The organism is Rhodococcus jostii RHA1, from assembly GCF_000014565.1.
GTDB lineage: Bacteria > Actinomycetota > Actinomycetes > Mycobacteriales > Mycobacteriaceae > Rhodococcus_F > Rhodococcus_F jostii_A.
The window spans coordinates 1-115,343 of sequence record NC_008269.1; the positions used below are offsets into that span (position 1 = coordinate 1).

Annotated in this window: 100 protein-coding genes and 17 pseudogenes (1 of these 117 running past the window's edge); 49 read left to right on the forward strand and 68 right to left on the reverse strand. The window is 65.4% G+C overall.

Translation table 11 applies throughout. The features are described 5' to 3' along the window. Window positions 1-709 precede the first annotated feature (709 nt). A pseudogene (locus tag RHA1_RS54020) lies at window positions 710-824 on the forward strand (Clp protease N-terminal domain-containing protein); the annotation flags it as partial. 282 nt (window positions 825-1,106) lie between these two features. On the opposite strand, the pseudogene RHA1_RS35600 reads toward RHA1_RS54020, so the two are convergent. The 5 genes and pseudogenes from RHA1_RS35600 to RHA1_RS35625 all read right to left on the reverse strand — a co-directional run bounded on the left by RHA1_RS35600 (window position 1,107) and on the right by RHA1_RS35625 (window position 4,154). Further along, a pseudogene (locus RHA1_RS35600) lies at window positions 1,107-1,498 on the reverse strand (DUF6308 family protein). A 32-nt stretch (window positions 1,499-1,530) separates the two neighbouring features. Next, the gene (locus RHA1_RS45370) at window positions 1,531-2,331 is read right to left on the reverse strand and encodes an RES domain-containing protein (RefSeq protein WP_011598949.1); all 801 of its coding nucleotides are present in this window, start codon (window positions 2,329-2,331) and stop codon (window positions 1,531-1,533) included. An 18-nt stretch (window positions 2,332-2,349) separates the two neighbouring features. Next, entirely contained in the window at window positions 2,350-2,727 is a 378-nt protein-coding gene (locus RHA1_RS35610; protein ID WP_011598950.1) for a hypothetical protein, read from the reverse strand. Between the two features lie 892 nt (window positions 2,728-3,619). Continuing rightward, window positions 3,620-3,934: a type II toxin-antitoxin system PemK/MazF family toxin gene (locus RHA1_RS35620; RefSeq protein ID WP_041813107.1), complete on the reverse strand. Its 315-nt coding sequence runs from the start codon at window positions 3,932-3,934 to the stop codon at window positions 3,620-3,622. Further along, window positions 3,924-4,154, reverse strand: coding sequence for a hypothetical protein (locus RHA1_RS35625; protein ID WP_041813359.1), 231 nt, complete (start codon window positions 4,152-4,154; stop codon window positions 3,924-3,926). Before RHA1_RS35625 ends, RHA1_RS35620 begins: the two co-directional genes overlap by 11 nt. Before the next feature lie 130 nt (window positions 4,155-4,284). Between RHA1_RS35625 and RHA1_RS35630 the strand changes: the two genes are divergently transcribed. Both RHA1_RS35630 and RHA1_RS35635 read left to right on the forward strand, forming a co-directional pair. After that, a complete protein-coding gene (locus tag RHA1_RS35630; protein ID WP_011598953.1) occupies window positions 4,285-4,869 on the forward strand; it encodes a Chromate resistance protein ChrB in 585 nt (194 codons plus the stop codon). Further along, window positions 4,866-6,065 carry an MFS transporter gene (locus RHA1_RS35635; RefSeq protein ID WP_011598954.1) on the forward strand — a complete coding sequence of 400 codons (1,200 nt, stop codon included), beginning with the start codon at window positions 4,866-4,868 and terminating at the stop codon, window positions 6,063-6,065. The genes RHA1_RS35630 and RHA1_RS35635 overlap by 4 nt, the downstream gene beginning before the upstream one ends. Window positions 6,066-6,419: 354 nt before the next feature. On the opposite strand, the gene RHA1_RS35640 is transcribed toward RHA1_RS35635, so the two are convergent. From RHA1_RS35640 to RHA1_RS35675, 8 genes and pseudogenes are all read right to left on the reverse strand, one after another. Beyond that, on the reverse strand, window positions 6,420-7,424 hold the full coding sequence (locus tag RHA1_RS35640; protein WP_011598955.1) for a hypothetical protein: 1,005 nt from the start codon (window positions 7,422-7,424) through the stop codon (window positions 6,420-6,422). A gap of 360 nt (window positions 7,425-7,784) precedes the next feature. Next, window positions 7,785-8,123: a PepSY domain-containing protein gene (locus tag RHA1_RS35645; RefSeq protein WP_011598956.1), complete on the reverse strand. Its 339-nt coding sequence runs from the start codon at window positions 8,121-8,123 to the stop codon at window positions 7,785-7,787. Between the two features lie 87 nt (window positions 8,124-8,210). Beyond that, complete coding sequence (locus RHA1_RS35650) at window positions 8,211-9,584, reverse strand: sensor histidine kinase (protein WP_063721806.1); 1,374 nt, start codon at window positions 9,582-9,584, stop codon at window positions 8,211-8,213. Continuing rightward, window positions 9,574-10,251 (reverse strand): winged helix-turn-helix domain-containing protein, encoded by a 678-nt coding sequence (locus tag RHA1_RS35655; protein WP_011598958.1) that lies wholly within the window; start codon window positions 10,249-10,251, stop codon window positions 9,574-9,576. Before RHA1_RS35655 ends, RHA1_RS35650 begins: the two co-directional genes overlap by 11 nt. Before the next feature lie 169 nt (window positions 10,252-10,420). After that, window positions 10,421-11,241, reverse strand: a pseudogene (locus tag RHA1_RS52345) (integrase); the annotation flags it as partial. A 261-nt stretch (window positions 11,242-11,502) separates the two neighbouring features. Further along, complete coding sequence (locus RHA1_RS35665) at window positions 11,503-13,005, reverse strand: Hsp70 family protein (protein WP_011598960.1); 1,503 nt, start codon at window positions 13,003-13,005, stop codon at window positions 11,503-11,505. A gap of 12 nt (window positions 13,006-13,017) precedes the next feature. Next, window positions 13,018-14,346 carry a TIGR03118 family protein gene (locus tag RHA1_RS35670; protein ID WP_011598961.1) on the reverse strand — a complete coding sequence of 443 codons (1,329 nt, stop codon included), beginning with the start codon at window positions 14,344-14,346 and terminating at the stop codon, window positions 13,018-13,020. 33 nt (window positions 14,347-14,379) lie between these two features. Beyond that, on the reverse strand, window positions 14,380-15,081 hold the full coding sequence (locus RHA1_RS35675) for a hypothetical protein (protein ID WP_011598962.1): 702 nt from the start codon (window positions 15,079-15,081) through the stop codon (window positions 14,380-14,382). A gap of 1,120 nt (window positions 15,082-16,201) precedes the next feature. On the opposite strand from RHA1_RS35675, the pseudogene RHA1_RS35680 reads away from it, so the two are divergent. Beyond that, window positions 16,202-16,993: pseudogene (locus RHA1_RS35680) on the forward strand (AMP-binding protein); the annotation flags it as partial. Between the two features lie 95 nt (window positions 16,994-17,088). On the opposite strand, the gene RHA1_RS35685 reads toward RHA1_RS35680, so the two are convergent. The 5 genes and pseudogenes from RHA1_RS35685 to RHA1_RS35705 all read right to left on the reverse strand — a co-directional run. Next, on the reverse strand, window positions 17,089-18,531 hold the full coding sequence (locus tag RHA1_RS35685; RefSeq protein ID WP_050787548.1) for an aldehyde dehydrogenase: 1,443 nt from the start codon (window positions 18,529-18,531) through the stop codon (window positions 17,089-17,091). 521 nt (window positions 18,532-19,052) lie between these two features. Then, window positions 19,053-19,835: an IS630 family transposase gene (locus tag RHA1_RS49705; RefSeq protein ID WP_237727036.1), complete on the reverse strand. Its 783-nt coding sequence runs from the start codon at window positions 19,833-19,835 to the stop codon at window positions 19,053-19,055. Then, the gene (locus tag RHA1_RS52350; RefSeq protein WP_041813109.1) at window positions 19,724-20,194 is read right to left on the reverse strand and encodes a helix-turn-helix domain-containing protein; all 471 of its coding nucleotides are present in this window, start codon (window positions 20,192-20,194) and stop codon (window positions 19,724-19,726) included. Before RHA1_RS52350 ends, RHA1_RS49705 begins: the two co-directional genes overlap by 112 nt. A gap of 158 nt (window positions 20,195-20,352) precedes the next feature. After that, window positions 20,353-21,177 (reverse strand): hypothetical protein, encoded by an 825-nt coding sequence (locus RHA1_RS35700; protein ID WP_041813110.1) that lies wholly within the window; start codon window positions 21,175-21,177, stop codon window positions 20,353-20,355. Window positions 21,178-21,491: 314 nt separating this feature from the next. Continuing rightward, window positions 21,492-21,976, reverse strand: a pseudogene (locus RHA1_RS35705) (transposase); the annotation flags it as partial. 71 nt (window positions 21,977-22,047) lie between these two features. Between RHA1_RS35705 and RHA1_RS35710 the strand changes: the two are divergent. Further along, window positions 22,048-23,027 (forward strand): annotated as a pseudogene (locus RHA1_RS35710) (ISAzo13 family transposase); the annotation flags it as partial. 72 nt (window positions 23,028-23,099) lie between these two features. Here RHA1_RS35710 and ltrA read toward each other — a convergent pair. Then, the gene (gene ltrA / locus RHA1_RS35715) at window positions 23,100-24,479 is read right to left on the reverse strand and encodes a group II intron reverse transcriptase/maturase (protein WP_011598972.1); all 1,380 of its coding nucleotides are present in this window, start codon (window positions 24,477-24,479) and stop codon (window positions 23,100-23,102) included. Between the two features lie 575 nt (window positions 24,480-25,054). Here ltrA and RHA1_RS44825 point away from each other — a divergent pair. Further along, window positions 25,055-26,201 (forward strand): annotated as a pseudogene (locus tag RHA1_RS44825) (ISAzo13-like element transposase-related protein); the annotation flags it as partial. Window positions 26,202-26,520: 319 nt separating this feature from the next. Here the strand turns inward: RHA1_RS44825 and RHA1_RS49710 are convergent. Then, window positions 26,521-27,165 (reverse strand): annotated as a pseudogene (locus RHA1_RS49710) (transposase); the annotation flags it as partial. Between the two features lie 195 nt (window positions 27,166-27,360). Here RHA1_RS49710 and RHA1_RS35740 point away from each other — a divergent pair. After that, window positions 27,361-28,041 carry a TetR/AcrR family transcriptional regulator gene (locus RHA1_RS35740; RefSeq protein ID WP_005254516.1) on the forward strand — a complete coding sequence of 227 codons (681 nt, stop codon included), beginning with the start codon at window positions 27,361-27,363 and terminating at the stop codon, window positions 28,039-28,041. A gap of 184 nt (window positions 28,042-28,225) precedes the next feature. Here the strand turns inward: RHA1_RS35740 and RHA1_RS35745 are convergent. Continuing rightward, window positions 28,226-28,721, reverse strand: a pseudogene (locus tag RHA1_RS35745) (ATP-binding protein); the annotation flags it as partial. Window positions 28,722-29,673: 952 nt separating this feature from the next. Here RHA1_RS35745 and RHA1_RS35755 point away from each other — a divergent pair. The 6 genes from RHA1_RS35755 to RHA1_RS35780 all read left to right on the forward strand — a co-directional run bounded on the left by RHA1_RS35755 (window position 29,674) and on the right by RHA1_RS35780 (window position 33,764). Further along, entirely contained in the window at window positions 29,674-30,405 is a 732-nt protein-coding gene (locus tag RHA1_RS35755; RefSeq protein ID WP_011598979.1) for a Phenylacetic acid catabolic protein, read from the forward strand. Next, window positions 30,405-30,677, forward strand: coding sequence for a hypothetical protein (locus RHA1_RS35760; protein ID WP_005254519.1), 273 nt, complete (start codon window positions 30,405-30,407; stop codon window positions 30,675-30,677). The genes RHA1_RS35755 and RHA1_RS35760 overlap by 1 nt, the downstream gene beginning before the upstream one ends. A 25-nt stretch (window positions 30,678-30,702) precedes the next feature. Further along, window positions 30,703-31,008, forward strand: a complete 306-nt coding sequence (locus RHA1_RS35765) for a hypothetical protein (protein ID WP_005254520.1) — start codon at window positions 30,703-30,705, stop codon at window positions 31,006-31,008. A gap of 105 nt (window positions 31,009-31,113) precedes the next feature. After that, entirely contained in the window at window positions 31,114-31,932 is an 819-nt protein-coding gene (locus tag RHA1_RS35770) for a phosphotransferase family protein (protein ID WP_011598980.1), read from the forward strand. Further along, entirely contained in the window at window positions 31,929-32,903 is a 975-nt protein-coding gene (locus RHA1_RS35775; RefSeq protein ID WP_011598981.1) for a PDR/VanB family oxidoreductase, read from the forward strand. The genes RHA1_RS35770 and RHA1_RS35775 overlap by 4 nt, the downstream gene beginning before the upstream one ends. 147 nt (window positions 32,904-33,050) lie before the next feature. Next, window positions 33,051-33,764 (forward strand): enoyl-CoA hydratase/isomerase family protein, encoded by a 714-nt coding sequence (locus RHA1_RS35780; protein WP_237727037.1) that lies wholly within the window; start codon window positions 33,051-33,053, stop codon window positions 33,762-33,764. 429 nt (window positions 33,765-34,193) lie between these two features. Here RHA1_RS35780 and RHA1_RS52355 read toward each other — a convergent pair. After that, window positions 34,194-34,497 (reverse strand): annotated as a pseudogene (locus tag RHA1_RS52355) (IS1380 family transposase); the annotation flags it as partial. Between the two features lie 202 nt (window positions 34,498-34,699). Then, window positions 34,700-35,575 (reverse strand): cupin domain-containing protein, encoded by an 876-nt coding sequence (locus RHA1_RS35785; protein WP_237727038.1) that lies wholly within the window; start codon window positions 35,573-35,575, stop codon window positions 34,700-34,702. Between the two features lie 669 nt (window positions 35,576-36,244). Here RHA1_RS35785 and RHA1_RS46795 point away from each other — a divergent pair. Next, a pseudogene (locus RHA1_RS46795) lies at window positions 36,245-36,591 on the forward strand (FAD-binding protein); the annotation flags it as partial. 310 nt (window positions 36,592-36,901) lie between these two features. Here the strand turns inward: RHA1_RS46795 and RHA1_RS52360 are convergent. Next, window positions 36,902-37,789 carry a tetratricopeptide repeat protein gene (locus RHA1_RS52360; RefSeq protein ID WP_011598986.1) on the reverse strand — a complete coding sequence of 296 codons (888 nt, stop codon included), beginning with the start codon at window positions 37,787-37,789 and terminating at the stop codon, window positions 36,902-36,904. Between the two features lie 71 nt (window positions 37,790-37,860). Continuing rightward, the gene (locus RHA1_RS35800) at window positions 37,861-38,685 is read right to left on the reverse strand and encodes an alpha/beta fold hydrolase (protein WP_011133506.1); all 825 of its coding nucleotides are present in this window, start codon (window positions 38,683-38,685) and stop codon (window positions 37,861-37,863) included. A gap of 205 nt (window positions 38,686-38,890) precedes the next feature. On the opposite strand from RHA1_RS35800, the pseudogene RHA1_RS46800 reads away from it, so the two are divergent. Together RHA1_RS46800 and RHA1_RS35810 are read left to right on the forward strand one after the other, a co-directional pair. Beyond that, window positions 38,891-39,209 (forward strand): annotated as a pseudogene (locus RHA1_RS46800) (transposase); the annotation flags it as partial. A gap of 226 nt (window positions 39,210-39,435) precedes the next feature. Beyond that, complete coding sequence (locus tag RHA1_RS35810; RefSeq protein WP_050787617.1) at window positions 39,436-40,419, forward strand: NADPH:quinone reductase; 984 nt, start codon at window positions 39,436-39,438, stop codon at window positions 40,417-40,419. Between the two features lie 4 nt (window positions 40,420-40,423). On the opposite strand, the pseudogene RHA1_RS46805 reads toward RHA1_RS35810, so the two are convergent. The 4 genes and pseudogenes from RHA1_RS46805 to RHA1_RS35835 all read right to left on the reverse strand — a co-directional run. Next, window positions 40,424-41,323 (reverse strand): annotated as a pseudogene (locus tag RHA1_RS46805) (transposase); the annotation flags it as partial. Window positions 41,324-41,600: 277 nt separating this feature from the next. Further along, on the reverse strand, window positions 41,601-42,398 hold the full coding sequence (locus tag RHA1_RS35825; RefSeq protein WP_011598990.1) for a DUF427 domain-containing protein: 798 nt from the start codon (window positions 42,396-42,398) through the stop codon (window positions 41,601-41,603). Between the two features lie 354 nt (window positions 42,399-42,752). Continuing rightward, window positions 42,753-42,920, reverse strand: a complete 168-nt coding sequence (locus tag RHA1_RS50770; protein ID WP_157792686.1) for a hypothetical protein — start codon at window positions 42,918-42,920, stop codon at window positions 42,753-42,755. A gap of 410 nt (window positions 42,921-43,330) precedes the next feature. Further along, complete coding sequence (locus RHA1_RS35835; protein ID WP_011598991.1) at window positions 43,331-43,960, reverse strand: enoyl-CoA hydratase/isomerase family protein; 630 nt, start codon at window positions 43,958-43,960, stop codon at window positions 43,331-43,333. Window positions 43,961-44,173: 213 nt separating this feature from the next. On the opposite strand from RHA1_RS35835, the gene RHA1_RS35840 reads away from it, so the two are divergent. After that, a complete protein-coding gene (locus tag RHA1_RS35840; protein ID WP_011598992.1) occupies window positions 44,174-45,712 on the forward strand; it encodes an AMP-binding protein in 1,539 nt (512 codons plus the stop codon). Window positions 45,713-45,732: 20 nt separating this feature from the next. Here RHA1_RS35840 and RHA1_RS35845 read toward each other — a convergent pair whose 3' ends face one another. From RHA1_RS35845 to RHA1_RS49725, 3 genes are all read right to left on the reverse strand, one after another. Further along, the gene (locus RHA1_RS35845; protein ID WP_011598993.1) at window positions 45,733-46,362 is read right to left on the reverse strand and encodes a response regulator transcription factor; all 630 of its coding nucleotides are present in this window, start codon (window positions 46,360-46,362) and stop codon (window positions 45,733-45,735) included. Next, window positions 46,359-51,155 (reverse strand): AAA family ATPase, encoded by a 4,797-nt coding sequence (locus RHA1_RS35850; protein ID WP_011598994.1) that lies wholly within the window; start codon window positions 51,153-51,155, stop codon window positions 46,359-46,361. Before RHA1_RS35850 ends, RHA1_RS35845 begins: the two co-directional genes overlap by 4 nt. 180 nt (window positions 51,156-51,335) lie before the next feature. Further along, a complete protein-coding gene (locus tag RHA1_RS49725) occupies window positions 51,336-51,500 on the reverse strand; it encodes a hypothetical protein (RefSeq protein ID WP_237727039.1) in 165 nt (54 codons plus the stop codon). Here RHA1_RS49725 and RHA1_RS52985 point away from each other — a divergent pair. Beyond that, entirely contained in the window at window positions 51,499-51,627 is a 129-nt protein-coding gene (locus RHA1_RS52985; protein ID WP_257233726.1) for a hypothetical protein, read from the forward strand. The two genes, RHA1_RS49725 and RHA1_RS52985, sit on opposite strands and share 2 nt — an antisense overlap. 154 nt (window positions 51,628-51,781) lie before the next feature. Here the strand turns inward: RHA1_RS52985 and hcaB are convergent, their stop codons facing one another. The 10 genes from hcaB to RHA1_RS35905 all read right to left on the reverse strand — a co-directional run bounded on the left by hcaB (window position 51,782) and on the right by RHA1_RS35905 (window position 63,193). Beyond that, complete coding sequence (hcaB, locus tag RHA1_RS35860; RefSeq protein ID WP_011598996.1) at window positions 51,782-52,597, reverse strand: 3-(cis-5,6-dihydroxycyclohexa-1,3-dien-1-yl)propanoate dehydrogenase; 816 nt, start codon at window positions 52,595-52,597, stop codon at window positions 51,782-51,784. Window positions 52,598-52,634: 37 nt separating this feature from the next. Then, window positions 52,635-53,588 (reverse strand): biphenyl-2,3-diol 1,2-dioxygenase, encoded by a 954-nt coding sequence (gene bphC, locus RHA1_RS35865; protein WP_011598997.1) that lies wholly within the window; start codon window positions 53,586-53,588, stop codon window positions 52,635-52,637. A gap of 310 nt (window positions 53,589-53,898) precedes the next feature. Continuing rightward, window positions 53,899-55,140, reverse strand: coding sequence for a biphenyl 2,3-dioxygenase ferredoxin reductase component (gene bphA4, locus RHA1_RS35870; RefSeq protein WP_011598999.1), 1,242 nt, complete (start codon window positions 55,138-55,140; stop codon window positions 53,899-53,901). Continuing rightward, complete coding sequence (bphA3, locus tag RHA1_RS35875) at window positions 55,137-55,460, reverse strand: biphenyl 2,3-dioxygenase ferredoxin component (RefSeq protein ID WP_050787550.1); 324 nt, start codon at window positions 55,458-55,460, stop codon at window positions 55,137-55,139. Before bphA3 ends, bphA4 begins: the two co-directional genes overlap by 4 nt. A gap of 8 nt (window positions 55,461-55,468) precedes the next feature. Continuing rightward, on the reverse strand, window positions 55,469-56,032 hold the full coding sequence (gene bphA2, locus RHA1_RS35880; protein WP_011599001.1) for a biphenyl 2,3-dioxygenase subunit beta: 564 nt from the start codon (window positions 56,030-56,032) through the stop codon (window positions 55,469-55,471). A gap of 83 nt (window positions 56,033-56,115) precedes the next feature. Then, a complete protein-coding gene (bphA1, locus tag RHA1_RS35885) occupies window positions 56,116-57,498 on the reverse strand; it encodes a biphenyl 2,3-dioxygenase subunit alpha (protein ID WP_011599002.1) in 1,383 nt (460 codons plus the stop codon). Between the two features lie 446 nt (window positions 57,499-57,944). After that, a complete protein-coding gene (locus RHA1_RS35890) occupies window positions 57,945-60,014 on the reverse strand; it encodes a sensor histidine kinase (protein WP_011599004.1) in 2,070 nt (689 codons plus the stop codon). Between the two features lie 316 nt (window positions 60,015-60,330). After that, window positions 60,331-60,651 (reverse strand): hypothetical protein, encoded by a 321-nt coding sequence (locus RHA1_RS44840; RefSeq protein ID WP_148228463.1) that lies wholly within the window; start codon window positions 60,649-60,651, stop codon window positions 60,331-60,333. A 410-nt stretch (window positions 60,652-61,061) separates the two neighbouring features. After that, window positions 61,062-62,087: an AraC family transcriptional regulator gene (locus RHA1_RS35900; RefSeq protein WP_011599007.1), complete on the reverse strand. Its 1,026-nt coding sequence runs from the start codon at window positions 62,085-62,087 to the stop codon at window positions 61,062-61,064. A gap of 173 nt (window positions 62,088-62,260) precedes the next feature. After that, window positions 62,261-63,193 (reverse strand): AraC family transcriptional regulator, encoded by a 933-nt coding sequence (locus RHA1_RS35905; RefSeq protein ID WP_011599008.1) that lies wholly within the window; start codon window positions 63,191-63,193, stop codon window positions 62,261-62,263. 427 nt (window positions 63,194-63,620) lie between these two features. Between RHA1_RS35905 and RHA1_RS35910 the strand changes: the two genes are divergently transcribed. The 16 genes from RHA1_RS35910 (at window position 63,621) to RHA1_RS46835 (ending at window position 81,459) form a co-directional block, all read left to right on the forward strand. Beyond that, window positions 63,621-64,592: a PDR/VanB family oxidoreductase gene (locus RHA1_RS35910; RefSeq protein ID WP_011599009.1), complete on the forward strand. Its 972-nt coding sequence runs from the start codon at window positions 63,621-63,623 to the stop codon at window positions 64,590-64,592. A 75-nt stretch (window positions 64,593-64,667) separates the two neighbouring features. Beyond that, window positions 64,668-65,990, forward strand: a complete 1,323-nt coding sequence (locus tag RHA1_RS35915) for a cytochrome P450 (protein WP_011599010.1) — start codon at window positions 64,668-64,670, stop codon at window positions 65,988-65,990. Between the two features lie 137 nt (window positions 65,991-66,127). Further along, window positions 66,128-66,985 carry a dioxygenase family protein gene (locus RHA1_RS35920; protein ID WP_011599011.1) on the forward strand — a complete coding sequence of 286 codons (858 nt, stop codon included), beginning with the start codon at window positions 66,128-66,130 and terminating at the stop codon, window positions 66,983-66,985. Between the two features lie 34 nt (window positions 66,986-67,019). Further along, a complete protein-coding gene (locus RHA1_RS35925; RefSeq protein WP_011599012.1) occupies window positions 67,020-67,325 on the forward strand; it encodes an EthD family reductase in 306 nt (101 codons plus the stop codon). A 319-nt stretch (window positions 67,326-67,644) separates the two neighbouring features. Next, a complete protein-coding gene (locus RHA1_RS35930; RefSeq protein ID WP_237727040.1) occupies window positions 67,645-68,655 on the forward strand; it encodes a hypothetical protein in 1,011 nt (336 codons plus the stop codon). Between the two features lie 263 nt (window positions 68,656-68,918). Then, window positions 68,919-69,332 (forward strand): hypothetical protein, encoded by a 414-nt coding sequence (locus RHA1_RS35935; protein WP_050787552.1) that lies wholly within the window; start codon window positions 68,919-68,921, stop codon window positions 69,330-69,332. Window positions 69,333-69,419: 87 nt separating this feature from the next. Next, window positions 69,420-69,872: a hypothetical protein gene (locus RHA1_RS35940; RefSeq protein ID WP_011599015.1), complete on the forward strand. Its 453-nt coding sequence runs from the start codon at window positions 69,420-69,422 to the stop codon at window positions 69,870-69,872. Window positions 69,873-69,991: 119 nt separating this feature from the next. Further along, on the forward strand, window positions 69,992-70,687 hold the full coding sequence (gene hemQ, locus RHA1_RS35945) for a hydrogen peroxide-dependent heme synthase (protein ID WP_050787618.1): 696 nt from the start codon (window positions 69,992-69,994) through the stop codon (window positions 70,685-70,687). A gap of 210 nt (window positions 70,688-70,897) precedes the next feature. Next, entirely contained in the window at window positions 70,898-74,440 is a 3,543-nt protein-coding gene (locus RHA1_RS35950; protein WP_011599017.1) for a serine/threonine-protein kinase, read from the forward strand. Between the two features lie 205 nt (window positions 74,441-74,645). After that, window positions 74,646-75,215 carry a flavin reductase family protein gene (locus tag RHA1_RS35955; protein ID WP_011599018.1) on the forward strand — a complete coding sequence of 190 codons (570 nt, stop codon included), beginning with the start codon at window positions 74,646-74,648 and terminating at the stop codon, window positions 75,213-75,215. 38 nt (window positions 75,216-75,253) lie between these two features. Continuing rightward, entirely contained in the window at window positions 75,254-76,873 is a 1,620-nt protein-coding gene (locus RHA1_RS35960) for a 4-hydroxyphenylacetate 3-hydroxylase family protein (protein WP_011599019.1), read from the forward strand. A gap of 276 nt (window positions 76,874-77,149) precedes the next feature. Continuing rightward, a complete protein-coding gene (locus RHA1_RS35965; protein ID WP_237727041.1) occupies window positions 77,150-77,536 on the forward strand; it encodes a 2Fe-2S iron-sulfur cluster-binding protein in 387 nt (128 codons plus the stop codon). 44 nt (window positions 77,537-77,580) lie between these two features. Beyond that, entirely contained in the window at window positions 77,581-78,495 is a 915-nt protein-coding gene (locus tag RHA1_RS35970) for a catechol 2,3-dioxygenase (RefSeq protein ID WP_011599021.1), read from the forward strand. A 189-nt stretch (window positions 78,496-78,684) separates the two neighbouring features. Further along, the gene (locus tag RHA1_RS35975) at window positions 78,685-80,118 is read left to right on the forward strand and encodes an IS1380-like element ISRjo1 family transposase (RefSeq protein ID WP_011599022.1); all 1,434 of its coding nucleotides are present in this window, start codon (window positions 78,685-78,687) and stop codon (window positions 80,116-80,118) included. Between the two features lie 154 nt (window positions 80,119-80,272). Then, window positions 80,273-81,106 (forward strand): alpha/beta fold hydrolase, encoded by an 834-nt coding sequence (locus RHA1_RS35980; RefSeq protein WP_011599023.1) that lies wholly within the window; start codon window positions 80,273-80,275, stop codon window positions 81,104-81,106. A 101-nt stretch (window positions 81,107-81,207) separates the two neighbouring features. Further along, entirely contained in the window at window positions 81,208-81,459 is a 252-nt protein-coding gene (locus RHA1_RS46835) for a WhiB family transcriptional regulator (protein WP_011599024.1), read from the forward strand. An 853-nt stretch (window positions 81,460-82,312) separates the two neighbouring features. On the opposite strand, the gene dmpG is transcribed toward RHA1_RS46835, so the two are convergent. Genes dmpG through RHA1_RS36000 form a run of 3 tightly spaced genes read right to left on the reverse strand, consistent with a single transcriptional unit; the run spans window position 82,313 to window position 85,148 of the window. After that, complete coding sequence (gene dmpG / locus RHA1_RS35990; RefSeq protein WP_011599025.1) at window positions 82,313-83,341, reverse strand: 4-hydroxy-2-oxovalerate aldolase; 1,029 nt, start codon at window positions 83,339-83,341, stop codon at window positions 82,313-82,315. Further along, entirely contained in the window at window positions 83,338-84,321 is a 984-nt protein-coding gene (locus RHA1_RS35995) for an acetaldehyde dehydrogenase (acetylating) (RefSeq protein WP_011599026.1), read from the reverse strand. Before RHA1_RS35995 ends, dmpG begins: the two co-directional genes overlap by 4 nt. A 5-nt stretch (window positions 84,322-84,326) precedes the next feature. Next, window positions 84,327-85,148, reverse strand: coding sequence for a 2-keto-4-pentenoate hydratase (locus RHA1_RS36000; protein WP_011599027.1), 822 nt, complete (start codon window positions 85,146-85,148; stop codon window positions 84,327-84,329). A 147-nt stretch (window positions 85,149-85,295) separates the two neighbouring features. Between RHA1_RS36000 and RHA1_RS36005 the strand changes: the two genes are divergently transcribed. Next, window positions 85,296-86,063: an IclR family transcriptional regulator gene (locus RHA1_RS36005; RefSeq protein ID WP_011599028.1), complete on the forward strand. Its 768-nt coding sequence runs from the start codon at window positions 85,296-85,298 to the stop codon at window positions 86,061-86,063. Window positions 86,064-86,239: 176 nt separating this feature from the next. Beyond that, a complete protein-coding gene (locus RHA1_RS36010) occupies window positions 86,240-86,710 on the forward strand; it encodes a hypothetical protein (protein WP_050787553.1) in 471 nt (156 codons plus the stop codon). Between the two features lie 29 nt (window positions 86,711-86,739). Here the strand turns inward: RHA1_RS36010 and RHA1_RS36015 are convergent, their stop codons facing one another. The 4 genes from RHA1_RS36015 to RHA1_RS36030 all read right to left on the reverse strand — a co-directional run bounded on the left by RHA1_RS36015 (window position 86,740) and on the right by RHA1_RS36030 (window position 91,185). Then, window positions 86,740-87,603 (reverse strand): helix-turn-helix transcriptional regulator, encoded by an 864-nt coding sequence (locus RHA1_RS36015; protein WP_011599030.1) that lies wholly within the window; start codon window positions 87,601-87,603, stop codon window positions 86,740-86,742. Window positions 87,604-88,170: 567 nt separating this feature from the next. Beyond that, window positions 88,171-89,676 carry an aldehyde dehydrogenase family protein gene (locus RHA1_RS36020; RefSeq protein WP_011599032.1) on the reverse strand — a complete coding sequence of 502 codons (1,506 nt, stop codon included), beginning with the start codon at window positions 89,674-89,676 and terminating at the stop codon, window positions 88,171-88,173. Window positions 89,677-89,722: 46 nt separating this feature from the next. Then, window positions 89,723-90,568 carry a cupin domain-containing protein gene (locus RHA1_RS36025; protein ID WP_011599033.1) on the reverse strand — a complete coding sequence of 282 codons (846 nt, stop codon included), beginning with the start codon at window positions 90,566-90,568 and terminating at the stop codon, window positions 89,723-89,725. A gap of 101 nt (window positions 90,569-90,669) precedes the next feature. Continuing rightward, on the reverse strand, window positions 90,670-91,185 hold the full coding sequence (locus RHA1_RS36030) for an antibiotic biosynthesis monooxygenase family protein (protein ID WP_050787554.1): 516 nt from the start codon (window positions 91,183-91,185) through the stop codon (window positions 90,670-90,672). 201 nt (window positions 91,186-91,386) lie between these two features. Between RHA1_RS36030 and pdxR the strand changes: the two genes are divergently transcribed. After that, window positions 91,387-92,892, forward strand: a complete 1,506-nt coding sequence (gene pdxR, locus RHA1_RS36035) for a MocR-like pyridoxine biosynthesis transcription factor PdxR (protein WP_011599035.1) — start codon at window positions 91,387-91,389, stop codon at window positions 92,890-92,892. 49 nt (window positions 92,893-92,941) lie between these two features. Here pdxR and RHA1_RS36040 read toward each other — a convergent pair whose 3' ends face one another. The 5 genes from RHA1_RS36040 to RHA1_RS36060 form a co-directional block, all read right to left on the reverse strand. Then, complete coding sequence (locus tag RHA1_RS36040; RefSeq protein WP_011599036.1) at window positions 92,942-93,367, reverse strand: hypothetical protein; 426 nt, start codon at window positions 93,365-93,367, stop codon at window positions 92,942-92,944. Between the two features lie 76 nt (window positions 93,368-93,443). Then, window positions 93,444-93,758, reverse strand: coding sequence for a DUF3263 domain-containing protein (locus RHA1_RS36045; protein WP_011599037.1), 315 nt, complete (start codon window positions 93,756-93,758; stop codon window positions 93,444-93,446). Window positions 93,759-93,933: 175 nt separating this feature from the next. Beyond that, entirely contained in the window at window positions 93,934-94,767 is an 834-nt protein-coding gene (locus RHA1_RS36050; protein ID WP_011599038.1) for a cupin domain-containing protein, read from the reverse strand. Between the two features lie 65 nt (window positions 94,768-94,832). Beyond that, entirely contained in the window at window positions 94,833-95,348 is a 516-nt protein-coding gene (locus RHA1_RS36055; protein WP_041813126.1) for an antibiotic biosynthesis monooxygenase family protein, read from the reverse strand. A gap of 324 nt (window positions 95,349-95,672) precedes the next feature. After that, entirely contained in the window at window positions 95,673-96,386 is a 714-nt protein-coding gene (locus RHA1_RS36060; RefSeq protein WP_148228464.1) for an AraC-like ligand-binding domain-containing protein, read from the reverse strand. Window positions 96,387-96,652: 266 nt separating this feature from the next. On the opposite strand from RHA1_RS36060, the gene RHA1_RS50775 reads away from it, so the two are divergent. The 3 genes from RHA1_RS50775 to RHA1_RS52375 all read left to right on the forward strand — a co-directional run bounded on the left by RHA1_RS50775 (window position 96,653) and on the right by RHA1_RS52375 (window position 98,145). Next, complete coding sequence (locus RHA1_RS50775; RefSeq protein ID WP_167540980.1) at window positions 96,653-96,814, forward strand: hypothetical protein; 162 nt, start codon at window positions 96,653-96,655, stop codon at window positions 96,812-96,814. A gap of 278 nt (window positions 96,815-97,092) precedes the next feature. Beyond that, the gene (locus RHA1_RS52370; RefSeq protein ID WP_011599042.1) at window positions 97,093-97,458 is read left to right on the forward strand and encodes a hypothetical protein; all 366 of its coding nucleotides are present in this window, start codon (window positions 97,093-97,095) and stop codon (window positions 97,456-97,458) included. A gap of 54 nt (window positions 97,459-97,512) precedes the next feature. After that, entirely contained in the window at window positions 97,513-98,145 is a 633-nt protein-coding gene (locus RHA1_RS52375) for a hypothetical protein (RefSeq protein WP_011599043.1), read from the forward strand. Between the two features lie 114 nt (window positions 98,146-98,259). On the opposite strand, the gene RHA1_RS36075 is transcribed toward RHA1_RS52375, so the two are convergent. Next, a complete protein-coding gene (locus tag RHA1_RS36075; protein WP_011599044.1) occupies window positions 98,260-99,192 on the reverse strand; it encodes a helix-turn-helix transcriptional regulator in 933 nt (310 codons plus the stop codon). A gap of 180 nt (window positions 99,193-99,372) precedes the next feature. On the opposite strand from RHA1_RS36075, the gene RHA1_RS36080 reads away from it, so the two are divergent. From RHA1_RS36080 to RHA1_RS36095, 3 genes and pseudogenes are all read left to right on the forward strand, one after another. After that, window positions 99,373-99,774, forward strand: coding sequence for a cupin domain-containing protein (locus tag RHA1_RS36080; RefSeq protein WP_011599045.1), 402 nt, complete (start codon window positions 99,373-99,375; stop codon window positions 99,772-99,774). Window positions 99,775-100,549: 775 nt separating this feature from the next. After that, window positions 100,550-101,386: a hypothetical protein gene (locus tag RHA1_RS52380; RefSeq protein ID WP_237727042.1), complete on the forward strand. Its 837-nt coding sequence runs from the start codon at window positions 100,550-100,552 to the stop codon at window positions 101,384-101,386. A 170-nt stretch (window positions 101,387-101,556) separates the two neighbouring features. Further along, window positions 101,557-101,994: pseudogene (locus RHA1_RS36095) on the forward strand (phospholipase D-like domain-containing protein); the annotation flags it as partial. 47 nt (window positions 101,995-102,041) lie between these two features. Here RHA1_RS36095 and RHA1_RS36100 read toward each other — a convergent pair. Beyond that, the gene (locus tag RHA1_RS36100) at window positions 102,042-103,265 is read right to left on the reverse strand and encodes a site-specific integrase (protein ID WP_237727043.1); all 1,224 of its coding nucleotides are present in this window, start codon (window positions 103,263-103,265) and stop codon (window positions 102,042-102,044) included. A gap of 175 nt (window positions 103,266-103,440) precedes the next feature. Between RHA1_RS36100 and RHA1_RS51230 the strand changes: the two genes are divergently transcribed. Beyond that, window positions 103,441-103,587 (forward strand): hypothetical protein, encoded by a 147-nt coding sequence (locus RHA1_RS51230; protein WP_193384959.1) that lies wholly within the window; start codon window positions 103,441-103,443, stop codon window positions 103,585-103,587. 64 nt (window positions 103,588-103,651) lie between these two features. On the opposite strand, the gene RHA1_RS36105 is transcribed toward RHA1_RS51230, so the two are convergent. Both RHA1_RS36105 and RHA1_RS36110 read right to left on the reverse strand, forming a co-directional pair. After that, window positions 103,652-103,966, reverse strand: coding sequence for a helix-turn-helix domain-containing protein (locus RHA1_RS36105; protein WP_011599050.1), 315 nt, complete (start codon window positions 103,964-103,966; stop codon window positions 103,652-103,654). Continuing rightward, window positions 103,956-105,017 carry a tyrosine-type recombinase/integrase gene (locus tag RHA1_RS36110; protein ID WP_050787555.1) on the reverse strand — a complete coding sequence of 354 codons (1,062 nt, stop codon included), beginning with the start codon at window positions 105,015-105,017 and terminating at the stop codon, window positions 103,956-103,958. The genes RHA1_RS36105 and RHA1_RS36110 overlap by 11 nt, the downstream gene beginning before the upstream one ends. Window positions 105,018-105,163: 146 nt before the next feature. Between RHA1_RS36110 and RHA1_RS36115 the strand changes: the two are divergent. Next, window positions 105,164-105,673, forward strand: a pseudogene (locus RHA1_RS36115) (phosphatidylserine/phosphatidylglycerophosphate/cardiolipin synthase family protein); the annotation flags it as partial. A gap of 188 nt (window positions 105,674-105,861) precedes the next feature. Next, window positions 105,862-106,404 carry a hypothetical protein gene (locus RHA1_RS50780; protein ID WP_011599052.1) on the forward strand — a complete coding sequence of 181 codons (543 nt, stop codon included), beginning with the start codon at window positions 105,862-105,864 and terminating at the stop codon, window positions 106,402-106,404. Window positions 106,405-106,449: 45 nt separating this feature from the next. On the opposite strand, the gene RHA1_RS36125 is transcribed toward RHA1_RS50780, so the two are convergent. From RHA1_RS36125 to RHA1_RS36160, 8 genes and pseudogenes are all read right to left on the reverse strand, one after another. After that, a complete protein-coding gene (locus RHA1_RS36125; protein WP_085996125.1) occupies window positions 106,450-106,707 on the reverse strand; it encodes a hypothetical protein in 258 nt (85 codons plus the stop codon). Window positions 106,708-106,741: 34 nt separating this feature from the next. Then, window positions 106,742-107,182, reverse strand: coding sequence for a MerR family transcriptional regulator (locus RHA1_RS44850; RefSeq protein ID WP_167540981.1), 441 nt, complete (start codon window positions 107,180-107,182; stop codon window positions 106,742-106,744). A 400-nt stretch (window positions 107,183-107,582) separates the two neighbouring features. Then, window positions 107,583-107,912 carry a hypothetical protein gene (locus RHA1_RS36140; RefSeq protein ID WP_011599055.1) on the reverse strand — a complete coding sequence of 110 codons (330 nt, stop codon included), beginning with the start codon at window positions 107,910-107,912 and terminating at the stop codon, window positions 107,583-107,585. 16 nt (window positions 107,913-107,928) lie between these two features. Continuing rightward, a pseudogene (locus RHA1_RS36145) lies at window positions 107,929-108,275 on the reverse strand (histone-like nucleoid-structuring protein Lsr2). Window positions 108,276-108,411: 136 nt separating this feature from the next. After that, on the reverse strand, window positions 108,412-108,834 hold the full coding sequence (locus tag RHA1_RS49730) for a hypothetical protein (protein ID WP_237727044.1): 423 nt from the start codon (window positions 108,832-108,834) through the stop codon (window positions 108,412-108,414). After that, window positions 108,794-108,946 (reverse strand): hypothetical protein, encoded by a 153-nt coding sequence (locus tag RHA1_RS50785; RefSeq protein ID WP_167540979.1) that lies wholly within the window; start codon window positions 108,944-108,946, stop codon window positions 108,794-108,796. Before RHA1_RS50785 ends, RHA1_RS49730 begins: the two co-directional genes overlap by 41 nt. 113 nt (window positions 108,947-109,059) lie before the next feature. After that, window positions 109,060-109,407, reverse strand: coding sequence for a histone-like nucleoid-structuring protein Lsr2 (locus RHA1_RS36155; RefSeq protein WP_041813380.1), 348 nt, complete (start codon window positions 109,405-109,407; stop codon window positions 109,060-109,062). A 543-nt stretch (window positions 109,408-109,950) separates the two neighbouring features. Continuing rightward, the gene (locus tag RHA1_RS36160; RefSeq protein WP_011599058.1) at window positions 109,951-110,196 is read right to left on the reverse strand and encodes a helix-turn-helix transcriptional regulator; all 246 of its coding nucleotides are present in this window, start codon (window positions 110,194-110,196) and stop codon (window positions 109,951-109,953) included. A gap of 908 nt (window positions 110,197-111,104) precedes the next feature. Here RHA1_RS36160 and RHA1_RS52990 point away from each other — a divergent pair. Next, a complete protein-coding gene (locus RHA1_RS52990) occupies window positions 111,105-111,233 on the forward strand; it encodes a hypothetical protein (RefSeq protein WP_272942781.1) in 129 nt (42 codons plus the stop codon). Then, the gene (locus tag RHA1_RS36175) at window positions 111,230-111,985 is read left to right on the forward strand and encodes an MBL fold metallo-hydrolase (protein WP_011599060.1); all 756 of its coding nucleotides are present in this window, start codon (window positions 111,230-111,232) and stop codon (window positions 111,983-111,985) included. Before RHA1_RS52990 ends, RHA1_RS36175 begins: the two co-directional genes overlap by 4 nt. 187 nt (window positions 111,986-112,172) lie before the next feature. Here the strand turns inward: RHA1_RS36175 and RHA1_RS36180 are convergent, their stop codons facing one another. Both RHA1_RS36180 and RHA1_RS53320 read right to left on the reverse strand, forming a co-directional pair. Beyond that, on the reverse strand, window positions 112,173-113,387 hold the full coding sequence (locus RHA1_RS36180; RefSeq protein WP_011599061.1) for a saccharopine dehydrogenase family protein: 1,215 nt from the start codon (window positions 113,385-113,387) through the stop codon (window positions 112,173-112,175). Further along, window positions 113,332-113,535 (reverse strand): annotated as a pseudogene (locus tag RHA1_RS53320) (transposase); the annotation flags it as partial. The gene RHA1_RS36180 and the pseudogene RHA1_RS53320, both read right to left, overlap by 56 nt. Window positions 113,536-113,770: 235 nt before the next feature. Between RHA1_RS53320 and RHA1_RS36185 the strand changes: the two are divergent. Then, window positions 113,771-115,343 carry the 5' portion of a C39 family peptidase gene (locus RHA1_RS36185; RefSeq protein WP_011599062.1) on the forward strand. Its footprint extends 227 nt past the window's final position, so 1,573 of the gene's 1,800 nt are visible here — the first part of the coding sequence; it begins with the start codon at window positions 113,771-113,773; its stop codon lies off the right edge, out of view.

Below are 115,343 nucleotides of genomic sequence, written 5' to 3' on the forward strand. Positions count from 1 at the left end.
CCGCGGCGCTGCTCCCGGTGCTCCGCACCGGGAGACGGGGGCGAGTCGCTTCGCTCCCCGCCAGGGAGCCGCTGCGCGCCTCTCAGTGGGTCCATTCCCGTTGCCGTCGATCGAGTCGCTTCGCTCCTCTGAGTTTCCGAGATTAGGTTCTCACCTGCACTTTTCATCGTCCCGTTCGATCCGGTACCCACCACACCCCAACGACGCTGGGGAGGCGGGAGGGTGAGCCCGACCCGCCGCTCACTCGCCTTCCCGCGCCGCTCCATGTCATACCCACAGCATACCACCCACCCCCACGCAGCCCAAAACAATACAAAATCTCGAAACAACCAAACTTGTTGATCAACAATCGATTCTGAACCTTACAACCTGACGTTTGTGCATAACATACGTAAACACTTATTCCCCAATTGATTACTCAAATACATTGCCAATCAACAACTTTCAAAAACGGTTCGAAAACGGACGAAACCGACACCCGCGCGCCCGCCGACAACCCGGCGCCGGAGCTCCCCCGACACGTTGCCGGCGCCCCCACATCACAAACCGGGGACATGTCATCACACCAGGTCACAGCACCATTACACCCGCGGGTGCCGAGGTCGCGTCGATCCCACCCATAACCACCTGCACACCACCCAGAATGGGCAGCAGGGAATTCAGCAGTAGTTCGCGTCGCTCGCGGCGACGCCTGGGGAGGGAGCGCGTCATGGTGTTCGAGAGATTCTCCGATCAAGCCCGCCACGTGGTCGTCCTCGCCGCCGGCGCCGCCCGCACCCACCACCAGAACTGGAGTCGGCACCGACCACCTACTCCTGGCCCTGCTCGACGACCCCGCCTCCACCAGCGCTGAAGATCCTCACCGACCTTGTAACCCTGCCCATCAGCGAAATGCGTGAGCACCTCAGACGCGAACTCGCCCAGCAACCCACCCCAGGCCCCGCCCACCGCATCCCCATCCGACTCAGCAACGACGAATACACCCGCGCCCACACCGCCGCCCACACCGCCGGCCAGAACCTCGAAACCTCCGGTCCACGACCGCATCACCAACACCCTCGAACAACCCGAATAGCAAGACGTGTCATCTCTCCAGGTCAGAGCGCTCACCCAGGCTCGTGGTCCTTGCCATCCATCCACGCGATCACATCGAACACCCACAGAGCTGAGATCTCTTCGGGGAGGCCGGCCTCCCCGCGGAGCGACAGCAACCGGCGATGCAACGCGCCGTCGTCGGTCCGGAGCGCCTCCCGGACCGGGTTCAAATGCGCTCGCTCAGTGCCCAGGACCTCACTGACCACCGAGTCCCAAATCGGATACAGCCACGGGCGTTTACGGGCGATCAGCTTCGTCGCCTTCCTCTGGCCGATCCCCGGCAGCGCCCTGAGGGCGGTTTCCAGGTCCCGATCCGGGCCCACCGGGCATTCAGCGCCTCAGCCTTCGTGTCCAGGATCGCCCGCGCAGCCCTCGGTGGGACCTGCACCGACAGGAACGCCACCGCGACAAAATCATCCGCAGTACCGAACGGCCCTAATGGCAGTGAATATTGAAGTCGCGTGCGACGCAGTCCAATGGTCTGTTGACGCTCGGCTTACCGATGATCTGGCCTTCACGGCAGGTCGTCGGCTCACTGTGTGCAGGGTGGCCGTCGTCGATAGCGCGTAGCCAGATTGCCCAACAGTCCCATTTGCGGTCGTGCTTCGAGCCGAAGTAGATCCCATGAGGCAGAGACCCGTCATCGAGGACCTGCGCGTGGATCCAGCCGGCGATGCCGGTGGTCAAGATCCGGTCTTCGCTTCGGAGATATCCGATCGTGAGTTGCTCGACGTCACGGTCCAGAAGCTCCTGGGGCATTACGGCCGCAACTGCGGTGGTGCTTCGTGCACGCTCCATATCAACGAACCAACCCTGGCGCGGGAGCGTCACTTCGTGAATCAAACGCTCTTGCCGCCAGCCCGCCGCCAGTTTTCCCTGCGGCATGTGCTGGCGGTCAGCCCATTCTTCCGCCACCACCTGGGCAAGGCTTCGAGTGTCGGAGGGGTCATTGTCGAACAGATCGGTCAGCGGCACTTCGATCGCGGGTCTGAACTGGGCGATCGATTCCCCGTATGCAGCCTCGCGCGGGGCTCCGCAATAGATCGTCCGATGCCCCGCGACGTCGTAGCGTCCCCAGGACTCGGGGGAACCGTCCAACTCGCGCAGGGGTGGGTTCATCGGACCGTAGGAGGTCTTCGCTATCCGCCACGCACGCGAGCCGGTAGCGGCCACAAGAGCTAGTCCGGTCTTCTCACAAGTGCGGGTGTGAGCCGCGGAACCTAACGCTTGGACCACCTACCGGCCGCCTCTCACTCAGTCATCGGTGCCCTCGACAAAGGCCTGAGCGGCAAAAATAACATCTTGGATCTTGCCCTCACGCAACATCATCACCGGCGCGGTTTCTTCGAGCCTCGGATTGGCGCCGATGAACCAGCTTCGAGCGACACTGTCGTTCTCGGCTTCGCTGACAAGACGCCAGATTCGGTGCGCGGCGAGCAGTTTGGCGCGGGCTTCGTCTCGCGGTTCGGGCCCGTCTTCCTTCGCCCACTTGTGTGGGAGTTTTCTATCTCGCACGCCCGCGAGGGTCGCAACGAGTGTGGGCCCGAGATGGCTGTTGAGCTGGCGTGTCAGCTCGTGGATGTTCATGCGGGTGGTTTCGATGTGCCCGCCGGTCAGCAGTTCAGAGGACATGGAAGCACCTTCATTCTCAAGTCGGCTCAGGTGCAGCAGCGGCCTGGACCGCCAAACAAATGAGCCTTGGGTGATGTACTGGGATGAAGTTGTGCAGCGTTGCCGTTCGAGCGTTGTCACCTAAAGTGAAGGCCGCCCTACCCGGTATCGCGCCGAGTCACGCGGATCAGCGCTTCCCTGCGGGATACATACCAATACACTACCGAAATGCCACTCGAATGCAACCAGTTTGGTTGGATCGGCATAGAGGAACAGCTCGATCCAGGACGCTGCCGGGACCTCGTCCACCCCACCCGAAACATGTCATACCCACAGGTCACACATGCTTTCCCGCGATGCCGGCATCAACGCCTAGCAACGATGGCCGCACCAAAATAGAGCACCCAACGACGGACATGTCATCGATGCAGGAGCGCCCGCGTGATCCGCACACAAGGCGCACGCCTGGCCGCGATCTCGTACTCGGACAGGACGCACCGGAGCTACTAACCGTCTTCGTCTCCGCCGAAGACGAATGGATTCACCCGCCCGCTGTCGTGGTCTCCGATCCCATGCCGATCCCGCGGTCCGGAGCGGTGCTGTACTTCCTCCGCATCCGCACCGACTGCCCCACACTTGGAACCGTCTGCCACGCCCGGACCTGAACTCATCATCCCGCGCGACCTCGACCAAAGAACCTCACCGAACGGCACGTTCGGCACCGGCGCTGGTATCCGGGCCGTGAGAGAAACGGGCCGAACCGATATCCGCGCCGACCGGAGGGATCGGGTGTGGTCGTGCTCACCGACCACGACCACACTCCGCAGGGACAGGCGAAGCTCCACGCCCCCGTGCTGCCGAGCGCGTCGCCAAAAAATACAGCAGGTCGCCCATCTCAAGTTCGCAGTCCCGCTCAGTCGACCGCCAGGACCACCCGCAACGCGGCCGACACCGCGTCCAGCTCGCCGCGACTCAAAAACCCCACGCTCTCCCCTAACCGGGTCGGATCAACCGCGGCGGTCTGCTCCACCAGCACCACCGTGCTGGTCCCGTCGACCACCACCTCCGGGCGAAACGACGCCGTCCGCGCCGACGTCGAGGTCGGAGCGACAAGAACCGTCGACAGCGGCAGGAGATCGTTCTGCACCACCACCGCATACCGCTGTCCCCGCTGCTCGTGACCACGCGCGTTCCGAGGTGCCTTCATCCGGAACACCTCACCACGCACGCAACGACTCCATCGCCCCCAACACCCGCTGAGCCTCCGCACGATCCTCCGGGTCCTCCCGCAACGCGGCAGCCTCCGCACGCAACTTCGCCTCCTGACGCCGCCGTGCAGCATCGAGAATCGCACCCCGAATCGCACTCGACTTCGTCTCACCCCCCGCGGTGAGAACGGCCAGCGCCTTCTCCATCTCCGCATCCAACCGGACAGTCGTCGTACCCATACCCCAAGAATACGCCATGTAACACAGATCGGTATTACCAAGTGAGTGTGGTGGCGCGCCGCCATCAACCGTCCCCAATCCGAGTAACACGCCTGACAGGCTGAAAAGTAACGCCTGATACATTCTCCTGGTGGACGAAGGAGAGGAGAAGCCGACCCGCTGGCTGATAGCGCTGGTCAAGCTGCCCGCGGAGCCGTCGCGGCACCGGGTGGCGGTCTGGCGGGAACTGCGGAAGGTCGGCGCCCTCTCGTTGGGTCAGGGAACCTGGGCGGTGCCGAACGTCCCCGCCTTCACCGCCGGCATCGAGCGCACCACCGAACTGGTCGAGCGCGCGGCGGGCGAGATCATCTTCCTGCACGCCACCGGTGCCAGCGCCGCAGACGCCGCCCGATTCGAGGCGATGTTCACCGCCGCCCGGGAGGACGACTGGGCCGAATTCCTGTCCGACTGCGGAAAATACGAAGCGGAACTGGACAAGGAGATCCGGATCCGGAAGTTCACCCTCGCCGAACTCGAAGAAGAAGAACAGAGCCTCGAGCGCCTGCGGCGGTGGCACCGCGACCTGAAGGGCCGCGATGTGTTCGGCGCGCACCACGCCGACGAGGCCACAGCGAGGCTGCAGCGCTGCACGCTGCGGTTCGAGGACTACGCCGAGCGGGTCATCGCCGCGCTGCACGCCCCCGAGCCGCCATCCGATGTGGGCGGCCGGCGGTGACGGACTCCAATACGGAGGAGACACACGTCCGGTGGCGAAGGTGGCCGCTGTATGCGGCCGGCTTCACCACCGCGTTCGGAGCGCACGCCGTCGCAGCGAACCTCGCCTTCGACCTCGAGGATCTGGGCAGCTCGCTGCTCTACCTCGGCGTCCTGCTGGCCCTGTACGACGGCGCCGAGGTGCTGCTCAAACCCGTTTTCGGGACCCTCGCCGACCGGATCGGTGCCCGACCGGTCCTGCTCGGCGGGCTGATCGGATTCGCCGCCGCCTCGGCGGTGTTCGTCATCGTCGACGACTCGGACGGGTTGTGGTTGGCCCGGCTCGGGCAGGGCGGCGCCGCATCCGCGTTCTCCCCGGCAGCCAGTGCGCTGGTCGCCCGGATGACCCCGACGGCCAAGCACGGCACAGCATTCGGAACGTACGGGTTCTACAAGAGCCTCGGCTACACCCTCGGTCCGCTGCTCGGTGGGGCCCTGGTATGGGTCGGTGGCCTCACCCTGCTGTTCGCGGTGATGACCGCGCTCGCGGTCGCGGTCGCCGGGTGGGCGATGGGCGTGGTGCCCGCCCTTCCGCCTCTGCCGCGGACCCGTCAGACGGTCGTGGACTTGGCGCACCGACTAACCGATCGACGTTTCCTACGCCCCACCGCCGCACTGGCGGTCGCGACGGCGGCGTTGTCCGTCGGGGTGGGGTTCCTTCCGGTCACCGGTGCCGCCGCCGGGCTCGGCTCGATCGCGACCGGGGCGGCGGTGTCGGTTCTCGCAGCCTGCGCCGCCGTGGTGCAACCCCGGGCCGGCCGGGCACTCGATGCCGGCCACCTCTCAGCGGGGTCCGGGACGGCAGTCGGTTTGCTGCTCACCGCCGCCGGACTGGGGTGCGCGATGCTTCCCGGGCTACCGGGAGTGCTCCTTGCTGCCGTCGCGATCGGCACCGGAACGGGGCTGATCACACCGCTGGCGTTCGCGTCGCTGGCGGGTTCGACCCCTCAGGAGCGGATGGGGCAGACCATGGGCGCAGCGGAAGTCGGCCGCGAGCTCGGCGACGCCGGAGGGCCACTCCTGGTCGCGGGCGCCGCGGCGGCCGCCTCACTCACCGCCGGGTTCGCAGTCCTGGCCGCGCTCACCCTGACCGCCGGCGCCGCAACAACCGCCACCAGCAGACCGACCCCACCCGCACCCGGTCCCCACCACCGATGACAGACGAAAAATGGTGACGAAATGATCAGCCATAGAGCGACATTCAACGAATCGCAGATCGATGGCACCTGGTACACCGATGTGACCACGTTCGCCCGGAACACGCACTTGCTCAATACGTCGATGGTCGACGACTCCAGCCTCGGGATGACACTGTTCTCGGTGTCATTCCTCACCGCTGCCCACCGGCCGCCGGCTACAGCGTCCCCAGCAATCACGCCGCCGTCGCCGCGATGGCCGCGGCACTGTTCCTGATCGATCGGCGACTCGGACTGCTCGCCGCCGCGGCCGCCGCGGTCATGGGATTCTCTCGCGTCTAAGTCGGCGCCCACCACCCGCACGATGTGCTCGCCGTTACCTGGTGTGCAATCCCGCGACCGCTTGCGTGAGGTTCGCCGCGGTACGGCCGACCGCGGGGAGGTCTTCGCGGTCGGCCGCCTGCCGCACCTGCTCGAGGGCGGTGTCCACATCCTCGGTTTCCTCGACCCCGGGCCGGGTGCGCTCCCAGACCCGATCCAGCGCCGCCGTATCACCCCGGACCGAACCGGTGTCGGCGGCGGCGACATCGACCGGAAGCTGGCGTGCCCACAGTGCGAGACGGGCCAGGTCGACGTCGATCACCCGCTGGTGCAGCAGCCGCAGGTCGAGCTCGTTCTGGGCGACGCGCTGCGCAGCCGATTGTGCGGACCCCCAATCCCGATCGCCGACGGCGCGGGTGAGGGTGTCGATGTCGCGTTGCATCTGCAGCTCCGTCTGAGGCGGAATGCCCACGGTACGCACCGAATCCCATGCCCGATCGAGTGCCGTGGCGGCCTGCCTCGCGCGTTCGGAGTCGGCGGCCGCGACCGCCCCGAAAACATCGCCGACGGCGATTGACAGCGCGCCGAACTCCGGCGGAGCCGGACCCGGCCGAGTGTCGGTGGGCGAGGCCAGCGACACCGCATCGAGGTCACCAGCGGGGCTTCCGGTGGAGAATTCGCCGTATCCGGGGGCGAAGACCTTTCCCTCCCGTGTCCCGTCCATGTGCACCTCGCTGACTTCTATGGCGCCGCCGATGTTTCCGCTGGGGCCGGCGACATCCTGGTCGATCTTCTCGACGCGGACCTCCTCGAACACCACCTTCGGGGCGTTCTCCGGGCGGTACACGTCACCGGCGCGCGGCTGCGCCGGCATGATCATCGCGGCCGGTGTCTGGTCGCCGACCATCCAGGTCCCCTCGGTGTCGGCGACGCTCCCGTTCTCGAAGTTGACAACGTCCTCGCCGAAGTACCACACCGACCCGTCGTCGGCCTGGGCGAACCAGTCGATCGCCACCTCGTGGATGCGCCCGTCCAGGTAGGCGACGTACTGGACGATCACCGTCTCGACCGGCGTGCCGCGCCATTGTCTTGGTCCCGGGCAGCCGGGTCACCTCGGTGCGCAGCGGCTCGCCGCCCACCTGACCGCCGTAGATCGCCTGCGTGAGCGCGCTCGTCGGATGCAGCCGGTTCGTGATCGAGGTCGGTGCGGCGAAGGTCGGTGTGCCGAGGTCGACGCGCGCAGTGTCCGATGCGAGGGGCAGACAGTCGTCGGTCGGGTCGCCGGATTCGTCGACGACCCTGATGCGCAGTCCGCGGGGGCGGAGTCGTTGCCGCACGCGGCCGGGGCGACACCGATCACCGCGCAGAGCGACATCGCGACGAGGCGGCGCACGGGGCCGGTGTTCATCCCGGGGCCCTTTCAGTTGCCGTCGTTGTCGGGTACGCCGTGTCCGTCGTCGGTGCCCGGCCCGTCGGTCTTGGTGCCGACGACGGTGAAGTTCTGGTCCAGTTGGACGTCGACCTGGTTGCCGTCGGGCAGGGTCACCTCCACCTCGTAGAGGCTCTCCTCGTCGCCGATCTCGGTGCCGGTGACGGTTCCGCCACCGGTGTGCGCCAGGGCGGCGGCGCTGGCCTTCGTGAGGGCGTCCCCGGTGATGGGGGTTTCCTGGTCACCACTCGAGGCCACCGCGACACCCGTTCCGATCGCGACCGCGACGCCCACGGCGGCCGCCGCAAGTCGGACGTGTTTGATCCTCATCGCATAACTTCCTTCGCTGAAACTCCTCGTGCGATCAAGGCTGGCCCCGGCCACCTGACGGCAGCCTGAACGCTCGTCGAAACATGTTCAGCCATCGCCCGCGGGCAATATCACCTCGACGCGCACGCCGCCGAGCGGCGATTCGGAAATCGACACCGACCCGCCGTGTGCCCGGACTATCTCGTCGACGATGGCCAGGCCCAGACCGCTGCCGCCGGTGTCGCGGGAGCGCGCGGCATCGAGCCGGACGAACCGCTCGAGCACCCGCCGCCGTTCGGGTTCCGGGATTCCCGGTCCGTCGTCGTCGACCGTCAACAGCACGCCGCTGCCCCGCTCGGCGAGCGTGAAGTCGATCCGGCTCTGTGCGTGCCGGGCGGCGTTGGCTCCGAGGTTGCGGAGGACGATGCCGAGTGCCTCGGCATCGCCGTGCACCCGTGCCGCCGTCACGGCCGCCGTGTCGACTCGCAGGGAGGTGGTCGCGCGAAGCCGGCGCGCCTCGTCGAAGACGAGGTCGTCGACATCGACCGGCGCACTCGGCGGACGGACGTGTTCGTCCGCGCGGGCCAGCAGCAGCAGGTCCTCGACGAGGTGCTGCATCCGCAGGTCCTCGGCGAGCACCACCTCGGCCAGCTCCTCGGTGGTGGTTCGGTCCGGATGCGCGAGCGCGACCTCCGCGTGCTGGCGGATCGTGGTGATCGGTGAGCGCAGCTCGTGCGAGGCGTCGGAAACGAAGCGCCGCTGACTGTTTCGGGCACGCTCGAGGCGGGCCAGCATCCGGTTCATGGTCGCCGCCAATCGCCCGATCTCGTCGTCGGTCCCGGGCTGCGGTACCCGGTGGTGCAGGTGTGCGGCCGAGACCTCGTCGACCTCACGCCGGATCGCCTCGACCGGCGCGAGCGCTCTGCCCACCGTCAGCCAGGTCGTGCCCGCCACCACCAACAGCAGTATCGGCAGTCCGACGATCAGCAGCCTGGTGATCAGGCTCGTGGTGTCGAAGACGCCGATCAACGCCCTGGCCACCACCACCGTCCGCGGCCCGGCGGGGGTCTGCGCACCCGCCGCGACCGCGACGAACGGGTCGTCGTCGAGCGGTGTCACGACCCGCGCGGACTCGTCCGGCTCCAGTCGCACCACCGCGGCTTCGCCGGTGACGTTGCGGCTCGAGGCGAGCACCTCGCCGTCCGGGCCGAGCACCTGAATCAGCTGCTCATCGCTGCCGGCGACCTCCAATGTCGGCGGTCGACCGGATTCGAGTTGACGCGCCACCTCGTGTGCCTGCGCCCAGGCCGTCTCCTCGACCTCGTCGATCAGCGTGCCGCGCAGCGCCACGATCAGCGCGGCGGCGCCCACGACCAGTGCGACCGCGACGATCACGGTCGCCACCGCCGTGGTGCCCGCCCGAACCGTGCCGACGCGCGCACGTGCCCGGCGGATACGGGCGGGCGTGCGGTCAGTCAGCATGGGCGACCAGCCGATATCCGGCTCCACGAACGGTTTCGATCACCGGCGGATCCGTCGGCCGCCCCAGCTTGGTGCGCAGCCGCCGCACGTAGACCTCCACGATGTTCGGGTCACCGTCGAAGTCGAAGTCCCAGACGTGGCCCAGGATGTCCGTCTTTGGCAGCACCTCGCCGGGATGGCGCAGCAGGAACTCCAGGACCGCGAACTCACGTGTCGTCAAATCGATCTGCTCCCCGCGGCGCCACACCCGGCGGGCCGACGGATCCAACCGCAGGTCCCCGACCTCGAGCACGGTGGGACGCGGCCTCGCGCCCCGGCGCAGCAGCGCCCGCAGCCGGGCGAGCAGCACCGCGTACGAGAACGGCTTGGCCAGGTAGTCGTCGGCGCCGGTGTCGAGGCCCTCCACCTCGTCCCAGATCCCGACCTTGGCGGTGAGCATCAGGATCGGGGTCCAATTGCCCTCGTTGCGCAAGGTTCGGCACACCTGGTAACCGTTCGCCCCGGGCAACATGATGTCGAGAACGATCGCATCGAACGGGTTCTCGCGCGCCATCCAGAGGCCGTCGGTGCCGTTGTGCACGACATCGACAGCAAAACCTTCCGCCTCGAGCCCCTTGCGCAGCCCGGCGGCCAGGCGCCGCTCGTCCTCGACCACAAGTAGCCGCATCGTGCAGTCCATGATCGCAGCCCGAAACTGACTCACGGCTGAAAAATGCGGGCCGGCCAACCCCGGGCGCTGCCGGGTTCAGATCGTGACGGCACGGCGCCGCCCCCGGCCAGTTCCGGGAGGATCTCATCCCACCGTCGAGCGTGTCGGAGAATGCGGCTAGATGACCGGCCTGGGTGACGAACCCCGCGCGGTGGGAGTGCCCGCCGAGTTGGGGACGACGTTCGCGCCGCACCCGGCGGCCAGGGCGCGCCGGCGGATCGCCGCGTGCACCGACGCCCCGGACAGGGCGGTCTCGGAGAGGTTGCCGTTCTTGCGGATCGACCGCCTGAGCCCACCGGAAGTATGCGCACGGTGGGCAACTGACATGCGAGGTGGTGAACGGCAAAGCTTTGATCGCGCCGGCGCCTTCCTGGTCGGTCTTCGAGCGGCGTAGCCGAATGTGGATTCCGTCGAGCCGGTGCACGCTGACGTCGCCGCAGTTCAGGGCGACGAGTTCGCTGCGGCGGAACGCGCCGGCGAAACCCATCAGCAACACAGCGGTGTCGCGCCGGCCGTGGACCTCGGCGCCCAGCCGGTAACAGCCTGCCGAGCGGCGGTGACGATGGTGACGATGTCGTCGACCAGCAGCGGCGCCCGCGGGGTGCGCGGGCGGTCGCCCGCGGTGGCGTAGGTGCGGCGGATCCCGGACAGCATGGAGGGGGGTTCCCGAGCGCACCAGCTCGTGAGTGTGCAGGTGGGGTGTCCGGTGGCGCGGTGGCGGTATCCGATGGCGGCCACGGTCACCGGGTGCGCCGGCAGCACGGTGTGCCTGTGCGCGATGAACCAAGTACTGAACCGCCACGCGGAGGCGTAGGTGCGGCGGGTTCCCTCGGCCCGCGACGAGGACACCCCGCCGGCGATCCGGGCCGCGGCGTCCTCCGTCAGCTCCGGCGCCAACCCCCACTCACCGGTGCGGACGGCGAGCAACGCCGACACGGTGACGAGCACGGGTGTTCGGGAGCAGTAGATCGGCCTTGGCCCTACTGGCACTCGATCCGCGGAGACAGTGGCTGCCTCCACTGCCCAGGTCGGTAGCGAAGACACCGCGCCCGTAGCCCTTCACCACGGACCGCTCGCTGGCGGGACCGGGCGGCCGTCCGGCGATTCCGACGCCCGGTCGCCTACATCTCGGGTAAGCGAGACGGGTGGGAAACATGGCAAATGCTGGTACTGCCTGCATTACAGGTATCAGAGTCGGGGTCGCTGACGTCATCGTCGAGCGCCGTCAGGACTGTGCGGCTCCGCCGGCTCCCCAGACGCGGGTGCGGGTCCAGTGGGTTCGGTCGGCACCGGGTCCGGAGGGGCCGGGGTGTCGGTGTCCGGCGTCTCGTCCGATGGGGTCGGTTCGGGCAGTGGGGTCGGCTCACCCGTCTCAGACAGGAATGTCGGTGTCGCTGTCGCGTCGACGGTCGGCGACGTCGCCGGATTCGCCGACGTCGGCGACGGCGACGGCGTCGACACCAGAGTCCGACCGAGGGGCGCAGCGAGCGATGTCGAAGTCACAGAGGCGCTGACGGATTCGGTGGGAGCATCCACGACGACGGGAGCGGCCGCGGCGGGGGCCCGCACGAGAACCGGTTCGACGACGGGAACATACGCGATGTAGTCCACGGCGACGGGCTCCGGCGGTGCCTCCGCCGCGGTGGGTGGTGTCCACCCCGCAGCGCGGCGCGACGGGATGTGCGGTCGTTCGGCCTGTTCGACGACACCGAATCCGCCTCGCGAAAGGGGTTGGCTCGCGGCGATGTCGGAGGGGGCCGGGTTCGGCGCGGATTCACGGGCGAACAGCGGGACGGCGAGCAGGGCCGCAGCCGCGACGGCCGCGACGGCTGCCCACCGCTTCCGAGGTCCCGGCGTCGTCGACCGTGTCGCCGTCCCGATCGGCGCACAGTGCGACGCCGCCGCCAGGACCGCAGCACCCCGCGCCGCGGTGGTCGCGGGGTCGGGTGCGCACACGATCGCGGTGCCCAGCGCCCCGGACACCAACTCCCCCACCGCCGAAAGAGTCCCTGCACCGCCGGTGAGCACGACGACGTCGAGGTCCGCGGCGCTCACGTGGGCGAAGTGCAGACAGTCCACGACCAATTCGAGGGTCCCCGACAGGGCAGCCTGCACCGACTCCTCCGGTACCCCGATGAGGTAACGCCCGCCGAACTCCGTCGAACGCAGTGGCCGACCGACGATCGGGTCGGACCCGCTCCCCACGCCGAACGCCACCACGGTCAGGTCCAGGCTGTCGGCGCCGAGGTCGTAGACCAGCGCGAGGCCGTCGCCGAGCGGACCGTGTTCGGACTCGAGCCAGGCCACTGCGGCGACGGGTTCGGCGACCAGGCCGACCCGGGCCAGTCCCGCGCGGTCCAGTGCCGTCCGCTGCGCGTGCACGTCCCGGGCCGGGTGGACTGCCGGGTGCGTGAGCACGATCGGTGTGTCGTCCGGTGTAGCGGTCTCGGCGATCAGGCAGTGCGCGGCGGCGGCGACCAGATCCTGTCCGGTGTAGCGGAATCCGTCGCCGGCGGCGACGGCCTCCCCGATCCGATCGGTGAAGCCCGCCGTCACCCCGGCGCCGTCCGGTGGGTTGCCCAGCCGCACGGTCGACGGCGGGCCGAACGTCAGGGTGGATCGGCGGGTCAGCACCGCGTCGACGCCGTCCTCGCCGGCGACCGCGGCAACGGCGCCTGCGGTCCCGATGCTCAGCCCGAGGCCCCGTGTCATGATCTCGTCCTGTCAGTTGGCGGTGCGCAGGCGGCCGAAGATGCCGTCCTTCTCGCCGGTGGGACCGGCGGTGAAGTAGAGCGAGTCGCGATCGCCCAGGCTCTCCCCGTTGCCGAACAGCAGTCCCCACAGGCCCTCGACGGCGACGATGTCACCGGATTCGTCTCGGACGTAGTCGACGAAGGCGCCGGTTACGTCGTCGAAGGCGGCGATCCGTCCGGCGCCGCCGAAGTTGCCGACGAGGATCGTGCCGCCGAGTGCGCCGAACTCGGCGGGTGCGACGGCGACACCCCATGGAGCGTTGAGCCGGCCCTGATCGCCGAGGACCCGCACCAGATGGCCCGCCGCGTCGAACTCGGCGACCCTGCCGCGGCCGGGACGGTCCCCGGCCGCCGTCTCCTGCTCGGCGTCGAGTGAGTCTTCCTCGCCCGCAACGAATCCGGTGCCGTTCTCGGCCGCCGTGGTCGTCGCGTACGTGACGAACACCCGGTCGCCCGCGGTGACGATGTTGAACGGAGCCGGGTCGCCGGGCCGCGCCTGCTTGCCCCGGGCCGGGTCGGCGGGGTCGAGCAGATCGCCCGTCGCGAACGGATTGGCGAATCCCTGTGTGGGCACCGGCTGCCAGGTCTTGTCGAACTGACGGATCTGCGGGTCGGCCCCGAAGTCGGCGGCCCACAAGGTGTCGTGGCGGCCGGGTGCGAGGGCCAGCCCGAAGAAGTTCATGCCCGCCGACTCACCGTTGTACATCTCCTTCGCCGGGCCGTCGTGGCGGACGATGCGCCCGTCGGCGCCCTGCTCGGTCCAGCCCGAGATGCGGCCGGAATCGGTGGCGAAGAGGAATCGGGACGATCCGCCGAGCAGCTCCTGGTTGCCGTCCACGTCGACGGGTTGGCCGGTGACGACGAAGCTGTCGGAGGTCAGCGGAGCCGGATTGAACACCACACCGGTGGTCTTTCCGATGCCGGCGTCGGAGGTGTCCGCGTCCGCGCCGGGGACGGTGACCTCGCGGAGCGCATCCTGATGCAGTGTGCGCAGTGCGGGGTCGGGTGAGGCGGTCACGTCGCCGACGAACTCGAAGGAGTTCCCGCCGGCACCGACCCAGAAGTGCCCGCCCTCCCCCTGCGGCCGGATCGCCACTCCCCACGCGTTCACCATCGCCGGGACGGTGGTGGCCGCGTCGTACGAGGGGCTGTTCGCGACGAGAGTGGTGCGGGCATAGTGATTGTCGGGCAGCGCGTGGAGTGCGGTCTCCGACGTCGCGGCCGGTGTGCACGCGGTCGCCGTCGCCGCCGCCGCCCAGAGCAGCGCGGCCCACGACAGTGTCGTGCGGGTGTTCTTCATCGATGGATGCCTCTCTCGGGTGGTTCGGGAAGTTCAGTGCTCGGCGTTCCAGAAGCCGATCCACACCGCTGCCCACCAGCACAGTTGGGAGATCAGTGCGGTGGCCGCGCCCCACACCGTCAGGCGGGTCGGAAGGTGCGCCCCGTCGCTGTGGGCGATTCGTCGGCTCAGGATCAGTGCCTGCAGTCCGTTGACGGTCAGGACCAGCACGAGGACCAGCTTGGTCCGGGTGAGCGCGGAGGCCAGGTTCGGTTCGAGGAATGCGCCGCTGGCCACGAGACCGGCGAGGCCGGCCCAGATCGGCAGGTGCAGTCGCTCCGCGCCACCGATCGCCTCGGTGAGCGTCGATCGGCCGCAGATCCACAGCAGCACCAGGTAATCCGCGATCAGCACCCCACCGAAACCGAGCACCAGCGACGCGAGGTGCACGAAGAGGGCCGCGGTGTGCAGCACGGGATCCACCCGGACGTGCACGGAGATCCACAGCACCCCGGCGAGCGCCACCGCGGCCACGAGAGCGGCGGCGAGCACGATGACCCAGGAATCGTGCAACGCCAGAGGGCGTTCGGGTTCCCCCGGTGGCACCGGCAGCAGCCGCTTCCGTCCGCCACGGGGTGCCCGCCCGGCGTGCACCGGACCCCACGACACGGTGTCGGCGCGAACCTGGCGCGGTGCGAGCGGTGTGACCGGCGACATCAGCATGGGCGACTCGGCCCCGGGATCGGGGATCGTCACCGCACCCTCCGGACGACGCCGGAACCGGTGCGGTCAGCGGCCCCGGTGGGGTCGGCGGAAGTGCTGGGGTCGGTGGACGTGCTGGGGGTGTGCATGGCAAACCGGTCCTGAGGGAGAAGGGCGCGAACGAAAGTCCGCACGAGTCAACGGGTGCGGGGGTGGCGCACGCTGTCCCGGACGCCTGTCTGTGGGAGCCTGTCAGCTTCTGGAGCCGGTGCCGTCCTCGAGGAGGCGATGTGCCGGTCCGGTCACGACGGTCTCCTCTCAAATGCGCTCACAGCCGTCTCACAGGATGTAGCTAAGCCTGCCCTTTGTTTGCGGGCCGCTCAAGTAGAAATGTTTGGGAAACCGAAGTCAACTGATGTGGCCGCAATCACACCAGGCTGACACCACCCCTGACGGACTTTCGGCAGCCTGCCGACGACGGGCGTTGGGAGGCCGCCTGTTTGCCGAACCGTCACCCGGACACCGGACGAGAACCCGGCCTACGTCGAGCACAAGTTCAGCCCCGCACCCTGACCACGCCAAGCCCCGGCTGTTCATCAGTCCCCTACGCACACTGAGGAGGCCTTGCTCGACGTCATGATGGACATCTTCCGCCGCAGGGAATTGGATCTTCCATGCGACGGAGGCGCGCCACAAGCACCTCGACCGCTGAAAGATCACCCCCGAACCCCCACCGACCGAGGAGACGCCGACCCACGAGACGCCGCCTCACACGGACTCGGCACCGACCGGTTCCCCGACTTACCGACACCGGAGCAGGATCCGAGACATCCGTATCGCCCTGGTAGCCAGACGCTTCGACCACTTCGACCACTTCGACCACTTCGACCACTTCGACCACACGGTAGGTGAAGTCTGAGTGGTCATGAAGCCACGATCGGTCGTGCTGACAGCCTGCTCACTGTCTCGATTGCCGCGACAACTGATCCCAGGTCGCGACCTGGCCCTCAGGTGGTGTGGTCCGTGCTGGCTACCGGTTGCGGATCCACGCCCCACTGCGCGGCCAACGGTACGGTTCTCTACCCAGTAGTTGTGCCAGCAGGCGAGTTAGGTACGGCATGCCTTATAGACTCGGTCGGTGCCTAGCCAGTCCGTCCGTGTAGAGCGCCCCGGTGTGCGCTTCGCGCGTGAGCTGGAAGGATTCGGTGACGCACCAGCACTGATCACACCCGACGAGACGGTCACCTACCGCGACCTGGCAGAACGCGTCGAGCGGCAGGCCTCACAGCTCGGCGGGACCCGCCGTCTGGTGCTGGTCGCCGGCGCCAATGAGATCGATCTGATCGTCACCTACCTCGCGGCCCTGGTCGCCGGGCATCCGGTGCTGCTGGCACCGGGCGACAATCCCGACAGCCTCGGCGGCCTGATCGCCGCGTACCGACCCGACGTCGTGGTGCGCAGCGCCGACGGGCGCACGGTGGTCGAGGAGCAGCGTGAGCGCTCCGCGCACCTGCTGCACCCCGACCTCGCCCTGCTGCTGAGCACCTCCGGATCCACCGGATCACCGAAACTCGTCCGCCTCTCACACCGCAACGTGCAGACCAACGCCGAGTCGATCGCGGAATACCTCGACATCCGCGACACCGACCGTGCTGTCACGACGCTGCCCATGCACTACTGCTACGGGCTGTCGGTCATCCACAGCCACCTGGTCCGCGGCGCCGCCCTGATCCTCACGACTCGCTCGGTCACCGACCCCGGGTTCTGGGACCTCGTCCGAGCCCACCGCGCCACCACCTTCGCAGGCGTGCCCTATACCTTCGATCTCCTCGACCGAATCGGGTTCGACGAAATGGATCTGCCCGACCTCCGCTACATCACGCAGGCCGGCGGGCGGCTCCCGCCGGACCGCGTCCGAACCTATGCGGAACTGGGACGACGCCACGGTCCAATCCTTTTCGCGGTCCCACAGAACGGCTGCGCGGGTCTTCATCGTTGTCTCCTCTGTGCGGTGGCTCGACGGGTGGGGCTGAATATGTGATGTGGGCTAGAGGTGATGAACTACACAGGTGGAAAGTAAATGGACTGCTGCTGTTGATAATTGGCGAGGCCCTCGGGTCCGAACTCGCGACCCAAGCCACTCCCCTTGACTCCACCGAACGGCGCAGCAGGATCGGGAATGTAGTGGTTGATCCCGACCGTGCCGGTCTGCACTCGTCGGGCGACAGCTCCAGCGTGCTCGAGATCCTGAGACCACACGGTCCCGCCTAGCCCGTAACCGGAGTCATTCGCGATGTGCACCGCGTCGTCGATGTCGCCGTACGGGATGATCGACAACACCGGACCGAAGATCTCCTCACGGGCGATCGTTGCGGAATTGTCGACATCGGCGAAGATGGTCGGTTGCACGAACCAGCCACGATCGCGTTCAGGTCGACCTCCACCAGTTGTCAGACGAGCGCCTTCCGACTTGCCTTGGGCGATGTAGCCCTCGACACGGTCCCGATGCGTGCTGCTGGCCATGGGACCGACCATGGTCGCCTCGTCCAGCGCATCACCGACAACAGCACTGGCCGCCATCTGGGTGAACACATCCACGACCTCGTCGTAACGTGACCGCGGCGCCAGAATGCGGGTGCCGACGAAGCAGGTCTGGCCGTTGTTGAGCAACGTGGCACCGAACAGATCCTGAGCGCTGCTCACCAACTCGGCGTCATCGAGCACGATTGCGGCCGACTTGCCACCGAGCTCCAGAGTGACAGGGCGCAGTAGGCGCCCACAGGCCTCAGCGATGCTCCGCCCGGCAGGCGTCGAACCCGTGAACGCAACCTTGTCCACGCCCGGATGCTCGACGAGATACGCCCCGAGTTCACGGCCACCGGGGACGATGTTCACCACCCCGTGGGGCAAACCTGCCTGCTCCAGCAGCTCCGCGAGCCGGAACACATCGAGAACGGTCTCCGGAGAGGGCTTGATAACGACGGTGCACCCTGCCGCTAATGCCGGCGCAAGCTTCGAGAAGAGCAACGTCTGAGGAAAATTCCACGGCACGATCGCGGCAACCACACCGACCGGCTGACGCCGAACGACGACATGGCCACCGAACATACCGGGGCGCTCCTCCTCGAGCTGCTGGTCACGGACCATCCCCGCATACAGGCGGAGAAGCGCCCCCGGGAACCCGCCTTCAACGGCGCGCGCGGTGGAAATGGGCATACCGTTCTGCTCGCTGACCAACCGCACGATGTCTTCGGAACTCTCACCGATCGCGGCAGCCAACTTTTCGAGAGTCTCGGCGCGGCGCGAGGGCTCGAGTGAAGCCCACCCCGTCGGGTCGTCGAACGCCCGCCGCGCCGCAGCCACCGCGGCGTCCGCATCCGCGGGCGCACCCTCAGGAACGACGCCGATGACTTCCTCGGTGCTCGCCGAGGTGACCGAGATGGTCGCCGCTGTGGACGGCGCTACCCACTGGCCACCGATAAACAAAGACGTGTAGCTGATCATGCCGCTCCTCGTGATGTATTGGATGTTGGTCGACGGCACCGCGCGCAAAGCGGTGAGATGCTGAGATATTCACTACTGACAGCAGGCTTAATTGGGGTCTGCGAGAGTCCGGTGTGCTCTGCAACAGCGGAGACAATTGCGGCGCCCGTCAGCGAAGCACCGGGTCGCTGCTCTCCGTACGACCACCTCGCTGACGATCACACATTCCGATAAGGACTCACCGCGACGTCCGCACCGGGAACGCCGCCCGCGGAGTCGGCACCGGGCACGCTGCCGCACCACCTCCACCGCCAGTCATGTGATTCATGGCACAGAATGTAATCTACCTACTCGTCGGTCGTCAATAACATTTGCGTCGACGTTTCTTACAGGCGCTCGAGTTTCACCCGCTGGGGCCGTGCGTCGACCACCGCCACGCAGCAGCGGGAATCTATTAATTGAAAATGGTCAGGTGGTTGCCTGACGCCGTGGTTCGATGGCCCTGCAAGGCCGTGCTCTAGAAGGCTAGTAGACCGTCGCGGCTAAGTGTTGGGATATAGGTGGCGAAGTTTGATGCGGGCGTCGTCGGTGGTGAAGTGCCACTGGACCTGGCGTTGATCGGCGTTGGTCTGTCGTTGCCAGGCGGCGAGTTCGGCGTTGAGTGTCTCGAGGTCCTCGATGCGCCGGTCCAGGCACTGGCGGGTCAGCACCGAGAGCTCGATCTCGGCGATGTTGAGCCACGAGCCGTGTTTGGGGGTGTGGTGGATCTCGAGCCGCTGCGCGAGCGCGAACGCCTCGGCCGGCTCGAAGGCCTCGTAGAGCGATCCGATGCCGTGGGTATTGAGGTTGTCCATCACCAGCACCACCGTCTCCGCGGCCGGGTAGTCCACGCACAGTAGCTCTTTGACCTGCCGAGCCCAGTCGACCTTGGTGCGCCGGGGCTGGGCATCGACACGCCGCCAGCCGGCCAGGGGCTCGACCCAGCAGAAGATCGAACAGGTCCCGTGCCGCACATACTCGGAGTCTTCCTTCAGATCGCGCCCCGGGCCTGCAGGGATCGGGTCACGCACGTGAGCGAGGAGCTGGTAGGGCTTCTCGTCCATGCACACCACCGGGTGAGATGGGTTGTGGGGGCGGGCGTAGACCGACAGGACATCTTCCATCCGGGCTGCGAACTCCGCGTTCGCCTTTGGTGGGATGGTCCAGCACTTCTTCAGGTGAGGACGAAGTTTCGTTTTTTTAAAATCCGGCCGATGGTCGAGTGGTCCAGGTCGGGGATGTCCTCGACCAGGGCGACGTGCTTCTCCAGCAACCGCAGCGACCACCGCGCATGACCCGCGGGCGGCTTCGAGCAGGCCAACGCAATCAACCTGGCCTCGACCTCCCCCGTGATCTGCGACGGCACCGGTGGCAGGTCACGCTGCTTACGACCGATCGTGGCCTCCACGTCCCGACCGGTCTCGGCAAACCGCTTGGCCACCAGCCGCACCGTCTCACCCGAGACCCCCAACCGTGCCGCGATCACCTTCTTCTCATCCACCACCCCGACCGAGGTGTCCAGCGCCAGCAACACCCGGGCCCGCCGGATCATCGAGGCCGGATGCACCCCGGTCGTGGTCAACCGTTCCAAGAACTCACGATCAGCCGAGCTCAACGTCACCGGACGCTTCTTCTGCGAAGGCATGACAACAGTCCTGACCGGCAGAGGGGAAGGGGAAGTCTGCCGCCCCCAACCTAAACGAAACAGGCCAGAACTAAGCAGCGACACGCTACTAGGAGAGGCGTAGCCGGTTTTTGGAGTCAAGTTTGTGGTGTATGGGTCACGTTCGACTGCTTGATGTTTCAGGCTGCGAGTTGCGCTGTGGCGGTGAGGGTATCGACGGCGGTGCGGTAGGCGGTCGCTGCCGCTCGCAGGCGGCCGGGAGTGGTTGTCGGGGTGGCAAGTTCGGCGAGGCCGGTGCGCAGGACCCGATCGTGGACACAGGTGAGGAACTTCGCGGTGTCGAGTCCGTGGTCGGTGACCTGATACCGGTGGGTGCCCTCGATGCGGGCGATGAGGTTGCGGGTTTTGAGTCGGCGCAGGTCATAGGTCATCTGCCCGGCGGACACCGTGTCCGGGTCGAGTCCGCGCAGCTCGGCGGTGAGGGTGCGCAGGTCCTTGTTGGTGAAGCCGTTCGGGTGCAGCCGGAAGATCAGCACCGCGGAAAGCAGTGCATGGCTGCGCTGGTCAGCGAACCGCAGTCCCGACACGCGGGCACCGGTGGCGGTGGTGACCGGGGCGGTGATGGCGGCAAGGGCGTCGGCGCCGGTGATCGGGTCGTGGCTGAGTTGTTGGACGCGCAGCAGGCGCCGGTTGGCGGTGTAGCCGATCTCCCGGAGTGCGGGCAGATGTGTCAGTCGTTTCCCGATCTCGAAATCGCGGGTGTTGTTGATGGTGGTTTCGGTGCGCAGTGCCCGTCCTTCCGCCGCGGTGAAGCGGTCGGTGATCCGCGCCAACGGTGCGGTGGAGGCGATCGGCAATCCCAGCTGCCGATGCACGTAGCCGACCAGACCCTTGGCGTACTGCAGGCCCGGCACGTAGACGTTGAGGTACATGCGGTCGATGCACTCGACCTCGAACAGCACGTGTTCGGTGACGACATCGGCGACGCTGCGCGCTACGGTCATGGTGGGCTCCGGTGGGTCGGGCGGCCAGTAGGCCAACCAACCGCTACGACGGTTCATACACCCGATCGACGTCGTCGACCAGGGTCACAACCCCAACCGGCCGGAGCCCCCGACCCAGTGACCACCACACGACTCGTCGGGCTGGGGCGAAGCCCCGTTAGTTGTACTCGGCCAGAACGCTGGCAACCCCGGCCGAGAGGGTGGTCTCGTCGAGAATATGAACACATGGAGCGGTGTCCCCGAGTGATCGACGACATCTGCCCGCAGGTCGTCACGAGCAGGAGCGATAGTCAACTCCTGCGGAGGAGGTGGAGTCAGGCGACCTCGGACGCCGGCGCATCCGGTGACGGTTCGGGGATGATGCCGACGGGCCGTTCGAGGACCTTACCCTTGTGGAACAGCGCGCCGGCCCGCAACAACGCCACCAACTGTGGTGCGTTCACCGTCCGCCATCGGGCCCGAGCGGCCTCGATCAGCTTGTAAGCCATCGCCTTACCCGCTGTCCGCGAACGCGGGCCCTTCGTCACCTTCGTCCGCAAACGCACGGTCGCAACGTCGATTCGATGGGGTTGGTGGTGCTCAGATGCACCCAATGCTCCGCCGGGTAGCGGAAGCACTCGCAGCACATCGGCGTCGTCGACGATCTTCGCGACCGCCTTCGGGTACTTCGCCCCGTAGTCCAGTTCGAACGGGTGATCGCCCGCTGCGCCTTGTCAATATCCTCGGCGCCCACGATGTCCTTCATCACCGCCAACGCGCCCGGATGCGCCGACTTCGGCAGTGCAGCAAACACATTGGCTTACTCATGTGACTGTAAGATAATAAAGTGTCGTTTTGTGGTTCCAGTCGGGTTGATGCGGTAGGGCGATCGTGAGCGAGGTCGACGAGCGATTGCGGGAGCGGTTCGAGGTATTGCTGCCGCATCTGAACGAGCGACAGCGGCGTTTGGCTTTGGCGGCGGAGGCCCGGTCGTTGGGGCATGGCGGGGTGCGGGCGGTGGCTCGGACGGTCGGTGTCAGCGAGACCACGGTCCGCAGGGGCGTATTCGAGTTGGAGGCCGGCGAGCATCCGACGCCGACGGGTCGAGTCCGCCGTCCGGGTGGGGGCCGCAAGGGTGCGGACGCGCTGAATCCGCAGCTGGTGCCTGCGTTGTTGGCGCTGGTCGAGCCGGATGAGCGTGGGGATCCGGAGTCTCCGTTGCGGTGGACGACCAAGTCGCTTCGACACCTGGCCGAGGAGCTGACCCGGCAGGGCAATCCGGTGTCCGCACCGACTGTGGGACGATTGTTGCGGGACAATGGATTCAGCTTGCAGGCCAACGCCAAGACTTTGGAAGGCGAGCAGCACCCGGACCGGGACGTGCAGTTCCGCTACATCAACGAGCAGGTCAAGGCGCACCAGGACGCGGGCGAGCCGGTGATCAGCGTCGATTCGAAGAAGAAGGAACATAACTCGGCCAGCTGCCCACCCCGCGGCGCGAGTGGCGGCCGCAGGGCGATCCGGTGCGGGTGGTCGATCACAGTTTCTTCACCGGACCGAATGCGGAACGGGCCATCCCGTACGGCGTCCACGACTTGACCACCGACGCAGGTTGGGTCAATGTCGGCGTCGACCACGACACCGCCGCGTTCGCGGTCGCCTCCATCCGCCGCTGGTGGCAGGCCCGCGGCGCCGCCGACTACCCGCACGCGACCCGGCTGCTGATCACCGCCGACGCCGGCGGCTCCAACAGCTACCGGTACCGGTTGTGGAAGGCGGAATTGGCCGCACTGGCAACCGAGACCGGGTTGGCGATCACCGTCTGCCATTTCCCGCCCGGCACCTCGAATAGGGTCGGGAACTGGCGCGGTGACGCAGTACGTGCGTTCCGTTTCCAGCCCCCGCCACCTCGATTCCGTGCATGCGGTTCTCCCGCACACGGCTCACCGACGTCGTTCACCACCGGCATTCGGCTTCCCCCGCCAGTCCCGGAAGGGCCTGGGGGCGACGACGTTCCCAGAAAGGCTGACCAGGCCCAGATGGTCCGGGGAGGCATACGCCACCACGTGCCATCCGAAGCTGCGGGAGCGCTTGTGACGTTTGCCGATGAACAGCGCCATCCGCATCCGCACGTACTCCCTGATCACCCCGAAGCGGTGTGCTGAGTTGCCGTACTTGAAGTACGCCGCCCAGCCGTTCAGGAACAAGTTGAGGTCCTGAACCACCACCTCGGTCGGCAGCAGCAATCGGGAGCGGTCCGTCAATTCCCGGATCCGTTCCCGTGCGTGCCGCACCGCCTTGTCCGCGGGCCAGCGGGCGAGGAAGGGGAACGGCCGCCGCCCGGGGCGAGCGGGCGCGTTCACCAACCGATGATGGAAACCGAGGAAGTCCACTCCCTCGCCTCCCACCCGAAGGTGCACAATCCTGGTCTTGGCCTCCTTCGGCTCCAAGCCGAGATCGGCCAGCAGTTCCCGAAGCCGCGTCAACGCGGCCTCGGCCTGCCGCCGGGACCTGCACATCACCAGCGCGTCGTCGGCATAACGCACCAGGACCCCGTGCTCGTCCACGTCCCATGCCCGGTCGAGCCGGTGCAGGTAGACGTTGCAGAGCAAGGCGGATGCAACCCCGCCCTGTGGGGTTCCGGTGACCGGCCGACGGACCTGCCCCTCCTCCATCACTCCCGCGCGCAACATCACGCGCAGCAGCTTCAGGAACGGCTGGTCGCAGACACGTTCCTCGACCGCCTGCATCAACTTCTCGATCGGAATCGCCTCGAAACAGTTGGCGATGTCCGTCTCCACCACCCACCGACACCCCCGCCAGGACTCATCGATGAGCACCTGCAGCGCGTCATGGGCACCACGCCGGGGACGGAACCCGAACGAGCACGGAAGGAAATCCGCCTCGAACACCGGCTCCGCCACCAGTTTCCACGCGGCCTGGACGATCCGGTCGCGCACCGAAGGAATCGACAGCGGCCTTTGCTCCACCGTGCCGGGCTTGGGGATGAACACCCGACGCGCCGGGAGCGGACGATAGCTGCCTTCCTTCAGTTCCACGGCCAGTTCGTCGAGGAGGCGGGCAACCCCGTACTCCTCGACCTCCTCCAGGGTGATTCGGTCGATACCCGGCGCGCCGTTGTTGCGGCGCACCGCGACCCACCCACGCCACAGGACGTCCCTGCGCGAGACCTTGTCCATCAGCGCGTGGAACCGTCGTCCGGGATCGACCTTGGCCGCCCGGTAGAGCGCATGCTGCAAGGCACGGACCGGATCCGAGGGAGAACGTCCCCCGTCGGCGGGACTAGCCACCTGGGCACTCACCGGGCCCCTCCTCCACATCTCTACGCATCGACGAAGTAGCGGCCCTTCCCTCACCGGCGGTTATGTTGTCCGCTCGGCTCCAGCAGTACTACGGCCGCCTCTGACGCCCACCCGGCCGGCACCCACTTCCCGAGGTCATCGGTTATAGGGCACCCAGCTTCCAGCGGCACCTGCGCGCAGGCCGCCGGGCCGGGGAGGGCCTCTCCAGTTCCCGCCGTCACTATCCGAACGTTCCGCGCCCCTTACGCCGGGGAGTTCATCACGACTGCGATTCCAGGCTCTTCGCCGCTTCCATGGCCTTCGCCCTGACACTCCGGGCTCGGCTCTCCCTTGTCCCACCTCACGATGGGGATTTTCACGACGCGGCAGGCTTCGCTTGATGCTACGGACCACTCGGTTGCTCCCCCTTGAAGGGCTTTTGACGCTGGGCTTCGACACCGGGCGTTTCCCCCCGATGCCGCCAGCCTGCTACCGGGCCTCCTGGCAGTTACCCGGACCGGACTTGCACCGGCAAGCGACGACGAGCTTACGACTGACGATCAATCACCTACATGACCAACCTCCGTCTTCTGGACGCACAGTGGAACAAAATCGAACACCGGTTGTTCTCCCAGATCACCGTGAACTGGCGGGGACGGCCGCTGACCAGCCACGAGGTCGTGGTCAAGACCATCGCCTCCACCCGCACCCGCACCGGGCTGCGCGTGGACGCCGAGCTGGACACCGGCGACTACCCGATCGGGATCTCGATTGGTCGAGACGAGTTGCGCGCGTTACCCATCCACCCGCACGCCCAGTGCGGAACATGGAACTACACCATCGAACCCACCCACGCCGACGCCGCTCCGGTTCCCGGCCGCGACCGGGAACGCGAGCGTGCCACGGCCGTCGCAATGCTCGCCGACCCGCGCCTGACCCGAATGACCAGCGCCGAACTGAACGAACTCACCGCACGGCTGGCACCAGCCCAGGCCGCGCGCGCCGAGCAACGCCGCTGGCACCAACGCGGCGGCCGGCGCCGCAATGCCCCGGGTGCCGGCGGGCGACGGCTGCTGTCGGACGCCGCGGCCCTGCTGATCACCATCGTGTACCTGCGGCAGCTCTGCTCCCAGCGGGTGCTCTCGGAACTGCTCGGGGTGAATCCGAACTCCATCGGCGAAATCATCGCCGAAACGCGGATGCTGCTCGTCGAACACGGCCACCACATCACCCCGACCACCGGACTGCGCTTCACCACCGCCGCCAGCCTGTCGGACTTTCTCCCGTGACGGACCGGCACCCGACACCGCGCCGAATCGGCCGCTCCTCGAAACATTGTCGCACCCGGCTCTGACCGGCATGAGCCGCCGGCAACTGGGCGAACTCGTCGAACGCCTCGCCGTCCGGCAAGCCGCCCTGGTCGAACGACGCCGCTACACCAGCCGCGGCGGCGAACGCATCCCCGGAGGCCGCGGCGGCATCTTCCTCCAGAAGATCACCGATGCCGAACGCGTCCTGGCCACCGTCCTGCACCTGCGCCAACTCTGCACCCGCGCCGTCCTTGCCGAACTGTTCCAGGTCAGTCCGCGCACCATCGGCAATGCCCTGCTCGACGTGCGGCCACTGCTCGAACAGGACGGCTACACCCCGGTGCCGGCAACCACCCGCTACCGCACCGCCGCCGCCCTCCTCGCCGCCATATCACCACAGGAGGACGACACAACCGAATCGACTGTCCCATGACACGCAGGACGGCCCGTTGTCATTCAATGCGGCCCGTTTGGTGACTTTGCCACTATGGTTTGGCCCAAGACCTCATCGACGCCGCGACATATCCCGAAGCGATCAGCAACGCTGCCAACGCCCGGCGCCGCCCCGATGAAACCGCCACCGGGCCGGATTAACTGGCGCGATCCCCTTCCGGCAGAGTCGCAGGTCAACTTTGATGACAACCAACAGCTTGATCGTCTGCCATCGAATCAGGCCCACCCAGGTCAGCGGCGCGGCACCAGGCCGATCTATCTGTCACCGGACATCGACACATTAATTCCTTACAGTCACCATGGAACCAGCAGCGCTGCTCCCGGGTGTCGGGGAACACCTCCCGCAGCCCCGCCAGAATCCCAGTGCTCCGTCCCCGACCGCCAGCACCGGCGCCCGCATCCCACGGCGGTGGCAGTCCCGCAGCAGATCCGCCCACGCGATCGACTCGCGGTAGCCGTCGGTCAACGCCACGAGCTCCTTACGGCCGCCGGCCGCACCCCGAGCATCACCAGCACGGCACAGTTTCTCCTGCTCGAGGCGCACTTTCAGGTGGATACCCATCCAGCCACAGATGCACTGAGATCCTCGTTCCCGAGCGCGGTGGCCTCGTCCTGCCACTGTGCGGTCAGCGGGGCGATCGAGGCGGCCGACAATCCGGCCCCGGTGCCGATGAACTGCTCCAATGCCCCGAAGTCGCTGGTGGAGAGTCCGTGCAGATACAGCGGCGGCAGCGCCTCGCTGACCTGCGTGGACTTTACGTGCCCAGGCCGGCCGGCAGGATCGCCGAGGAGAACCGCTTCAGCTCGTCCGTGTCCGGCTCGAGGCGCCTGTCGTTTGACCCGCGGGCCCTTGACCCCCTTACCGCCCCGGCGGAGGTCAACACCTCGCGCGCCTGGTGGTAGCCGTTGCGCACGATCAGCCGCCGGCCGTTCTCGTCGACCTCACCGCAGTGCGTGCCGGGTGATGTAGTCGGCGTCTTCGTAGGAGTCGTCATTGTTCCGCCAGCGCGCCAACGCCGGTCTTGATCAGAATTCGGACCCCTTGCAGATCATTCTCCGGGAAGATCATTGCTCCACCCGCTCGGCGGGTGACGTAGATTCAGTGTCGCAGGTCTAATGCCAAGCTGACAGGAGCGACAGTGCCCGGAGAAGGACGAAAGCCGAAAAGGCCCCGGGGCAGGCCGCGGTTTACCGAACCGTCGCCGGAGTACGTTCGCCGCCATGACGAGATCATCGAGACAGCGGCCCAGGTCTTCCACGTCAGCGGCTACGAGGCGGGGTCGCTCGACGACGTTGCTGCGGCGCTCGACCTCCGCAAGCCCAGCCTGTACTACTACGTCGACTCCAAGGCGGAGCTGCTCTACCTGATTTTCGACCGCGCGATCTCCTTGGCGCTCGAGCGCCTCGACGAGCTGGCCACCATCGACGACCCAGCGGAGCGCCTGGCGGCCTTCATCGCGCATCAGGTGCGCATCGTCGCTGAGGAGCGGAGCCTCTTCTCGGTCTTCTTCGAGAATCGACCGCGTCTCGACGACGACTACGAGGTGCAGATCAAGACCAAGGAGCGCCGGTATTTCCGCCATTTCGTCGCGGCCGTCGAGCACGCCAGCGGCGCAGGTGTGATTCCGAAAATCGATGCGCGCTTCGGGGCGCAAGCGATCTTGGGCATGTCGAGTTGGGTCTACAAGTGGTTCGATTCGGACCACGATGATGCGACCCAGGTGGCCGGCGACTTCGTCGAGCTGATCCTCAGGACCCGTGTACAGGTCGACACGGTCTCGTTCGCTAAAGTCCTTTATCCCGAGGCTCGCCAGAGCTGATTAACTTGCGCCCCGACGCGAGAGCCACCTCGACGGTGATCGCCGAGGCTCCGGCCGCGTCGAGGTAGGCCACGAAGCGGGGAAGGAGCCGGGCGGCGTCATCGATCCGGTGTCCCAACAACCGACGCAGGCGCAGGTACTGTTCGGCCTGCTCGGCGAAGGCGCTCCCGGGCCAGGGCCCGCAGAGGGTCAGCAGCAGCGGCCGGGTGGTATTCGCGCATGCGCTGGCCGATGGTCCGGTCGGCGTGGCCGCCCGCGAGATCGGCGAGCATGCGGGCGCATTTGACGAACCGCACGTCCCCGCCGCGCCGGGTGACATGATGCCCAAGCGCCTGTGCCACATGGGTTTTGCCGAATCCGGCCCGTAGAGAATGACCGATTCGCCGGCGTCGAGCCAGCGGAGGGCGCCCAGGTCCCGCAGCATCGCCGCGGGAAGCTTCGGGTTCGCAGTTAAGTCGAAGTCCTCGAAGGTGGCCTGTTGTTCGAACTTCGCCCGCCGCAGCCGCTGGGCGAGGGCCGCGGTTTCGCGGCGGGCGATCTCGCCTCACAGAGCACCTGCAGGAAATCGAGGTGCCCGCGCTTGCCCGTCGCGGGTCTGGGCCAGCCGGGCGTCGAGGGTGTTGAGCATTCCGGTGAGGGTTCAACGTCCTCAGGGCAGCCAGCAGGCTGGAATCGTGAATAGTCCTTACGACTCCTTGGTGTGGTGGAAGTAGTTGGCGTGCAGAGGGGGTATCGCTGCACGCAGCGACGTCTCTGGCGGTGCGTTCGGTGTCGAAGGCGTCGGGCCGCGCAGGAACGCCGTCGCGCCGGCGGGCGATCCGTCGTGTTCGGAAGGAGAACGTGGATGATGACCGATCTGATGGAGTTGTTCCGGCATTGGCATGCTGGCCGGTCTCATGTGTCAGATCTCGACGGCCATGAGGATCGACCGAAAGACGATCCTGAAGAGCCTGGCTCCGGCGTTGGAGGCGGGTTGACGCTGGGCGAGGGTGGGAAGTTCGACGAGATGGTCTGGCGGGAGTTGATCGCCAGATGGTTAGTCAGGCCCCTTCCGGGCCCTTGTCGGTGGCCCAGCAGGAGCGAACCTGCAGCAGCCCGAACCCCGAGCCGACGCGCCCCACAGGTGGGAATTACGTGACGGACAACCCCTCAACCTGGGGAATTTCGTGAACGCTGACAACCAGACCGTACGACGAGATCAGGACATTTCCCACCTACACCGACAATGCAGACCGACGGCGGCTTGACTCTTACGTTGATCGGAAGTCCATCAGTGGTCCAGCGACGCCACCAGATTCGGCGACACCACCTCCGAATCATTCGGAGACAGGGGCAAGAAGTCATACCGCACTGGGCCCGAGGCCGACGCCTCGGGAGCACCTGAACTAAACGGTAACGGGACAAGGCCGTGCCGGTCCGGCCGCGGTCGTAGACCTGGGCCGAGGCGCTACACAGCTTCGCAACCGACGAGCTTTTCGCGGGTGCACGCGGTCGGAAACTGCGCCGACACGCCCTGTTCAAGGGCGTGGTGCGCACCATCCAAATTATTTTGTTCGACTAGTCGGTTGACACCTTAACAGCTGGGGTGTCACGCTGGGCACCACGCTGGACCACGGATGTGAGGAGACCGCTATGACTGCTTCGACAGTGGAGTTGCCGGGCCGAAAGATCTACGCCGAGGGCGACCCGGAGATCCCGCAGGAGTTCCGTGAGCTGCTGACGCGCATGCTCACGCACCACTTGGAGAACTCCACCAACCCGAACTACACCGAACTGCTGAATACGCTGTGGGCCAAGGGAATGACCCTCATTCCCGATCAGCGACTCAAGGTGACCTACGCCAAGCTGATGCAGCAGGAGGTCGAGCATGGGGCCATCACGGCACGCATCCTGGACGGCCTCGGGGTGGGTCCGGTCGACGGGAAGATCAAGCAGTATCTGTTCCACCTGCCGATCGACACCTTCTGTGACCTGGCCTTCTTCAACGCCCTCGGCGACAGGGTCGGCTGCTACATCGGCGAAACCTGGGACGGCGTGCCCTACGCCCCGTTACTTGAGGTCGCCGATCGCCTCCATAAGGACGAGGTGTTCCATGCGACCTTCGGCATGAACAACCTTCGCCGAATCGTCGCGACGCCGGAGGGCCTCGCCGAAGCCAACGAGAAGGTGAAAATCTGGTGGCCGGCAGCGCTCGACATGTTCGGCCGCTCGGACTCGGACTTCTCCGACGTTTACGTCAAGTGGGGGCTGCGTCAGAAGAATAATGAGGAACTCCGGCAGCAATACATTGTCGATACCCGTCCGATGCTGGAGAAGCTCGGCATCGCGGTACCGGCCGACACTGCGAATCGCCGCTTCCTCTGATGAACAAGAGCACGTTGGGAGGGTGGACGGTCGATATTCACCGGCCGCACCCCAAGATGACGGTGTATGACGTGAGCCTGTCCGGTTACCACGAGTTCTTCTCCGTGGCAGTGGGCGCGAAGTCGCTGGTGATCACCTCTCTCGAACCTGGTGAGGACGCCTACCCCGAACCGCAGGTATTCGTCTTCTCCAAGCCGTACGGATGGCGCGACGACCTCGAGGGCGACGAGGCACTGATGCAGGTGTGGCAAGCCGTCGGTGTGCAGCGCTGACGGTTCAACAGAGCAGGGAGCAGTTATGACGACCTACACAGTGCGCGGCGGCCGCAACGGTAGTCGAGTGCACGTCACCTGGACCGACGGGACGCTCTCCGGTGATCCGCCGACCGTCGACCTTATGCAAGTCGAGGCCGAATTGGCGCTGCTACACCCACAAGATCGCCTCTCATGGGCCCAGATGGTGGACCCCGAGCAGCTCCTCCCGGCCGACCCGCTCTCGGAACCCACCGCGACCTGGCGGCTGATCCAGAGTGTGTTCGACACGGTCCAGTCCGGAGAAGGTGATCTTCCAACGGAGGCTGTGGACGTGTTGGCGGGTAGATGACACTAAAAGTGACACGACGGTGGTCGTCATGAGCTCTTCGGTCGACTCGTTCACAATCCCGGTCCTGCGAGCACGAGAACTCCCGAAGGCGGGGTAGCTGACACAATGACGATCACCGCGGCTTCGCAGGCATTGGACCTGTGGGCGCTCGAGAGGTGGCTGCGGGCGCGCGGCCTGCCAGTCACCGGTCCACTTGCTGCGCAGGTCGTCATCACCGGTGGCCGGTCAAACCTGACGTTCTTCCTGACCGATCAGGCCGGACGCAGGTGGGTCGTGCGCCGTCCGCCTCTCGGCGCGGTCCTCTCGACTGCACACGACGTCGGCAGGGAGTTCCGGGTTATGTCGGCCCTGGCCGGAACTGCTGTCCCGGTCCCCTCGATGGTGGGGTTGGGCACGGATGCCCATGACGTCGCCTTCTACGTGATGAACGAGGTGCCCGGACTGGTCCTGCGCGACGGCGTTGCAACGACGACCGCGCTCCTGGGCAAGGCGTGCGCGCAGGCCGGCGAGGGGCTGGTCGACGCGCTGGTCGACGACCAGGGTGCGCTGCAGGCGGTCCTCGACTGGGAGTTATGCACCCGCGGCGACCCGATGGTGGACCTTGGTGTGTTCCTCTACTACTGGACCGAGGCCCACGACCCCGTGACGCCGTTTCTGGACCCGCCCACCATCCTGCCCGGTTTCCACAGTCGTCAGGACCTGCTCGCACACTACGTACGGGTCAGTGGACGGCAAGTCCAACGATTGGATTACTACCTCGCGTACGCGGCATGGCGCAGCGCCGTGGCCTTCGAAGGCGTAGCAGGGCGGTCGGCGGCCGGCGCCTACGGACCCCCCGATGCCGCGGAGGAGCACCGACTGGCCGTGGTCACCCGAGGACTGATCGCCCACGCCCGCGACCTTCTCGAGAAAGACGGGTCATGAACGGCGACAACGTTATTTGTCCGCTACGGGTCGATCGTGTGGTACCCGAGTCCGACGGGGTCGTTTCCCTGCGGCTGGTGCACCCGGACGGACAGCGCCTACCGGACTGGACGCCCGGCGCGCACCTCGATGTCCTGCTGCCGTCCGGACTGCTACGCCAGTACTCATTGTGCGGTGACCCTCAGGACGACACCGGCTACCGGATCGCTGTGCTCCGGGAGGCGCGCGGCCGGGGCGGCTCGCGGGAGATCCACGACAGCGCGCTCCTCGGGTGCACGCTGGGCATCCGGGGGCCGCGCAACCACTTCGCACTGTCCACCGCTCCGCGCTACCTGTTCCTCGCCGGCGGCATCGGCATTACGCCCATTCTCGCGATGGCCCGCGAGGTCAGCCGACGCGGCGTCCCGTGGCGACTCGTCTACGGCGGGCGCACACGCTCCACGATGGCGTTCGTCGACGAACTCCAGAACCTACCGAGCGGTCAGGTCGAGCTGGTCCCCCAGGACGAGCGCGGCCACATTCCGCTCGACGATATCCTCGCCGCGACGCCGCCGGACACACACATCTACTGCTGCGGACCCGAACCGATGATCCGAGCAGTGGAGGCCGCATGCGCACGCTGCTCCGCTCTCGACCGGCTCCACGTCGAACGGTTCACCGCGCCCTCGCTGGCCGAGCAGCCACCGGTCGAACCGGTGGGCGACGGTACCTTCGAGGTCGAGCTACACCGCTCCGGCGTGGTTCTCCGCGTACCCGCGAACCGGACCCTGCTTGAGGTGGTGCGGGATGTGGTGCCAGGCGTGATGTCCTCCTGCGAGGAAGGTTTCTGCGGCGCGTGCGAGACCAAAGTCCTCGAAGGGGTGCCCGAGCACCACGACTCGATCCTCAGTGACGCCGAGCGGGCGTCCTGCAACACGATGATGATCTGCGTAGGCCGGGCCCGGTCAGGGTTGCTCGTCTTGGACCTCTGATCCGTGACGCGCGCGTCCATCCCCAGAGTGAAGACTGCCGGGACGACACATGAGCTGCCATCGGTCGTCGAGTGCACGATTACTGCGCGATCGAAAGGTGTGAGAACACATGACGAATACCCACGGCGGCGCGTTCGGTTCTGCGCGGTGAGTACGCGGCTCGTGCTCGTCGAGCGCAATGGTGCGCTCGCCCGAGTGGTACTCAACCGGCCGGACCGCCGCAATGCTCTCGACGACGCGCTCATCGACGCCCTCGACGATGCCCTCCGACAGGTCGCAGCGGCGAGCTGGTGCCGGGCCGTGCTGGTGACCGGCGCTGGCACTGCGTTCCGCGCGGGCGGCGACATCGCCGCCAACTCCGGTGCCGACGTCCCCGGTGCGATCGTCCGGCAGCGCCGATTCCTACAGGTCGCCGCGCGACTGCACGAGATGCCCAAACCGACGGTCGCTGCCGTCAACGGTGCCGCGGTCGGTGCCGGTTTCTCACTGGCTCTGCTCTGCGACGAGGTGATCCTTCTCGGCTCGGCCAAGCTCGGGATGGGCTTCCTGACGATCGGGTTGCCGCCGGACCTGCTGGCCACCTTGACGGTGCAGCGTCGGGCCGGCTGGACCGTCGCGACGGACCTGTTCCATTCGGGCAGGATGGTCCCGGCGGATGAAGCGGTCCGGCTGCACCTGGCCCATGAGGTCGTCGAGGATGACGTCGTGGGTGCCGCAACGCGGCGCGCCGAGGTACTCGCTGCCTTCCCTCCGTTCGCGTTCGCTGCTACCAAGTCGCGGCTGCGCCAGTCTTTCCCGGCGACTGCGGCCATTGCCGAGCTGGAAGCCTTGGCCGTCGGGGTAGCGGGTAGGGACCCCTGAGTTCGGGGCCGCGACTGTGGCCTTTCGGCCGCGCACCGAGGCCTCGACTGACGACCGCGCCTGACCGGCCAGCCCGGTCTCGACGTGTCCTCGTCGGTAACCTGGCGTGTACTCATGCGGGTGACCTCGGGGTAATCGGTCCCGCCTGGCCAAAGCCGATCGTCCGTGCATCGACACGGGCCGGTTACAGTCGAGGTTTGCGGAGGTGCCTACCCCGAGCCTCCGCAGCGGCGACCGATCGAACCCGTCGACAGCCTGTCATCACGCAAGACGAGTCCTATATTCCGTCCTGCCCCTGAGGGTCCAAGCATGGCGTCGCATTCGGGACGCCGGAGTCACAAAGAAAGTTGAGGGGAACGGACCGTCCACCGCAGCGCCTCCGCCTGCGCCTGGCCACGTAGCTGTGTCGAATCGAATCCGGCCAGCTCACCCGTACACCGGGCGCAGCAGCGAGTCGATGTCGAGGAACGCCCGGTCCTCGATGCCGGGCAGCAGCGGGGTGCGAGGCCGATCAGGTGTCGTCGCAGCACCGCCCCGAGCTGCAGGGTGTGCCCGTAGGTGAACTCGCGCAGGAAGATCCTTAGGCGTCGAGGGGCGTACACCTACTCGAAGAGAATCGGGGTGCCGCCTGCGCGGATGGTCCACATCGTCGATGCTGTCGGCTCCGGTGAGCATCCCGCCGATGATCGAGGGTGAGTTTCCCCACCGGGTTCACCGCTCCCGATGCCACCCGCGTGGAGGCGGGGTCGACATGGGTGTGGATCACACCCTGCCGCCGGCACGAGATTGCGTTCGTCGGACACCGCGGCCCAGCCGTGAGCGTGTGCGATGACTGCACTGAAAGCGCTTTTCCTCATGTGGACAATCGCGATCTCGGCAATCTCGATTCGCTCACTGCAAGAGGATCTTTCGTCATTCACCCGCCGTCACGCTCGCTACAACCCCCACGGATCCACGCTAAGCCGTGGGTCGACAAGATCGCGGCGACAGTGTTCGAGACGCCGTCTGCGGATCCACTCCGTTGCGGTGGTCCCTTCGCCCTCGAACATCTTCTGCAGATTGCGGGGCGAGATGTTGTGGGCGCGGGCGATGAGGTGCGAACTGAGCTCCGGGTCGTAAAGCCGGGCATCGATGAAGGCTTTGATCTGCAAAAGCAAAGCAGCCCGGTTCGTCTCGGGCGGCACATTCGATTCGCAGCCGAGTTGCTCGGACAGTGCCGCCGCGAGCAGGTTGAGCACCCCGTTGGACAACTGTTGGTTTGCCGACAGCTCTTCAACGCCCCGCGGCTGTTCGGCTATGCCGACGAGGAGCTTCGAGACCAGGCCGCCGATCCCGCGCCTACCGGATACTCTCCGGGCCGTCATGTCGTTGAGGGCGTCCGGCGGCAGATGGATCAACTCGTGGGGGAACATCACCACCAACTGCGCGAAGTCCCCCTCGAAGGAGACTTGGTACGGCCGTCTGGTGTCGTAGATGCTGAAATCCCCCGGAATCAGGGCTGCCTCCCGATCGTCCTGGGTCAAGACACAGTAGCCGCGGATCTGCATCCCCAACTTCACGTAGCCCGGGTCCGAGCGCCGGATCGCATCCGGCATCCGGCACACCTCCACAGCCCCTCCGCTGACCTCGGAAACCTGCAGCGAACCGACCACTCCGGTCAGAAGTTCACCCGTGAACGTGCCGGCGGTGTAGGACTTCGCGTCCAGTGGCACGAACGCGTTGGAGACCGTCTCACGCCAGGCATCGAACTGTTCGCCGGCGGGCAGATCGTTGCAAGAAAAGAGAGAACTCACAGGCTGGTCCTTATTCAACAGAAGCCGTGCGGCGGGAAGGGCACCGCGCTCGGCTCGACGTCGATCTCCATCAGGTAGGAGGCTCAGGCGCCTCTACACCGTCCGGCCGGGCGAACAGCGCCAGTATCGCGACGTGCATCCTATGTTCGCGGGACTCGCCGATCGAGTCCGTCGGTGACATCGGAGCAGCAAGGTTCAGCCTCCCATTGGCAGCGCCTCTGGGATGGAGCTGCGTCCCAGAGGTGCTGGCCCCCGCCTGCAACGATAGGTGCATCACACGGTGGCGACGGTCCGCACGGCGCAGGGATTGTCCAGATAGCGCAGAAACTTTCGGAGCACAGGGTTTTTCGTCAACTACGTCGTGGTCAAGGTTGTCGACGGCGGCTGCCCGTACCGCCCTCGGTAGTCGACGGCAAATCGGCCGAGGTGCCGAAAACCCCAGCGATAGGCCACATCGGCACCGCGTCGTGGCGCGGATCAGCCAGAATCAGGTCCTCGTGGGAGCGCTCGAGCCGGATGTCTCGGAGAGAGGTCATCGGCGAGAGACCGACGTACCGCGCATCGTCCTGCAGGGTGTGCACGGTGACACCGACAAGCTCCGCCAGCCCGCTGACGGTCCACGGCTCCTCGGGGTGGGCGTGCTTCGCATCGATGGCCAGCTTGATGGTGCGCGGGCGGGCCGCCGGTGCCGGCCTGCCGTACGAGTCGGTGCTCAGAGATCGATGTCCTGACCGGCGACGGCCAGATCATCACCGCCACCCCAGACGGCGAACACTCGGACCTGTTCTGGGGCTCCCCAACTCCTATGGCACCCTCGGCTATTCGACGCGGCTGCGCATACAGCTCGAACCGGTGAAACGCTATGCCGCGCTGCGTCACCTACGGTTCGGTACCCCCGAGCAACTGCAGGCGGCGATGGACCGCGTCGTCACCGAACGCAGCCATGACGGCGTGGCCGGCGACTACCTCGACGGCGTCGTGTTCACCGCGCGGAAAGTCATCTGACACTCGGCACACAGACAGACGAGCGCGGTGAGGCCGATACGGACGCCCTGGATGCGTAGGTGACCGGTGGTCCTGGAGTGTTCAGGCTGTACGGCGTCGCAGCGGAGGAATCGACCGGTTGCATGCTGGGTCGAAGTGGCCGGACGCCCCCATCAGTAGGTTTCGTCTCGCCCGTCGCGGTGCGCACCCTGCGGCAGGGTTTGGGTACGCGGCTGTCGGCGACCAACTTCGTGCTCGGCTGGTAAGCCCTTGGGCTTGTATGAATTCTCAAAAGTCCTGCTTGTGCTCCAACTCGATGGCCGGGGGGGCGGCTGAAGCACGGATCGGTATCGATGTCAGTCATCTTGTCGGCGAATCGTTGCGCGGGAGATCGAGGTTGGGTCGGGGATCGGCGGCCCCGGAGTCGGCTTTCGCGAGGATCAACCGGATCGTCGATTCCGTCTCCCACCCCGCGGTGATGATCACGACGCCGTCCTCACGATCCGCCGCAGGGCGCTGTGCACCGAGGTAGCGTTCCCCGATCAGTCCGGCGCGGACGCGTTCGTTCTCGATTCGTGCGGCCAACCGTCCAAGAGACAAGGTGGTCGCGATCTCAGCGCCCTCACGCAGTAGCTGTTCGGCCGACTCGACATCACCCCGTAAGGCTTTGATCGGCGCCCCGGTGCCGTACGTGGCTAACATGAAATCGACGACTCCACCCTCGGACCCGAGTTTATGACTCTCGTCCAGGAGGCGTTCCGCCTCGACGAGATGGCCCTGTTCGTAGAGCAGATCGCCCAGGATGGCCCCGGCCAGCCGCTGTGCATGGGACGAATTGCCGGCGATCGTGCGGGCGAGCTGCTGAGCCTTGCGGAAGTAATCTTCTGCGGCGGTGACGTCGAGTTGCTCCATCGCGGCGATGCCGGCGAAGCAGTACCCATACATCACACTGAACGGGCCGGTGGTGCGCTGGTAATAGGGCAGCGCCCACTCCTGCCACCGGCCCGCCGACGCGAAGTCGAACGCGTAGATCGCTTGATACGACGCGACGTTGGCTGCCGCGGACACCACGAAGGGCCGAAGCGACTCGGGCCGCGACAGGCATTCGGAAATTCGCATCTCCAGCTGGCTGACATCGTCCGCGAACAGCTCGCTCACTCCTTGGACGAGGGACATCTCGACGAGCAGGTCCTCGATTTCGGGGTCGGTGGTCAGCCGTCGTTCGAGCGACGCCCGGGTTCCATCCACGGACTAGCCCACGCACTCCCCGGGGGCCGGGAATGAACGGGAACACGCAACCCAAGGCATGCGATATTGGGCTAGTTGGCGAGGAAGTCGTTGAGTAGCTGGTTGAACTTCTCGGCCCATTCGATCTGTGTCCAGTGTCCAGAGCGGCCGAAGACGTGTAGCTGGGCCTTGGGGATGACTTCCATGAGTCGAATGGAGCTCGACAGTGGTACGACGCGGTCCTCGCGGCCGTGAATGACGAGCGTTTCATGAGGCAGGCGTGCCAGGTCCTCCTCGGGAGTGACCAGTGCATCCACGCCGTTCTGCCGCGGTTCGGGAAACATCGTGGAGAATGCCTCCTGAATGCCCGGTTCAATGCTCGCGCGGTACCGCACTTCGGCCAGCTCGTCGGTCACGAGCTCGCGCGAGTACGCGAAGATGTCGAGCAGTCGACGCATATTCTCAATCGATGGCTGGTAACCCCATGCCGCATCGAGGCCATCGGTGAGCGGGAAGGAAACACCCGCACTGCCCATGAGCGCCAGCCGCCCGACACGCTCCGGGTGCTGCGTGGCGACCCGCAGCGCGATTGCCCCGCCGAAGCTGTTGCCAACCAGGGACGCCCGCTCAATGCCGTGCGCGTCAAGGAAACCCACCACCTGGTCTGCCCAGGTCTTGAGGTCATACACCACGCCAGGGGGCCGTTCGGTCCCACCGAACCCGACCATATCGGGGGCAAGCACGCGGAACCGTTCCGCGAGTGCCGGGATCGTGAGCCGCCAGTTCGCATAGGCAGTGACCCCCGGACCCGACCCGTGGATCAGTACGACAGGAGGACCGCTACCAGCCTCGAGGTAGTTCGTCCTGATACCGTTCGCGACGATTGAATTATCCTCTGGGGGCACTTCCGTGCTCATAACTTTCCCTCCGACGTAATTCCCGAGCTTGCAGTGGCGCTGTTTTGACCAGTGTGGGCTTGGTCCCAATCCCGGACATCCGTAAAAACTACGGGAATACCGACGCATCAAAGTCAGTCCACCGAGTACTCCAAGGGTGAGTCCCATGGGGGTGGTGTAAATCGGGTTCCGCGAATCGGGTTCCGCGAATCGGTGACAGTGTCAATCCGAGATGGTCGCGGCCGCTGTACGCGTCATTTTCAGCCAGCCGACGGGGGCCGCTGGTGCGTGATCATGTCGCTACCGTCGCAGTGATGTTGGAATCTCAATTCCCCACGGTGGCAGCGATGTTAAATGAATGCAAAGGAGGAGACCACGGCGTTCGCGGACCTCCCGGAGGCGTACTGGCGCAAGATATGGTCGACCAAATCATCGAGCGCCTGAATAAAGAGGTCAAACGTCGAACCGACGTCGTCGGTATCTTCCCCGACCCTGCAGCGCTGCTGCGTCTGGCGAGGTGTGTATTGATCGAGGCGCACGACGAGTGACAGGTATCCCAACGCCGCTACCTGTCCGAGGAATCCACTGCCGGGCTCCGCCCGCCTGCGCCGACAGTCATCGGGGCTGACGCACCCGTCCAGGCGATGGTGCTGGACGAAACAACCACACTTACGGCATACTCCCCAACATCACAGTGCCCGGCGCACAACGATTTACACCACTTCACGGGGCTCTATCCCTACCCGATCGAACGGCAGTTAAGAAATGCAGATGCGCGCAGCGACGTACCACAAGTCCGGAGAGGCTTCCGATGTTCTCTCCATCATCCAATGCGAGAAGCCTGAACCGGGTCCCGGGCAGGTTCTCGTTCGAGTCTCCTTTTCCGCAGTGAATCCCTCTGATGTAAAGACCCGCAGCGGCAAGACTCCGCGCCCGATAGACGACTTCCAAATTCCTCATATGGACGGGTGCGGTCGGATAGTTGCAGTGGGGCCAGGAGTCCATGAAGGCCGTATCGGCCAACGTGTATGGCTTTGGCTTGCGGCGCTGGGCAGCAGATGGGGTACGGCCGCCGAATATACCCTCGTTCCCGCGAATCAAGCCGTGGCGTTGCCCGACTCAGCTTCCGACGAACTGGGTGCGTGTCTGGGAATTCCGGCCATGACCGCCCACGAGTGCCTACTGCATGCAGGACCGGTGACGCACAAGAAAGTCTTGATTGCAGGTGGCGCCGGCGCTGTAGGCCACTTCGCGATCGAACTCGCGCGATGGGCGGGTGCCACTGTCATCGCTACAGTGAGCACGCCCGACAAAGCTAAACTCGCACAACAGGCAGGCGCAGACTTCGTCGTAAATTACCGCGACGACGACGTTGCCGACCAGATCACAGCCTTCACCAACGGCGTGGACATCTTTGTAGAAGTCGCCATCGTGGACAACTGGAACATCGACCTAGCTGTCGCGGCACCTGGTGCAAGCATCGCCACCTATGCCACCGACGGTCGCGAACTCTCGATCCCTATCCGCGAGTGCATGGCTGCAGGTCTCGGGCTCCGCTTCTTCCTTCTTTATACACATAGTCGTTCAGCCCTCTCCCTCGCCGCGCAGAGCATCACCGACGCACTTGCCGAGCAAGCACTAACCCCACTGCCTCATCTCACGTTCCCGCTAGATGACATCGCATTAGCTCACGAAGCGGTCGAGAACGGTGAGTCGAGAAAAGTTCTACTTGACCTTCGTGACTCCGATACATGACGGTCGCATTGGTCGAGCGCAGCGTACGGGCGAGAGTGGGCGGCACACCCAATCGCAGCACCGTGAGTGTCCCGTCGCGTCCCTCGCGCAGGCTCGCGGCCGCCGCGAGATGGGTACGGTCGAGTTCCTTCGCCAGGGCGCGCAGCGCGGCCTCGGCCTCGAGCGCCGAATCGGCATGGTTGGTGTCCGCCATATTCCGCCCGACACTGCTCCGAAGTCGTCGCGGCAGATGATTTTTCACGTCTCGTATCTTGTGTAGCTGACAATGTTGGATCACCGGGTGATCGAGGACGTCAACGACCGCCTTACGCAGGTCGGTGACCAGCGTCGCGTTCTCCGTCGAGCTCTCCACCAGCGCAACGGGTGCTTGTTCCCGTCGATATCGATGCCCAGGGCGACGATGCAGCACGACTCGGCGTAGTGGACCCCGTCGATCATCAACGCTACCAGATCCAGCCCGGACAGGTCCGCGGCGAGCAGCTCAGTCAGGGCGGCTTCGGTCAACTTCACGAACCTGCGTGAGACGGCGGACTTGCTTGTCGCCGAGAATGTCTCGGCGGCTCGCCGTCCGACCGGTTCGAGACCGGCTGTGTAGCGGCGGGTCGAGAGCCCGGCGAGCATCTCCTCCATCGCCATCTTCCCCAGGATCTCGGTGGAGGTGAGCAGCTCGTACGACGGGGTGGGCCGTTCCCCGGCGCTGTCGGCGGCCCGCACCCGCGGCCGGGTCACGGGCATCCGACGCCCGCTGAGGGTCACCGAGCCGCGTTCGCGGCCATGGCGCACCCGCGGTGCGCTGCCGGTCGCGACGGCCTCTCGGCCCGGCCGGGGCGGTCACCTCGGCGTCCATCATCGCCTGCAGGCCGCCGACGGCGGCCCTCGTGCATGTTTCGGCGATCTTGGCCATCGCCACGCTCACCCGCTCCGAGATCGCGGGCACGGTCTGGTTCTGGCTATTCTTCTTCACGGCGGTCCCCCTGCTGTCGGAATTCTTGGAGGAACGCCCGACACTTACCACATGGCAGGTCTCGAGCTGAGGACCGCCACCTCAACTTCTACGACGCCCGGGGCAACCTCCGGGATCACGCCGGGCCAGGACTACATCACGAAACCCGCACCACCCGACCGAAACCAGAGCAAACGACCATGAACCGGCCGCAGCGACACCGGTCAAGGTACGAAGTTCACAGAGGCGTCGGACAGCCCTCCACCGGGGCGCCGTCGACGACGATCCTGGCGCTGTCGGGGTAGAACGACACGTGGTCGCCGATGCCCGAAGCCTCCGCGGTCGTGAACGGGTAGTACCAGGCGGCGTCCTCGACGGGGTCGCTGTCGTCCGATCCGGTGAACGACAGGTACGAGGCCGTGCCCTTGTACGGGCAGGAGGTCTTGGCGTCGGAGCCGGTGAAGAACTCGGAGCGGACGTCGATGCGAGGGATGTAGTAGCGAACTGGTAGTGAGGTCTCGAACAGCAAGCGTGGACGGGTGGTGTCGGCGACGAGGGTGTCGCCGATGAAGACCTCCACGTGCCGGGAGGACGGCAGGACGTCGACGCGGACGTAAGGGTCGCGCGGGTGCACGAACACCTGCTGATCCTCCTCGTACCAGGCGTCCATCTTGTGCCAGTAGAAAGCGACATACCAGCTGAGATCGAGGGAGTCCTTCAGCGGTTCGTCGTAACCCCACACCGACCGCTCGGCCCGCCGATCGTCGACGACGAGATCCCAGTACCTGGCCTTGCCTTTCCACGGGCACCACGTGGTGGCGTCGAGGGGCTCGAGGAAGTCGGTGCGCACGTCGTCGCGGGGGATGTAGTAGACCGGCAGGTGCCCCTTCTCAAACAGGTACACCGCGCGGGTGGTGTCCGCGATCACGTGACCTGCGAAGAACACCCGGATTCGTTTGTGGGTGCGTTCGATCGAGATGCGGCCGTTCTCGCCGGACTGCTGGACCTCGGCAGCGTGCGTCAGAGCTATGGACATCGACTTCTCCAAAGTTCGTGGGTCGGTCGGGCGCTCCGCGCCCTACCGGGTGATCGTGTTGATCAACTCGAAGACGGCGGGCGGAGGGATCTCGTGAGGTAGCTTCGATCGGATCACCTCGTCGAAGGCTTGTCGTGGACGTCCCGGGATTCCCAGATCTCGGAGACAGTCAAGCCGTCCCCCCAGGAAATGCGTAGTCGGCGATGGGAACAAACTCTCTCACGCCCGATCGCTCCGACGACAATCAGCACTCCGGTCATGACGAATGCGCAGTTCATCACCGCGTGGTGGGCCCTAAATAGTCTGGTGTACAGCATATTTCACGAATCGGAGCACCGGGAAACAGGCCTGGCGCTATCTGTCCGATAACGTGCTCTGCGGTCCGGCCTGCGCCAACCGACCAGTGGGCGTCTCGTCCAGGTCTGCGGTACCGGCGATGTCGTTGTCGACGAGCGAGATGTACCTGCCGTCGGCCGCGACGCCAGCCAGAGTGAGGAGGGTTGTGAAGATTCGGTCGAGCATGACGTGGACCTCTCAGTACGTTCCGGCGGTAGGCCGGATTGATTGCAAACTGCACGGACAGAACGTGATAGCGCGCGGATATGCGGGATCGTCGGTCGCCAGGTGTCGCTGACACCCGGTTCTTGTCCGTCAGCTACGGGCCACCGACCCGACAACATCAGGGGCCAAAACGTGATGGTTGGCGGCGAGTGGCAGGATCGTGTGCTGCCAGTTCGCCCAAGCTGACACCCCCGGTCCAGGGTCCGTGCAACAGCAACACGGGATCGCCGGATCCGGCTTCGTGATAGTGCGTCGTGATGCCGTCTACGTCGATCGTGTGGCTGGAACTCCCTATCGTCGTGACAGTCATGCGCGGTGTCTTCCGTAGAAGATTGCAGTCATTGGGGAAGTAAGGGGTCAGGAGTCGACGGTCATGCCCTGTGGGCAAGGCGTTCGGCGGTACCTCGCAGCGACGCCAGCGGGACCACTTCGTGAACCAGGCCCGCATGGTGCGCTTGTAATGCCGTCACAGGGTTGTGCACGGTCGGGTTTGTGGCGCAGATCGTGCGAAGTCCTGCCGGCAATCCACCCTCCCTGTTGCTCACATCATCTGCAGGGGTGAAACGAGGCGGCTCGAAGAAGGAGGCGTTGCTGGACGCGACGACGACATCGGCATCACACAAGAATCGGAATGATTCTCGACAGGCGATCCCGTTCACGGTCACGATCAGGTGTTTGTCGACGCCGCATTCCTTCGGGCTGATGGCAAAAGCTTCCCATCCCAGGGCGTTGCCGCCGCAGGAAAGTGGCTGGGGCGGGTCTCCTGCGTCGAACCCCATGCAGAATGCTTCGACACCAGCCGCGGACACGATGATCGAGTGGATGCTCGCGTCGTCCCGAACCAGCGACCACAGCTGCTGTAGCCGCTTGGCCATGGTCGCATTGATGGCATTGAGCGCAGTGGTCCGATTCAACGTCACGCGCAACACTCCGTCGTGCTGATCGCACAGCACGCGGCTATAGGTGTCCTCTTCTGCCGCAACGAGGTTTGGCAGCACCATCACAACCTCCGGTTCCTGTCGATCCGCTGTTCGACACGGCTTCGTGTGCGTGCTCAACAGTGCTGCGACAGATCGTGTTCCACCATTCAACGATCCACGGCCGCCCACGAACATCCGGGAAAACTACGGAAGTTAACTCGGCTGCCGCTCGATACCGTGTGGTGTGGCCACGCGGTGTGGCAGTGACGTTGACGTTGTCGTGGAGGTGGACCGATGCACATCCCATTTACGGTTACAGACTTTCTGGAGCGGGGAGCGGCCGGTTTCCCTGACAGCGTGGCCGTGATCGACGAGCCGGAACAACCGGGCGAGTCGGTCGGGCAGGTGACTTTTCGGGAACTCGCCCACCGCGTGTGTGCCTGGCAAGCAGGATTCGACCGTCTGGGCATCAGGGTCGGCGAACGGGTCGCCGTCGTCAGCCACAATTCGGCCCGACTGCTCGAGCTCTTGTACGCGGTGCCGGCGAGCGGCCGGATTTGTGTTCCGATCAATTTCCGTCTGTCTCCGGCGGAGGTCGATTACATCGTCGGAGATTGCGGCGCGTCAGTGCTTCTTGTCGATCCCGAGCTGGAAGAGGCGTTGTCGGGTATCAAGGTTCGGCACCGGTTCGTACTCGGGAAGCACACAGACGCGGATCTGATGCGCTTCGATACGGAGCCGGCCCCCTGGGCGTCGCCCACGGAGGAGTCGACGGCAACAATCAACTACACCTCCGGCACCACCGCGCGCCCGAAGGGTGTCGAGATGACTCATCGTAATCTTTGGGTCAATGCCGTCACACTCGCGATGCACACCCGTGCGTGGGAACGCGATGTGTACATGCACACGTTGCCGATGTTCCACTGCAACGGTTGGGGGATGCCGTTCGGGATGGCAGGACTGGGCGCGAAGCAGATCGTGTTGCGCAAGGTCGACGGCACCGAAATCCTCCGGCGGGTGGAGGAACACGGTGTGACGTTGATGTGCGGGGCTCCGGCGGTGTGGAACGCGGTGCTCGATGCTGCCCGGTCCTGGCAGGGAGAGATTCCTGGTCGCGATCGGGTGCGGGTGGTGTGCGCCGGCGCTCCTCCGCCCAGCCGTACCATCGCGCGCCTGAGCAGCGAGTTGGGGTGGGAACTGCAGCAGATCTACGGGCTCACGGAAACATCGCCGCTGCTGACTTTCAACCGGTCGCTGCCTGCGGATGACGGTCTTGATCTTGAGGAACGAGCGCACAGACTGACCCGCGCCGGACTTCCCGCCCTCGGTGCACGGCTTCATATCTCCAACTCGGGTGAAGTTCTGGCGCGTTCGAACGTCGTGATGAACGGATACTGGAACAACCCCGAGGCGACCGACGAGGCGCTGCGTGATGGTTGGTTCCACACGGGAGACGGCGGGATGATCGACGGCGAGGGCCAACTGACGATTTCCGACCGAAAGAAGGATGTGATCGTCACCGGTGGCGAGAATGTGTCGTCGATTGAGGTGGAGGAATGCATCTTCAGCCATCCCGGTGTGACCCAGGTCGCGGTGATCGGCGTACCGGACGAGAAATGGGGCGAGACCGTCAAGGCGCTGGTGGTCACCACGGGTCCCTCCACAGTCTCCGAGGCCGAGATCATCGCACACTGCAAGCAGCACCTGGCGGGCTACAAGGCGCCGACTTCGGTGGAGTTTCGTGACTCGATTCCACATACCGCGACGGGCAAGATCCAGAAGTTCAAGCTCCGAGCGCCGTATTGGGAAGGGTCGACGCGCGGCGTGAATTGACACAGGCAGTCCGGGACGACCTAGTCCAAAAGACCTGCGTCCCTGGCTACTCGGGCCAGTTCGGCGCGGGTGCGGATCAGCAGCTTACGTTGAATGCTGGCTCGGTGGCTCTCGACGGTGCGCGGAGAGACCGTCAGTTCCTCCGCGATCTCGGTGTTGGTGAGGCCGGAGGCGATCAGCTTCATTACCTCGAGCTCCCTTGAAGAAAGAGAGTCGATATTGGCCTCGAGCAGGCTTTCGGAGCCGCCGGGTTCGGTGGTGTCTGCTCGAAACGAGACAAATCCTTCATCCTTCATCACGGTGTAGAGGACAGACACGAGCTCCTCGTCCAGGCATTCCTTCGTGATGTATCCCCGCGCACCCCGCGTCTTCGCTTTGTCGACGTATCCCTTGGCGCCGTACATGCTGAGCATCACGACACGGGTCTCGGGCGAGATGGCTGAAATCTGCTCCAACAGGTCGAGGCCGTTGCAGTCGGACAGTCGGATGTCGAGCACCACCAGTTCCGGCGCGAAGTCTCGCACTGCTTGCAGGAGAAGTTCTCCGGTCGGTGCGGACGCCACCAGGTGAAAGTCCGTCGTGGTCTCGAGGATCCTCCGGATCCCGGACCGGATAATGCCATGGTCGTCACACACCACAACGCTGATCATCGTCTGATCGGCACCTCCACCATTATCGTCGTACCTTGTCCTGGTCGGGACTCGACGGACATCCGTCCGCCTACCAGCCGGGCCCGTTCCCGCATTCCAATCAATCCCAGCGACCTGCGCTGTCCGACCAGGTCGAGGTCGAATCCGGTCCCGTTGTCCTCGACCACGGCCCGCAGGGTGTCTGCCGAGGACACGATCATGACACTCGCCTCCCCGGCGCGACTGTGTCGGCCGATATTGGTCAGTGCTTCCTGCACGATACGAAAGACTGCGGTCGTGACCGCCGGCGGAACGGATATCGGCTGTCCCGTTGCGGTGAGTTCGATGCGGATCGGGTACATCTGCCGGCAATCTTCCACGTACTGCTCGATGCAGCCGGTGAGCCCTAGATCGTCGAGCCCCGAGGGCCGCAATGACCACGCGACAGTCCGGGCCACCTGTATCCCTTGGCGGACGATCGTGCGGACATCGGTCGCAGTCTGGCGTGTGGTGGCGTCTTCGGAGTTCTGTAGAGCACTGAGTCCGTCCATCACGCCCGCGAAGAGGTGGCCGAACTCGTCGTGCAGATCACGTGCGATTCTCCCGCGCTCGGCCTCCTGCACTTCCACTATCCGTTCCATGGACGCTCGCCGAAGGCCTTCCCGCTCGATGACGGCGCCTGCCAGCGCGGCCAGCACCTCCATGGTCGGCCCGTGGTGCTCGCTCTCACCGAGGGGAAAGGCCGCGACGACCGCGGTTTCGGTGACATCGTTCCCGACGACCGGCTTGGTGATGCGCTCCGTCAACTTCATTTCGCGGGCCTCACCGGCCGCCCCCGAATCCCCGAGCATCGACGCTGGAGACGCGTTCGGAACTCTGATCGCATCGACGCTCACCGGTGTATGGCGCGAGATCTCGACTCGGCGCGCGGTGGTCGTCGCGAAAGTTGCGTCTCGGAGCTTGTCGAGAACCTCGTCGATGTCTTCGGAGGCGACGATGCTGCTCACAGCGTCGAGCAGGGCCTGGTGCCGGGCTGAGCCCCTGCCGACGAGGGCGTCTCGCGAGTGCGCCGACTCGACGATCCCGCGATCCACCCGGATACCCAGCGGTCGGCACAGTTCGGTCACCGGCGCCAGCGCGCTGAGCGGCCCTCGTCGGGGTGTGAGCCCCACCAGTGTAGCGACCAGAGCGCATGCGGCGAGTTCGCCTTGCGCCGAGTATCGGAATGCGCTGCGAGATGCTGCGGCCAAGATCATGCGGCCGCGCCACTTGTGTCCCCGCGAAAACGACATCAACGCCCATTCCCGCAGAACCGCGGGCCGCTCGCCCCAGAAGACGATGGCCGACCACCGGGCACGAGTGAGCTGCCGTCGTGCGGCCTTGGCCTGGAGCCGGTGTTCCTCCGTCCACCAGGCAGGTGCGGCGTCGTGCGAGAGGCGAAGGACCTGCAGGTGCGCGGTCAGGATCGGTGCGAGGAAATGATTCCTGATGCCCGAACCGCGGATCAGCTCGTCTGCCTGCCGAAACGCGTCCACAGCCTGCACGTCCTGCTCCGCGTGGAAAAGTCGCCAGGCCCGCGCCGCATGCAACATCGCCATCGTGTGGCGGTCGCCCGAATTCGTCTGCCGCAGTTCACGAGAGAGCGTCTCCATGCTCACGTCACCCGGCAGGCACCAGACCCAGATCGCGAGGGCGGTACCCGCGCCGATCCGATCGCCTCTGCGCTTGCCCTCCCAGTAGGTGTCACGCGCAAGCACTCCCGCATCGTGAAGTTTCCCTTGTCGAGCCAGACACAGCGCCTTTTGCCACATCGCAGCTACCTGTTCCCAACGATCACCGAAAATGTCGAAGGCGGCGATTGCGGTGTCGAACGCCGCGATCGCCTCGTCGTACCGGTTGGCAGCGTAGAGAACGAATCCCCGGAAATGGTGCGACTGGGCGATGCCCCAGCCTTCGCCCGCCGTCTGGCGCAGTCGCAGCGAGCGGTCGGCGAGGCGCAACGCCAGCGGCGCAAGGACGGGTGCTACACCGGAAATCACGGCAGCGGTGGAGTATGCCTGTGCCCGCTCACGCGTGCTTCGTGCGGCATTCGCGAAACGCACGCCACGGAGGATGGCCAATACCAGCCAGATCGGTGACCTGACGAACCACCATTCGTATACCAGCCGGTTGTGGATTCGGGCGGCCAGGCGGTCACGCTCTGTTCCGGCGATTGCTCGGCCCGGCCGGATTCGGCGAGAGAGCCAACCAAGGGTAAGGAGACCCACCTCGCCGACCGCGAATACGGCCGCGAGCATGGAACTCCGGGGCAAGCGAAGCCCGAGGTCGTGCATGCTCTGTCGCATCCACTCCGCGGCATCATCGAATCGTCCTGTCTTGAAGGCGAGTTCGCCGAGCAGAGTGGCAACCCGTGAAGAGTCGAGTCCCGATCGCGCACCGGTCAGCTCGTATGCCCACACCAGTTCCTTCGCGGCCAGATCGTAGTTCCCGAGGAGCATGTGGACTGTGCCGAGTCCTTCGTGAACACGGAATCTCGCGATGTCGTCGGCCGACTCGCACAGGGCCAGCCCGGCTTCAGCGATCTTGAAGTTGCCCTCCGCGACGTCGAGCGCATTGTGCCTCAGCCCCGCCTCGCCCGCACGCAGGGCGTACGGCACCGCAGATGCAGCTCTGCCGGAGCGGTCGAAGTGATACGCGATGTCGTAGTCGGCCCGAACCGCAGGGACGCCTTCGAGTGCCCCTGCGGCCCGGAAATGCAGCTCGCGCCGGGCGTCGTCGGTCAAGGTTCTCAGCACGGCTTCGCGGAGCCGATCGTGCGTGAATTCGAACTCGGCGTGGCCGCCGTCCGCGATGCCGCGCACAATTCCGTGCTGGGTTGCCTCCAGCAGGAGCTGATCGACGTCCTTCGGGCTCGCCTCCAGTGCCTCGCACAGAAGCCTGGACGAGAACCGGCGTCCCAGGACCGCGCCCTGACGTATCGCCTGCTGCGTGTCCGTCGACAATAGGCTCAGCCGCGCCGAGACGAACACATCCATCTGGGCACTGTCCCGACCAGCCGCGGCGTCGGAATCCCGGGATTGCGACGGCAGCGGGAGTGACGCCATCCCATTCTCGTCCACCACCCATCGACCCGACTCGCGCGTCAACGCCGACGAGTCGACGAGTGCCTGGAAAACTAGCATGGTTTCGAGCGGATTGCCTTTGGAGTACTTCGTGACATAGGGAATGACCTCGTCGGGGATACGGTCACCGATCGACCGGATCAATTCCTCCGTATCGGCCGCGGACAACGGCTGAAGATCCAGAAACTCGATATCACTGAGTCCCCAGGCCCTCACTTGCGCAACAGCTTCCGTTCGGCACGAAAATATCAACGAAACGTTCGACTGGGATCGCGTTTCCTCCATCGATATCGTCGAAGCCAGTTTGGCGAGCACCTGCCAGCTGAGATCGTCGGCCCACTGACAGTCGTCGACCACGATCAGCCCAGGCTGTTCCTTGGTGAAGACGGAGCGAAGAAGTCGAGCGACGGCAGTCGGGGCGGCGGCTACCGCGCGATCGCCGAATCCGCCATCGGAGTTCGTCGCCGCGGGCGGATCCCCGAATGCTGCGGTCAGCTCCGGTATCTGTTCGAGTGCTGCCGGGAGCAGCTCACCCATTTCTCCGCGCACCCGCTCGGCCTCGCGCGGGTGCGCGGTCAAGTAGGCGACCACGTCGCGGAAAGGGCCGGCGAACAGGCCGAGGGGACGGGCCGCCGCGTGGTCGAACGCGCCGGCACGCATCACGGTCACCCCGGCCGTCGAGGCGTGCGTGGCGACGGCGTCGAGCAGGCGGCTCTTGCCGACTCCTGACTCACCGCTCAGGCATGTGACCGCGCCGGACGATCGGCTCGCGCCGTCGGCACATGCGGTGAGGGTGGCGAGTTCGTCATGCCTGCCTACCAGCGGCGGCTCCACGTAGGCGAGCGATCCGCACTGCCGGGGCGGCGCGACAGCAGACGCGAGAGCGCTCTCCCCACCGCCGGTCGCGACCACCGCCTCGAGCGCTGCGAGCACCTCGTCGGCGCTTTCGTAGCGGATCGCTGCCCGTGGGCTCAGCAGCTTGAGAAATATCGGGCGCAGCGTAGCCGGGAGGCCGACGATATCGACCAGGTGTGACAGCTCTGCGTGGGTACCGCGGCGAGGGTTCGCCCTACGCAACGCGCTGGCCGTCCGATTTCCCTCCGCGGTCGACTCGAGGAGTACCCACCCCGCTGCGAAGATGTCGGCCGTGAAGCCTGCCGTCGGGTGTGCGAGTCCGGGACTTTCCGGAAGCAGATATCGACCTTCCGGCCCCTCGACGGGATGGGTCACGGCAGCCAATTGAGTCCGCGTCACGCTGGCGTCGAGGAGAACGAGCTGATTGGTGCCCTCCGCGAGCATGATATTCGCTGGCTTCACCCCGCCGTGAGCGATTCCCATTCGGTGCAGACGAGCCAGTGCGTAGAACAGGTTGCACATCAGCTGGAGCTGGACGTCGAGCGATTGGGGTGACTCCTGCGCAGACCATTCTCGAATGTCGAGACCAGCTATGAATGGGCGGACGAGATCGACGTGGTCGGGTCCTTTGTGTGCAATCTGGGTGGGGATGACGTGTGGCAGCCTCGCCCTGCGCATGGCCTCCAGCTCACCTTCGAGCCAGTGCCAACTCCATGGGAACGTCATCGATAGATCCACCCGCCGGACAACCACACGTTCACGGGTCTCGCCCGACAGGGCCAGAGTCGTCGTGATGCCCGGACTCTGCCGCAGCACCCTCACGGTGTCGATTTCCATGTTGTTCCCTAGATCAGCGACTTCGCTGTCACGGTCCAGTCTCCCCAACAAACCAGACTCGCGCCATGAGCGGCTGGGTAACCACAATGTGGGCCCGGAGGGGATCCCGGCACCGTGGTCACCGACTGCTATCCCGGAGGTTCGGGAAGGACCTACCCGAGACTTCGGAAGGTAGCCAGGTCAAGTGGCCTCTTGATCCAATGCGCGGGGCCCGAGCTCGCTCAACTTGACGATGATGTAATTGAACTGCGGGATGTTCTTCAGCAGGGGTCCCATCTTCCCCTTCACCGAGATCTGCTTGGTGACCAGCGCGATGTTGACGGTGAGCTCGCCTGTCACCAGCATGCGCCGCCAGTTCTCGCTGTTCACCGGTGAGCACGAATTCGCTGGGTGGCGCGTCGTCCGCGTTGGCATGTTCGACGACGTCGGACATGACGCCCCTGCCGAAGTCCATGCGGACGACGAGGGTTAGCTTCCCGGTGTACACATGTGTCATCCCGAAGGTCATCTTGTCGGCCTTCTTCAGCCAGACGTGGTCATTGTTGAGTGTTTCGGCGAGGGCGTCGGGTACCGAAAGTGGGCCTGGTGTCGTTCGCTGTTGTTTCTTCCTGTCCGAGGGCAGCGTCTTACAGGTCGTTTCCGCCGGCCGTCTCGGCCAAGCCGCGCACACCCATCCCGCCGTCACAGTTGATGATCGCGCCGGTTGCCGTCCTCGAGTTCGCCTTCGAAGCCAGCAGAACGTAGTGCCCGGTGTAGTCCGCAGCCTCGGGCAGCTCCTGCAGCACTGTGCACTGTTTGACCAGATCACCGAGGGATACCGCTGAGGTGATGGTGGTTTCGCCCATTCCGAGCGAACCAGGTCCCCTCAGATCGGTGGGCATTGCGCCCGGAGCCACCCCGTTGACGCGGATCTTGGGGCCGAGTTCGAAGGCCAGTTCCTTGATCAGCCCGACTACCGCGTGCTTCGACGCGGTGTAGAGCGGGCCGCCGCCGCCGGGGTAGAAGCCGGCGTTCGACACGGTGTAGATGATCGAGCCTCCGGTGGCGGCGAGCTCCTCGACCGCCGCACGTGCACCGTGCAAGTAGCCCTTGACGTTGATGTGGAACATTTCGTCGAAGAGGGCGTCCAGTCGGTCCACCGGGATATCGACCATCTTCGTCGAGAAGTCCCAGATCGCGGCGTTCGCGACGAACGTGTCGAGGCGACCGAACTGGCGAACCGTTTCCTGGACGACGCGCGCATTGTCGTCGTACTTGCGCACGTCGCCTTCGACCACGAGGACATCCTCGCCGAAGTCGTTGGCAAGCTTCTCAGCCTTCTCCGCCGACTTCTCCAGGACACCCACCCGGGCTCCCTCTCCCAGGAATCGCTCGACCAGCGCCCGGCCTAGGCCCGACCCTCCGCCGGTGACGATCATGACGTTGTCTTCCAGCCAACCCATCAGAATCCCTTTCTTCGTCTTGTGAGTTCGGTTCGTCTTACGCTTGCGCCGGGGCGCTCAGCGTGGCATCGATGTCAATCAATTCATCCTCGATTGCGTTGCTGCTCACTTGCCTGTCGCGCTCGGCAACGAATTTGTGACCCCAGATGCTGATCTTGTCGTAGCGCACGACGGACCAGCCTGGTTCGACCTGGCGAGCGCCCCAGCCGTATTCGACGGCAAATCCGGAGGGGGTCGCGCCGTAGAATGAGAGCATGTGGTCATTGGTGTGGCGGCCAAGCGTCATGACCACTGTCCCGTCCGCATCGAACTTGTCGTAGGCAAGGCCCACGTCATCCATATGCTTGGTCTCGAGCATGAAGTGGTGAGTCTTCTTTGCTCCCGGGAGACCGGCGAGCGCCAGGGTGTGGTGTCGACCGTTGCAGTGCAGGAAGTGGAGTTTGACCGTCAGTTCATCGTTGAGCTTCCAGTCGATGATGTCGGAGAGATGGAAGCCCAGGCCCTTGACATAGAAATCCAGGGCAGCATCTATATCCGGCACAGCCAGCACGTAGTGGCCGAACCCCTGGTCGCCGGTTGTGAAGCCCGAGACCCCGGTCGGCGAGATGAACGGCTTCTCGAACAGCTCCGTCGCGCCATAGTAGATCTCGACCCGGGTGTTTGCCGTGTCCGTGCACGAAATCAGTCCGAGGACACCGCGATCGGCCGCCAACTCGCCGCTCTCTGTTGTCACCTCGATGCCATGCGCTTCGAGACGCTTCTTGATCGCGAGTAGCGAGTCCGCGCTATCGACCTCGTAGCCCGAGAGCGAGATGTCATCCGACGGGCCCTTTTCGACCATCAGGCGCCAACTGCGGGAGTCAACCCTGAACCGCGCCGAATTCTCGCTGCTCGAGGCCTCCATGGCCCCCAGTTTTTCCGTCATGAAGGCGCGCCACGCGGGCACATCCGCAACCTCGAAGCCCATGTAACCGAGTCTCTGAACGCTCATTTCTTACCTTTCTTGGAGTGTGATTTGCGCCGTCGGCCGTAGGTTGTGAAATCACCCAGGGACCTCGGGTATGGCTTTCCTGTTGTTGCCGTGCTCGACGGCCCGAAGGAGATTGGCTACCCGGCGACCCGAGCCGACTCGACCGCTGGTTTGGGAGATGCGACTCGATCGCGGTGCCTGCGTTGGCTTCCTACCCCATCTTTCGACCTGCGCTCGGTCCAGCGGAGCCGGCCACCGTGGGGTGCACGTCGTCGCCGGACCGGTGGCCCGGCAGAGCGGATGAGTGATCGTCCCTAGCGGTCCTCGGTGATCACTCCGCGATCAGGGCTCGCTCGCGTGCCGCACGATTCAGTTCGCGCAACTCCATGCTGGTGTCGCCGAGAACCTCCCGGCCCACCTGAGCACCCCTCTCGACAAGGCGCGTCGCCATGGCGAAATCGCGCGGAGCATCCACCGAAACTGCCGCAGTCACTCTGCCGTCGCTGAGCCTGAAGAGCAGGGCCGGGCCGTCGTCGGGATCGCCTCGCATGACGTACTCCCCTGAACCTTCGATGTCGCCGATCATCTGTATGCGATGTCCGGCCATCTCGGTCCACGACAGCGGGAGTTGCGGTCCATGAACGGCTTTCCCTAACATCGCCGACGCAACGGCGGTCGCCTCTCTCTGACTGTTGATGTAGGTCTCGAGCGACCGCCGCCCGCCCGTCAGGAGCGGCCACGATGCCACGTCGCCTGCAGCGAAGACCCCCTCAGCGGCGGTGCCGCCGGAATCGTTCACGAGGATGCCGCGGTTGCACGCAAGCCCGGACTGTTCGGCTATCGCCGTCTCTGGTTCCGCGCCGACGCACACGATTGCACGATCTGCCACGAAAGATCTTCCGTCGGTGCCGATTACAGTGGTGATCCGGTCCACCCCCTTGAACTCGGCGACTCCTGTGTTCAACACGACCGAGATCCCGAGTTCCATGAGGCGCGCCCGGCACCAGCCGCCGATCCGGCGGCCCAGAACGCGCTGCAGCAACTCGTCTGAGGCCTCCAGGATGCTGACCTCGAGACCGAGCTTCCGGGCGGTGGTGGCGACCTCACAGCCGATCAAGCCTCCGCCAACGACGACGAGCCGTTGTCCTGGCTCCCAGTCTCGGCGCATCCGGTGGACGTCGTCAGCCGTTCGTAGGGTAGCGACACCGGGAAGGTCGGAGCCGGAAAAGGAGGGAACGCGCGCACTGGCCCCGGTCGCCAGGAGAACACGATCGACTTTGAGCCAGGGGCCGCCGTCGAGCAGGACTTCTCTGCGGGTGACATCCACCTGCAGGACGGTCCTGTCGAGCACCGTTTCGATCTGCCACTCGTCGTACCAGTCGGCCGGGAACAGCAGCGGGGGATCGGCCAGATCCCCGGCCAGGACCGCTTTGGAGAGCGCGGTGCGGTCATATGGGAGTTCGCGCTCCTTACCGATCAGCACGAGGCGCCCGTCATAGCCTTCCGAACGCAGCGACTGTGCGGCAGTCACGCCAGCGACCCCGCCCCCGATGACCACGATGTCGGAAGTCATGTCGTCACTCCGCCCTCGAGGTCCACGAGAACGTCGTCTCCCTCGAGTTTGACCACAAAGGTCCGCAACGGAACACAGGCGGGGAGAGCCTTCGCCTTGCCGGTGCGCACGCAGAACTTGGCCCAGTGGAGTGTGCACTCCACGACGTCATCCTCGAGATAGCCCTCTGAGAGTGCCCAATCGGCATGGCTGCAGGTGTCCTGAGTCGCGAAGAACTCTCCGCCCACGTTACAGACCAGAATCGGCTCTGGACCTTCCTCGAAGCGAAGCATCTCACCCGGCGCCAAATCGCCGGAGCTGCATATCTTTGTGAGGGCCATCGTCACTCCTAGAAGAAGAAGCTGAGGTTGTTGGAGAGAATTGTGCTCTGGTCGATCAGGATCGTTCGCTTCGCGAGTTCGAAACCCGCTTCGCTACCAGTCCGACGCAGAATGTCCTTCCGCTCCCCAGCGAAAATATCGAGCTGCCGCTCGAGCCGATTTCTGTACACGATGAAGACGCTCGAGACGTGGTATTCACCAGGTTTCTCACCGTCGACGATCATGACGTTGGAAATCACATGCCGCGTGCGCGAGGCAGGGTTCTCCGACCAGCTCACATCTGAAGTGATCTTGCGCAGGCGCCCTCGCATCATCTGCGCATTGTCATCGAAATGTGCGTATTCACGGGCACCGGAATACTCCTGTGCAGTTTCCCGCATGATCCGCGTGGTTCGGATCGGCATGAAGTAATGAATATCTTCTGCCAACAGATCGAACCATTCTTGGAAGCGGCGGTCATTGAGAAGTTTCGCCTCCCAGTAGTAGAACTGCTCGATCTCGTGCTGCAGGCTGGGGTCTACTGGTGCGGGTTTTGTTCGAAATGCCGTGGTTGGCGATTCGGCGTCAATCATAATTCTTCCTAATCAGTCGGGAGTTCTGTTCAGGTGGAGAGCCGGCGATGGCTCCACCGCGGTCCGCTCGCCGCCCGCCGCGGTCACGTGTGGGTCGACTCGGACACTGCGGGTCGGGTGGCGTCCAGTGCAGCCCAGTCCGGCGAAGTCATCATCCGGACCCATTGCGTATACAGCCCACGCGCCGCTTCTTCGCTGTAGACGTAGCTGATCGTGCCGGGGTAATCGGGATTGTCCGAGTCGGTCTGACCGAGTCCCATCTCCGCGTTGAACGGCCGACTGCGGGCCTTGTGTCCGCGCAGCACCTGCTGGATCTCGACCCAGTTCTCGCCGTCGTCCTGCTCGAAGACACCACCTGCCGAGAAGGTTCGCAGTGTCTGCTGGCGGTATTCCTCTTTCATCTCCTCGGGTGCGTCGGCATCGACGACGGTGAAGGCCCAGACCTCGATCTCGTTCGGCCCGCGAGGGTGCCACGCTCGGATGGTGTTGATGCCTGGCAGGAACGAACAGGTTGGGAAGATGGTCATGTGCTGCGCCATCAGTTGCTGGCCACGCTCTGTGCTTCCCAGGCGCTCGGAAGCCTTCTCGGCGGCAGGTCCCTGCGTCCAGTACTCGGTGACCTTCGGCCCCATGATGGCGAGCAACAGGTTGGGATCGCCGATGTAGAAGCCAGAACCATGCCCGCCCCAGGTTGCGCGGTACTGGATGCCTTCTGTGGGGGGAGCGAGCTCCGACAGATCCACGCCATCAGGCAGGCCCGCGAGAATACCGGAAAGATGGGATGTGGTGCCCGCGTGGTACATGTCGCTGCAGAATTGCTCCGCTGCGAACTTCCAGTTGCAGGGAATGACCCACTTCTGAATCCCCGGGATCGCTTCGGTGCCCGCTTCGGTTCGATCCAACATGTGGTCCATGTAGAACTTCGCTTCACCCAGATAGGTGTCCAGGTCCGGGGCGTCAGCGTCCCAGTTTGCGAAAATCAGGCCCTTGTAGGTCTCGACGCGAGCCTGTAGCGGGCCCCAATCTTCTTTCCTCAGCCCGGGGAAGGCCTGCTCCTCGAAAGGCACACTCACCAAGTTGCCGCCCGTATCGTAGGCCCAGCCGTGATAGCTGCAGGTGAATGACTTGGCATTGCCCCCGTCCGCGCGGCAGATCCGCATTCCGCGGTGGCGACACTGGTTGAGGAAGACGCGGATCTCCCCGTTCTTCTGACGAACGACCATCACGGGATCCTCGCCCATGTAGTTCGTCATGAAGTCGCCGGCCTTCGGAATCTGCGTCTCGTGGCCCATCAGCAACCACGAGCGACCGAAGATCCGCTCCAGTTCCTGTTCGTACAGCGCCTCGTCGGTGTAGATCCGCGGGTCTAGCCGGCCGGTCCTTTCGTCTACGAGTTCAGCGATGTCCGCGTCGGCCCACTTGGGCTTTCTCCCCGCAAGCGCGGGTTCACATTGCACGTCAGTCATGCGGCTTTCCTTTCTCGTCGGCAAATCACACTTGTACGGTCGTTAGTGCGTTCAATGGAACTCAGGTCTGCTTCGTAAATGCCTTCGGCTACGTCGCCGACGGTGAACCACGGCCCTACGGAAAAACTTCCGATCCATTCGCCGTGCTCACTCGCTGGCATCCATAGTGATCCAGATCTCATCGGCGAACATCCGGGAAAACTACGGAACCCGCCGGTCCGATGGATCGACGGACCTGCTCCATGTTTCCGCTGCGAGGACACTGCCGCGGCGGGGGTGTCGAGACCGTACGGTAGGAGTTGTCAGCGGACCGCATGACCGCCTCGGAATGCTTGTGGGACTGGGAAGCTCGACCATGTAGGGCAGAAACCGCGCCGCACGGTCGATGGAGGAAGAGCGCTTGGCAACGGAACTGGAGGATGCCCGGCGCCGAATCATCGAACTCATTAGCCCGAAGTTGCGCCTCCGTTGACGAGCAAACCCCTGTTGACCAGGGACCAGGGGAGGATGGTTGGAATTGGCGCGATGGAACCCGGTGTGGTGAGAGCGGCATAGTGCCCAGCAGTCTGGGGTCGGCCGCCGGAGCTGGACCGGACACCCTCGTGTTCAGAGGTAAGCACATCACCGGAGATGTGGACCGACACGGTAACTCCCGCGTTGCGCGGCAGGTCGAGCGTCGGACGGAGGGTGATGGTGATGTTGTGCCGTTTGCTGAGTTCGCTGACGACGAACAGACCCATGTGGCGCGCGGTGTCTGGGGTGACCTCGGGTGTCGAGGCGACTCGGTCGTTGAGTTCGTGGAGGTCGGACGGCGCCATTCCGATTCCTCGGTCTGCGATCTCGATGACGACACCGCCGTCGATGGTGCGCGCGCAGGTGGTCGTCACAGCACTGTCGGGCGGGGAGAAGTGCAGGGAGTTGTCGAGAAGTTCGGCCAGAACATGCACGAGATCCCTTCCCGCGGCGCCGGTCAATGTCACCGGCGGCATCGCGCAGACCCGAACACGCTGATAGTCCTCGACCTCGGAAATGGCCGCGCGCATGGCGTCACCGAGCAGGATGGGCGCCGGACGGCCGCGGCGATTGTCATTGCCCGCCAGGATCAGCAGGTTGTCGCCGTTTCGGCGCATCCGGGTGGCGAGGTGGTCGAGGCGGAAGAGGTTGTCGAGGCGCTTGGGGTCGCGTTCTTCGAACTCGAGTTGTTCGATCATCTCCAGTTGCAGATCGATCAGCGATCTGCTGCGCCGGGCGAGGGTTTCGAAGACGTTGTTCATCTGCAGCCTCAGCTGTGCCTGCTCGCTGGCGAGCAGCAGTGCCTGGCTGTGAATGTCATCGATGGCACGGGCAAGTTGGCCGATCTCTTCGTGGGTGTGCACGTCGATGGGATCGAATTCGAGGGTGGAGGCGTCCGCACCGGACTTGAGTCGTCCGACCGCGTCCGGCAGGTCTGCGTGAGCCACTCGGAGAGCGCCACGCCGCAGTCTCCGCAGGGGCTGCAGCAGGGATCGTGCCACCACCACGGCGAGCAGAATCGCCGCGAGCAGCAACGCAGTGACAACCCCCGTATCCCGCCAAGCCTGGGTCCGCAACGCCGCCGACTTCGCTACCACTGCATCCTTCAGATCGGCGGACGCCGTGGCGATTGCGTTGGAATAGTCGTCGACGCTCGCGATCAGCGAGTTCTTCAGATCGGTCAGTGCCCGGTCGGCACTCTCGCGGTGAGCGACCTCCGGCAGCAATGCGGTGCGGTCATTCACACCGTTTCGGAGCGTCGTCATGGTTGGGTCACCGGGCGGGTACCGTTGTTCGACCTGGTCGAGCAGCGCGGACTCGGTTCGGAGGTTGGCCAGAAGGTTGACGGACTCGGCTTCGAGATTCGCACCCGATTCGCCGGTGAGAATTGCCGTCGAGGCGACAACTGACAGGCCCTGGGCCGAAACCAACTTCTGGGCCGCCCACAAACCCTCGAGGCGCACGGTCTCGACGACCACCTCGGGGTCGGCGATCGGCGCGGTGATCGCGCCCACCGCGCTCGACAGGGCAGATCTGATGGACGCGAGTTGCGCGGTGAGTGCCTCTGTTGATGTCGGTCCCCGCTTGGCCTGTGCGCTCAAGGCACGCGCACCGGAGAGGGCGGTCGCAACGTCGGATGCTGCGCCCTCGTCGAGTGTATTTGCGGTATTCGCGTTCTCCACGTCCACAATTGAGGCGTCGAGGTTGTCGCTCATCGATGTCGAAATGGTGCGTAGCGCCAACGTTCCCATCACAACGGCCGCGTGCCCGTCCAGCTCGACGAGAAGCGGGAGGATCTGCGCCCTTTCGGAGACCGTGGTGAAGTCCGCTGCCGCCGTGAGGCTTTGTTGTACGCGAAGAAACCCGAGTCCTGCCGCGACCGTGAGGGGAACGGTCAGTACGACCGCCATCTTCCAGCGCAGCGGCCAGCCTGCAACACCCCGCGCCGACCATATCCCGCGGGGTCGCCGGAAACCGCCGACAGCGGCGGGTGTGCGACTCATCGGGCGCCTCTCGGATCGGGTGGGCTCGGACAGCGAAAGAACGCCGATGAGCGCCGAGGTGCGAACCAACTGCGTCCGAACTGGCCTCGCCGCCACGACCGGGCGCATGGTGGTGGGCAGCCGAGACGCCGACCGCGGATCGGCCTCCTGAGCGGGTCGCTACATCGCTGTTCGAGAAGATTCGTGGCCACGAGCACAGGCGGTGGAGCGCAGATGGCTGCTCGTGGGTTCGCGGCGCCATTCGCCACCCGCGCCCAGGGCACCGAGGTAGTCATCATCTGTTACCTGCACCATTCAGGTGTCGGTCATCCCACATCTACCGGGCGGAGGGCATCCGGCGTCCGGCGTGCTGACGGCCTAGCGGCCGGTACCCACCCTCGCGCCGCTCCGGTCGCCACGCTTCGACGAGTACAGCGCTCAGCCTGCGCTTGTGCGCCCTGATCATGGCCAGGTCCTGCGGCTTCGATGCCAGCGCTGCCTGCAATAAGACGATGAATCGATCCCGGGTGACGCCGTGGTTGACCATCAATTCACCCGGACCGGATCCGCCGAAGGGCGCCCACCGTATCGCGAAGTCGACTATCCAGCACTCATCCGAGGTCAGGACTTGCAGCCGATTGAGGTGCTCACTGTCCATGCGGCACTGTTGCACCCAGTTCGGTTGCTGGACTTGCTCTATCGGCTCTGACGACGACGCGCTGTGCGCCACGGGTAGATTCATCAGCTGACCTGCTTGCTACTCGGTCGAATAATGTGTGCGTCGCACGTAGTGGCCGAATCGCCTGACTCGGCAGAAAGATCACACCTCGCACCGCGGGTGGGCTCACGGCCGGGGCGAGATCCTGCGAGGTATCTGCAAATTTACGCGCATATGATCTGCGCCACTATCCAGTGTGCGTCACACGCTGTACGTATTGCGACAGCGCCGGTTTCGGAGCGAGGTGCATCGCGGACTGTCATGTGCGATGAGTTCGGTTCCGAATACGTGCGAGCGAATGCCTCGCCGATGTTCGGCGGCTTCCCGACGGAACACTCCGCTGACAGATGTCAGGCTGAGCGCAGGGTGTGGGACGGGCTGACACCATAGATTCGTCGATACTCCTGGGAGAATCGGCCGTAGTGGTAGAAGCCCCAGCGACTGGCAATGCCGGACACGGTGTCGGTTTCCGCGTCGGCCGCCATGAGGTCCTCGTGGGCTCGCTTCATCCGGGCGTTCCGGATGAACTCGATCGGGGTGGTGTCCAGGTACTCGCGAAAACCGCGCTGCAGTGCGCGGACGCCCACACCTACTTCTCGGGCAATCAGTTCAGGAGACAACGGCGTCGCCGCGTGTGCGGTGATGTACTCGACGGCTTCGTTGATCGGAGCCGGGGCGGTACGCATCGCCGGCCTGGTGAGCTCCTCGGCGTACTGGTGTTCGGTGAGATTGAGCAATCCCACCGCGATCGAATAGGTCAAAGGCGCCGCGAGAAGGGGATTCGCCATGAACGTCCCTTCGATTTGGCTGCGGTAGGTATCGAGCACGAGGCGGCGCCAGGCACGCCCGTTGACGGTGGTGAGATCCAGCCCGCCGTGCAGTTGAACCGGTCGCGAGACGGGCCGATCGAGCAGATCCTGGATCGCGGTCTGCATGGTGGAGCGATCGAGTTTCATCGCGAAGACGTGCAATTGGCTGGTGCGCGGGGTGAGGACGCGAGCGTCGGAGCCCGTGGAGTAAACGACCGCGTTGCCCTGCTCGACTGCGGTCTCCTCGCCCCCCGATTCCGAGAGCAGCCGACCCGACATCGGGATGTTCACGTGATAGCCGTCGATGGCCGGGCAGTAGAGGTCCGTGTTGTTGTTGTAGCGCAGCTGCCCGGAGACCATGGATCCCGCAACCACCGCCTTCAGGTCGGCGTGAAATCCGGAGCCGGCACCGACCCGCGTGAGTTCGTGGGGATGAAAGACCTCGCCGACACCGGCGACGGCTTCTTCGACGTCTTCGCTGTGCAGATTGATCGAGGTACACGGAGGGGCGCCGCGTCCCGCCGCGGACGACGCGGTCTTCTCCGGCCCCATCCAGTGGTCAGCCACGTAAGTCTGTTCACCTTTCCGGCACTGCGACGCGCACTCGCCGAGTGCGCAGAGTATGACTCACATCACATTTTATGCCAAATGGGCATCGCGCTAGAAAAGTGGGCCACTCGACCGTGCCCCTAGGGCGCTCGCACGCGGACGCGCCCGAGGCCGTCGCACCGGGGCCGATCTCAGCGCTTCAACGTCTCCGACGGGGTGCTGCCGTACCGGTCGCGGTACGCCGCGGCGAACCGTCCGGTGTGGGTGATCCCGCACCGAAAGGCGATGTCTGCGACGGTGGCCGGCGGACCGGCCGATACAAGTTCGGCGTGCGCGCGCTCCAGACGGACTTCGAACAAGTATTCGAATGGTGTCTGATTCATGCACTCCCGGAAGCCTTGCTGCAGTCGGCGCACACTGACTCCCGCCAGTTCGGCCATCTCCCCGGGTGTCCAGGCGCGGGCCGGATCGGCATGTATCGCGTCGATGACCCTTTTGACGATGCGGGGGCGCGCGCCGCGATGACTGTCCTCTTCGTCCGGCGTGGCCGCGAGGACAAATGCCGTGGTGAGGGTGCCCGCGAGCTGGGTCAGCACGAGGCTGTCACGCCAGAGGCCGGCATCGTCAGCGACCTGATGGAAGACGGTGTGGACGAACTTGAGCCAGCTCGCCCCCCGGCCGCTGCGGAGATCGATCTGCATCGGCAGTTTTCCCGGGCGACCCAGCACGCGGTCCATTTCATGTTGCAGATAGCTCTTCTCAACCTTGAACCCGATGAGGCGGCATGAGGGACTCCAGTGCGGGATGACGGTTCGGGTGTCCGGCGGACAGATGGTCGCCTGGCCGGGCAGCGACAGGACCGCGGTCTTCCCGACTACCGACTCGAACCGTCCCGAGACCGGAATGTTGACGCCGTAGGCTCCGGGGTGGTCGGTCGCGACGGACACCTCGGCGCCGAGTCGCATGCTGGTGATCCGGCACGATCCGATCGTCGCCGTCTTCAGGGCCGATCGAGACGCAGCTCCGGTCGTCAGCGGCCTCATCTCGTGCGGAAAATACGCTGCGGCGACAGCCTCGTGCACTTCGTGCCAGTCGGTGAATCGGGTAGTGCTGTATGTGCCCATCAGGGTGTACAAACCTCCCACTGTCTTGCGCCTGTCGCCCGAAGAACCTCCCGGACGGGCCCAGATCGTAAACGCCATTGTGAGCCCCATCACTAGATATTTGTCAAGGAAGAACGGCGCATCGGGGACCCTGAAAATGGATCCCAGGGTCTTCGAGCCGCGTGCGGCAGACGCAGGCGACCCGAACACCACTGCACTGCTGAATCTTTCGCGACCTGACGCCCGTGCAATCCGGCACAGAAGCAGTGTGTCGAAAAGCGGATAGGACGCGACGCGTCCTGGATAGCTATGAGCTCGGCCACACCATAGCTTTGTTTGTGAGATCGCACTCCGCCCGCATGTTCGCGACCGGCGGTTGCGATCCGACAGACCAACCGTGTCTTCATCGACCGATGATCGCCCGCTTCCCCGCCCCATGGAGGCTGTTATGTCCCCCGAGAACCCTGATCCGAACACCACCCTCACACTGGTGGTGGACGAAGTCCGCAAGGAATGCGACGACGTGCTCACGCTGAGCTTGATCGACGGCACCGGAAGTACCCTCCCGACCTGGGAGGCCGGCGCACACATCGATCTGCACCTGGCGAACGGCTTGGTGCGGCAGTACTCGCTGCACAACACGCCCGGCGACAGTTCCCGCTACGAGGTCGCCGTCCTTCGAGATCCCAACAGCCGCGGAGGGTCACAGCACATCCACGACGAGGTGAAGAAGGGCGGCACACTCACAGCGTCATTGCCGCGCAACAACTTCCCACTCGAGCCGGCAGAAGAGTATCTCTTCGTCGCCGGAGGGATCGGCATCACGCCGCTGTTGCCGATGATGCAGGCCGCCGCGGACAACGACATCGCCTACCGCATGGTGTACGCCGGACGCTCACGCCCGAAGATGGCGTTCTTCGAACAGCTTTCCGACGACAGCCGCGTGCAGATGTGCGTCTCGGACGAGGGAACACGCCTGGATCTGGACGCCCTGATCGGCGACGATCTCGGCCCGAACGTGCACATCTACAGCTGCGGCCCCGAACGGCTCCTCGACGCACTTGCCGCGCGGTGTGCCGACGTCGGGGTGTCCGCGCGGCTGCACGTAGAGCACTTCTCCGGCACCGTCGTCGAGCTCGATCCGAACGTGGAGACCGCGTTCGAAGTGGAGCTGTCCCGCTCCGGGAAGACCCTCACCGTCGGTCCGGACCAGACAATTCTGGATGCCCTGCTCGAGTGCGGGATCAAGGCCGCGAACAGTTGCGGCGAGGGAGTGTGCGGCTCCTGCGAGACAACCGTACTCGAGGGCGAGGTCGACCACCGCGACGCGGTGCTCGACGACGACGAGAAGGCGGAGAACGAGGTGATGATGATCTGCTGCTCGCGGGCACGCTCACCGCGGATCGTCCTCGACATGTAGCCATCCGACCCATTGCTCGACATCGTGCGGCGTTCAGCCCGATCTGCCGCTACCCAACGTCCAGGAGGATCCACGATGACCGAAACCACTCCGGCACCGAATGCCGAAGATATCGTCGCGGGCAAGTGCCCGGTCAGCCACTTCGCGGCCGAGTTCAACCCGTTCGACGAGGAGTACCAGCAGGATCCGTACCCCGTCTTCAAGTCCGTCCGCGAACAGGAACCGGTCTTCTACAGTCCCGAGATCGACTACTGGATCGTCAGTCGCTATGAGGACATCATCGAGATCTTCAAGGACACCGAGTCCTACAGTGCGAGCGAGGCCGGCGTGATGATCACTCCGCCGTGCCCGGCGGCGATGGATGTGCTGGCCGAGGCCAACTTCGTGCCCTCGACCATGCTCGTCGACGAGGATGCTCCCCTGCATCCCAAGCGGCGCAGGGTCTTCCGCAAAGGTCTCAACGACAACAAGGTCGCCGAACTCGAGCCCTACACCCGCCGGTTCGTCTCCGAGTGCCTGGACACGATCGTCAAGAACGGCCGGGCCGACATGGTCGGCGACATGACCTTCTCGGTACCGGCGCTGACGGCGTTCATCCTGATGGGTGTGCCGGAGGCCGAGGTCGAGCGTGTCCGAGGGTATGCGGCCCGGTTCGCGCTGTGGCTGTGGGGGCGACCCACCGACGAACAGCAGGTTGCCCTCGCCGGCGACTACGCCGCGTACCTTCAGTACGCGCGTGAACACGTCGACAAGCTGGCCGAGAATCCGGGCGAGGACTACATGTCCAATGTCATCAAGGCCTGGCAGAAGGACGGCAACGACGAGGTGTGGGACAAGACCTATCTCGCGTCGATCATGCAGAGCCACCTCTATGCCTCGCACGAGACGACCACCAATGCGGCGGCGAGCGGAATCAAGTCACTGCTCGAGAACCGTGATCAGTGGGACGCGATTTGCGCGGACCCGTCGCTGATCCCCGGCGCGGTGCACGAGATCCTGCGCTACCAGTCGTCCGTGCCGACCTGGCGGCGGATCACGACGAGGCCGGTCCGGCTCGGCGGTTATGACCTGCCGGCCGGTTCACGGGTGATGATGCTGACCGGATCGGCCAACCACGACGACGCGAAGTTCGAGGACGGGGAGTCCTTCGACATCACCCGTGAGAACGCCGATGAGCACCTGGCTTTCGGCTGGGGTGTGCACCTGTGCCTCGGCCAGGGTCTGGCCCGCATGGAGATGCGGGTGATGCTGGAGGAGACCACCAAGCGTCTCCCGCACCTGCGTCTGGTGGAGGATCAGGAATGGACGTACTCACCGAACACCTCCTTCCGCGGTCCCGACCATGTCCGCGTCGAGTGGGACGCGAGTCAGAACCCGCTCCCCGAGGACCGACCGTAGTTTCCCACTACGCCCACCCCGGTACCAGTCCCGATATCCGAACCAGAGAGTGACACGACGGCAGGTGGTGCCGTGGGTCGTACCCACCCCACGGCGCCACCGCCGCCATCACCAATCGTCTGTCAGTGAGAACCGGAATGACTGCTCACACGAGCGCCGCAACGACCTTGGCCACACCGAGCTACACGGCAACACAGCTCGTTCGAGAGCGCGCCCTCCGCGCAATCCGCGCGAATCCATCGCCGGCGCGCATCTCGGAACTTGCCCGAGCAGCCGCCGACGCCATCGTCGACGTTCTCCGTCGACACGACGTGACCGATGCCGAATTTCACGCCCTCAAGTCCTGGCTGATCTCGGTGGGCGACAACGGAGAGTGGCCACTGCTTTTGGACCTGTTTGTCGAGCGCACCATCACAGAACGCGCGAACGCAGACCACAGCGCAACCCCGGGCAGCACCGAAGGGCCCTACTACATTCCGGGGCAACCGCAGCTGACGTCGCCGTGCATGCTGCCGATGCGCGCGGACGAGCCGGGGACGTCGTTGATACTCACCGGATGCGTGACTGCCACAGACGGCTCCCCCATCGCCTACGCGAACCTCGACATGTGGCAGACCGACGACAGCGGCCACTATTCGAGCTTCACGCCCGGCATCCCGGCAGGCAACCTCCGCGGTGTCGTGACAACCGACGACCACGGGTGCTTCGAAATCGAAACCATCCTGCCCTCGCCCTACCGCATACCGGCGGACGGAGCCGTCGGCACCCTGTTCACGAAGGCGAAATGGAACCCCTGGCGACCGGCGACCATACATGCCACCGTCACCAAGCTCGGGTACTTCCCCGTGACCACCCAACTCTACTTCGACACTGGCGCGGCCTCCGATTCGGTCAGCGACAGGATCGACCCCGAACTCGTCCTCGACGTCACGACCGGCCCCGAGGGCACCGTCCGTGCCGCCTACAGCTTCGTCCTCGACGCGGTCGAACCATGACCCGCACCAACGTATCCCCCGGAAGGACCCACCGATGCACACCCTGATGGTTCTCTATGGCCAGCCCACCGATCCGGAGAAGTTCCGGGAGTACTACCAGCACACCCACCTGCCGATCGCCCGGAAACTGCCCGGCGTGCGTGCGACCCGCCACAGCATCGACGTTGCTGCGGCGGAGGGCGAGTCACCCTTCGTTGCCGTCTTCGAGGCGGACTTCGACTCCGCCGAAGCCATGGCGGCCGCGCTGTCCTCCCCCGAGGGCGCGGCGGCGGTCGCCGACGTGCCCAACTTCGCGACCGGTGGTGTGCAGATCGTGCACTTCGCCGCGACGCTCAGCTGAATCGACCCGGGCCACAGAGCTCGGATTCCCGTCGGTGGGTTGCCTTCCTTTCGCGTTCTCGACCCCATGCACCGGCCGGCCCACGAGACTCGGCTCGACGGGCCCCATGATCGGCCACACATGCGAAGCGTGCGCACCGCACGGACCAGTGTGGCGTCGGTCCCACCTCACACGATGCCCCGGTGACAGTGCCCGCACTCCGCGGTCGCCGCAGCCGTCACCACCTTCGATGCCGGATCTCCGGCATACAGCGATTTCCCCAACCCCAAGGAGACCGGGAATGCCGGCAAGAAGGACCTTCGCACTCTCCAGTGTGGCAGTGATAGGTGCAGTACTGTTCCTCTTCCCACTCGTGACGGGAATGCTCAGCAAGGCGCAGAGCGTGGACACCCTGACCGGTGATCTTCGTGGCAGCTTCGAACCGGACGCACTGATCCAGACACGAACGGATATGAACACCGTGCAGGCGATGGCCGACCAGCTGCAGGCGGAAACCCTGCCCGCCCTCCCGAACGCGCTCGGAATGCCACCAGAGCAGTTCCAGGGCTTCATGAGCGAGAATTTTCCTGATGTGGCAAGCGGGATCGGACAACTCGACACCATTCTCCCGAAGTTCCAGGGCCTGGTGACCGGGCTCGAGACCCAAGCCCCGAACTTCCGCAGCGCCGATCAGATCCCGACCAATTTCCTGCCGAGCACCACCGTGCCCTATCTCTTCCTGGTCCCCGGCGCCGTCCTGTTCGTTCTGGCCGGCGGCGCACTGGTCCTCGGGCGCAACCCCGCGCGGAGCGGACTCTCCCGAGTCGCCCTGCTGGTCACCGTCGCCACCGGAGTGGTCTTCGTCATCGCACCACTGATCCTGTCGGTACCGGCGAAAACCCAGGCCGTCGACGACCTCACTGCGGCGTTCGGCCCGATCTTCACCGACGAAGGTGTCGCCGCGGTGCGCTCGGACATGGACGTCATCCAAAAGATGTCCGACCAACTTCAGGCCGAGACCGCCCCCGCGCTCGCCGAAGCACTGAGGATGGACCCCACCCAGTTCCAGAGTTTCATGGGCCAGAACTTCCCCGCTGTTGCCGCCGGCATGGGCCAGCTCAACGACATCCTCCCACGGTTCCAGGCCCTGGTGGCGGGCATGGAACAGAACGTCGACAACTTTCAGGCGGCGGCCAGTATCCCCACCGCGACACAACCCACGACAACGCTCACGTGGTGGCTCATCGTTCCCGGGATTGCTCTGATCGTGCTCGGCGGCCTCGGAATTCCCGCGACGCGGCACGCCGAAAGCCGCACCACGCCCCGCGAACGGACCCTGCAAGGCGTCTGATCAGGCGAGCCGAAGCCACCCAGTGAAACTCCCACCGAATCATGGTGGCGTCACCGCACTATCGCCGACCGGTTTGCCGCGATATCTCTTCGCGTTCGCCGGGGCAAGCGAAGCCCTGAGGTATCTCGGACCGGGTGCCGGTGGCCGTTCGGTGGGGTATGGAGAGGTGCCGTGTCCATGGTCGGGTGGACACGGCACCACCCACAGTGAGCACAGACCCAACAATTTTACAGCACAGGACAATTCGAAGGAGATCTCGTTTCATGACTGACAAGTTGAAGTTCTTTTCACCGGAGTGGTGTGACGCCGCCCGCGAGGCGGTCAACGCGAACGAGGCGGTCTGCCGCGGGTTCAAGGACCCGTCGGCGTTCACCAACAGGATGGAACTCGCGGTCGCCGGCCGTGAAGACCTGACAGTTCACCTCGAATGGAACCAGGGTGAGGTCATCTCCTGGACTCCCCGCAAGTTCGACGAAGACGATCTGTGGATCGTCCTCAACGGGGGGCTCGAAGCGTGGCAGCGCGCCGCCGATGGTGACGAGGAAGCTGGAAAACTGCTTATTGCAGGAGAACTCAAGTTCGTCAAGGGCCCGATGACCGCGGCGATCGAGAACGCCGGAGCTCTCAACAATTTCCTGTTGTCCTGGGGTCGGGTACCGACCGAGTGGGCAGTCTGACACACCACCTCCAGCCCGCGCAGGTCGACGGCGCTCCATCGACCTGCGCGGGCACCCTCTCGTTAGCAGCGCCTTGGAAGGCCCACGATGACAACGGTTCACCCCACCACGTACACCCTGTCCCTCTACGACGGTGACGACGCGAACGGCGTCGCGAGCATCCTGTCGACCCTGTTGGCACAGAACCTTCAGAATCATCCTGAACGAGTCGACCTGGCCCGAAAGTTCGGCCGGCCGGTCGCGGTGTTCAGCACGGACACCAACGCCGCCGCGACCATCATCTTTCGAGACGATCACGCCACCGTCTGCAACGACATCGTGAACAACCCCGCCGTCGTCGTATGGGCGACGGTAGGACAGATCCTCGATGTCTCCCAACTGGAGATGAAGGCAGGCGGGCTCTTGCCTGTCGGCTTCTTCACCCGGCGTGGACTAGGCGTTCTTCGCGACATTTTGACTCACAAGCTGGTCGTGAAGGGCCTGCTGACCCATCCGGTGACGGCACTGCGCATGATCGCCATGCTGTCGGTGGCGAGCTGATTGATCTCCCGTTCCATCGGAGGGACGGATGCTGATGCCGATCTCCTCGCACCGCTCGGTCGCGATCGACCGCGGCGGCGCCCCCTCCCCATCCCCCGGACCGGAGGGCCATGAGTCTTCTGCCGCGCCCTGACTTCGAGGCGCTCAACTCCCAAATCCGCTACCTCATGTTCTCGGTGTTCCAGGTGGAACCCGGTGTACTCGCAGGCGACCGGGAAACTGTGATCAAACAGGCGCGGATCTTCTTCGAAGGTCAGGCCGAGAAGGGTGTTGTGGTGCGCGGGCTGTACGACGTGGCCGGCCTGCGTGCCGACGCCGACTTCATGATCTGGACGCACTCGGCGAGCATCGAGGCCCTGCAGGCCGACTACGCCGACTTCCGCCGCACCACCGCACTGGGCCGTGCGAGCAAGCCCGTGTGGAGCAACGTCGCGTGCCACCGTCCCGCCGAATTCAACAAGAGCCACATCCCGGCGTTCCTGGCCGGTGAGGACCCGGGCAACTACATCTGCGTGTACCCGTTCGTCCGCTCCTACCAGTGGTACCTGCTGCCCGCCGACGAGCGCCGGAAGATGCTCGCCGACCACGGCATGGCGGCCCGCACGTACAAGGACGTCCGCGCCAACACCGTGCCCTCGTTCGCACTCGGCGATTACGAGTGGATCCTCGCGTTCGAGGCGCCCGAGCTGTACCGCATCGTCGACCTCATGCGCGACCTGCGCGCCACCGAGGCCCGCCTGCACGTCCGCGAGGAGGTGCCGTTCTTCACCGGCCCGCGGGTGGAGGTGGACACGCTGATCACGGCGCTTCCGTGAAGGCGACGGCACGGTGTTTCCCGGTTCGAACTTCGGTCCACCTGGTATTTCCGGCGCGTAGGCTCATCGGAGGGAGAGTCGAGACACCACCGGCTCGGGTGTCCGTCGCCGCAGCACAGCGGCAGGTGATGAGCGGGCTGGGCAAGGATCGTGGCGGCGCAGGATGGACCGGATGCACGAGGTTCCTCGCCCGATGAGGGCGTGGTATCCATGACGAACGAGGACGGCCCCGGGCCTGGTCGCGGACTTGTTCCTGTGCTCAAGGCTGAACTCGAAGCCGATGGTTTCGCGGAGGTCAGCGAGATCGGGCACGGAGGTTTCGGTGTGGTCTTCCGGTGCCGAGAGCCGTCCTTGGACCGGACAGTGGCTGTCAAGGTGCTGAACTCGACCTTCGATGAGGACGGTTACGCCCGGTTCCTCCGCGAGCAACGTGCCATGGGGCAGCTCTCGGGCCATCCGAACATCGTCAATGTGTTGCGCATCGGGGCTACCGCGAGTGGTCGGCAGTTCCTCGTCATGCAGTACCACGCGCGCGGCTCCCTGGATGCGGTGCTTCGGAGCCGTGGCCCGCTCGAGTGGAGCGCCGCTGTGCGAATCGGGGTGAAGCTCGCCGGCGCCCTCGAAACCGCGCATCGTGCGGGGATCCTTCATCGTGATATCAAACCGGGCAACGTTCTCCTGACCAGTTACGGCGAACCGCAGCTGTCGGACTTCGGGATCGCGCGGATCGCAGGCGGATTCGAAACCGACACCGGCACCATCACCGGGTCGCCGGCCTTCACGGCACCGGAGGTGCTGTCCGGCGATCCTCCTACCCTGGCCTCCGACGTCTACGGGCTCGGAGCTACGTTGTTCTGTCTGCTCACCGGGCACGCTGCCTTCGAACGCCGCTCCGGTGAGCAAATCGTCGCCCAATTCTTGCGGATCGCCGCGGAGTCGGCTCCGCGGTTGCCCGCCGCCGGTATCCCCGCCGATGTCCGTGCCGCGGTCGAATCCGCGATGGCCCGCGATCCCGGCCGGCGACCGGGAACCGCGGCCGAGTTCGGACATCAGCTACGCACGATCGAAGCCAGTCACGGCTTGACCGCGGACGAGATGGCGCTGCCGCAGGACTCGCACCCGGCGGCCCCGGATCCTTCGCCACGACACGACACGGGAACGGTCGACTACGCCCCCACCGAACTCGGTCAGCGCGCTGAAGTGGATGAGCCGCCGCGGCAGCCGCCCAGCGCCTCCACGAAGTATCGGCCACCGACTCCGTCCCGGGCCCTCGTGGAGCGCGGCCGGCTCGCCGAGCGCCTGCACGATGCCGCCCGCCGCCGGCTGATCTTGATTCACGCCCCCGCGGGTTTCGGCAAGAGCACCCTGGCAGCGCAGTGGCGGCGCACCCTGGCCGACGACGGTGTCGCGGTGGCCTGGCTGAGCATCGACGCCGACGACAACAATGTCGTGTGGTTCCTGTCCCACCTCATCGAGTCGATTCGTGTCGTCCGCCCCGACCTCGCGGCCGAACTCGGTCAGATCCTCGACGATCACGGCGACGAATCCGACCGGTTCGTCTTGACCGCACTGATCAACGAGATCCACACCAGCAGAGACCCCCTGACCGTCGTCATCGACGACTGGCACCTGGTCACCGATCCCGCCACGATCGCCGCGATGAGCTTTCTGCTCGACAACGGGTGCCATCACCTCCAAGTGATGGTCACCAGCCGCAGCCAGTCGGGCCTGCCACTCGGCCGGATGCGGGTGCGAGACGAGCTGGTCGAGATCGACTCCACCGCGCTCCGCTTCGACGAGGAGGAATCGCGGCAATTCCTGGTCGACGTCGGCGGGCTGGCCCTCGATCGGGACGCGATCAGCGCTCTGCGGGACTCCACCGAGGGCTGGGTCGCCGCCCTGCAACTGGCCACCCTGTCTTTGCGCGGACGTGACGATCCGGCGGAGTTCATCGCCCATCTCTCCGGCCGCCACCGCGGGATCGCGGGCTATCTCGCCGAGAACGTCCTGAGCGCGCTCGAGCCCGAGATCCTCGACTTCATGCTGGCCACGTCGGTCACCGAACGCCTGTGCGCTGACCTCGCCGAAACCCTGGCCGGCGTCGCCGGCGGTCAGGGCCTGCTCGAGCAGATCGAGGAACGCGATCTGTTCCTGCGCGCCCTCGACGACGACCGCGAGTGGTTCCGGTACCACCACCTCTTCGCGGACTTCCTCCGTCGCCGTCTCCAGCGCGACCAGCCGAGCAGAATCGCTGACCTTCATCGCACCGCCTCACGCTGGTTCGCCGCGCACGAACTCCTCAGTGAGGCCGTCGACCAGTCACTCGCTGCGGCGGATCCGGATCAGGCGGCCGAACTCGTCGACTCTCGCGGATTCGCCCTGATCGAACGTTCCCAGATGGCGACGGTTCTCGGGTTGATCGGGAAACTGCTCCCGGCTCAGATCGAGCGCCGCCCGCATCTGCAGATCGCCGCGGCCTGGGCGCACATCCTGCTCCACCATCGACCTACCATCGTCGACAGCGCCCTCGACTCCGTTCGGGTCGGGCTGGCAGCTCTACCCGAGTCGGGAAATGCCACCGCGGCCCTGCGTGCCGAAGCATCGCTTGTCCAGGCAGCTGCGGACCTGTTCCGGGACCGCATCGATGATCTGACCGAGTTGATCTCGGACTGCCTGGCACGAGAGAAGACTCTCCGCCCCTTCGCGTTGGCAGGCTCGGCCAACGTCGCCTCCTACGAGGCCATTCACCGCTTCGACTTCGAGGCCGCCAAACGCTGGCAAGAGTGGGCCGCCCCCTTCCATGCGCGCACGTCCGGCCCCTTCAGCGTGATCTACGGATACTGCTTGTCCGGGCTCGCCGAGAGCGAGCTGCTGAATGTGCAGGAGGCCGAAGACTATTACCGCAAGGCCTACGATCTCGCCAGGCGGTCGGGCGGGCACCGTTCCTACACAACCCGGCTCGCCGGGACGATGCTCGGCGAATCGCTCTACGAGCAAGGCCTGCTCGACGACGCCGAACGCCTTCTCGACGAATGCTCCGAACTCGGATCCGAGGGCGGGGTCGTCGATTTCATGCTTGTCACATTCGGCACCGGCTCCCGGATCAAGGCCCTTCGCGGCGATCTCGCGGCGGCAGCGCATCGCTTGGACGAGGGGACCCAGATCGCCACGGCGCTGTCGCTGCCGCGGCTGGCGGCACGGATCGAGAACGAACGCACCCGGTGGCGGATCGCCCCAGGCCAGTATCCGCAGGCGATGACGATGGCCAGTGCCCTCCCCGATACCGCGGCGCCGACATCGCATCCCGTCAACGGTGTCAACGGTGTCATCGAGGTGACCGCGGAGCTCAACGAAGACTCCGCCATTCGCCGGCTCCTGGCAAGCGGAGACCCCGGCGACGCCGCGCTCGCGCACAGGCGGGCCGAGCAGCTGCTGGCCAGGGCCACCGCGTTGCACCGCCCACGGGCCACACTCCGCGCGAGCCTGCTGCACGTCGTCACCACCCGCCGCGTGCAGGGAGAACACGATGCCCTTGCCGCCCTGGTCCCCCTCGTCGCACAGTGCTCCCGCCTGGGGCTGATCCGGCCGCTGTGCGACGAGGGGCCGGCTCTGACCCGGCTCGTCGCCACACTGGTGGAACTGCACGAGAGCCAGGACTGGGATGCCGGCTGGCCCGCGGTTTCTGCACCATTTCTTCGTGCGGTCCTGGCCTCCAGCGACGCGACGTCACCCCCACCGCACGCACCCGACTAAACCACCGGCGGCCGGAGGCCACCCGAGGGGACGTCGAGGGGCGGATCATGGCCCGCCGGTGTCGTCCATGTCCCGACCGATGTTCGTTGCGCCGAGCGGATCAGTCTTTCGCTGAGGATCGACGGCTTGTGACCCCCGCCATAGCGTGAGACCCGTACTCACCAGGCAGGCCGAACAGGTCGAACGAGAGCGAAGGTGGCCACCGATGGACGCACGCAAACTACGGGACATTTTCGGACAGTTCGCAAGTGGTGTCACGGTCATCACGTGCCGGAACACCGACGGGACACCCCACGGCGCCACGGTGACGGCGTTCACCGCCGTCTCCCTCGAGCCCGCACTGTGCCAGGTGACACTCACCCGCAAGTCGAAGGCATGCCAATACCTGAGCGACGCCCCCTTCGCCGTGAACATCCTTGGTGCCGAGCAGACCGATACGGCCATGCACTTCGCCGGTCGCCCGCAGGTTCCCGGCCCGGTATGGGCCGATGGCCCCACCACGCCCCTGTTGTGCGGATCAGCGGCGACGCTGTCCTGCACGCCGTGGGCCGAATACGACGGGGGCGATCACCTCATTTTCATCGGCGAGATCGTCGATGTCACCGTCACCGAGAGTGCGCCGTTGTTGTTCTACCGCAGCAAGTTCCACCACATCGGCGCAGAGCCGTCCGCCGCCGCCTGGAACGGCAGCATGGACGATCCGCACAGCGGATGGTTCGACGCGACGACCTCATTCACTCCACTGCACGCCAAGGCCCCCCTGTCCATCCCCTGAACCCAACAATCACCAACCGCACTTCGAAAGGATTACCGATGACCGTCACCGACACCGCCACCGACGCGGCCGGAACCGAACCGACGCAGGTCAATCCGGCCGCGAACGCCGCCGTCAACCAGCCCCAGATCTACGCCACGAAACCGATGACCGGTGACGAGTACATCGAGTCCATCAGCGACGACCGAGAGATCTGGTTGCACGGCGAGCGGGTCAAAGACCACACCAACCACCCCGCGTTCCGCAACTCGGTCCGCATGATCGCCCGGTTGTACGACAGCCTGCACACCGGCGAGCACGTCGACACCCTCACCACCGGCACCGACACCGGCAACGGCGGCGTGACGATGCCCTTCTTCCGGACCGCCAAAACCACCGAAGACGTGCTCGCCGACCGCGACGCAATCGCCACCTGGGCGCGGATGACCTACGGCTGGATGGGCCGGAGCCCCGACTACAAGGCCTCCTTCCTCGGCACCCTGCACGCGAACAAGGAGCTGTACTCCCCGTTCGAGGCCAACGCCGAACGCTGGTACCGCGAATCGCAGGAGAAGGTCCTGTACTGGAACCATGCGATCATCAACCCGCCGGTTGACCGCCAGCTTCCGCCCGACGAGGTCGGGGATGTGTTCATGAAGGTGGAGAAGGAAACCGACTCGGGTCTGATCGTCAGTGGCGCGAAGGTCGTCGCCACCGGGTCGGCGATCACCAACTACAACTTCATCGCGCACTACGGGCTGCCGATCAAGAAGAAGGAATTCGCCCTGATCTGCACGGTCCCGATGGGGGCACCCGGGGTGAAGCTGATCTCCCGTGCGTCCTACGCGCAGAACGCGGCGATCACCGGGACACCGTTCGACTACCCGCTGTCGAGCCGGTTCGACGAGAACGACGCCATCCTCGTCTTCGACAAGGTCCTGGTGCCCTGGGAGAACGTCTTCATGTACGGGGCCGTCGACAAGATCAACACCTTCTTCCCGCAGTCCGGGTTCCTCCCCCGCGCGATGCTGCAGGGCTGCACCCGCCTCGCGGTCAAACTCGACTTCATCGCCGGCCTGCTGATGAAGGCCCTCGATTGCACCGGCGCCGGCGGCTTCCGCGGCGTGCAGACCCGCGTCGGCGAGGTCATCGGCTGGCGGAACCTGTTCTGGTCATTGACCGAATCGATGGCGCGCGACCCGGAGCAGTGGATCGGGGACACCGTCATCCCCAAGCTCGAGTACGGCCTGACCTACCGGATGTTCATGATGCAGGGCTACCCGCGGATCAAGGAGATCATCGAGCAGGACGTCGCGTCCGGCCTGATCTATCTCCCGTCCTCGGCGTCGGACTTCAAGTCGACGGAGATCCGCCCGTACCTCGACAAGTACGTGCGGGGCTCGGACGGCATCACCGCGGTGGACCGCGTGAAGGTGATGAAGGCGCTGTGGGATTCGATCGGATCCGAGTTCGGTGGGCGCCACGAACTGTACGAGCGCAATTACTCCGGCAACCACGAAAACGTCAAGGCCGAGTTGCTGTTCGGTGCGCAGGCCACCGGAGTGGTGTCGGGTATGCGGGGTCTGGCAGAGCAGTTCATGAGCGAGTACGACCTCGACGGCTGGACTGTCCCGGATCTCATCGGCAACGACGACGTCTCGTACTTCGGCCGAAAGTAGCACCAGCCGAGTAACGACCGACGCTCCCGGCGAGGGCGGAGCGTCGCCGGGCGGCGGGCTTTCTCGACGGCGAACGGGCTGGTCTCGTCCGAGAAAGTCCGCCACCAGCCCCCCAATCCCCACATCAGTCCTAGCGATGGACGTGCTTCCATGACCGACGACGACCTGACCCCGCACGGCGAAGGCACTGGTCAAGGCGCACTGCACCCCCGGTGCACCCAGCAATTGCGGGGTTCGTCCTCCGCTGGGAGAGCAATGCAGCAGTGCGGAGGAACAATGACCGACCCGTCGCTCGCTCACACCTCAGATTCACTACCACCGCGCGAGTATCAGGTCACCGTGCTTCCCAACGGGATCCGCATCAGTGTCGGCACGGACGAATCGATCGTCGATGCGCTGCGCCGGCAGGGCTACCGGTCCCGGTACAAATGCAGGCGAGGCGGTTGCGGAGCCTGCCGAGCCACACTCGTCGACGGGCACGTCGTCTACCGCACGCCAGTGAGCGAATCGGTCGTGGACGGTCCCGACCGCGAGCCCGGTCAGCAAAAGTGCCTCCCCTGCCGGGCCTTTCCTCAATCAGACGTGACCATCGAACTCGGAGAACGGGACCGTCTCGTCGATGTCCTCGCAGGGTTCGGCCGGTCCCGACAACGCTCCACGTAGACCGTGGCCGCGAATACACATCACACCACAGGAAGGTACCCACCATGTCCGTGCTGCGACTGGGCTATGTCCACATCAACGTCACCGACCTCGCCGAGGCCAAGAACCACTACATCAACACCCTCGGCATGGACGCCGTCCACGAAGAGGACGGCACCGTCTACCTCAAGTCCTGGGACGAAGCAGACCACCACTCCGTCGTCCTCAACGAAGGCGGCGTCGGACTGATCAAACTCGGCTACAAGGTCTCCGACGAAGACTCGCTCGCCGAGATCGAAACCCGGGTTCGTGCGTTCGGCGCCAGCTGCGAACGGATGAGCAAGGGCGACAATCAATCCGTCGGCGACGGCCTGCGCGTGACTCTGCCGTCCGAACACACCCTCGAGCTCTACAGCGACATCGAGTACGTCGGCACCGCAACAGGAGTATGGAACCCGGACCCGTGGCCTCGCGGCGGAACCCGCGGCATCGGAGTGCCGCGCCTGGACCACACCCTCATCACCACCGAAGACCCCACACTGCTGGAACGCTTCTTCACCGAGGCGCTCGACTTCCAGGCCGCCGAACGCCTCGTCGGCGGCGCGGACAACAACGAACTCGTCGGCTCGTGGATGTTCTGCGGCGAGCAGCCACACGACATCGCCTTCGTCCAAGGCGAGAACGGCAAACTGCACCACTTCGCCTATCACATCGCGGACTGGTCGGCGTTGCTCCACGCCGGAGACGTCTTCTCCATGGAGGACGTGCCGATCGACTTCGGTCCCGCCCGCCACGGGATCACCCGCGGCGAGACGATCTACTTCTTCGATCCCGCCGGCAACCGCAACGAAGTCTTCTCCGGCGGATACCGCACCGGCAAGGACTTCCGCACCATCACCTGGACCATGGATCAGGCCGCCCGCGGCATCAACTTCACCCATCGGGAACTGGACCAGAACTTCCTCACCGTCGTCACCTAAGGCACCGGCCACCACACGCCGAACGCCCGCGACCGGAAGTCCACAACGATTGCACCGTCACGGAGTAAACCTGGAAGCACCGATTGGTATGAGCGCGTGAGAGTGTCATAAAAGCGAAATGCCCTGTCGTAGTGGAAGAATAAGACTTCTCAAGGGTCAGATTCAGCCACAAAGAAGGGCATCTCGCAGGTGCAACTATCTCACACCCGACCAGTCGTCGCGGCCAGGTTCGACGACCCCAATCTGATATCGACCGCGGGACTGGTCCCGGTGATGGCATTGGCGCAGGCCAGCGGCCTGCTCACCCTCGCCGATCAGCACCTGAGCGTGCCGACCGACAAAGGCGCCCACGCCGGCCGCAAGATCGGGTCCCTGATCGGCGGGATGGTCGCCGGCGCCGACAGCATCGCCGACCTGGCCATTGTGCGGCACGGCGCGATGGGAACCGTCTTCGACCGACCCTACGCACCGTCGACACTGGGATCGTTCCTTCGCCAGTTCACCTTCGGGCACGTCCGCCAACTCGACGCCGTCGCCTCGCGGTTCCTGGGCGCTCTCGCCGCGAAGACCCCGCTGGTCACCGGCATCGACACCGGGCGGGTACTGGTCGATATCGACGATACGATCATCGAGGTCCACGGCCACGGCAAACAGGGCTCCGGATACGGCTACTCCGGGGTACGCGGGCTGAACGCCCTGCTCACCACGGTCACCACCGACACCTGCGCGCCGGTGATCATCGGTCAACGCCTACGCCGCGGAGCATGCGGCTCCGCACGCGGCGCCGCCCGGATGGTCTCCGACGCCCTGGTCACCGTAGACCGGCTGCGCACCCAGGCTGCAGGAACCAGCGGTAACGGCGCGCCGAAGGTTCTGTTTCGAGCCGATTCGGCGTTCTATGGCCATCCCACGATCGGTGCCGCGATTCGTGCCGGCGCCGATGTGTCGGTCACCGTGCGCCTGACCTCCACCATCAAGCGAGCGATCGCATCCATCGACACCGACGAGTCCGCGTGGACGCCGATCGAATACACCGACGCCCTCTACGACGAGGCCACCGACACCTGGATCTCGCGGGCGGAGGTCGCCGAGATCCCGTTCACCGCGTTCGCCTCGCAGAAGAAGGCCCACCAGATCCCCGGGCGGCTGGTGGTGCGCCGCATCCCCGACCTGCGACCACCCAAGGACCAGGGCCAGGGCACGTTGTTCGACATCTGGCGGTTCCACGCCTTCTTCACCACCACCGACCCCGACGACCTCGACACCGTCGACGCCGACAAGACCCACCGCCAACACGCCGTCATCGAGCAGGTGCACGCGGACCTGAAGAACTCCGCACTCGCCCATCTTCCGTCGAACTCGTTTTCGGCGAACGCCGCCTGGCTGGTCTGCGCGGTCATGGCCTTCAACCTGACCCGTGCCGCCGGCACCCTCACGGCTGACCCGAAGCTGACGAAAGCGACCACCGGCACCCTCCGCCGCACCCTCGTCTCGGTCCCTGCCCGCATCGCCTCCTCCGCCCGACGGCTGACGCTGCACCTACCGACCGACTGGCCGTGGGAAACACCATGGCACAACCTGTTCGACAGAACCTTCGGCCGCAATCACCCGATCATCGTCTAACACCCGCGACACCTGCCCGCCATCGACGCGAAAGAGCCAGTGGAACAACCCGACACGCAGGTCGGACGATCACCCACGCCCGTAACCAACTCGCTGACGCACAACGAAACTCACCACGGACACATCAGTCGATCGGTGGATTTAGGGTAAACCAATGACCACCACAACCGACCAATCACCCGAAATCGCGAAGACCATCGACGTCAACGGTATCGCTACCAACTACCACGATGTGGGAGAAGGTGCCCCCGTCGTCCTGATCCACGGATCGGGCCCCGGCGTCACCGCGTGGGCGAACTGGCGCACAACCATCCCCCACCTCGCCGAAAAGTTCCGCGTCATCGCACCGGACATCCTCGGGTTCGGATACACCGAACGCCCCGACGGCGTCGAATACAACTCGACCACCTGGACCCAGCATCTCGTGGGCCTGCTCGATGCCCTCGGCCTCGACACAGTCTCCATCGTGGGCAACAGCTTCGGCGGATCACTCGCCCTGAACATCGCGACCAAGCACCCCGAGCGTGTCGACCGGCTCGTGCTGATGGGTAGCGTCGGGGTGCCCTTCGAGATCACCGACGGTCTCGACGCAGTCTGGGGTTTCGAGCCCTCCCTACCGGCCATGCGCAAACTGTTGGATGTCTTCGCCTACGACCGCTCGCTGGTCAACGACGAGCTCGCCGAGCTTCGACTCGCGGCCGCGACCCGCCCCGGCGTTCAAGAAGCATTCAGTGCGATGTTCCCGGCACCGCGCCAGCAAGGTGTCGACGAGATGGCCGTCGACGAGACACTGATCGCCGGCCTGACGAACGACACTCTCATCGTGCACGGCCGCGACGATCAGGTTATACCGTTGTCCAACTCGCTGCGGCTGCTCGAACTCATCGACCGCTCACAGCTGCACGTCTTCGGACGCTGCGGTCACTGGGTCCAGATCGAGCACTCGGCCCGGTTCAACAGCCTGATCGCGGACTTTCTGTCCGAATAGCCGCAGAACACGACAACAATGAAGGGTGTTCGCGGCCGTCGCAGTTCAGCACGGCGGCCGCGAACATCGTCGCCGCATCAGAAGGTACGCCCCCAGCCAGCATGAACGACGACCTGTTCGGCCACGAACTCGAATGGCAGCGACACTCCCGATGCCGCAGGATGGGAACCGAATTGTTCTTCCCACAAGACGGAGAATCTCTGCACCAGCGGTCAAAGCGCGAACGCGAAGCCAAACAGCTCTGCGCGCGCTGCCCAGTCGCCGACGCATGCCGAACCTACGCATTCGAAAAGGCAGAGCCACACGGGATCTGGGGCGGACTCTCTGCCACCGAACGACAGTCGAGGTACTGACCGCACAGTCGCACGTCGATGAAGCATCGCTTCCGTGTGCGATAGCTCGCCGGCATCGGGATCAGCACGGTGGAGTTCGAGTGTCGAGCTCGCACCGGACGCGACCGGCACAACCGCACGCCATCGAGGCCCGATCTCGACCCGCCCCTTGTCTTGGCCCGATCAGGCACGCCACCGACGGCGACACGCAGACGCTGACCTGGGTCCGCCCGCACCACCCCTTATCGACGTCACCTGCAGGAGACACGCATGCCCACGCTCTTCCTCCACGCCCTGATCGCAGTGCTCAGCCTCTTGCACCGAGGCCAGTGGGGGGTCACGCCCCGCCGGATAATCTGGGAAATCGCGTACGCCCGGGCCGCGATGCGCTGGGCGCAGATGTGTACCGAACCAGTGGACGTGTTCGAGCCGACCACTTCGAGGCAGAGTCAGTCACCGACATCGGCGTAGCCGATTCCTTCCCTAGCCGATGGCCGAGCGACCCGATTGCGCGCAATTGAGCCCGTGACCCTGCCCCAGCTGACTTCGTCAACCGCGGGTGAGCGCTACCGGCCACTACGACTGAAGCGTCGGCGCACCCCGTCTCGGCACCAGTCAACTCCGCTCGCCCGATTCGCCCGCGTGAGATCCTGCGGGGACGACTCATCAGCGACGACGGCCGTCTTTGGCACTGCACTCAGCGCGGAGGGCATTCCGGAAGCTGAGCGTCGGGCGACGATAGACACCTGGGGCGCATCGGCGCGGGTCTATTCGCCCACTCGGTGCCTGGTCACGGCCACCGGTTCGCCGACCGGCCGAGGTGTGGGTGCCAAGAGCACCGAACACAGCGGACACGGTCGGCGCAGGAGTCTTTTCAGCTTGCCACGCTATCGGAGTTCGCGGCGAGGAGATCGAGTGCGATGTCGACGATGAGGTCCTCCTGTCCGCCGACGAGGCCACGCCGGCCCACCTCGAGGAGGATGGTGCGCACGTCGATGCCGTAGCGCTGGGAGGCGGCCTCGGCATGCCGGAGGAACGACGAGTACACCCCGGCGTAACCGAGGGTGAGGGTTTCCCGGTCGACGCGGACCGGCCGATCCTGTAGCGGCCGGACGAGGTCGTCGGCGGCATCTTGGAGGGCGAACAGATCGCTGTTGTGCTTCCAGCCCTGCAGGTCCGCGACCGCGATGAACGGTTCGATCGGGCAGTTGCCGGCGCCGGCGCCGTGCCCGGCCAGAGAGGCGTCGACCCGGGTGACACCCTCTTCGACGGCAACAACGGAATTGGCGACCGACAGCGACAGGTTCTCGTGGGCGTGGATACCGATCTCGGTGGCCTCGTCGAGCACGTCCCGGTAGGCGCGGACCCGTTCGCGGACACCGTCCATGGTCAGCCGGCCACCGGAGTCGGTGACGTAGACACAGTGCGCGCCGTAGGACTCCATGAGCTTGGCCTGTGCAGCGAGCTCGGCCGGGGAAGCCATGTGACTCATCATCAGGAACCCGGACACGTCCATGCCGAGCTCACGGGCTTTTCCGATGTGCTGAGCCGAAACGTCGGCTTCGGTGCAGTGGGTCGCGATCCGGATCGAGCGAACGCCCAGCACGTAGGCGTGCTCGAGTTCGGCGATGGTGCCGATACCGGGCAGCAGCAGTGTGGTCAGGCGGGCGTGGGTGAGGTTGTCGGCTGCGGCTTCGATCCATTCCCAGTCGGTGTTGCTGCCGGGACCGTAGTTCAGCGATCCGCCGGCGAGTCCGTCGCCGTGAGCGACCTCGATGCCGTCGACGCCGGCGGCGTCGAGCGCGGCCACGATCTTTCCGACGTCGTCGGGGGTGATGCGGTGGCGGACGGCGTGCATGCCGTCGCGGAGGGTGACGTCTTGGATGAACAGCCTGGTGGTCATCGGGTGGCTCCCTGTGCTGCCGTCGGGGCGGCGATCGTGTCGGCGACGGACTCGGCGTAGCGCACTGCGGCCGAGGTCATGATGTCGAGGTTTCCGGCGTAGGCCGGCAGATAGTGCGCGGCGCCTTCGACTTCGAGGAACACCGACACCTGATGCGTCGGTGTAGCCGCGTCCCCGGACGCGAGCAGGGTGCGCACAGGTTGGCCGTCCGGGACCGGCGTGATCTGGACTTGTTGCTTGAGTCGGTAGCCGGGCACGTAGGTCGCGACGTGGTCGACCATCGTCTGGATCGAATCGCGGATGGCGTCGTGGGTGGCCGGGTCGGGGGCGGAGATCAGGCACAGGACCGTATCGCGCATGATCAGCGGCGGGTCGGCCGGGTTGAGGATGATGATGGCCTTGCCGCGGCGGGCACCTCCGACGGTTTCGATTGCGTGGGAGGTGGTTTCGGTGAACTCGTCGATGTTCGCGCGCGTGCCTGGTCCGGCGGACTTCGAGGCGATGGAGGCGACGATTTCGGCGTAGGCGACCGGTGTCACGCGGGAGACGGCGGCGACGATCGGGATGGTGGCCTGACCGCCGCAGGTGACCATGTTGACGTTGGCGGCGTCGCGGTGTTCGTCGAGGTTGACCGCCGGCACCACGAAGGGGCCGAGGGCGGCCGGGGTGAGGTCGATCAGCCGTTTGCCGAGCGGTTCGAGCAGGGCGGCGTTGGCCTCGTGTGCCTTGGCGGAGGTGGCGTCGAAGATGACGTCGATCTCGTCGAAGTTCGGCAGCTGAAGGAGGCCTTGGACGCCATCTGAGGTGGTGGGGACGCCGAGTCGGCGGGCACGGGCGAGCCCGTCGGAGTCGGGGTCGATACCGACCATCGCGCCCATCTGCAGGACCTCGGAGTGGCGGATCACCTTGATCATCAGGTCGGTGCCGATGTTGCCGGATCCGATCACCGCGACGGTGACCTTACGGGTGTTCTCACTCATGGTGCTCACTCCTGGGTGAAGGTTGCGGTGACCGATCCGAGACCGGTGATGTCGGCGCGGACGGTGCCGACGGTGCCGATCGGGGCCATCGGTCCGAGAGCCCCGGACAGAATTACCTGGCCGGCCAGCAGTGGTTGGCCGAACTCGCGTGCCGTGCGCGCGAGCCAGCCCAGGGCTCGCAGCGGGTCACCGAGGCAGGCGGCGCCGGTTCCGGTCGACACTTCGGTGTCGTCGATGAACATCTGCATCTGCGTGTCGACCGGGTCGAAGGAGTCGAGGGTGCGCCGGTCGCTGCCGAGGACGAACAGTCCGCTCGACCCGTTGTCGGCGACGGTGTCTCCGAAGGTGATGTCCCAACCGGCGATTCGGCTGTCGACGATCTCGAGGGCGGCCACCGCGTAGTCCACGGCGGCGCGGATCTGGGAGTCGTCGAGCGGTCCGTCCACCAGATCGCGGCCGAGGACGAATGCGATCTCCGCCTCCACCTTCGGCTGCAGCAGACGCGACAGCGGGATCGGGGTTGTCTCCGTGCAGTGCATGTCGTCGAACAGCACACCGAAGTCCGGTTGGTCGACGCCGAGCTGCTGCTGGACCGCCGGAGAGGTCAGGCCGATCTTGCGGCCGACGACGCTCGCTCCGGCGGCGATTCGGTCGGCGACGATCCGCTCCTGGACGGCGTACGCGGCCGCGACATCGTCGGCACCGATCAGATCGCGGACCGGAGCGCAGGGCGTCCGGGTGTGCGCGGCGGTGCTCAACCGCTCAGCGGCGGCCACACGATTAGCTGCGATGACGGGCGGCGCGCTAGTGCTATTCGATGTACTCATCTGACTTCCCGACTGGTTGGAGAGGAAACGAATGAGATCCACTGTCGTCGCGGGTCGATCCATCACCAAGCACAGCGTTCCACTGAGCCGAACGCGACGCAGTATTGTGGACCCTGCCGCTAGAAGAGAGCGGAGGAGGCATCTGCAGTGTCAGATAGAGAGTTCGACCAAACAACAGTCCTGGGCAAGGTGATGGCGGTGCTACACGCCTTCACCATCGACGACGCCACCCTCCCTCTGGCCGAGTTGGCGCGACGCACGTCCATTCCCAAAGGAACCCTGCACCGGATCCTGTCCGACATGGCGGCTGTGCGGCTGTTGGACCGGAGCGGCACCAACTACCGGCTCGGCGGCGACCTCTTCGAACTCGGCATGCGGGCATCGGTCGAGCGGAGCCTGCTCGAGGTGGCGATCCCGTTCATGGAGGACCTCTATATGCGCACTCACGAGACGGTGCACCTGGGGGTCCTCGACGGCACCGAGGTGGTGTACCTGTCGAAAATCGGGGGACACCGGCAAGCGACCGCACCGTCAAGAATCGGCGGCCGTATGCCGGTGCACTGCACCGCCATAGGAAAAGTGCTGTTGGCTCACGGCGACAACACATTGCGGGAGAAAGTGCTGTCCGGTTCACTCCCCCGCCACACCCCGCGCACCGTCGTCCTACCCGGCCCACTGCGCACTCAGCTCGACCGGATCGCCACCGAAGGCGTCGGTTACGAGTACGAGGAATCGGCCACCGGTATCGTGTGCGTGGCCGCACCAGTCCGCGAAGGCGACGACGTCGTCGCCGCGATCAGCGTCACCGGCCCCTCGCACCGCTTCCGGCCCGACACCCACGCCGCATCCGTTCGCGCAGCGGCAGAGGGGACAGGGGTCACCCTCGCTCGACGAAATCGCCTCCTAGTCAAATGAATGACGAGCCCGCCACCGAGACCCTTCGTTCGCCACACACCGACGATGTCGGTCAGTAGGGAGCCGAAGTCGGGCCATCGCGATGTCGGGTAATACTGTGACGTACGCGAAAATCAGAGAATATGCCGTTCCCCTGTTCGAAGAGCAACTTATCGGCGGAACCGTACTCTCGTCCCATGCCCGTACGCCCCGAACTCCTCAGCGCCAACCACGACCAGATGCTGCCAAACTTGGCGACCGGTGGCGTCTCGACGGATCCGCACACCATCACGGCGCCGGCCCGCACCGGAACGGACATCGAGCTGCGGATCCACACCTCCATCGCACCGTTCGAGGTCGCAGCCGAGGAGTGGTTCCCCGCGGCAGCCGGGTTCGCCGTCACGGTCATCGTGCACCCCGTCGACCCGGCGACGGGCCAGCCACGCTATCTGCCGCCCGCGGAGCCCGCCGAGTGGGCGCGCGCGATCTTCTCGACGGTCGACGACGCGCACGGATACTTCCTCGGCGCCGTCGACCCGGACACCGGCGTCCATCGACGCGGGCAGCTCGTATATCGCCTCTACCTCGACACCGACCGCCGGGCGATACCCGTGCCTCGACAGGCGGTCACCTGCCCGCACTTCCTACTCTCTGCCCACACTGGGTAGTTCGCTGCCGGATGACAACAACAGTTGCTTCATGGCAGTAGCTTGAACTTGCGTGCAGTGACAACTGCTTCCTGACGCGAACACGCGCTGAGCTTGTTCATCGCAGCGCGCAGATAGCTCTTCACGGTTTGGGGTCCCACGGAAAGCCTTTGGGCGATTTCGCTGTTAGTACAGCCCAACGCGACGTGCGCTAGCACGTCGATCTCACGTGGCGTCAACTGCATCTCGCGGCCCGGGCGAGTGGCATTGCTCGGCTGGCGCAGTGCAGCGATCCGATCGGACAACTCGTGCAGTCGTGACCGCACGGCCGTGTCGGCGACGTGTTGTGCCACCGCTCGCAGGTCGGCGTGGATGTCTCGAAGTTCCTCGGTGGTTGCGCCGTCCGCGCCGGCCGATTCGATCGTGGCGAGCATCTGAAGTCTCCGATCGACCTCGTCGCGGATGGAGATCTCGGTGCTGAGCCGACGGGACGCTGCGACGACGAGGTTGGCGGTTCGGTCGCCGATCGGCGCGCATTCACGGCTCGCAGCGTAGAGAACAGCCCGCGCCTTGCCGCCGACCACCACCGGAACCGCGAGGACTGAACGCAGGCCTTCGGTGAGAACAGGCCGGTCGTAGTGGTGGGTGATGGTGGATGAGCGGCGGTAGTCGTGCACTGATATCGGGGCGCGTTGTGCGACTGCGCGTCCTCCGAGACCCGAATGCGGCGGGATCGACAAACCCTTCAACCCGGTGGTACGGGTTCCCATGAATTCGCTCAACTGCAGTATGTCGTCTTGGACCTCGCCGGCGAAGACGACAGGCGCAGCCCCGCGTGCGGCGATGGTGCGTAATTCGCCGCGCAGGGCATCCTCGTCTCGGGGACGCAGAACTGCGAATGCAGTAGCCGCCACAGTGGTTTCACCCTTTCGTTGGATGACCGGAGGTCGCACCCGTGTCGCGTGCCGAGCGACCGCCATGGACTCCATCAGTGTGAGATCAGAGTCAGGATCGCCTGGCTCACTCAGGTTCGCTCACTCGCCCACCGATCGAGAGTGCGCGTATCCGATCGGCGCTGTCACTTCGTCGGCGTAGGGCGGGTCCTCTGGCTCGTGGGGTGAAGATGTGCGAGGGCGAGTGTTCGGATCTGTTCGCCCGTTCCTATACCGAGATGCCGACGCCATGAACCCAGCGCGAGAAGGTAACAGAGGCGGCTCCAGTACTGGTCGGGGTTGAGGCCGAAGCGGATCCAGATTTCCTCTGGCGGAGGTCCCCCGTAGGGGAGCCAGGTGACCGCGAGGTTGACGAGCATATGGTCGTCGTCCCGAGAGATCGACACCCCTGGCGGCTGGGGTCGAGGGTTCAGCTGCCGCCCTCCATGGTCGGTATGGCTGCTCGTGTCTGATCGGTGCATGTCGTTGTCGTGCAGGGCGCGCAGAGGCCGGGGCGGCGTGGTTCGCCCCGGCCTCTGTGGTGGACTGCTATCCCTTCTTGAGGATCACGGTCTTGGTTTCGGTGTACCCGTCGAGGGCGGATGAGCCGTGTTCGCGGCCCCAGCCGGACTGCTTGTAGCCGCCGAACGGCAGTGCCGGGTCGAGGATGTGGTAGCTGTTGATCCACACGGTGCCGGCCCGGAACTTCGCGGCCAGGTTGTGGGCCTTGGCCACATCCGAGGTCCACACCGCGGCGGCAAGGCCGTAATCGGTGTCGTTGGCGCTACGTACCACATCGTCGACATCGTCGAACGGTGCGACGGTGACGACGGGCCCGAAGATCTCTTCCTTGACCACCCGCATGTTGGGCTTGGTGTCGACGAGCACCGTGGGTTCGACGAAGTAGCCGGTGTCGCCCTTGCGGGTACCGCCGGCGACGGCGGTGGCACCCTCGGCGCGGCCGCTGACGAGATATCCGAGCACCCGGTCGAGTTGCTGCTGCGAGACCAACGGCCCGAGCTGGGTGTCCGCGGCCAGGCTGTCGCCGACCTTGATCTGCGTCGCGGCCTCGGCGATCCCAGCGACCACCCGGTCGTACACCGACGACTGCACGAACAGCCGCGACCCGGCTTCACACGCTTCGCCCTGGTTGAAGAAGATCGCATTGGCCGCCCCGGCGATCGCGGCGTCGATGTCCGCGTCGGCGAAGATCAAGTTCGGGGACTTGCCGCCGAGTTCGAGGGTGACCTTCTTCAGGTTCCCGCGGGCCGCGGCGATGATCTGCCGGCCGACCTCGGTGGATCCGGTGAACGAGATCTTGTCGACCCCGGGGTGGGCGGCCAGTGCCGCACCGACCTGGTCGCCGTATCCGTGCACGATGTTCACCACACCCTCGGGAACACCGGCCTCCCGCAGCACGTCACCGAGCAGGGCCGCGCTGAGCGGGGTCTGTTCGGCCGGTTTGAGGACGACGGTGTTCCCGGCGGCCAGGGCCGGCGCCAGCTTCCAGGCGGCCAGCAGCAACGGAAAGTTCCACGCGATGATCGCCCCGACCACACCGACCGGCTCGCGCACGGTGTAGGCGAAGTAGTCGCCCGGAGTCGCGACCGCCGACACCGGGATCGTGGTGCCCTCGAGCTTCGTGGGCCAGCCCGCGAAATAGCGGAACCAGTCGATGGCCAACGGGACGTCGACCAACTGGGCGTAGGTGACGGGCTTACCGCTATCGATGGCCTCGAGGATCGCGAACTCCTCGAGCTTGTCCTCGATGAGATCGGCGACCCGCCAGAGGATCTTGCTGCGCGCGGAAGCCGTCAACCGGCCCCACGGGCCGTCGAGAGCCTGACGTGCCGCGGCGACGGCCCGGTCGACATCCTCCGCTGATCCCCGGGTGACCTGTGTCAGCGCGGCGCCGGTGGACGGATTGACCGTGGCGAACGTTTCGCCCGTGGCCGAGGCCACGTTCGAGCCGTCGATCAGGTGCTCGATCGGTCGGCTGAGGAAGTCGGCCACCGTGGGAGACAGTCCCGCGGTGGGGTTGATGGTGGAGGTCATTTCCCTACTCTCTGCAAAAAGTGGTGTGTTCTGGTGTCCCGCTTTGTTACGCGGGCAGGTCCGCTTTGGTGATGACCCAGAACTTCTTCACGAACGGGCCCTTCGAGGTCCAGGTGACATGCACGCCGGACGGCAGCGCGATCAGGTCACCGGCCTTGAAATCCCATTCCTCGTTCGTCTCGTCGTTGCGGACGTGGACCTCGCCCTCGAGCAGCAGGATCGTCTCGTCCCCGAGGGTTCCGGTGTACGGCGTCACCAGCGTCCCGTCCGGTTCGCTGCCGGCGATGCCCTTGCCCGAGCGCCACAGCCCCGACAGCACGGTGCCGCTGCTGCCCTCCGGGCGGAGGATGACCAGCTCACCCTTGGTCAGGTCACCTTCGAGGGGTTCGGTGAAGTCGTACGGGGTCCACGTGTCCGGGTTGTCGTTGATGTTCGCGATGATCAGGTCATCACTGGTGGCGCCCGTGGGGTTCGGGCCGTCGAAGATCACCCAGAACTTCTTGAAGTAGGGGCCCTTGACGTCCCAGATCTGTTCGAGGCCCTTGGGCTCGTAGATGATCGAGCCGGGACCGACCTCATACTGCTTGCCCGTCGCCTTGACGGTGATCGTCGCGGACCCCTCCAGGACGACCGCGCACTCGTCACCCAACGGAGACGACCACACGATCGAGCCGGAACCGTCGGAACTAGCTCCCGGCGCTCCCGCGTGATACCGCCAGAAACCGGCGAGCAGGTTGCCGCTCGTCCCGTCCGGGCGGAAGACGGCGATCTCGCCCTGCACGTCGGTCCTCCCGAGAGCGGGCTCCTCCCACTCGAAGGGCTCCCACTCGTGCTTGGCCGGGTCGGCCGAGCCGCCGTAGACACGGCCCGTGGTGGTTTCTTGTGTCGTCATTCCTGTTCTCCTTCAGTAGCGCCCGGTGGGCTCGGTGGGGAAACATCGAAGAGGCGAGGTCGCCGCCGCCGGCGTTCGAAAGCGGGCGGCGCCTGCCGTGGTCAGGTGTTCGCCTGTGCGGCGGCCGGCTCCTTGCCGTTGGTAGAGACCGGCTCGAGGGCAAGGTCCTTGAAAACCCCGAAGCTCGACTCCTGCTCGGTCATGTACGGGAAGTGGAATCCGCAGTTCGGGCACTGCTCACGCAGCACCGCCTGCTCCTGCCCGAGGTCGTAGACCTTGTCCTGAAGTTCGTTGCAGCACGGACAGATTCGCAACAACCGGGTTCCCACCAACTCGAAGTTGGTGATGATGTCCTCCATGATGGCGCCGTTCGCCGCCCACGCCTTGGCGTGCTTGTGATAGGTGTCCATGTGCCAGTCGTAGAGTGCTTCCTTGCTCGCCCAGAAGCTGCATTCGTTGAACCACATGCGGTCGTCCGGGTGCTCCCACCAGGTCAGATGCAAAAAGCCCGGCAGCTTCATCAGGTGGTGCCGGGTGTCGGCGAAGACCACCTTGAACTTCTCGTACGCGCCCGGGCTGGAGAACCGCACGCGCTGCATGCTCAGGTAGATAGCCATGACTGGGTGAAAACCTCTCTTATCTGGATACAGTGCGTCCTCGGGGCGCCTCGGGGGGCTGTGGGCGTCGACTCCAGCACTCGCACTGACGTCGCTCTGCACTCTGTGATTGCGTTCACACTGATCTGTGTGTGGTTCCTATAGTTGACCCGATCCGAGCGGTTCAACAGATCCAATTCCGAGGGAGTGAGAGGTACCGATTTGTCACCCGCCAGTAACACCCCAGACGGGCCGGATTCACCCGCGCCCGCGTACCGCCGCCTCTACGAACAGCTGCGGGCGGGCATCCTCAGCGGCCAACTGAAAGCGGGATCGCCGCTGCCGGCCAGCCGCCGCCTCGCCGCCGAAGTGGGCGTCTCCCGCAACACCGTCCTGGCCGCTTTCGAGCAGCTCGACGCCGAGGGCTACCTCGACCGCCGTCCCGGGTCGGGCACCTACGTCGCCGACGTCCTGCCCGAACAGATGCTCACAATCAGTCACGCTCCCTGGACCGGTTCCGGCGCCGACGATGGCTCCGGCAGGCTCTCGCAACGGGGTCGGGCGATCGCCGACACCCGCAGAATGCCGCTTCCGGAGGTCACCGGCGTTTCCGCCGAGGCGACGGCATTCCAGATCGGCCTGCCCGCCCTCGACAGCTTCCCCGCCGACCTCTGGGCCCGGATGTATGGTGCGCGGTTGCGGCAATCGACCCGCGACCTGATGCGCTACAGCGACCCACGCGGATACCGCCCACTGCGCGAGGCCATCGCCTCCTACATCGGCCCGGCACGCGGAATCCGCTGCACCGCAGACCAAGTGGTCATCGTCTCCGGATCGCAACAAGCCTTGGAGTTCTGCGGCCGGATCCTGCTCGATCCCGGCGACCCGGCCTGGATCGAGGACCCCTGCTACCTCGGCGCGAAGGCGGCCCTGATCTCCGCCGGAGCACGTTTGGTGCCCGTGCCCGTCGACCGCAAAGGCATCGACGTGGCCGCCGGCATCGAACGCGAACCGAGCGCGCGACTTGCCGTCCTGACCCCCTCGTACCAGTTCCCCCTCGGGGTCACCCTTTCCCTCGAGCGCCGACTCGCACTGCTGGACTGGGCCGCCCAAGCGGGTGCCTGGATCGTCGAAGACGACTACGACAGCGAATTCCGCTACCGCGGCCGCCCGCTCGTCGCGCTGCAGGCCATCGACAAACACCGACGGGTGATCTACGTCGGCACCTTCAGCAAGATCATGTTCCCCGGGCTACGGCTGGGGTACCTGATCGCCCCGACCGAGCTGGTCGACGGCTTCGCCGCAGCGCATCTGAGCACCGACATGCACGCCCACCTGCTCGACCAGGCGGTGCTCGCCGACTTCATGGAAGCCGGCCACTTCACCAGACACCTGCGCAGAATGCGCGTCCTCTGCGGCAAACGGCAACAACTGCTGGTGGCCGAAGCCACGCGCCGGCTGGGGAGTCGCCTGCGGATCGAGGACCCCGACGGCGGACTGCACCTGGTCGGTTGGCTCCCGGAAGGGCACGACGACCAGGCCATCGCCGAGCTCGCCGCCCGCCAGCGCCTCCACCTCTGGCCCCTCTCCACGCACTGCGTCGAAGCCGACCTGCCACCGGCCCTTCTGCTCGGCTACGCCGGAATCAAGGAACGCGACATCGGGGACGGCGTGGCCACCTTGGACCGAATCCTCCGTGGCTACAGACCACATGCCCGGTTGAGCTGACCGTCGTGGTGGCTTCGCTCGGTCGCAAATTGCGGCCGCTCCGGCTGCGTCATCCGGTCAGCAGTAACACTCCCGTCACCACGAGCGCGCCGACCTTTGCGACCTCGAGCGCGATGTAGGCATAGTGCGCGTGCGACCGTGGCGTTTCCTCGCCGGAAAGGACGCGGTCGGAGCGCCGCGTAAGCCGAGGCCGTACCGCCGCGAGTTGCACACTCAGGATTGCGACAACACCGACCGCCGCGACCACAATCCGGGTGGGCGGTTCACCGAGAACGACCGCGATGACCAACACCACCGCCAGCATCGACTCGACGATGTTCAGTGCCCGGAACACGAGGCGGCCGATCCCCAGCCCAATCCGTAATGTGACGTCGGGGGCCCGGAACTTCAACGGCGCCTCGAGAAAGGAAATGGCCAGCACCATCCCCAGCCAGACGAATGTGACAGCGGTAGCCACTGCCATCGCGACGGTCAAAGCCCTCTCCCCTCAACCCACGGCTCTTCCGCATAGTGTGAACTCGGTTCGACCTCAGATTCCAGAGGAGTCCGAGTCACGTCACTCGTCTCGGGGGATTGAACTGGGTCATGGCCTGGGCTTGGAGTTCGGTGATGGTGGCGGTATTGAGTAGTTGCAGCCAGTTCGGACGGGTGAGCAGGTAGCAGATTCGATGCCAGAATGGCATGGGGCCGAACCCGAATCGCGCCCGGATATCTTCCTCTTTGGGTCCACCGCGGGGAATCCATTCGATGGCCAGAGCGAGCATCGCCTGATCGTCGTCCGGACGGTTCCGGTTCGCCGGTAGTGTAACGGTGGTCCGGGACCAGCGTTCCGGGAGTAGAGGTCTGGCAGTTCCTGGCTCACTCATCGACTCTCCTTACGTCAACGGGTAGATGCTGCGAACGCAGAATCCGCGGCACCTACCCGTCGCGGCGTGCATCCGCCGAACGGGCAGCGACACCCCTGTCTCACGCTGTTCTCCGCGATCAGCGTGAGATCAGGGTGCCGGTGGCTGTCCGGGCACTACTATGGGCGAGCTGTGTTCACGCTGGCAGGTTCTCGTTGGTGATGACCCAGAACTTCTTCACGAACGGGGCCTTCGAGGTCCAGGTGACGTTCAGCCCCGACGGCAACGCAATGATGTCGCCGGCCTTGAAGTCATACTCCTCACCGGTTTCCTCGTTGACCAGGTGCGCCTGCCCTTCGAGCAGCAGCATGGTCTCGTCGCCGATCGGTGCCGTGTACGGGACGGTCGAGGAGCCGTCGGGTTCGCAGCCGGCGATCCCGACGCCGGTACGCCACAGGCCGCACATCAGGGTGCCGGTCGAACCGGTGGACCGCAGCGCGAAGAGTTCACCGCAGACCTGCGAGCCGTGCCCGGGTTCGACCCACTCGTAGGGCTCCCATGACTCGGGGTTGTCGCTGATGTTGCCGACGTAGAGGTCGTCGCCCTTGGTGGCCTCCTGGGGGCTGTCCCACAGCACCCAGAACTTCTTCAGGAACGGGGCCTTGATTTCCCAGGTGATCTCGAGTCCTTTCGGGTGGCTCATGATCGTTCCGGGCTCGAGCTTGTACTGCTTGCCGGTGGCGTTGACCGTCACGAGGGCCTCGCCCTCGAGGATCACCACGGTCTCGTCGGCGTCGGGGGCGGAGTAGTCGACGTGACAGGATCCGTCCGCTTCGCAACCGGCGATGCCGACGCCGGTGCGCCACAGGCCGGCCTGCTGGGCGCCGGAGGTGCTGCCGGTCCGGATGATGACGACCTCGCCCTTGACCTGGGGGCCGAGCTTGGGCTCGACCCACTCGAACGGGGTCCACTGGTCCGGGTTGGTGCTCCGGCTCCCGAACTCGATCTTCCGGACGAGTGATGTGGTCATTTCATTTTCCCTTTCAGTGGGTGCCCCAGTGGGCTCGGTGGGGTGAAACATCGAAGCGGCGAGGATCAGGCGTTCGCCTGTGCGGCGGCCGGTTCCTTGCCGTTGGTGGAGACCGGACCTGGGGCCAGGTCCTTGAAGACCCCGAAGCTCGACTCCTGCTCGGTCATGTACGGGAAGTGGAATCCGCAGTTCGGGCACTGCTCACGCAGCACCGCCTGCTCCTGCCCGAGGTCGTACGGTTTGTCCTGAAGTTCGTTGCAGCACGGACAGATTCGCAACAGGCGGGTTCCTACCAACTCGAAGTTGGTGATGATGTCCTCCATGATGGCGCCGTTCGCCGCCCACGCCTTGGCATGCTTGTGATAGGTGTCGGTGTGCCAGTCGTAGAGTGCTTCCTTGCTCGCCCAGAAGCTGCATTCGTTGAACCACATGCGGTCGTCCGGGTGCTCCCACCAGGTCAGGTGCAAGAAGCCGGGCAGCTTCATCAGGTGGTGCCGGGTGTCGGCGAAGACCACCTTGAACTTCTCGTACGCGTCCGGGCTGGAGAACCGCACGCGCTGCATGCTCAGGTAGATAGCCATGATGGGGTGAAACCTTCCTCGTCTCGAAACAGTGCGCTCTCGGGGCGCCCGGGGAAGTGGGCGTCGACTCCAGCACTCGCACCGATGTCGCTCTGTGATCGCGTTCACACTGACGGTGTGTGTGGTTCCTATATTTGACCTGATCCGAGCGGTCCAACAGATCCAATTCCGAGGGAGTTAGAGGTACCGGTATGTCATCTGTCAGTAACACCCCAGATGGGCCGGATTCACCCGCGCCCGCCTACCGCGGCCTGTATGAACAGCTGAGGGAGGGCATCCTCAGCGGCCAACGGACGGTGATTCCTGCCGGATGAGCGAGCGCCGTCAGTCCGGGCGGGTCCAGCCGTTCTCCAGGCGGTACCGCCGCGGGGCCGTGAGGTGCGCCTCGATGAAGGCCTGGATCTCCCGCAGCCGCTCATCGCCGCGCTCCGCCGCCCGCCAGCGGCCGCTCGCCTCACCCGCCGCGGTGACGGTCAGTTCGGCGACCTCACATGCCAGGCGGACCGCCCCCTCCCCGGACGTGCCGGCGGCGGACTGCGTCAGGCGGTCGAGCATCGGAGACAGGAAGAACCCGACACCGGCACTCGTACGCACCGGGGTGGCTGTCAGCTGCTGCAACTCCGCCGCGCTGACCGCGATGCTCTCACGGGGCCACGTGTACACCCGCAGTCGCCAATCCCCCGACATCGCCCAGGCGAAGGGCCGCGAGGTGTCGTAGACCGCGAAGGCACCGCCGGACACGACGCAGTCGCGGCCGTCCTGAGCAAGATATCCGCTCCCTCGGTCGACCAGTCCAACAGCCAGAAGATCGCGGTCGGCGGCCGCGGCCAATCGTTTGGTCCGGGTGAAGGTCTGCGGGGTCGAGGTGACCACCGATGCCTGCAGGTGACCGATCTGCCGTGACCGCACCGACCCGGACAACGGCGAGGCGTCCTGCTGGGCGATCTGCAGCGCGATGAACCGGTCCCGAATGACCCCGGTCCACGACCGCAGCGACGTCGCCGTCTCGACGACAACCCCATTCTCCGAGCCTGCCATGCGGTGCAGAGTACGACGCGCAGCGCGCCACGACCAGAGCACCACCGAATCGGCCCCATTTCAGGGTGGCACTCTCCGACAACTAGCTGGCACCGACAGAACACAAATCTCCCCGCGAGGTGCCTACCGTCGGCACATCCGACCAATAGCCAGTGGGGAACGATCATGAGCGCAGCGCAGACCTCCCCAGTCGCAGACACCAGTATCGACAACGGCTACGTGTGAATAACCCAAAGGCCACGGATGCCACTGTCCTGAAGGAAGTAATGACAACACTTTTCAGAATATGCGGCGGCCCGTTCCTCGCCCTCGCGAACTACCTTCTCGCCGCGAGAACGACCTACGCGCTGTTCGACATGTATAACGCCGAGATCGAGGTCGACCCGCACTCCGAGGTGGGGGCCGCTGCGAAACACCCGGAACGGTGACCAGCCAGACCTCGCCTCATTGACCCGACGAAGCTCTCTCGTCACCGACAGAACGGTTAGGGGCCTTAACACCTCACCACCGCCTCATCGGCGGGACGCAGTTCGCGTCGCCTCGCCGATGAGGCATTTTTCGATCCACATTCGATAGTGACCACCATCACGAATAAATCCGCGTGTAACCCCCGCCACAGATCCGCCCGCATGACCCAACCCCAGATAGCCGGGACCACGACGGCGGAACGGCCTGCACGTGAACCGAAATCGAGGAGAACAAAGAAATGCCATCAAGAAGAACCATCGTTTTGGGTGTCATCGCCGCGATCGGCGCACTGCTGTTCCTCTTCCCGATCACAACAGGAATGCTCGGCAAGACCCAGGCCGTGGAAACCCTCACCGGCGATCTGCGCGCAAGCTTCGAGCCCGACGCGTTGGCCCAGACCCGCGCCGATATGAACACCGTGCAGGCCATGTCCGACCAACTCCAGGCGCAAACGCTGCCCGATCTGCCGAATGCGCTGGCCATGAGCCCGCAACAATTCCAGGACTACATGGGACAAAATTTCCCCGACGTCGCGAGCGGCACCGCCCAACTCAACACCATCTTGCCGAAATTCCAGAACCTGGTGACCGGACTGGAAACCTAGGCGCCGAACTTCCGTGCCGCTGACCAGATTCCGACCAGTACCCTCCCGAGCACCGTGGCACCGTTCCTGTTCCTCGTACCTGGAGCAGTGCTTGTCCTGCTCGCAGGCGGCGCCCTGCTGTTCGGCCGCGGACGAGACGGCAACAGGCTCTCCCGCACCGCGCTGGCGGTCAGCGTCGTCGTCGGCCTGGTCTTCGTGGTAGCGCCGCTGGTGCTGGCAGTGCCGGCCAAGGCCAAGGCCGTCGACGAGCTCACCGCCGCGTTCGGGCCCGTGTTCACCGACGCCGGGGTCGCGGCCGTGCGCTCGGACATGACCGTCATCGCGAAGATGGCCGACCAGTTGCAAACCCAAACCGTCCCCGCCCTGGCGAGTGCCTTGAAGATGGATTCCACCCAGTTCCAGGACTTCATGGGGCAGAACTATCCTGACGTCGCCACCGGCATGGGGCAGCTGAACGAGATCCTTCCGCGTTTCGAGGCCCTGGTTGCCGGTATGGAAAACAACGTCGACACCTTCCAACTGGCCGCGAGTATCCCGACCGCCGACCAGGCAACCACAACACTGACATGGTGGTTCATCATCCCGGGCATCGCGCTCATCCTGCTCGGCGGAATCGGACTGTTCACAGGCAGCGCAGGGCTGACCAACACCGGCACACCCCGAGAACAGACACTCGAAACCGTTTGACCCTTCCACCCTCTCACCGCAAGCAGCGGTGATCCCCCACCCGTGGGTGGCCCCGCTCTACGTTCAAGGTGGGGCCGCCCACGGGTGAGACACACCAACGGTCTATCACGCCGGTCAGCGCAGTTCGTGGACGTTTGCTCGCCAGACGCCCGGGGTGACGCCGACGGCGCGTTTGAAGGCTCGAATGAAGGTGTTGACATCGACGAAGCCCGAGCGATATGCGACCGACTCGACGGGTATATCGCTCTGCCGCGGATCAGCGAGGAGGCGCTGGGCGTTCGCGATCCTCTCCGACCGCAGGAACGTCGCCGGGCTCATTCCCGATCTGGTGAACAGGGTTTGAGTATATCGGAGCGAAATATGGTGCTGCTCCGCGGCGACTTCGATGGTGAAGCGCGGATCGCATGCATTCTCGCGGATGAGTCTCTTGATGGATTGATAGATCGCTTCGGGGCCAACCGCTTTCGCTGACTCTTCGAGACTTCTGTGATGCAACACGCTCAGCAGTAGGTCGACCGCGGTCTGCCCCATCTCCTCCCGCAGCGGCGTCGGTAGATCGTTGGAGACGGTGAGCAATTCCTGCGTGAACGACCAGAGCACCCGCATCGCGGGATCCTGCGGCGCGATCCCCGTCGGCCCTCGGTGAAGTTGCTCGAACTCACGGCTGGGGAGCAGTCGGCGGGGCGTTTGCAGCACGACCTCACGCGAAGCTGTAGCGAACTTCAGCTCGTACGGGTCGCTGGCCGCGTGAAGGGACCCGTAGCCGGAGGGCATCGGTGTCTGCTGGCCATCCTTGACCACCGCGCCGTCGCCGGACACATGCATCAAAAAGAGCACGTCATCGCAGCCATCGCGAGTGAGCCGTGGGGTACGCAGGACGTGAGAGGGGTCGGTCTCGACTCGAGTCAAACTCACACCCCGACCGAGTTCTCGCTGGTCCAAGGCACCACGGAACCGGTCGTCGGCTTCTTTGACACCCAGTTCGATGAAGGTGTCGGAGATCATTCTCGTCCAACCGCCGACTCCGGAAACGGTCACGAGCGCCATAGCGCATCCCTCACATCGTCCGCTCTCTTACGCACCTTCTGCGGATCTAACCATTGGATCACCATGTACGTTTTTTGGCGATCGTCCGTGCGTTTTTCGTCGATCCCGGCACCAGGCGTGACCTTAGGCTCACTCCCCAGCGTTCGGCTATCGGGCGCGAAATTCAGGAAGGACGAAGCCATGACCAGCGCAGACACCGTATTCAGCCACATCATCGCGAACAGCGACGAGGTGGAGTACGTACCTTTCTCCTATCCGGAGGCCGGGGGGACGGGCGGAACATCCGAGTTCGGCGAGATCGCCATTGTGCGGGAGCAGTCCTACAACGGGAATCTGCTGGTTGCGGCCTTCTGGAAGGTGCAGCCGGCAACCTCGCCGCTCTACGACATTCCCCTCGGCGACGAGTCGGGTTTCGTCATCGAGGGTTCGGCGACGATCGAGCTGATCGACTCGGGCGAGACACTCGAACTCAAGGCGGGCGACCTCTACTCGTTCACCAAAGGCACCCTGAGCCGGTGGACCATCCACGAACCGTTCAAGAAGTTCGTGGTCGTGAACGACGGTCCGGCACCGACCAACTGATCCAGCGGCCCGATGGGTCGTCCTCGGTGATGAAGTCGGCCCTGAGCGCACAAGGAACCGACTTCATCGCCGAAGCACCATCGACCGAACAAGCCCAAACGAGATTCCAACCCTCGCCCCCATCGAGGAGTTGGGCGGAGCCGGTGGCACTGTCCGCCATCAAACACACAGAGGCAAGTCTGCACTTTTGTGGAACTCACGTCATCAGGGTCTCGCAGACTCGGTTCGACGTCCTGCACCATCGGCGGGAACGTCCACCTGCGAGCCCCAGCGAGCCGGGCCACTGTCTGCGAGCGGCGCTGCTTCTTCGGGTGCCCGATTTGCACGCCCGCCGAAGGGTGCGACCCTGAAGTCACGTCGCTGTTGCCTGCTCATGCAGTTCCTCCATCCGTCTCGATCCGATCCCCCGCCAAAGAGCTGGTCGCCGCTGCCCGCAAAGTCGCGGACGACAACCTGGGGCGGAATCGAGACGGTTGATCCACCCGGGGAGGGCTGCGGCACGTGGATACACTTGTGCCACAAGCTCATTGCAACTTCTGAAGCCGACCACGACAGACCTCAGGAAACTCCCGGGTGGGAGCGCGGCAACAAGACTACCAGCGCACCGAAGCCCGGGTCAGGGGACGTGTCATTTCTGCTGGTCAAAGACCAATCCAGGGTCGGATACGACACCACCAGCACTGGTCGAGCCGGTGCTAGTTCTCACCCGGCCGGCAAGCTCGGTCGCGGCCGGCAGCGCAATCGCGGCCCTACCGGTCAGGTTAAGCTGCCGGGCATGGCGCTTGGACCCACGCGACGCACGCGCGCCCACCCCGTCGATCTCGAAAACCTCGCTTACGCTGCGCAGGAGTTGCGGGAAGCGCTGATCCCGCTGCACGGCATCACCCCCGACCGCCGCGATGCCGCGGACACCGAGTTGCGGGACAGAGCACGCCAAGCCCAGGAACGATTTTTCGCAGCTGTCGCTGGGCTCCCCCGCCGCGAACGCAGACTCGCCCGCCACTGGGAGAACGCCGCGGTCCTGCGCTACCGGCACGGGCTGGAAGTCTTTGCGCGCGCCGAAGACCTCGGCGCCGATATGCTCGCCCAACTCGCCACCCACCGGCGGCCATCTGTGCCCGCGCTCACCGAACTGGGCGACGCCTGCACCCATGCCCGCACCCTCGATCAACACCAACGGCCCGAGATATTCGGGGCAGTACCCCGCAGTGCCACCCGACGGCTTCGCACCGCCCCCGGCGACTCGGCCGGCGCCGACCACGATCGGGCCACCGAGCGGTCTTGCATTGTTGACCAAGCTGAACTGCGGTGGCGGATCCGCCGTGATCTGACAAGTCTTCTCGTCGAGAACGTCCTAGCGGGCGACGGAATCAGCCGGGAAGCCGAACGCCATCTCGTCCCGTGGCTGAAACTGGCGTGTGAGACCCTCGACAGTCCGATGAGCATCGACGGTCTCGAGGATGTCGCCGCGCAATGGCGCGAGCGCCGCCGGCCCTACATGCTCGCCGCCGCAGATCGGGCCGACGTGATCATCGTTGACCCGATCCCTCGTCGGCGCGCGACCCTGTGGTGGAGGCTCGTCCACGGGGATGAACCGCCGCCGCCGCTGTAAGGCGGGACGCGGCGGCGTCGACCAGAAACGATGGGGACGTGTCATATCCGCAGTTCATCACAGCTTTTCGCAGAGTACGGCGATGCAATTGGCCTCATGGGCTGCACCGTACGCTCCGGGCCCGAGCCAATAGCGGTACAGCGCATCACGCCCGCGCTACCGTTCGACGTATGGGGACGACACTTCACGGGCCGAGTCCCTGGCCGCACATCACCCGCGCCATCCGCACGCGCGGACCCCGGCACGCCGCGATCGCTTACCTGGGCGAGGACGCACCCGCTCTGCTGCCGCTGCGGGCCGGTGACCTCCTCGTCGTGAACGCCTCCCGAGCCGCGGTGCGCGCGCATGTGACCTCGCCGATTGCGCTTGCGTACTACGTCGAGGCCGGTGTGAGGGTCCTGTCGTCGCCGAACCTGCACGCCAACGTGATCGCCACCAGTCGGCGGGCGGTCATCGGCTCCGCGAATGCCTCCCACAGCTCGACCATCGCCGATGAAGCCGTCATCGTCACCGACGACCCGGAGGTCGTCGCCGCCGTCCACACGTTCATCGACGGCATCGAGGAGATCACCGAGGTCGATCAGGTGTTCCTCGACAACGCCACCACCAAAGCGCACAGGTTCGTGCGAACGTGTGCACGGTGACGCCTGAAATCTCACAGGTCCGCGAGCAGGGTGGGATCGACGCGGTCGGCGAAGTAGGCCAGGACGCCCTCTGGGCTCATGCCGTAGGTGGTGGCAATCAGATTGGGATCGTGGCTGTTGGCCAAGGCCAGCAGTCGGGAGGCGCGCAGCGTGGAGATCGTGGTGTCGGCGGGGTCGAGGAGGTGGCTGAGGTAGGGCCGGGACGCCGGTGTCCGCCCGGATCGGGTTCGGCTGGTGACGATGACGTGGGGATTGTGGGTGCCGGATCTGCGGTGCTCGAGGCATCGGGTCAGTGCGGCCCAGGTCGCCGGGTCCAGCGGGATCGGATGTGGGCGGCGGCCGAGCCGAACCGTGTGGTGCTGGGGATCGATGTCGGCGAGCTGCAGGTGACGCAGTTCGTGCTGTGAGGCACCGTGGATCAACGCCATCAGGCCGACGAGGGCCTCGTTCGGCGCCACCTCGGTGGATGTGGACCAGCGCGTGAACAGTTCGCGCTGTCGCGAGCGCGGCAGGGTCCGTCCATGGAATCCGCGGGGCGTGCGCACGCGCAGCTCGGCGGTGGGATCGATCAGGATGAGCTTGCTGCGGCGGGCGAAGCGGAAGAAGTGGCGAAGTCCGCCCAGGGGGCCGCCGGCCGGCGAGACCTCGGCGAGGTAGTCCTCGATCACGGCCTTGTCGACCTGCGCCCAGTCCTCGATCCCGCGTCCGACGAGATGACATGACAGGTCCCGGATCTGGGCCAATCGCTTGTCGATGGTGGTGTCGGCGCGGGGCCGGGTCCCGGCGCGGCGGGCGCGGTCTCGTTCGTCGAGCATTGCGCGTTCGAACGCGGCGACGGCGGGCCGCAACGGTTCGGGCACGGCCTGCACGCGTCGCGCCCGGCGGTCGGCCGCGAGCCGCTGCGACTGGTCGGTGGGCAGGGCGAGGCCTCGGGCGGTGAAGAAGTCCTCGAGCATCTTCGCGAGCGACCCGATCGAGCGGCCGGGGATGCGGGCCCGGTCGAGTAAGGTCTGCGGCATTGCCCGTGGCTCGGTGCGCAGCAGTGCCCCGAGCTGACTCACCAGACGTGTCGCCTGCTCCGGAGAGTACCGACTTGACACATGGATGGTGAAGTCCCACAGCCAATTCGGTGGATCATCGAGTTCGGCGAGGAGGTGTTCGGCGCGGGTGTAGGGGCGTTGCGGGCGGCGTTTCTGGCAGCGGTTGCACAGCCTCGCCCCGCCGCCGCGGATCACGCGCCCGCATTCGGTGCATGCGGCGGCCGGCTTCGGCGCCGGCCCGGGTTGTGAGCACGGTCCGCACCAACCGGTGTGTTCGCGTAAGTAGCCGTCGCGGCCGCAACGCGGACAGTGTCGGCGGGCGGCGGCGAGGTCGTGACGGCGGCGGCACCGCTTGCACCGGCTCTCGCCCTTGCCGCGCACGGCGGCACCGCAGTCGTGGCAGGTGCGCGAGCACCACCGGCATCGCCCGGTGTCCGGACTCAAGACCCGCTCGATCCCGCAGCGGGGACACGGCGACTTCGCCGCAGCGGCGACCGCGTTGCGCCAGCACCGGTAGCACAAATCGCGCCCGAGTCGGCCCCGCGGCCGACCGCAGCGGGTGCAGTCCCCGACCTTCTTCGTCACACCGGCGGCATCGACCGGCCGCCGACTCGCCGCGCCGCGGGCTCCGACGCTGTCGGCGCCGAGGGCTGGGCGGGGACCCGATCGGGCGTGGTGTCGAGGTCGAACAGGTCGTTCGGGGTGCAGTCGAGCGCAGTGCACAACGCCAGCAGCGTGCTGAGCTTGATCTGCGAGGGTTCCTTGGTGAACAACGCCGACACCGACGCCGACGACAGCTCGAGTCCGCCGCGTTCGGCGAGCAGACGGCGCAGCTGGGTGCCGGTCCATACTTCCCGTTGGGCCGCGGCCATCCGCAGTTTCCATCTAATGTGCATCATCATCTCCCTGCAGGAACGCGACGGTGTCGGACACCGCGCTGCGGTAGGCGTCCTCGATGAACGTCTCCGACGGACGGACGTACCGCATCGTCGATCCCACCGTCCAGTGCCCTAACATCTGTTGTATCGCAACGAGATCGACTCCTCGTTCGTAGTTGTGGGTGGCGCATGCCCGGCGCAGCGCGTGCGGGCTGAACCGGTCCGCCGGCGAGCAGTGCTCGAGATCCTGCAGATACCGCAGACGGTTGCGGATCGTGCCTCGGGCCATCGCACCACCACTCTGATCGCAGAACAACACCGCCGATTCCGGCAACTTCGGTCGTACATCCTCGAGATACCACCGCACCACCAGATCGAGGTGGTCGAGCATCGGAACCCACCGCGGCCGGGGCCCGGAGGTGCGGGCACCCTTGCCGAACCGCACATGCAACTTCCCGAACGGGCCCTGCCCGAAGTAGACGTCCGCGATCTCGAGTTTGGACGCCTCATCGGAGCGCAACCCGGCGTGATACAAGGTCCGGAACAGCGCATAATCCCGGGCCGCTGGCGCGTACTTGCGAGCCGAGCCGATCCGTTCCTTGAGGAAGTCGAAGAAGACGGCCACCCGACTCACGCTCGGAGGTGGTAGCAGCCTCGGTGAATCGTCACCGACATGACGGCTCGCATTGAACTCGTCGATCGGGTTCGTCAACCGTACCCCGAACAACGCCTCGATCTCCCCGGCGCGGCGGGTGATCAGGAACCGGTGAAAACTGCTCAGCGCCTGCACATATCTGCGTCGAGTCGACGCCAGCAAGCCGTCCGCGGCCATCGCTCCGACCACTCGATCGACATCGTCGGCGGTGGCCTCCCACACCGGTTTGCCCAGCGCCGCCAGCATCCGCTCGAGGTCACCTGTCTCGTTCTCGATGGTCACCGCACTGAAGCCTCGGACCACCCGCGAGGTCACGAACGCCTCGACGCATTCGAGTTGAAAGGTCAGCGGATCGGTCGACGCGTGGGCGACCTCGACCGTCCTGCCCTGCACCACACGAAATGTGTGACTCATGCCACATAGGTTAAGGCCACCTTGCTCGTCAAGGTGGTACCGACACGAATGGAATCCCACCTCGAAAACAGTGGACTCCCCAAACCGGGCTGAATGACCAGCTCGCAGGCAATTTCCGAGAGAACGAACGTATGCCACTTCCAGTCGAATGGCAGATCGGGCGGTCGGTGCCGATCCCCGGGATCGGTGGCCGGATGCGCACCAACCGCGACTTCCTGCCTGCACGGGTTACCCGAATGTTCCTGCGGCACATCGTCGAATACGAACCCAGCGCAACCGAGCAACAAACATGGGCCACCCAGGCGGGCCGATCCTCAGCCTCCACCGGCGGGCCGGCAGCGACATATCAGCTCGAATGGTTCCGCCTCGACGACCGACGTGCCCGCCTCGAGCGTGGCGACGTCCTCATCTTCACCGACGACAACGACTGGATCTACCCGCCCGCGGTCGTGGACTCAGACGCCATCGCGATCCCGCACACCCACAGAGCCTTCGGCCATCTCCTGCTCGTCCGAGCGGACCTGCAGCCGCTCTCAGTTGCGGACGCCGCACAGCAGCTCGCCGACCTCGGGCACCCCAATCCCCGGCTGACAACAGATCACCGGATCATCTCCGCCAGCCTGCGTGCCGCACTACTCCGACTCTGGAACCTCTGACCTGGATCCGTTGACCCAGCGGCGGATCGGACCATTGAGGACCGGATTTCCAGCTGGCGCGACTACTGTCCGGCTGAGCGACACGCCCGAGCGCGTGCGGGGGTCCTTGGAGAAACCGTCACCTAGCGGATTCACTGGCTTTGCGCCAAGCACCGCGCAACTGTCCGGCTGAGAAGCTCGTAACAAGAGTGAACAGGAGTGAAATACCCGAGCAGTCGTGGATCGCTGCCCAAGATCTGTACGACCAGGGATATACGGTCGATGGAGCACGTCAGCTCTTCGGGGAGCCAAAGACAAGCCCCGACGGAACCCTCGGTTGGGAAGATGACTGGATCGACCGCGCAGAAGGAAGGGCCCTCATCCCTGTACTGCCCTTCCTTATCGAACGTCTGCGCGGACATTCCGAGGTGGGAGAGGCTGCTGGCGAGCTGGTCAGGCTCTACGAGGAGCTCAATCGTCGAGTAGGAAATGATGGTGCTCCCGATCCGCTCCATCACCATGAAATCTCCGAAGATGAGCTGGTAGAGCTGGGAAATGACCGCGACGCCCTCAATGCGATCTACGGGTCGCCGCACCGTTGGACACGAGAGCCTGTGGTCGAGGGCAATTCGGTTCCGTTCATTTCGCAGGCATCAAGCCGGTTCGGAGATGGCGCGCGATTGGTCGGAAGGCGGGAGCTCCGGTGGTGGCTCAAGAGTGCAGTGAGCGAAGTGACGAACAAAATGAAGTGAGACACTCGCACTCACCTTGGATGTGTCCCATGCCCGTATACGGGCCTACTTCGAGGACAGCCACAGCCGGAACGCTTCGGCCGTCGCTGCCTGCATAGTCGTTCCACGGGTGGCTACTTCGATTTTCACCTGCCGCAGCAATTCGGGGTCCACCCGCGCGGAGAACTGCAGGTGTTTCGCAGCGCCCGCGGCCGGCGTAGCGGACTCGGCCGGAGTCTGCGGTATGCGCGAATCTGAATCACCATCGGGGACCGCATGCGACACCGTGCTGTCGAACGCTCCCTCGGGTTGGTCCTTGGGCATCGTCATCTCCCGTTCGGCAACAGGCGGCGGTGTTTCAGCCGGATGCGGGGCCGGGCTGATCCGACTTGGGGCGGTGGGGGTGCTGGAGTTCGGTGTTGATGCGTCGGGCCTCGGCGAGTTGGTCTTCGAGGATGATGATGCGGCACGCGGAATCGAGTGCGGTGCCCTGGTCGATCAGTTCGCGAGCTCGGGCGGCCAGACGCAGCTGGTATCGGGAGTAGCGGCGGTGGCCGCCCTCCGAGCGCCCGGGGGTGAGCAGCTTCGCGGCGTCGAGGCTGCGCAGGAATGCCTGTGTCACGCCGAGGATCTCGGCGGCGTGACCCATGCTGTAGGCCGGGTAGTCCTCGTCGTCGAGCTTCCCGGCCGCGCGTCGGTCGGGCGAATCTTCCGGAATGGGGTGACACCTTTCAAACGGACAGGGCCCCCGGCGCCGTGAGGCACCGGGGGCCGGAGCGGGTTTCACTACCTTATTCACTGCACTTTTGCCGACTGCCAGGCTCGTCTTGCCTGCCCGGCCGCCGGTCGGAAATGCCGGGGCCTTACACACTCACATCAACCCTTGCCCGGCACATCCTGGTCTTGCGGCACTTCTCTGCGGGCAGTTCATCCTCTCCCGCACTTCGTGAACTCTTTCCTTGCGACGAAAGGAACTCTACAACAGCGACACCTCAATGTCTACACTCGCCACTGCAGAAATTCTGGAGTCGGTTGACCAGGGATTTCATACGCGGCAGGGGCGAGTGGGTTCCGTCGACGTCGCCGGGTGGTCGCTCGACGGATCGGCTCGCCAGGAGGAGGCGGATCGGTACAACATCTCCTTAGCCCTGCCCACGATGGGGACGTGTCATCTCCCCAGGTGACTGAGCCAATCCGGCTTACCAGTCCGATGCGCTGGACGTGATCTCGCGGGCGCGGTGGGGCCAGTCCGGGTCGCTGACCAGAGCGGTGATGGCAGTGGCCATCTGCTCGGTGTTGCCGTCGATGCCGAGCCGGCGGAGCGTGCGGGCGATGCGTGCGGGGTGGGCTGGCCACCGTCCACCGGTGGTTTCGACCAGGGCAGCGAGGACGGTGGCCGCCTCGGTGTCGCTGAGTTTCACCGGCTCACCGGTCATGCCTCGTAACCCGCGGCTGCCGGTGGTCAGCCAATGCGCGCTCGCTGCTCGGCGCACCGAGGCCCGGTACCAGGGATTACGCAGCGATCGCATCAACGCTCCTTCGCGTTCAGTGGGCGTCCGGGAACGCCTGCTCGACCTCGGCGGGAATGCGCCCGTGCGAGGAGATTTCGTAGCCCTGTTCGGCCGCCCAGGCGCGGATCTCCTTGCCGTTTCCGCGCCGCCTCGGCGGGGCGTCCGGGGCGACGGGGTGATCCGGGCGTCGTTTGCGGCCACCGACCCGGGTGGCGTGTTCGATGAAGAATCCGATCTGCTTGTGAAACTTGCTGGCGTGCTTGCCTTTCAGATCGATTTCGTAGTCCACCCCGTTGACGGAAAGGTGATGCTCTCCCCGTCCTCGCCGAAGACGGTTCCGTCGATGTCGTCGACCAGTTCGACAATTACTTTGCGCGTCACAGTTCCCCGATCTCTCACGTCTTCTGCCAATTCAGCAGGCAGAACCCTACTGGCGGCGGCCAGGGCACCGACCCCGGGGAGGTGTCATGTCCGCAGGTCACATGCCGGTTGTACGGCGCAGGAGCAGCCGGGGGGCCTATCGGGTGTGCACCCGGGTGTCCCCCAGGGGGCCGAGCGCGAAGTCGAGGGGCGGCGGACACAGCGCGATGGAGGGCAAGAAGGTGGGCACCTCCGGCCCCCACACGGTGATGGTGTTGACGGGATAAATCAGATTGGTAAACGGGACGCACACCAGTTCCAATTGGTGGGTATTCACCGATCCGGGCGCACAGGTCGACATGGCACCGACCGCGAAGAACCGCATGTCGCACCCACTCGGAGCTGGGGCGGCGTGTGCGGGCGCCGCGGTCAGCGACAGGGCGGCGGCCGCGGTGGACGCGACGACAGCGAGGCGCAGAAACGAAAGACATGGGATCCTCCGGTGGTGCGGGGCCCGACCCACCGCCCATTCTCGCAGGTCAGGTGCCGCTGCCGCGGTCCATCCGACGAATCCGCTCACGGCGGGCATGCTTGGCGAGCAGGTGTTTCCGGCTGGTCGGGGCGCGGAACATCTCGTCGAGCATCCGGTTCTCGATGTTGTGATGGAAGCGGAGGATGCGTGACCCGACCAATTCCTTAGACCAGCCGGCAGCAGGTCGGGCTGTGCCACCCTCGACCTGCAGACAGGACTCCTTCAGGGTTGCCGGCGCGAATTGCCCACCTGAGGTCCCACTCGCCGGTGCGGTCAGTGGGCCTCGTGGAAAGCTTGGACGATCTCGGCACGGATCCGGCCCCGAGAGGACATCTCGTAGCCCTGTTCTGTCGCCCACTCCCGAATCTTCTTGACCTCGCCCGTCCTCGGAGTCGACCCGATCGGATCCGTTACCCGATTCGAGCGGCGCTTCCTGCCTCCGACCCTCCTGGAATGAGCAATCCAGTAGTCGAGAGCGTCGCGGAACTCCTTGGCGTGCTCACCCTTCAGATCGATCCCGTACTCGACGCCATCAACCGCGTAGTGGATGCTCTCCCCCTCATCGCTGAACACGGTCCCGTCGATATCGTCCACCAACTCCACCACAGCCCTACGTGCCACGGGTTCCACTCCCACCTTCATCGATACGAAGGAATCAACAGTACGCGCGCCGAACCCCGCATTACTGCTAGTTACGCTAGCTATGCTTGCATCGCACCAACTGCCGGCGATCGGGCTCGTCGTCGCACAGCACCCTGCCATCGTGTGCGAGGGGCCGCCGCCGGAATCCTTCGAGGATTCTCATCACCAGCGCCACCCGGCTTTTCACCGGACAATCCCAACGCACGCACCCCACGCCACTTCGTCACTATGACCCAATTCGAGCGCCGGTCGCCGTACCACCCCTCCGATCGCCCCGTCCGACGACCGACCCATGAAGCCGCAGAAGCACTCTCGGGCCTACGTGTGCAGCACTATCGGCACTGTCGGGCCGGATGCACGTCGGGCTGCCGCAACCCCATGTGTCCACCGTCGCCTGTGCCCACCTCCGCACCCCCGCGCACGGAATCCGCTGGCGTAGTGCGGCGCAGCCCCATCCAGGCACAGGTGGGTGAACTCCCGCGGACCGGAGTCCAGATCTTCGGTGTCGAAAATGACAGGCGATCACTCGGCGCGGCGCCGGCGCGACTTGGGAATGTCGGTGCGCGCGCCCTGACCGGGTCTGTTGTTCGCCCACGCGACGATTTCCGACCGCTTCCACAGCGGAGTGCGGCCGATCTTCTCCACCGGCGCCGGCGCTTGCCCGCGGGAGACGTACCCGCGGAACGTCGAGGCCGACAGCTCGGTACCGGTCTCCTCTTTGATCAGGTCGATGACCTGATCGGTGGTCAGTCGATGCGGGTTGGCCATCGGGTGAGAGTCCTTCCTGTTCATCGCCTTCTCGGCGATGCGGGTGGTAGTTCGGTTTGCAGTCCGGCGGTCGACCTGCGACACGACGGCACGCTGTGCGGGACCGTCCTCGGAGGGACCCTACAACGGCGTGCTGTAATGCCCGCACACGCGTTCGGGGGTCTGATGGCGGTCCGTACGTTCCAACACTACAGCGATAAATTGCAAGGTTCGGGAACCCTTGGAGAGGCCCTCTAGCGGGGGACACGACACGTCCCCGAACATCAAGTCTCCCTCCTCGAACCGAAAGGACCCGCTCGCTTGCGAGAGCAATGTCGACATGTCGCTGCCCTCACGGCCTTTCTCGCGCACACTCAGTGCCGAGCTTGCGCGCGGAAAATTCCACGTCGGCGGTCCGCAGCCAATCGGTCAGGGGTGTCTCCGAGCGCAGCTGCCTCAGTGAGAACGACCTGCCCCGTCGGGGAGGGACAGACTCAGTGCCGACTCGCCGGGGCAGTGGCGGCATGCGGCATGGCGACCGCCGTTGCACGTCCCGACATGGCCGTAGACGTAGACCGCCCGTGCGACCATGGGCTCCCACGGCGCCACACGCGGCCCCACCGCATGCCAGACATCGGGCAGGAGGTCACGTGCCGCCGAAGTTGAGAAGAAGTGCCCACAGTCACATCGCACGAACTCAGGCGCCCACGACCTACTCATGCCCGTCCCCGCCGATCACACCAAAACCGCTGAGCGCAACAGTATTCCACGAATGGTGCCGTCGGGTAGTCCACACCGCCGGTTGCACTGACACGGCAACACGGCCATCGCACAGCGACGGATTCCACCCCTAGCCACCGCGCGAACCCCGTCGCCGCCTCGATCACGTACCCTGCCCGCTGGAGCAAGCACACAGGAGGAGAGACTGTATGGGGGTCGGATCGGTGCACGAAACGCTCGTCGACGACGACGGAATGGACTATCGACGAGTGTCGGGCGCGCAGGTCACGACGGACGCGCGACAGGGCTTCGGCAGGCCGGCTGTGGTCACGCGATGAAGCCCCAGACCGTCGAAATCGCCGACGGCGTGTTCTTTGTGCACTCCGAGATGGTCAACTGGGTGCTGCTCACCGACGGCGACGCGGTGAGCGTGATCGACACCGGGTATCCGGGGCAGCGCGGCGCTGTCGAGGAATCGATCCGGGCTATCGGACGGGATCCGCACGGCATCGAAGCAGTGCTCATCACCCACGCACATGTCGACCACATCGGCAGCGCACAGTATCTCTCCGACACCTATGGGGCGCCGGTACTGGTACACCCCGACGAGGTAGCTCACGCCCGCCGGGAATGCCACGAGGTCGCGACCCCCTGGGATGTGCTCGGCAATATCTGGCGACCCGGGGTCCTGCCGTGGGCGATCAAGCTGATCCGCCTCGGTGGCACGGCCAAGTACGGCATCGACTCCCCCACCCCGATGCCCGTACCCGGCGCCCTGACCTGCCCGGGCGCCCCCGTCCCGGTTCTCGCGCCCGGCCACACCTCCGGTCACACCATCTACCACCTTCCCGATCGCGGTGTGGTGATCTCCGGGGACGCCCTGATCACCGGGCACCTGACCTCACCGATCTCCGGGCCCCAATTGTTGCCGCAGTGGTTCGACCACGACCGCGGCACGGCCACCGAGTCGCTGCGCATCATCGGAGAGTTGGACGCCGACATTCTCCTGCCCGGACACGGGCCGATCCATCGCGGCTCCGTCGCCGAAGCGGCCGCAACCGCACGAGAACGCGTCGGCGCCGCGCGGTGAGGATCGGATCGCACTGACGCGAGACCTCCGTTCCCACAAGGTCTTCGCGCACCCCACCCGGCCCGACGACCGGCTACACCTCGGGCCTGACTGCTGCCCTCATTGCAAATAAGGCTGGCAGTGCGTGCCATCGGAAGGCTTTGGGTGGGCGAGGTCTGAGCGTGTGGTTCTCGTCAGCCGAGGCGCATCAGAGCTTGCGGGCGGAAATCTCCACCCCTGGCCCGCGTAGCCTGTCGACGAGCACGTCACCGAGTGCGGTGGCCGGGGTGAGGACACCGGCCTCGTCGGGGAGCCGGTCGCGGTCGAGCACCAGGCTCAGGGCCGACTCCCCCAGCAGGACCGCGGTGGCCCGGTAGCCGGGATCGCCCTGCGCCGTCACCCGGGACGCGTAGCGGGCGCCGGTCGTGGTGGTGGTGTAGATGTCCATCGCGAAGTAGCCGGTGCGCTGCGTTTTCTCGCTGGGGCCCTGACCGGGTGCGGGGAGGAGGCGGTCGAGGAGAAACCGGGTGGGCGGAACGCTGAGGCCGAGGACGAGCCCGCCGAGGACGGCGGCGACGCCGGCCGCGTAGAGGCGGGACAGGCGGGAGTCGCCGACGCTCATCACCTCCCGGTACTTGAACTTGCGGCCGTAGGCCCAGTTTTGGAGGGCGTTGCTGCGCCGCACGATGCGGGTGTTGTACGAGCCCATGACGAACGGGGCCTTCCATCCGCGGACCTGCGGGGCGATCTCGGTGCCGTCGACGATGGCGACGTCGGATTGTCGGCCGAGGTCGGGTTCGGTCGTCCGGTCGGGGCTGAGCGAGTACGGGGAGGCGGCGAGCCGGCGCAGGGCCGCATCGCCCCGGGAGAGGTCGATCTGGGTGCGGAGTGAGTCGATCGTCCCGCCGGAGACGCCGCCGCTCAGCGACGCGACCAGGGTGGTGTCGGTGAGTTCCCCGGCACCGTCCGCCTGGACTTTCCGGTGCAGGACGTGCACACCCAGATCGGAGGGAATGGAGTCGTAGCCGCAGGAGTGCACGACCTTCACACCGTTGGCCCGGGCTTTGTCGTGGTGGGCGTCGATGCTCGTCCGGACGAACAACACCTCCCCGGTCAGGTCGACGTAGTCGGTGCCGGCCGCGACGGCGGCCGCGACGAGTTCGGTGCCGTACTTCGCGTACGGACCCACCGTGGTCGCAACAACCCGTGTGCGGGAGGCAAGCTCGGCGAGCGCGACGGCGTCGTCGGCATCGGCATCGGCATCGGCATCGGCATCGGCATCGGCATCGGCGATGATGATCGGCCAGTCGGCGGCGCGGGGCCCGAGCGCCGCCCGCGTTGCCTCAAGTTTCGCCTGTGACCGTCCGGCGAGTCCGATCCGGATGCCGTCCGGGGCGGTGCGTGCGAGATAGTCGGCGAGCAACCTCGTCCCAGCTCTCGGGTAGAAACAGCTGCCAGTCCAGTGGGGCGGCCGCCTCGTCGGGCGCGGCGTGCACGCTGATCGCGATCTGGCAGTTGTTGAGGGTGCCCGAGTACTGCCGTGCCACGCCCGGCGAGGCGGGTCGGTCCTTGATGACCTTTTCTAACCCTAATGATCCGTGACATCGGCGGTCCCGCGGGAGAACAATTTAAACAGACCGGTCTTTACGTAGGAGGCCGAAGCGGTGCCGGAGGTGCAGCGATGCGGGCGGCGGACCTTCACCAAGGCACGGGATTGCGATTTCACGGGCGCGTCGGTGCCCAGTTGACGATGGTTGCTGCGAGCGGCGGCTGATACGCCGGACCGAGTGCCACGGGAGCACAGTGATGGACCTGCAGATCCTTTCCACCGCCATGGGCAACCTGTCGACGGCTGACTACGAAAGATTTGTATCTCCGTTCAACGAGGCACTGTTCGCAGCCGAATGCACCACCGTCAACCGGGTGGCGATGTGGTGCGCTCAGGTCGGTCACGAGTCCGGCGGGCTGCGGTACATGGAGGAGATCGCCGACGGCAGCGCCTACGAGGGACGGCTGGATCTGGGGAACACCCAACCCGGCGACGGCCGCCGGTTCAAGGGCCGTGGACCCATCCAGCTCACCGGCAGGGAAAACTACCGGCGGTTCAGCGTGTGGGCACACAGCAAGGGCCTCGTACCCACCGCTGACCACTTCCTGACCGCGCCCGCACTCGTCTCCGACCCCAAGTGGGGATTCCTCGCAGCCTCCTACTACTGGACGGTCGCACGACCCAAGCTCAACGAGCTCTCCGACGCCAGCGACATCGAGGGCGCCACCAAGGCAGTCAACGGCGGCCTGAACGGCCTGCCCGACCGCACCAACCGGTGGAATCGTTGCCGCGCCCTCGGGGCGGCTCTGCTGCCCACCACCATCGAGAGGAAACCGGCCGTGGAGAAAGTTCTCGACTATCCGCGCATCCACATCAAGCAGGACACCTTCTTCAACTGCGGTCCGGCGTCAACCCAGACGGTGATCATCGCCCGCACAGGGGGCTTGATTTTGGAGAGCGATCTGGGACATCAGATGGGCACCGACCAGGGCGGAACGGACCATATCGGCCTGATCGCACCTGTCCTCAACAAATACGTATCCGGGGCGGACTACCGGGTGACGCAGATGCCGAACGACCCGCCGACCAAGAAGCAAGCCCAGAAACTGTGGGACGACGTCGTGCGCAGCATCGACAACGGGTACGGCGTGGTGGCCAACATTGTCGCCCCACCCAGCAACTACCCGCGCGGTGTTCGCGGTTCCCGGAGCCCCGAGTATGCCGGTGGGACCGTCTTCCACTACATCGCGATCATGGGGTACGCCGACGACAACGGTGCCCGCGCGTTCTGGGTCGCCGACTCCGGTTTCGTACCGTACGGCTACTGGTGCTCGTTCGAGCAGATGGCCAGCCTGATCCCGCCGAAAGGCTACACCAGCGCAGCAGGGGGACACCTGATCGTCCGGGTCGGTGAGATCTGGGCGCAGTTGCTCGGAATCAACGGCAAGGGCTGGCCACAACTGGGCGGACGCACCCTCGTCGACGCCGTCGCCACCCTCGGCCAGGACATGGGCATCGCCGGGTTCGGGCCACCCGCCGGACATACCGATGTCCCACAACGCACCACCGTCGACGACTGCGTCCTCGACATCTGGACCCAACTGATCGGCATCAACGGCAAAGGCTGGCCACAACTGGCCGGACGCACCCTCGTCGACGCCGTCGCCACCCTCGGCCAGAACATGGGCATCGCCGGGTTCGTACCACCCGCGGAGCACACCGGGGTCCCCGAACCGAGTACCACAGCGAATCGTGTCCTCGACATCTGGACCCAGTTGCTGGGCATCAATGGCAAAGGCTGGCCACAACTGGGCGGACGTACCCTCGTCG

Coding starts and splice junctions, on each gene's coding strand:
- RHA1_RS46835 (WP_011599024.1), top strand. CDS start 81,208: ATGAACGACGACCTGTTCGGCCACGAACTCGAATGGCAGCGACACTCC.
- RHA1_RS35955 (WP_011599018.1), top strand. CDS start 74,646: ATGGACGCACGCAAACTACGGGACATTTTCGGACAGTTCGCAAGTGGT.
- RHA1_RS35775 (WP_011598981.1), top strand. CDS start 31,929: ATGAACGGCGACAACGTTATTTGTCCGCTACGGGTCGATCGTGTGGTA.
- RHA1_RS35940 (WP_011599015.1), top strand. CDS start 69,420: ATGACAACGGTTCACCCCACCACGTACACCCTGTCCCTCTACGACGGT.
- RHA1_RS35840 (WP_011598992.1), top strand. CDS start 44,174: ATGCACATCCCATTTACGGTTACAGACTTTCTGGAGCGGGGAGCGGCC.
- RHA1_RS36000 (WP_011599027.1), bottom strand. CDS start 85,148: ATGAGTACATCGAATAGCACTAGCGCGCCGCCCGTCATCGCAGCTAAT.
- RHA1_RS35995 (WP_011599026.1), bottom strand. CDS start 84,321: ATGAGTGAGAACACCCGTAAGGTCACCGTCGCGGTGATCGGATCCGGC.
- RHA1_RS35685 (WP_050787548.1), bottom strand. CDS start 18,531: ATGATCAGCTACACGTCTTTGTTTATCGGTGGCCAGTGGGTAGCGCCG.
- RHA1_RS35760 (WP_005254519.1), top strand. CDS start 30,405: ATGAACAAGAGCACGTTGGGAGGGTGGACGGTCGATATTCACCGGCCG.
- RHA1_RS52985 (WP_257233726.1), top strand. CDS start 51,499: ATGCGCCGCCAGTTCTCGCTGTTCACCGGTGAGCACGAATTCGCTGGG.
- hcaB (WP_011598996.1), bottom strand. CDS start 52,597: ATGGGTTGGCTGGAAGACAACGTCATGATCGTCACCGGCGGAGGGTCG.
- RHA1_RS35835 (WP_011598991.1), bottom strand. CDS start 43,960: ATGGTGCTGCCAAACCTCGTTGCGGCAGAAGAGGACACCTATAGCCGC.
- RHA1_RS36055 (WP_041813126.1), bottom strand. CDS start 95,348: ATGGCTATCTACCTGAGCATGCAGCGCGTGCGGTTCTCCAGCCCGGAC.
- RHA1_RS35935 (WP_050787552.1), top strand. CDS start 68,919: ATGACTGACAAGTTGAAGTTCTTTTCACCGGAGTGGTGTGACGCCGCC.
- RHA1_RS35765 (WP_005254520.1), top strand. CDS start 30,703: ATGACGACCTACACAGTGCGCGGCGGCCGCAACGGTAGTCGAGTGCAC.
- RHA1_RS44840 (WP_148228463.1), bottom strand. CDS start 60,651: ATGGACAGTGAGCACCTCAATCGGCTGCAAGTCCTGACCTCGGATGAG.
- RHA1_RS35825 (WP_011598990.1), bottom strand. CDS start 42,398: ATGTCCATAGCTCTGACGCACGCTGCCGAGGTCCAGCAGTCCGGCGAG.
- RHA1_RS36105 (WP_011599050.1), bottom strand. CDS start 103,966: ATGCACATTAGATGGAAACTGCGGATGGCCGCGGCCCAACGGGAAGTA.
- RHA1_RS52990 (WP_272942781.1), top strand. CDS start 111,105: ATGGGGGTCGGATCGGTGCACGAAACGCTCGTCGACGACGACGGAATG.
- RHA1_RS52350 (WP_041813109.1), bottom strand. CDS start 20,194: ATGCCTTCGCAGAAGAAGCGTCCGGTGACGTTGAGCTCGGCTGATCGT.
- RHA1_RS36175 (WP_011599060.1), top strand. CDS start 111,230: ATGAAGCCCCAGACCGTCGAAATCGCCGACGGCGTGTTCTTTGTGCAC.
- RHA1_RS35650 (WP_063721806.1), bottom strand. CDS start 9,584: ATGCTGACTGACCGCACGCCCGCCCGTATCCGCCGGGCACGTGCGCGC.
- RHA1_RS35925 (WP_011599012.1), top strand. CDS start 67,020: ATGCACACCCTGATGGTTCTCTATGGCCAGCCCACCGATCCGGAGAAG.
- RHA1_RS52370 (WP_011599042.1), top strand. CDS start 97,093: ATGCCATCAAGAAGAACCATCGTTTTGGGTGTCATCGCCGCGATCGGC.
- RHA1_RS50775 (WP_167540980.1), top strand. CDS start 96,653: ATGACAACACTTTTCAGAATATGCGGCGGCCCGTTCCTCGCCCTCGCG.
- RHA1_RS35625 (WP_041813359.1), bottom strand. CDS start 4,154: ATGGGTACGACGACTGTCCGGTTGGATGCGGAGATGGAGAAGGCGCTG.
- RHA1_RS36080 (WP_011599045.1), top strand. CDS start 99,373: ATGACCAGCGCAGACACCGTATTCAGCCACATCATCGCGAACAGCGAC.
- RHA1_RS35810 (WP_050787617.1), top strand. CDS start 39,436: ATGCGCGCAGCGACGTACCACAAGTCCGGAGAGGCTTCCGATGTTCTC.
- RHA1_RS36160 (WP_011599058.1), bottom strand. CDS start 110,196: ATGGCCAACCCGCATCGACTGACCACCGATCAGGTCATCGACCTGATC.
- RHA1_RS36010 (WP_050787553.1), top strand. CDS start 86,240: ATGCCCGTACGCCCCGAACTCCTCAGCGCCAACCACGACCAGATGCTG.
- RHA1_RS35910 (WP_011599009.1), top strand. CDS start 63,621: ATGTCCCCCGAGAACCCTGATCCGAACACCACCCTCACACTGGTGGTG.
- bphA1 (WP_011599002.1), bottom strand. CDS start 57,498: ATGACTGACGTGCAATGTGAACCCGCGCTTGCGGGGAGAAAGCCCAAG.
- RHA1_RS36110 (WP_050787555.1), bottom strand. CDS start 105,017: ATGAGTCACACATTTCGTGTGGTGCAGGGCAGGACGGTCGAGGTCGCC.
- RHA1_RS36030 (WP_050787554.1), bottom strand. CDS start 91,185: ATGGCTATCTACCTGAGCATGCAGCGCGTGCGGTTCTCCAGCCCGGGC.
- RHA1_RS35980 (WP_011599023.1), top strand. CDS start 80,273: ATGACCACCACAACCGACCAATCACCCGAAATCGCGAAGACCATCGAC.
- bphA3 (WP_050787550.1), bottom strand. CDS start 55,460: ATGGCCCTCACAAAGATATGCAGCTCCGGCGATTTGGCGCCGGGTGAG.
- RHA1_RS35960 (WP_011599019.1), top strand. CDS start 75,254: ATGACCGTCACCGACACCGCCACCGACGCGGCCGGAACCGAACCGACG.
- dmpG (WP_011599025.1), bottom strand. CDS start 83,341: ATGACCACCAGGCTGTTCATCCAAGACGTCACCCTCCGCGACGGCATG.
- RHA1_RS35890 (WP_011599004.1), bottom strand. CDS start 60,014: ATGAGTCGCACACCCGCCGCTGTCGGCGGTTTCCGGCGACCCCGCGGG.
- RHA1_RS35970 (WP_011599021.1), top strand. CDS start 77,581: ATGTCCGTGCTGCGACTGGGCTATGTCCACATCAACGTCACCGACCTC.
- RHA1_RS36140 (WP_011599055.1), bottom strand. CDS start 107,912: ATGCGATCGCTGCGTAATCCCTGGTACCGGGCCTCGGTGCGCCGAGCA.
- RHA1_RS35845 (WP_011598993.1), bottom strand. CDS start 46,362: ATGATCAGCGTTGTGGTGTGTGACGACCATGGCATTATCCGGTCCGGG.
- RHA1_RS35610 (WP_011598950.1), bottom strand. CDS start 2,727: ATGTCCTCTGAACTGCTGACCGGCGGGCACATCGAAACCACCCGCATG.
- bphA2 (WP_011599001.1), bottom strand. CDS start 56,032: ATGATTGACGCCGAATCGCCAACCACGGCATTTCGAACAAAACCCGCA.
- RHA1_RS35920 (WP_011599011.1), top strand. CDS start 66,128: ATGACTGCTCACACGAGCGCCGCAACGACCTTGGCCACACCGAGCTAC.
- RHA1_RS35950 (WP_011599017.1), top strand. CDS start 70,898: ATGACGAACGAGGACGGCCCCGGGCCTGGTCGCGGACTTGTTCCTGTG.
- RHA1_RS35905 (WP_011599008.1), bottom strand. CDS start 63,193: ATGGGCACATACAGCACTACCCGATTCACCGACTGGCACGAAGTGCAC.
- RHA1_RS35670 (WP_011598961.1), bottom strand. CDS start 14,346: ATGAAGAACACCCGCACGACACTGTCGTGGGCCGCGCTGCTCTGGGCG.
- RHA1_RS35700 (WP_041813110.1), bottom strand. CDS start 21,177: ATGACCGTAGCGCGCAGCGTCGCCGATGTCGTCACCGAACACGTGCTG.
- RHA1_RS36075 (WP_011599044.1), bottom strand. CDS start 99,192: ATGGCGCTCGTGACCGTTTCCGGAGTCGGCGGTTGGACGAGAATGATC.
- RHA1_RS35645 (WP_011598956.1), bottom strand. CDS start 8,123: ATGAGGATCAAACACGTCCGACTTGCGGCGGCCGCCGTGGGCGTCGCG.
- RHA1_RS36020 (WP_011599032.1), bottom strand. CDS start 89,676: ATGACCTCCACCATCAACCCCACCGCGGGACTGTCTCCCACGGTGGCC.
- RHA1_RS36050 (WP_011599038.1), bottom strand. CDS start 94,767: ATGACCACATCACTCGTCCGGAAGATCGAGTTCGGGAGCCGGAGCACC.
- RHA1_RS50770 (WP_157792686.1), bottom strand. CDS start 42,920: ATGCTCGACCGAATCTTCACAACCCTCCTCACTCTGGCTGGCGTCGCG.
- RHA1_RS36045 (WP_011599037.1), bottom strand. CDS start 93,758: ATGAGTGAGCCAGGAACTGCCAGACCTCTACTCCCGGAACGCTGGTCC.
- RHA1_RS35800 (WP_011133506.1), bottom strand. CDS start 38,685: ATGAGCACGGAAGTGCCCCCAGAGGATAATTCAATCGTCGCGAACGGT.
- bphA4 (WP_011598999.1), bottom strand. CDS start 55,140: ATGACTTCCGACATCGTGGTCATCGGGGGCGGGGTCGCTGGCGTGACT.
- bphC (WP_011598997.1), bottom strand. CDS start 53,588: ATGAGCGTTCAGAGACTCGGTTACATGGGCTTCGAGGTTGCGGATGTG.
- RHA1_RS36125 (WP_085996125.1), bottom strand. CDS start 106,707: ATGCCCAAGGACCAACCCGAGGGAGCGTTCGACAGCACGGTGTCGCAT.
- RHA1_RS36060 (WP_148228464.1), bottom strand. CDS start 96,386: ATGGCAGGCTCGGAGAATGGGGTTGTCGTCGAGACGGCGACGTCGCTG.
- RHA1_RS49725 (WP_237727039.1), bottom strand. CDS start 51,500: ATGCTGGTGACAGGCGAGCTCACCGTCAACATCGCGCTGGTCACCAAG.
- RHA1_RS36025 (WP_011599033.1), bottom strand. CDS start 90,568: ATGACGACACAAGAAACCACCACGGGCCGTGTCTACGGCGGCTCGGCC.
- RHA1_RS35655 (WP_011598958.1), bottom strand. CDS start 10,251: ATGCGGCTACTTGTGGTCGAGGACGAGCGGCGCCTGGCCGCCGGGCTG.
- RHA1_RS35665 (WP_011598960.1), bottom strand. CDS start 13,005: ATGACACGGGGCCTCGGGCTGAGCATCGGGACCGCAGGCGCCGTTGCC.
- RHA1_RS35770 (WP_011598980.1), top strand. CDS start 31,114: ATGACGATCACCGCGGCTTCGCAGGCATTGGACCTGTGGGCGCTCGAG.
- RHA1_RS52380 (WP_237727042.1), top strand. CDS start 100,550: ATGGCGCTTGGACCCACGCGACGCACGCGCGCCCACCCCGTCGATCTC.
- RHA1_RS35965 (WP_237727041.1), top strand. CDS start 77,150: ATGACCGACCCGTCGCTCGCTCACACCTCAGATTCACTACCACCGCGC.
- RHA1_RS35850 (WP_011598994.1), bottom strand. CDS start 51,155: ATGGAAATCGACACCGTGAGGGTGCTGCGGCAGAGTCCGGGCATCACG.
- RHA1_RS35755 (WP_011598979.1), top strand. CDS start 29,674: ATGACTGCTTCGACAGTGGAGTTGCCGGGCCGAAAGATCTACGCCGAG.
- RHA1_RS35915 (WP_011599010.1), top strand. CDS start 64,668: ATGACCGAAACCACTCCGGCACCGAATGCCGAAGATATCGTCGCGGGC.